Origin of the sequence: Candidimonas sp. SYP-B2681 (genome assembly GCF_003971065.1) — a bacterium.
GTDB lineage: Bacteria > Pseudomonadota > Gammaproteobacteria > Burkholderiales > Burkholderiaceae_B > Pollutimonas.
On the sequence record NZ_RYDV01000005.1, the window covers coordinates 172,756 to 288,098 of the forward strand.

Annotated in this window: 104 protein-coding genes and 4 pseudogenes (1 of these 108 running past the window's edge); 76 read left to right on the forward strand and 32 right to left on the reverse strand. The window is 54.7% G+C overall.

Features of this window, described 5'->3' with window-relative positions:
• The 20 genes and pseudogenes from EKL30_RS19475 to EKL30_RS12120 all read left to right on the forward strand — a co-directional run.
• Positions 1–180: pseudogene (locus tag EKL30_RS19475) on the forward strand (imelysin family protein); its annotated part reaches 141 nt to the left of the window's first position; the annotation flags it as partial.
• A 344-nt stretch (positions 181–524) separates the two neighbouring features.
• Positions 525–819: pseudogene (locus EKL30_RS19330) on the forward strand (DUF1513 domain-containing protein).
• Positions 791–1,264: pseudogene (locus tag EKL30_RS19335) on the forward strand (DUF1513 domain-containing protein); the annotation flags it as partial. The pseudogenes EKL30_RS19330 and EKL30_RS19335, both read left to right, overlap by 29 nt.
• A 436-nt stretch (positions 1,265–1,700) precedes the next feature.
• A complete protein-coding gene (locus tag EKL30_RS12045) occupies positions 1,701–2,807 on the forward strand; it encodes a porin (RefSeq protein ID WP_126707470.1) in 1,107 nt (368 codons plus the stop codon).
• A gap of 418 nt (positions 2,808–3,225) precedes the next feature.
• Positions 3,226–3,585, forward strand: a complete 360-nt coding sequence (locus EKL30_RS12050) for an NADH-quinone oxidoreductase subunit A (RefSeq protein WP_126707471.1) — start codon at positions 3,226–3,228, stop codon at positions 3,583–3,585.
• Between the two features lie 115 nt (positions 3,586–3,700).
• Positions 3,701–4,177 carry an NADH-quinone oxidoreductase subunit B family protein gene (locus EKL30_RS12055; RefSeq protein WP_126707472.1) on the forward strand — a complete coding sequence of 159 codons (477 nt, stop codon included), beginning with the start codon at positions 3,701–3,703 and terminating at the stop codon, positions 4,175–4,177.
• A gap of 41 nt (positions 4,178–4,218) precedes the next feature.
• A complete protein-coding gene (locus EKL30_RS12060; protein WP_126707473.1) occupies positions 4,219–4,830 on the forward strand; it encodes an NADH-quinone oxidoreductase subunit C in 612 nt (203 codons plus the stop codon).
• Between the two features lie 2 nt (positions 4,831–4,832).
• Complete coding sequence (locus tag EKL30_RS12065; RefSeq protein WP_126707474.1) at positions 4,833–6,089, forward strand: NADH-quinone oxidoreductase subunit D; 1,257 nt, start codon at positions 4,833–4,835, stop codon at positions 6,087–6,089.
• Between the two features lie 34 nt (positions 6,090–6,123).
• Positions 6,124–6,618: an NADH-quinone oxidoreductase subunit NuoE gene (nuoE, locus tag EKL30_RS12070; RefSeq protein ID WP_126707475.1), complete on the forward strand. Its 495-nt coding sequence runs from the start codon at positions 6,124–6,126 to the stop codon at positions 6,616–6,618.
• Positions 6,615–7,982: an NADH-quinone oxidoreductase subunit NuoF gene (gene nuoF / locus EKL30_RS12075; RefSeq protein WP_126707476.1), complete on the forward strand. Its 1,368-nt coding sequence runs from the start codon at positions 6,615–6,617 to the stop codon at positions 7,980–7,982. Before nuoE ends, nuoF begins: the two co-directional genes overlap by 4 nt.
• 15 nt (positions 7,983–7,997) lie before the next feature.
• Positions 7,998–10,325 (forward strand): NADH-quinone oxidoreductase subunit NuoG, encoded by a 2,328-nt coding sequence (nuoG, locus tag EKL30_RS12080; protein ID WP_126707477.1) that lies wholly within the window; start codon positions 7,998–8,000, stop codon positions 10,323–10,325.
• Complete coding sequence (gene nuoH / locus EKL30_RS12085) at positions 10,325–11,398, forward strand: NADH-quinone oxidoreductase subunit NuoH (RefSeq protein ID WP_126707478.1); 1,074 nt, start codon at positions 10,325–10,327, stop codon at positions 11,396–11,398. Before nuoG ends, nuoH begins: the two co-directional genes overlap by 1 nt.
• Positions 11,399–11,415: 17 nt before the next feature.
• Complete coding sequence (gene nuoI / locus EKL30_RS12090; RefSeq protein ID WP_126707479.1) at positions 11,416–11,904, forward strand: NADH-quinone oxidoreductase subunit NuoI; 489 nt, start codon at positions 11,416–11,418, stop codon at positions 11,902–11,904.
• 18 nt (positions 11,905–11,922) lie between these two features.
• Positions 11,923–12,558, forward strand: a complete 636-nt coding sequence (locus EKL30_RS12095) for an NADH-quinone oxidoreductase subunit J (RefSeq protein ID WP_126707480.1) — start codon at positions 11,923–11,925, stop codon at positions 12,556–12,558.
• Positions 12,558–12,866: an NADH-quinone oxidoreductase subunit NuoK gene (nuoK, locus tag EKL30_RS12100; protein WP_126707481.1), complete on the forward strand. Its 309-nt coding sequence runs from the start codon at positions 12,558–12,560 to the stop codon at positions 12,864–12,866. The genes EKL30_RS12095 and nuoK overlap by 1 nt, the downstream gene beginning before the upstream one ends.
• Positions 12,867–12,882: 16 nt before the next feature.
• Positions 12,883–14,889: an NADH-quinone oxidoreductase subunit L gene (nuoL, locus tag EKL30_RS12105; RefSeq protein WP_126707482.1), complete on the forward strand. Its 2,007-nt coding sequence runs from the start codon at positions 12,883–12,885 to the stop codon at positions 14,887–14,889.
• Positions 14,886–16,388 carry an NADH-quinone oxidoreductase subunit M gene (locus EKL30_RS12110; protein WP_126707635.1) on the forward strand — a complete coding sequence of 501 codons (1,503 nt, stop codon included), beginning with the start codon at positions 14,886–14,888 and terminating at the stop codon, positions 16,386–16,388. Before nuoL ends, EKL30_RS12110 begins: the two co-directional genes overlap by 4 nt.
• Positions 16,389–16,397: 9 nt before the next feature.
• Positions 16,398–17,885, forward strand: coding sequence for an NADH-quinone oxidoreductase subunit NuoN (gene nuoN / locus EKL30_RS12115; RefSeq protein ID WP_199748566.1), 1,488 nt, complete (start codon positions 16,398–16,400; stop codon positions 17,883–17,885).
• A gap of 162 nt (positions 17,886–18,047) precedes the next feature.
• A pseudogene (locus tag EKL30_RS19480) lies at positions 18,048–18,140 on the forward strand (DUF2818 family protein); the annotation flags it as partial.
• A gap of 84 nt (positions 18,141–18,224) precedes the next feature.
• Positions 18,225–18,581, forward strand: coding sequence for a DUF2818 family protein (locus tag EKL30_RS12120; RefSeq protein ID WP_370246266.1), 357 nt, complete (start codon positions 18,225–18,227; stop codon positions 18,579–18,581).
• Here EKL30_RS12120 and EKL30_RS12125 read toward each other — a convergent pair.
• A complete protein-coding gene (locus tag EKL30_RS12125; RefSeq protein ID WP_126707485.1) occupies positions 18,511–21,018 on the reverse strand; it encodes a DUF3772 domain-containing protein in 2,508 nt (835 codons plus the stop codon). The genes EKL30_RS12120 and EKL30_RS12125 overlap by 71 nt on opposite strands.
• Before the next feature lie 206 nt (positions 21,019–21,224).
• Here EKL30_RS12125 and serB point away from each other — a divergent pair, with 206 nt between their 5' ends.
• The gene (gene serB / locus EKL30_RS12130) at positions 21,225–22,076 is read left to right on the forward strand and encodes a phosphoserine phosphatase SerB (RefSeq protein ID WP_126707486.1); all 852 of its coding nucleotides are present in this window, start codon (positions 21,225–21,227) and stop codon (positions 22,074–22,076) included.
• A gap of 117 nt (positions 22,077–22,193) precedes the next feature.
• Here the strand turns inward: serB and mfd are convergent, their stop codons facing one another.
• Positions 22,194–25,652, reverse strand: coding sequence for a transcription-repair coupling factor (mfd, locus tag EKL30_RS12135; RefSeq protein WP_126707487.1), 3,459 nt, complete (start codon positions 25,650–25,652; stop codon positions 22,194–22,196).
• A 29-nt stretch (positions 25,653–25,681) separates the two neighbouring features.
• Between mfd and EKL30_RS12140 the strand changes: the two genes are divergently transcribed.
• On the forward strand, positions 25,682–26,437 hold the full coding sequence (locus EKL30_RS12140; protein ID WP_126707488.1) for a 2-C-methyl-D-erythritol 4-phosphate cytidylyltransferase: 756 nt from the start codon (positions 25,682–25,684) through the stop codon (positions 26,435–26,437).
• A gap of 99 nt (positions 26,438–26,536) precedes the next feature.
• The gene (ispF, locus tag EKL30_RS12145) at positions 26,537–27,022 is read left to right on the forward strand and encodes a 2-C-methyl-D-erythritol 2,4-cyclodiphosphate synthase (protein ID WP_126707489.1); all 486 of its coding nucleotides are present in this window, start codon (positions 26,537–26,539) and stop codon (positions 27,020–27,022) included.
• Between the two features lie 122 nt (positions 27,023–27,144).
• On the opposite strand, the gene EKL30_RS12150 is transcribed toward ispF, so the two are convergent.
• The 4 genes from EKL30_RS12150 to ompR all read right to left on the reverse strand — a co-directional run bounded on the left by EKL30_RS12150 (position 27,145) and on the right by ompR (position 30,567).
• Positions 27,145–27,663, reverse strand: coding sequence for a carboxymuconolactone decarboxylase family protein (locus EKL30_RS12150; RefSeq protein ID WP_126707490.1), 519 nt, complete (start codon positions 27,661–27,663; stop codon positions 27,145–27,147).
• Positions 27,664–27,780: 117 nt separating this feature from the next.
• Positions 27,781–28,329, reverse strand: coding sequence for a peroxiredoxin (locus EKL30_RS12155; protein WP_126707491.1), 549 nt, complete (start codon positions 28,327–28,329; stop codon positions 27,781–27,783).
• 75 nt (positions 28,330–28,404) lie between these two features.
• A complete protein-coding gene (locus EKL30_RS12160) occupies positions 28,405–29,799 on the reverse strand; it encodes a sensor histidine kinase (protein ID WP_126707492.1) in 1,395 nt (464 codons plus the stop codon).
• Positions 29,800–29,832: 33 nt separating this feature from the next.
• The gene (ompR, locus tag EKL30_RS12165) at positions 29,833–30,567 is read right to left on the reverse strand and encodes a two-component system response regulator OmpR (RefSeq protein WP_073106027.1); all 735 of its coding nucleotides are present in this window, start codon (positions 30,565–30,567) and stop codon (positions 29,833–29,835) included.
• A 255-nt stretch (positions 30,568–30,822) separates the two neighbouring features.
• Here ompR and tsaB point away from each other — a divergent pair, with 255 nt between their 5' ends.
• Positions 30,823–32,067 carry a tRNA (adenosine(37)-N6)-threonylcarbamoyltransferase complex dimerization subunit type 1 TsaB gene (gene tsaB / locus EKL30_RS12170; protein WP_126707493.1) on the forward strand — a complete coding sequence of 415 codons (1,245 nt, stop codon included), beginning with the start codon at positions 30,823–30,825 and terminating at the stop codon, positions 32,065–32,067.
• Entirely contained in the window at positions 32,057–32,968 is a 912-nt protein-coding gene (locus tag EKL30_RS19200) for a uracil-DNA glycosylase family protein (RefSeq protein WP_126707494.1), read from the forward strand. The genes tsaB and EKL30_RS19200 overlap by 11 nt, the downstream gene beginning before the upstream one ends.
• Positions 32,969–32,979: 11 nt before the next feature.
• On the opposite strand, the gene lplT is transcribed toward EKL30_RS19200, so the two are convergent.
• A complete protein-coding gene (gene lplT / locus EKL30_RS12180; protein ID WP_126707495.1) occupies positions 32,980–34,287 on the reverse strand; it encodes a lysophospholipid transporter LplT in 1,308 nt (435 codons plus the stop codon).
• A gap of 256 nt (positions 34,288–34,543) precedes the next feature.
• Here lplT and smc point away from each other — a divergent pair, with 256 nt between their 5' ends.
• Genes smc through ligA form a run of 3 tightly spaced genes read left to right on the forward strand, consistent with a single transcriptional unit; the run spans position 34,544 to position 41,222 of the window.
• Positions 34,544–38,068, forward strand: coding sequence for a chromosome segregation protein SMC (smc, locus tag EKL30_RS12185; protein ID WP_126707496.1), 3,525 nt, complete (start codon positions 34,544–34,546; stop codon positions 38,066–38,068).
• 41 nt (positions 38,069–38,109) lie between these two features.
• The gene (locus EKL30_RS12190; RefSeq protein WP_126707497.1) at positions 38,110–39,132 is read left to right on the forward strand and encodes a cell division protein ZipA C-terminal FtsZ-binding domain-containing protein; all 1,023 of its coding nucleotides are present in this window, start codon (positions 38,110–38,112) and stop codon (positions 39,130–39,132) included.
• Complete coding sequence (ligA, locus tag EKL30_RS12195) at positions 39,129–41,222, forward strand: NAD-dependent DNA ligase LigA (RefSeq protein ID WP_126707498.1); 2,094 nt, start codon at positions 39,129–39,131, stop codon at positions 41,220–41,222. Before EKL30_RS12190 ends, ligA begins: the two co-directional genes overlap by 4 nt.
• A 101-nt stretch (positions 41,223–41,323) precedes the next feature.
• Here the strand turns inward: ligA and EKL30_RS12200 are convergent, their stop codons facing one another.
• Genes EKL30_RS12200 through msrB form a run of 4 tightly spaced genes read right to left on the reverse strand, consistent with a single transcriptional unit; the run spans position 41,324 to position 43,355 of the window.
• Positions 41,324–42,100, reverse strand: coding sequence for a peptidylprolyl isomerase (locus EKL30_RS12200; protein WP_126707499.1), 777 nt, complete (start codon positions 42,098–42,100; stop codon positions 41,324–41,326).
• Between the two features lie 9 nt (positions 42,101–42,109).
• Positions 42,110–42,373 carry a BolA family transcriptional regulator gene (locus tag EKL30_RS12205; RefSeq protein WP_126707500.1) on the reverse strand — a complete coding sequence of 88 codons (264 nt, stop codon included), beginning with the start codon at positions 42,371–42,373 and terminating at the stop codon, positions 42,110–42,112.
• Complete coding sequence (locus tag EKL30_RS12210; RefSeq protein WP_126707501.1) at positions 42,373–42,963, reverse strand: septation protein A; 591 nt, start codon at positions 42,961–42,963, stop codon at positions 42,373–42,375. Before EKL30_RS12210 ends, EKL30_RS12205 begins: the two co-directional genes overlap by 1 nt.
• Positions 42,960–43,355 (reverse strand): peptide-methionine (R)-S-oxide reductase MsrB, encoded by a 396-nt coding sequence (msrB, locus tag EKL30_RS12215; RefSeq protein WP_126707502.1) that lies wholly within the window; start codon positions 43,353–43,355, stop codon positions 42,960–42,962. Before msrB ends, EKL30_RS12210 begins: the two co-directional genes overlap by 4 nt.
• Positions 43,356–43,670: 315 nt before the next feature.
• On the opposite strand from msrB, the gene EKL30_RS12220 reads away from it, so the two are divergent.
• The 4 genes from EKL30_RS12220 (at position 43,671) to EKL30_RS12235 (ending at position 48,704) form a co-directional block, all read left to right on the forward strand.
• Positions 43,671–44,840: an ABC transporter substrate-binding protein gene (locus EKL30_RS12220; protein WP_126707503.1), complete on the forward strand. Its 1,170-nt coding sequence runs from the start codon at positions 43,671–43,673 to the stop codon at positions 44,838–44,840.
• 166 nt (positions 44,841–45,006) lie between these two features.
• Positions 45,007–46,044, forward strand: a complete 1,038-nt coding sequence (locus tag EKL30_RS12225; protein WP_126707504.1) for a branched-chain amino acid ABC transporter permease — start codon at positions 45,007–45,009, stop codon at positions 46,042–46,044.
• 3 nt (positions 46,045–46,047) lie between these two features.
• Complete coding sequence (locus EKL30_RS12230; protein ID WP_126707505.1) at positions 46,048–47,928, forward strand: ATP-binding cassette domain-containing protein; 1,881 nt, start codon at positions 46,048–46,050, stop codon at positions 47,926–47,928.
• The gene (locus tag EKL30_RS12235; RefSeq protein WP_126707506.1) at positions 47,925–48,704 is read left to right on the forward strand and encodes an ABC transporter ATP-binding protein; all 780 of its coding nucleotides are present in this window, start codon (positions 47,925–47,927) and stop codon (positions 48,702–48,704) included. The genes EKL30_RS12230 and EKL30_RS12235 overlap by 4 nt, the downstream gene beginning before the upstream one ends.
• Positions 48,705–48,834: 130 nt before the next feature.
• Here the strand turns inward: EKL30_RS12235 and EKL30_RS12240 are convergent, their stop codons facing one another.
• The 10 genes from EKL30_RS12240 to fdxA all read right to left on the reverse strand — a co-directional run bounded on the left by EKL30_RS12240 (position 48,835) and on the right by fdxA (position 57,476).
• The gene (locus EKL30_RS12240; protein WP_126707507.1) at positions 48,835–49,806 is read right to left on the reverse strand and encodes a branched-chain amino acid ABC transporter permease; all 972 of its coding nucleotides are present in this window, start codon (positions 49,804–49,806) and stop codon (positions 48,835–48,837) included.
• Entirely contained in the window at positions 49,803–50,690 is an 888-nt protein-coding gene (locus EKL30_RS12245; RefSeq protein ID WP_126707508.1) for a branched-chain amino acid ABC transporter permease, read from the reverse strand. Before EKL30_RS12245 ends, EKL30_RS12240 begins: the two co-directional genes overlap by 4 nt.
• Before the next feature lie 99 nt (positions 50,691–50,789).
• Positions 50,790–52,001 carry an ABC transporter substrate-binding protein gene (locus tag EKL30_RS12250; protein ID WP_126707509.1) on the reverse strand — a complete coding sequence of 404 codons (1,212 nt, stop codon included), beginning with the start codon at positions 51,999–52,001 and terminating at the stop codon, positions 50,790–50,792.
• Between the two features lie 49 nt (positions 52,002–52,050).
• Positions 52,051–52,767, reverse strand: a complete 717-nt coding sequence (locus tag EKL30_RS12255) for an ABC transporter ATP-binding protein (RefSeq protein ID WP_126707510.1) — start codon at positions 52,765–52,767, stop codon at positions 52,051–52,053.
• Positions 52,764–53,537, reverse strand: a complete 774-nt coding sequence (locus EKL30_RS12260; protein ID WP_126707511.1) for an ABC transporter ATP-binding protein — start codon at positions 53,535–53,537, stop codon at positions 52,764–52,766. The genes EKL30_RS12255 and EKL30_RS12260 overlap by 4 nt, the downstream gene beginning before the upstream one ends.
• A 99-nt stretch (positions 53,538–53,636) precedes the next feature.
• Complete coding sequence (gene nth, locus EKL30_RS12265) at positions 53,637–54,275, reverse strand: endonuclease III (RefSeq protein ID WP_126707512.1); 639 nt, start codon at positions 54,273–54,275, stop codon at positions 53,637–53,639.
• Positions 54,272–54,901, reverse strand: coding sequence for an electron transport complex subunit RsxB (gene rsxB, locus EKL30_RS12270; RefSeq protein WP_126707513.1), 630 nt, complete (start codon positions 54,899–54,901; stop codon positions 54,272–54,274). The genes nth and rsxB overlap by 4 nt, the downstream gene beginning before the upstream one ends.
• 54 nt (positions 54,902–54,955) lie before the next feature.
• Positions 54,956–56,182 carry a polyhydroxyalkanoate depolymerase gene (locus EKL30_RS12275; protein ID WP_126707514.1) on the reverse strand — a complete coding sequence of 409 codons (1,227 nt, stop codon included), beginning with the start codon at positions 56,180–56,182 and terminating at the stop codon, positions 54,956–54,958.
• A 161-nt stretch (positions 56,183–56,343) separates the two neighbouring features.
• Complete coding sequence (locus EKL30_RS12280) at positions 56,344–57,132, reverse strand: ferredoxin--NADP reductase (protein ID WP_126707515.1); 789 nt, start codon at positions 57,130–57,132, stop codon at positions 56,344–56,346.
• Between the two features lie 20 nt (positions 57,133–57,152).
• Entirely contained in the window at positions 57,153–57,476 is a 324-nt protein-coding gene (fdxA, locus tag EKL30_RS12285) for a ferredoxin FdxA (protein WP_126707516.1), read from the reverse strand.
• A 160-nt stretch (positions 57,477–57,636) separates the two neighbouring features.
• Here fdxA and pncB point away from each other — a divergent pair, with 160 nt between their 5' ends.
• Positions 57,637–58,812 (forward strand): nicotinate phosphoribosyltransferase, encoded by a 1,176-nt coding sequence (gene pncB, locus EKL30_RS12290; protein WP_126707517.1) that lies wholly within the window; start codon positions 57,637–57,639, stop codon positions 58,810–58,812.
• Between the two features lie 100 nt (positions 58,813–58,912).
• A complete protein-coding gene (locus tag EKL30_RS12295; RefSeq protein WP_126707518.1) occupies positions 58,913–59,266 on the forward strand; it encodes a RidA family protein in 354 nt (117 codons plus the stop codon).
• A gap of 10 nt (positions 59,267–59,276) precedes the next feature.
• Here EKL30_RS12295 and EKL30_RS12300 read toward each other — a convergent pair whose 3' ends face one another.
• Positions 59,277–59,792: a flavodoxin family protein gene (locus EKL30_RS12300; RefSeq protein WP_126707519.1), complete on the reverse strand. Its 516-nt coding sequence runs from the start codon at positions 59,790–59,792 to the stop codon at positions 59,277–59,279.
• Positions 59,793–59,880: 88 nt separating this feature from the next.
• On the opposite strand from EKL30_RS12300, the gene EKL30_RS12305 reads away from it, so the two are divergent.
• The 4 genes from EKL30_RS12305 to accD all read left to right on the forward strand — a co-directional run bounded on the left by EKL30_RS12305 (position 59,881) and on the right by accD (position 65,301).
• Positions 59,881–62,145, forward strand: coding sequence for a bifunctional (p)ppGpp synthetase/guanosine-3',5'-bis(diphosphate) 3'-pyrophosphohydrolase (locus EKL30_RS12305; protein ID WP_126707520.1), 2,265 nt, complete (start codon positions 59,881–59,883; stop codon positions 62,143–62,145).
• Between the two features lie 106 nt (positions 62,146–62,251).
• The gene (gene trpB / locus EKL30_RS12310; protein WP_126707521.1) at positions 62,252–63,451 is read left to right on the forward strand and encodes a tryptophan synthase subunit beta; all 1,200 of its coding nucleotides are present in this window, start codon (positions 62,252–62,254) and stop codon (positions 63,449–63,451) included.
• A 23-nt stretch (positions 63,452–63,474) separates the two neighbouring features.
• A complete protein-coding gene (gene trpA, locus EKL30_RS12315; protein WP_126707522.1) occupies positions 63,475–64,317 on the forward strand; it encodes a tryptophan synthase subunit alpha in 843 nt (280 codons plus the stop codon).
• Positions 64,318–64,422: 105 nt separating this feature from the next.
• Entirely contained in the window at positions 64,423–65,301 is an 879-nt protein-coding gene (gene accD, locus EKL30_RS12320; protein WP_126707523.1) for an acetyl-CoA carboxylase, carboxyltransferase subunit beta, read from the forward strand.
• A gap of 194 nt (positions 65,302–65,495) precedes the next feature.
• On the opposite strand, the gene EKL30_RS12325 is transcribed toward accD, so the two are convergent.
• Positions 65,496–68,672, reverse strand: a complete 3,177-nt coding sequence (locus EKL30_RS12325) for an Rne/Rng family ribonuclease (protein WP_126707524.1) — start codon at positions 68,670–68,672, stop codon at positions 65,496–65,498.
• 499 nt (positions 68,673–69,171) lie between these two features.
• Here EKL30_RS12325 and EKL30_RS12330 point away from each other — a divergent pair, with 499 nt between their 5' ends.
• The 4 genes from EKL30_RS12330 (at position 69,172) to EKL30_RS12345 (ending at position 72,507) form a co-directional block, all read left to right on the forward strand.
• Entirely contained in the window at positions 69,172–70,125 is a 954-nt protein-coding gene (locus tag EKL30_RS12330) for an RluA family pseudouridine synthase (protein ID WP_233583066.1), read from the forward strand.
• The gene (locus EKL30_RS12335; RefSeq protein WP_126707526.1) at positions 70,122–70,790 is read left to right on the forward strand and encodes an HAD-IA family hydrolase; all 669 of its coding nucleotides are present in this window, start codon (positions 70,122–70,124) and stop codon (positions 70,788–70,790) included. Before EKL30_RS12330 ends, EKL30_RS12335 begins: the two co-directional genes overlap by 4 nt.
• Before the next feature lie 110 nt (positions 70,791–70,900).
• Complete coding sequence (gene msrP / locus EKL30_RS12340; RefSeq protein WP_126707527.1) at positions 70,901–71,869, forward strand: protein-methionine-sulfoxide reductase catalytic subunit MsrP; 969 nt, start codon at positions 70,901–70,903, stop codon at positions 71,867–71,869.
• Between the two features lie 8 nt (positions 71,870–71,877).
• Positions 71,878–72,507 carry a sulfite oxidase heme-binding subunit YedZ gene (locus EKL30_RS12345; RefSeq protein WP_126707528.1) on the forward strand — a complete coding sequence of 210 codons (630 nt, stop codon included), beginning with the start codon at positions 71,878–71,880 and terminating at the stop codon, positions 72,505–72,507.
• Between the two features lie 27 nt (positions 72,508–72,534).
• Here the strand turns inward: EKL30_RS12345 and EKL30_RS12350 are convergent, their stop codons facing one another.
• From EKL30_RS12350 to EKL30_RS12360, 3 genes are all read right to left on the reverse strand, one after another.
• Positions 72,535–73,314 carry an N-acetylmuramoyl-L-alanine amidase gene (locus tag EKL30_RS12350; protein WP_126707636.1) on the reverse strand — a complete coding sequence of 260 codons (780 nt, stop codon included), beginning with the start codon at positions 73,312–73,314 and terminating at the stop codon, positions 72,535–72,537.
• Between the two features lie 73 nt (positions 73,315–73,387).
• Positions 73,388–74,068, reverse strand: a complete 681-nt coding sequence (locus EKL30_RS12355; RefSeq protein ID WP_126707637.1) for an SAM-dependent methyltransferase — start codon at positions 74,066–74,068, stop codon at positions 73,388–73,390.
• A gap of 82 nt (positions 74,069–74,150) precedes the next feature.
• Positions 74,151–74,732, reverse strand: a complete 582-nt coding sequence (locus EKL30_RS12360) for a Maf-like protein (RefSeq protein ID WP_126707529.1) — start codon at positions 74,730–74,732, stop codon at positions 74,151–74,153.
• A 330-nt stretch (positions 74,733–75,062) separates the two neighbouring features.
• Between EKL30_RS12360 and EKL30_RS12365 the strand changes: the two genes are divergently transcribed.
• From EKL30_RS12365 to rarD, 20 genes are all read left to right on the forward strand, one after another.
• Positions 75,063–75,581 (forward strand): DUF177 domain-containing protein, encoded by a 519-nt coding sequence (locus tag EKL30_RS12365; RefSeq protein ID WP_126707530.1) that lies wholly within the window; start codon positions 75,063–75,065, stop codon positions 75,579–75,581.
• Between the two features lie 63 nt (positions 75,582–75,644).
• Positions 75,645–75,827: a 50S ribosomal protein L32 gene (gene rpmF / locus EKL30_RS12370; protein WP_126707531.1), complete on the forward strand. Its 183-nt coding sequence runs from the start codon at positions 75,645–75,647 to the stop codon at positions 75,825–75,827.
• A gap of 46 nt (positions 75,828–75,873) precedes the next feature.
• The gene (gene plsX / locus EKL30_RS12375; protein WP_126707532.1) at positions 75,874–76,956 is read left to right on the forward strand and encodes a phosphate acyltransferase PlsX; all 1,083 of its coding nucleotides are present in this window, start codon (positions 75,874–75,876) and stop codon (positions 76,954–76,956) included.
• Positions 76,957–76,977: 21 nt separating this feature from the next.
• The gene (locus tag EKL30_RS12380) at positions 76,978–77,952 is read left to right on the forward strand and encodes a beta-ketoacyl-ACP synthase III (protein ID WP_126707533.1); all 975 of its coding nucleotides are present in this window, start codon (positions 76,978–76,980) and stop codon (positions 77,950–77,952) included.
• Positions 77,953–78,013: 61 nt separating this feature from the next.
• Complete coding sequence (gene fabD, locus EKL30_RS12385) at positions 78,014–78,946, forward strand: ACP S-malonyltransferase (RefSeq protein WP_126707534.1); 933 nt, start codon at positions 78,014–78,016, stop codon at positions 78,944–78,946.
• A 4-nt stretch (positions 78,947–78,950) separates the two neighbouring features.
• Positions 78,951–79,694: a 3-oxoacyl-ACP reductase FabG gene (gene fabG / locus EKL30_RS12390; protein ID WP_126707535.1), complete on the forward strand. Its 744-nt coding sequence runs from the start codon at positions 78,951–78,953 to the stop codon at positions 79,692–79,694.
• Positions 79,695–79,881: 187 nt separating this feature from the next.
• A complete protein-coding gene (acpP, locus tag EKL30_RS12395; protein ID WP_013742768.1) occupies positions 79,882–80,121 on the forward strand; it encodes an acyl carrier protein in 240 nt (79 codons plus the stop codon).
• Positions 80,122–80,275: 154 nt separating this feature from the next.
• Entirely contained in the window at positions 80,276–81,505 is a 1,230-nt protein-coding gene (fabF, locus tag EKL30_RS12400) for a beta-ketoacyl-ACP synthase II (protein ID WP_126707536.1), read from the forward strand.
• A 100-nt stretch (positions 81,506–81,605) separates the two neighbouring features.
• A complete protein-coding gene (locus EKL30_RS12405; RefSeq protein WP_126707537.1) occupies positions 81,606–81,992 on the forward strand; it encodes a hypothetical protein in 387 nt (128 codons plus the stop codon).
• Positions 81,989–82,588 (forward strand): RNA polymerase sigma factor RpoE, encoded by a 600-nt coding sequence (rpoE, locus tag EKL30_RS12410; protein WP_126707538.1) that lies wholly within the window; start codon positions 81,989–81,991, stop codon positions 82,586–82,588. The genes EKL30_RS12405 and rpoE overlap by 4 nt, the downstream gene beginning before the upstream one ends.
• 12 nt (positions 82,589–82,600) lie before the next feature.
• A complete protein-coding gene (locus tag EKL30_RS12415; RefSeq protein ID WP_126707539.1) occupies positions 82,601–83,104 on the forward strand; it encodes an RseA family anti-sigma factor in 504 nt (167 codons plus the stop codon).
• Positions 83,104–84,153 (forward strand): MucB/RseB C-terminal domain-containing protein, encoded by a 1,050-nt coding sequence (locus EKL30_RS12420; RefSeq protein WP_199748555.1) that lies wholly within the window; start codon positions 83,104–83,106, stop codon positions 84,151–84,153. Before EKL30_RS12415 ends, EKL30_RS12420 begins: the two co-directional genes overlap by 1 nt.
• A 30-nt stretch (positions 84,154–84,183) precedes the next feature.
• Entirely contained in the window at positions 84,184–85,674 is a 1,491-nt protein-coding gene (locus EKL30_RS12425; protein WP_126707639.1) for a DegQ family serine endoprotease, read from the forward strand.
• Between the two features lie 118 nt (positions 85,675–85,792).
• On the forward strand, positions 85,793–87,586 hold the full coding sequence (lepA, locus tag EKL30_RS12430) for a translation elongation factor 4 (RefSeq protein WP_126707540.1): 1,794 nt from the start codon (positions 85,793–85,795) through the stop codon (positions 87,584–87,586).
• A gap of 27 nt (positions 87,587–87,613) precedes the next feature.
• Positions 87,614–88,501, forward strand: a complete 888-nt coding sequence (gene lepB, locus EKL30_RS12435) for a signal peptidase I (protein ID WP_126707541.1) — start codon at positions 87,614–87,616, stop codon at positions 88,499–88,501.
• Positions 88,501–89,259, forward strand: a complete 759-nt coding sequence (rnc, locus tag EKL30_RS12440; protein WP_126707542.1) for a ribonuclease III — start codon at positions 88,501–88,503, stop codon at positions 89,257–89,259. Before lepB ends, rnc begins: the two co-directional genes overlap by 1 nt.
• Entirely contained in the window at positions 89,256–90,146 is an 891-nt protein-coding gene (era, locus tag EKL30_RS12445) for a GTPase Era (RefSeq protein WP_126707543.1), read from the forward strand. Before rnc ends, era begins: the two co-directional genes overlap by 4 nt.
• Positions 90,139–90,813 (forward strand): DNA repair protein RecO, encoded by a 675-nt coding sequence (gene recO, locus EKL30_RS12450; RefSeq protein ID WP_126707544.1) that lies wholly within the window; start codon positions 90,139–90,141, stop codon positions 90,811–90,813. Before era ends, recO begins: the two co-directional genes overlap by 8 nt.
• Positions 90,813–91,400 carry a PIN domain-containing protein gene (locus tag EKL30_RS12455; RefSeq protein ID WP_126707545.1) on the forward strand — a complete coding sequence of 196 codons (588 nt, stop codon included), beginning with the start codon at positions 90,813–90,815 and terminating at the stop codon, positions 91,398–91,400. Before recO ends, EKL30_RS12455 begins: the two co-directional genes overlap by 1 nt.
• Positions 91,397–92,326 carry an EamA family transporter RarD gene (rarD, locus tag EKL30_RS12460; protein WP_126707640.1) on the forward strand — a complete coding sequence of 310 codons (930 nt, stop codon included), beginning with the start codon at positions 91,397–91,399 and terminating at the stop codon, positions 92,324–92,326. Before EKL30_RS12455 ends, rarD begins: the two co-directional genes overlap by 4 nt.
• A 30-nt stretch (positions 92,327–92,356) precedes the next feature.
• Here the strand turns inward: rarD and EKL30_RS12465 are convergent, their stop codons facing one another.
• The 3 genes from EKL30_RS12465 to EKL30_RS12475 all read right to left on the reverse strand — a co-directional run bounded on the left by EKL30_RS12465 (position 92,357) and on the right by EKL30_RS12475 (position 95,191).
• Positions 92,357–93,064: a Bax inhibitor-1/YccA family protein gene (locus tag EKL30_RS12465; protein WP_126707546.1), complete on the reverse strand. Its 708-nt coding sequence runs from the start codon at positions 93,062–93,064 to the stop codon at positions 92,357–92,359.
• A gap of 108 nt (positions 93,065–93,172) precedes the next feature.
• The gene (locus EKL30_RS12470) at positions 93,173–93,616 is read right to left on the reverse strand and encodes a DNA polymerase III subunit chi (protein WP_126707547.1); all 444 of its coding nucleotides are present in this window, start codon (positions 93,614–93,616) and stop codon (positions 93,173–93,175) included.
• Positions 93,617–93,682: 66 nt separating this feature from the next.
• A complete protein-coding gene (locus tag EKL30_RS12475; RefSeq protein ID WP_126707548.1) occupies positions 93,683–95,191 on the reverse strand; it encodes a leucyl aminopeptidase in 1,509 nt (502 codons plus the stop codon).
• A 55-nt stretch (positions 95,192–95,246) separates the two neighbouring features.
• Between EKL30_RS12475 and lptF the strand changes: the two genes are divergently transcribed.
• Positions 95,247–96,359 (forward strand): LPS export ABC transporter permease LptF, encoded by a 1,113-nt coding sequence (lptF, locus tag EKL30_RS12480; protein WP_126707549.1) that lies wholly within the window; start codon positions 95,247–95,249, stop codon positions 96,357–96,359.
• A 31-nt stretch (positions 96,360–96,390) separates the two neighbouring features.
• On the opposite strand, the gene EKL30_RS12485 is transcribed toward lptF, so the two are convergent.
• Positions 96,391–97,311 carry a LysR family transcriptional regulator gene (locus EKL30_RS12485; RefSeq protein ID WP_126707550.1) on the reverse strand — a complete coding sequence of 307 codons (921 nt, stop codon included), beginning with the start codon at positions 97,309–97,311 and terminating at the stop codon, positions 96,391–96,393.
• 201 nt (positions 97,312–97,512) lie between these two features.
• Between EKL30_RS12485 and EKL30_RS12490 the strand changes: the two genes are divergently transcribed.
• The 4 genes from EKL30_RS12490 (at position 97,513) to EKL30_RS12505 (ending at position 101,806) form a co-directional block, all read left to right on the forward strand.
• Entirely contained in the window at positions 97,513–98,700 is a 1,188-nt protein-coding gene (locus EKL30_RS12490; RefSeq protein WP_233583074.1) for an ABC transporter substrate-binding protein, read from the forward strand.
• A 36-nt stretch (positions 98,701–98,736) separates the two neighbouring features.
• The gene (locus tag EKL30_RS12495) at positions 98,737–100,248 is read left to right on the forward strand and encodes a CoA-acylating methylmalonate-semialdehyde dehydrogenase (RefSeq protein ID WP_126707552.1); all 1,512 of its coding nucleotides are present in this window, start codon (positions 98,737–98,739) and stop codon (positions 100,246–100,248) included.
• A 73-nt stretch (positions 100,249–100,321) separates the two neighbouring features.
• Complete coding sequence (locus tag EKL30_RS12500) at positions 100,322–101,272, forward strand: CysB family HTH-type transcriptional regulator (RefSeq protein WP_126707553.1); 951 nt, start codon at positions 100,322–100,324, stop codon at positions 101,270–101,272.
• 135 nt (positions 101,273–101,407) lie between these two features.
• Positions 101,408–101,806 carry a DUF2325 domain-containing protein gene (locus EKL30_RS12505; RefSeq protein WP_233583068.1) on the forward strand — a complete coding sequence of 133 codons (399 nt, stop codon included), beginning with the start codon at positions 101,408–101,410 and terminating at the stop codon, positions 101,804–101,806.
• A gap of 44 nt (positions 101,807–101,850) precedes the next feature.
• On the opposite strand, the gene EKL30_RS12510 is transcribed toward EKL30_RS12505, so the two are convergent.
• Positions 101,851–102,501: a C40 family peptidase gene (locus EKL30_RS12510; protein ID WP_126707554.1), complete on the reverse strand. Its 651-nt coding sequence runs from the start codon at positions 102,499–102,501 to the stop codon at positions 101,851–101,853.
• 297 nt (positions 102,502–102,798) lie between these two features.
• On the opposite strand from EKL30_RS12510, the gene EKL30_RS12515 reads away from it, so the two are divergent.
• The 4 genes from EKL30_RS12515 (at position 102,799) to EKL30_RS12530 (ending at position 107,695) form a co-directional block, all read left to right on the forward strand.
• Entirely contained in the window at positions 102,799–103,206 is a 408-nt protein-coding gene (locus EKL30_RS12515; RefSeq protein ID WP_126707555.1) for a heme-binding protein, read from the forward strand.
• A complete protein-coding gene (locus EKL30_RS12520) occupies positions 103,203–104,561 on the forward strand; it encodes an MFS transporter (protein WP_126707556.1) in 1,359 nt (452 codons plus the stop codon). The genes EKL30_RS12515 and EKL30_RS12520 overlap by 4 nt, the downstream gene beginning before the upstream one ends.
• Positions 104,562–104,649: 88 nt before the next feature.
• Positions 104,650–106,629, forward strand: a complete 1,980-nt coding sequence (gene acs, locus EKL30_RS12525) for an acetate--CoA ligase (protein ID WP_126707557.1) — start codon at positions 104,650–104,652, stop codon at positions 106,627–106,629.
• 145 nt (positions 106,630–106,774) lie between these two features.
• Positions 106,775–107,695: a DMT family transporter gene (locus tag EKL30_RS12530; protein ID WP_126707558.1), complete on the forward strand. Its 921-nt coding sequence runs from the start codon at positions 106,775–106,777 to the stop codon at positions 107,693–107,695.
• 6 nt (positions 107,696–107,701) lie between these two features.
• Here EKL30_RS12530 and EKL30_RS12535 read toward each other — a convergent pair whose 3' ends face one another.
• Entirely contained in the window at positions 107,702–109,348 is a 1,647-nt protein-coding gene (locus tag EKL30_RS12535) for an electron transfer flavoprotein-ubiquinone oxidoreductase (RefSeq protein WP_199748556.1), read from the reverse strand.
• 228 nt (positions 109,349–109,576) lie between these two features.
• Here EKL30_RS12535 and EKL30_RS12540 point away from each other — a divergent pair, with 228 nt between their 5' ends.
• The 5 genes from EKL30_RS12540 (at position 109,577) to EKL30_RS12560 (ending at position 115,277) form a co-directional block, all read left to right on the forward strand.
• Entirely contained in the window at positions 109,577–110,014 is a 438-nt protein-coding gene (locus tag EKL30_RS12540) for a thioesterase family protein (RefSeq protein ID WP_126707559.1), read from the forward strand.
• A gap of 166 nt (positions 110,015–110,180) precedes the next feature.
• Positions 110,181–110,888: a CoA transferase subunit A gene (locus EKL30_RS12545; protein ID WP_126707560.1), complete on the forward strand. Its 708-nt coding sequence runs from the start codon at positions 110,181–110,183 to the stop codon at positions 110,886–110,888.
• A gap of 2 nt (positions 110,889–110,890) precedes the next feature.
• Positions 110,891–111,544, forward strand: a complete 654-nt coding sequence (locus EKL30_RS12550; RefSeq protein ID WP_126707561.1) for a CoA transferase subunit B — start codon at positions 110,891–110,893, stop codon at positions 111,542–111,544.
• Positions 111,545–111,694: 150 nt separating this feature from the next.
• Positions 111,695–113,488: an aminopeptidase P family protein gene (locus EKL30_RS12555; protein WP_126707562.1), complete on the forward strand. Its 1,794-nt coding sequence runs from the start codon at positions 111,695–111,697 to the stop codon at positions 113,486–113,488.
• A gap of 100 nt (positions 113,489–113,588) precedes the next feature.
• Entirely contained in the window at positions 113,589–115,277 is a 1,689-nt protein-coding gene (locus tag EKL30_RS12560) for a CTP synthase (RefSeq protein ID WP_126707563.1), read from the forward strand.
• Positions 115,278–115,343: the final 66 nt, after the last annotated feature.

Below are 115,343 nucleotides of genomic sequence, written 5' to 3' on the forward strand. Positions count from 1 at the left end.
CGCGCTGCAGAAAACAGTGGCTTCCCTTCTTGCCAAACCCAGTGCCGATTCGCTGAAAGGCGCGCGAGACGCCTGGCTTAATGCCCGCGTCCCGTATCAACACACGAGGCTTTCCGGTTTGGCAATCCCATTGTCGATGATTGGGAAGGGCGCGTAAATGCCTGGCCGCTGGACGAAGGGGCTTGCAGGCCGAGCTGGAACGAATTCGCGCCAATTTTACGGATATTTCAACGAACATAAGCCGTGCCGTCAAAATTGGAAATCCCTCTAGTGGCCTAGTGAATTTCATGGAAACTGACGACGGTTACCGGCGATTGACGCTAGTTGCGCTATTGATCAAGAACGCAAAGCGCCTGGTCGATGAATACGTCGCGCCGGCTTTAGGTATAAGGATAGGCTCAATCCGCTCGACGGCGGTTGATCGCCGCCAATTTCTGGCTCTGCTAGCCGTCTATGGCGGTTCGTTGACCGCTTACGCCAATGCTGCGTCTAAGTTACCTGAGAATTCAGCCGATGGGAGCATCATGGTGGCCACCGAGAATGATTACGAGGCGGGCCGAGGCGTGCTGGGAATTTACGACAGCAGTCCGGGCGCAAGGTTCCGTCGTGTCGGCGAGTTTGACACGGGGTATCGGCCCGCATGAAGTGATCTTGAAGCCCGACGGGCGCACTCTGTGCGTAGCCAACGGCGGAACTCGGACCCATCCGGATTACGGCAAGCTCGAATTGAACAGCGATACCATGCAGCCCTCGCTGGCTTACGTAGGACTTACTTTCGGCGAAATTACTCGATCAGAGTTACTTGCGCGCCGAGCTTAATCGCTTGTCGGTACGCCACTTGATTCTCGACGCGTTTGGCGCGGTATGGTTTGGGTGCCAATATACAGGACCTACAAAAGATGTCGTTCCCTTAGTTGGCCGACATGTCCTTGGCCCGGAGCCTGCGTTATTCTTCGGGCCGAAAGACCCGCTGCGCTGCATGAAGCAGTATGTGGGGTCGATTTCAGCAAATTTCACAGGAACGATAATTGCTGGCTCCAGCCCAGTCGGGTGAAAAATACTCTTTTGGGATGCAGCAGACGGAGCCTGCATGCAAGAAACTCTCATGTTCGACGGTTGCGGTGTGGCGCCCGCGCCTGGCGAAGGATTCTTGGCCAGTAGTGGTCAGGGCGAGTTTCTTCACGTTAGAAAAAATTTGAAGCAAGCGACAGAGAGATCGATAATCAGCAGTAGTGACTGGGACCATCATTTGCGGTATTTTTAGAACGTAGTCTCAATCTAAGGGACGAAGTCAAAGAGATTCAGACGAAGCACTTGCTGCGTGCGCTGAATAGTGATGCAAGCGTGAAGAATTAATTAGAAATACCGGACTTCGTTGAGGGCCGAAAGTTCTCTTCTAATCAGAAGGTTAGGGTAACAAGCTAGAAATCGATTGAAACTGCCGAGCGTCCGCCGGATGTGGTGCGCGTGCCACGAACTTTATCAGGGTAAACCCTTGGTATCTTGGCTGTTTTAGTGGGTTTTGTTGCGCTTATCCCACAGAAAGCGCGAAAACAGGCGCTTTTACTAACAGGATCATAGCCAGCAGCCCGTATTTTTGATGCAATAGCTCCAACTTCCCATCGCGGAGTTAGAAAGAGCAGCAGCACTCGTTTCGGAAGTCGCTGCTCTGTTTACTCAAATCTACGGAGATTTCTTACATGAAAAAGACTCTGCTCGCTGCTGCTCTAATTGCTGGCTTCGCTGGCGTTGCTCAGGCAGAAACATCGGTTACCTTGTACGGTATCCTGGACGGTGGTATCGGTTACCAAAAACTTGAAGCTGGTCCTGCTACAGCCAAGAAAACTGGCATTATCAACGGCATTCAGTCCGGCAATCGCTGGGGCCTGAAAGGCTCCGAAGATCTGGGTAATGGTCTCCGCGCTGTATTCCAATTGGAAAGCGGCTTTGATCTTGGCACCGGCAATAGCGCTCAAGGTGGCCGCCTGTTCGGTCGTCAAGCAACTTTGGGTCTGGCTGGTGATTCATGGGGTCAATTGGACGTCGGTCGTCAAACCAATATCGGCAGTAAGTACTTCGGTGCTATCGATCCGTTCGCTCTGGGCTTCAACCAAGCTAACGTCGGTACGACTTTCAGCGCCGTCAACACAGTACGTTACGACAACATGGTAATGTACCAAACCCCTAACTTCTCCGGCTTCCAGTTCGGTGCAGGTTACTCGTTCAGCACGAACGGCAATCAAGGCTGGGATATCGACGCTCCTGGTCGTGCCAATCCTAACGACACGAACAACCGTGCTGTCACTACCGGTATCCGTTACGTTAATGGTCCCCTCGCCGCTGCGTTGACATACGACCAATCCAAGATCAAGGCCACTAACGTAAACGTTAAGTCATGGAACCTTGGTGGCGCCTATGACTTCGAAGTTGTGAAGGCTCACGCTGCTATCGGCCAAACACATAACGGCTTGTTCTCCTCCGGTATTTCTGACGAGATCGGTGGTGTTAACCCTCTTAGCGGCATTAATCTGGATGGCTTGAAGGTTAACTCGTACATGCTTGGTTTGACTGCGCCTATCGGCAACGGTAAGTTGCTGGCTTCTTGGCAAATGGCTGACCCACGTAGCAACCCAGACGTACTCGTTGCTACTGATTTGGAAAAGACTCAAATCTACAGCTTGGGTTACACATACGGGCTGTCCAAGCGTACCAACCTTTACGCAATCGGTTCGTATGCTAAGAACGCATTCTTCCTTGACAGTGCGAAATCGACCCTGGTCGGTGTTGGTGTTCGTCACCAGTTCTAATCGGATTGCATAGCTAGTCTATGCGCGGAAGCCGCCCGGCCTGCCGGGTCGCTTCCAAATCTGAAGCAGGCGCAAGCTTGCGGCAAAAAGCCACTCTCCGGAGTGGCTTTTTGTATTGCGACACTGCGCCGATTCGGTGCTTATGATTTGCTGAAGACTGGTGTGAAGGGTATCTCAGTTGGGCGTGGCGACAGGGTTGTAAGAGGCGTTGCGGGACTGGTTTTTGTGCTTGGCTACAGGGGTCTTGATGGGGCGCGGATTTGCCGACACAGGTCTATCTGGAGCTCCTGGTGCGTTGCTGTCGGCTCAATAGTGCGTGGCGGCTTGCCAACATGTTTCAGGCGGGGCGCTTGCGTCCGAAAGACGCTGGCAAAATGCTACAATCCGAGGGTTTACTTATCGTGATTGGTTGCTTGGCATGAATCTGCAAGAGTACTTTCCCGTTCTGCTTTTTATTATTGTGGCAACCGTAATTGGCTTTGCCCTGTTAGGCGCAGGACGATTGCTTGGGCCTCACCGGCCTTATGCCGAAAAGTTATCGCCTTACGAGTGCGGTTTCGACGCTTTCAGCGACTCGCGCATGAAGTTCGATGTGCGCTATTACCTGGTCGCAATCCTGTTCATTATGTTTGATCTGGAGATTGCGTTTTTGTTTCCCTGGGCTATTGCTAACGGTACGATCGGCCTCGTCGGTTTCTGGACCGTGTTGGTATTTTTAGCGATTCTCACAGTAGGCTTCATCTACGAGTGGAAAAAAGGTGCGCTGGATTGGGAGTAGGTCGGCATAAGCCGCAGGCTGCGGTTTTCGGCTGAAGGACTATGTAGTGAATGTAGGTCGAATCAAGGCTCACACCGCTTGTGATTCGGTACACCGGTATTAAATAGGCAAAGTTATGGCTATCGACGGCATTATGAAAGAAGGTTTTATAACCACCAGTGCAGACAAGTTTCTGAATTGGGCCAAAACGGGTTCTTTGTGGCCCATGAGCTTTGGGCTGGCCTGTTGTGCGGTCGAAATGATGCACGCCGGGGCGGCTCGCTACGACCTTGATCAGTTTGGTATTATTTTTCGCCCAAGTCCCCGTCAGTCCGACTTGATGATCGTGGCCGGTACTCTCTGCAACAAGATGGCTCCAGCCTTGCGCAAGGTATACGACCAAATGGCCGAACCCCGCTGGGTGGTTTCAATGGGCTCCTGTGCCAACGGCGGTGGTTATTACCACTATTCATATTCCGTGGTGCGCGGCTGTGACCGCATCGTGCCCGTCGATGTGTACGTGCCCGGGTGTCCTCCCACGGCTGAAGCCTTGGTATACGGTCTCCTGCAAATGCAGAACAAGATTCGTTTGACGAACACCATTGCGCGCTAAGCCGGCTTGGCTGTCACCCCTAACGTTGAACTGCTTGAAATATGACTCGGCTCGAAACGCTACAAAATAATCTTCTGGCTACCTTCGGTGAATCGATTTCACTGAAACTTGCCCTGAACGAACTCACGCTCGAAGTTCCCGCCAAAGACTGGATCGACACCTGTACGGCATTACGCGATAACGCGTTGCTGGGTTTCGATACCTGCATCGATTTATGCGGGGTGGATTACTCGGCCTGGGGTGCCCCCACGTTCGCTTACCAGCCTGGCTTGCACCCGCAACGCTTTGCGATCGTAGTGCATTTGCTATCGGTCAGGCACAACTGGCGCCTGCGGATACGGGTGTTTGTTCCTAACGACGAATTTCCGGTATTGCCTACGTTGGTCGATGTATGGCCCGCGGTTAACTGGTTTGAGCGCGAAGCCTTCGACTTGTACGGGGTCGTGTTCGACGGTCACCCCGACCTGCGCCGCATTCTTACCGATTACGGCTTCATCGGATATCCGTTTCGCAAAGATTTCCCCCTTTCCGGTAACGTCGAAATGCGGTACGACACGGAGCAGCAGCGGGTTATTTATCAACCCGTTACGATCGAGCCGCGTGAAATCACTCCGCGGATCGTGCGTGAAGAAAGTTACGGGACAGGGCGCTAAGCATGGCTGAAATTAAAAACTACACATTGAACTTTGGTCCTCAGCACCCCGCTGCGCACGGCGTGTTGCGCCTGGTGCTGGAACTCGACGGCGAAGTCATTCAACGTGCCGATCCGCATATCGGCTTGCTGCACCGCGCCACAGAAAAGCTTGCCGAGCACAAGACATACCTGCAAGCTTTGCCATATATGGATCGTCTCGACTACGTCTCCATGATGTGCAACGAGCATGCTTATGTCATGGCGATCGAGAACCTGTTGGGCGTTCAGGTGCCTTTACGGGCCCAGTATATTCGCGTGATGTTCGATGAGATCACCCGGATTCTGAACCACTTGATGTCTATTGGATCGCACGCTCTCGACGTCGGTGCGATGGCGGTCTTTTTGTATGCGTTCCGCGAGCGGGAAGACCTGATGGATTGCTACGAGGCCGTGTCGGGCGCGCGTATGCATGCCGCGTACTACCGTCCTGGTGGGGTGTACCGCGATTTGCCCGATTCCATGCCCCAATATGGCGAGACCAGCAAGTATCGTGGCGACAAGGAATTGCGTGCCATGAACGATGCCCGCTCCGGTTCGCTGCTCGATTTCATCGAAGACTTTACTAATCGCTTTCCCGCTTGTGTCGATGAATACGAGTCCCTGCTGACCGATAACCGTATCTGGAAGCAGCGGCTGGTCGGAATCGGGGTAGTGACTCCAGATCGCGCCAAGGCGCTGGGTATGACCGGGCCTATGTTGCGTGGGTCCGGGGTTGCGTGGGACTTGCGAAAAATGCAGCCCTACGAAGTCTATGACCGCGTGGATTTTGACATCCCCATCGGGACCAACGGCGATTGTTACGATCGCTATCTGGTGCGAATTGCTGAAATGCGCGAAAGCAATCGGATTATCCGCCAGTGCGTTGAATGGCTGCGCAATAATCCCGGCCCGGTAATGGTGGATAACTACAAGATTGCGCCGCCCAGCCGCGAGCGTATGAAGACAGGCATGGAAGAGCTGATTCACCATTTCAAGCTTTTTAGCGAGGGTATGCATGTGCCGGCTGGTGAAACCTATGCCGGCGTCGAGCATCCCAAGGGCGAATTTGGAATTTACATGGTGTCTGATGGCGCCAATAAGCCGTACCGAGTCAAAATTCGTGCGCCGGGCTTCGCGCACCTGCAATCTTTAGATGAAATGTCGCGCGGCCATATGATTGCCGACGCGGTGACGATAATCGGCACCTTAGATATTGTGTTTGGCGAAATCGACCGTTAATCGGCATAAGCCAAGGTAAAACCGGATTCAAACTATGCTGCTTTCCGAACAAGCGTATCAAAAAATTGACCGGGAACTCACCAAGTTCCCTGGGGATCAACAGCAGTCAGCCATCATGGCGGCGCTGTCCATTGCTCAAGACGAAAAAGGGTGGGTATCGACTGAAGTCATCGCCGATATCGCCGCGTATCTGCACGTGCCGCCCATTGCGGTGCAGGAAGTGGCGACTTTCTACAATATGTTCAATACCCATCCCACTGGTCGTTTCAAGATCACGGTGTGCACCAATCTTCCCTGTGCGTTGCGTGATGGTGTCAAGGCTGCCGACTACCTGAAGCAAAAGCTAGGTATCGATTTCCATGAAACCACGCCGGATGGGCTGTTTACGCTCATGGAAGGCGAGTGCATGGGGGCATGCGGTGATTCGCCGGTCATGCTGATGAACAACAAGCACATGTGCGTACGGATGTCGTCTGAAAAAATCGATTCAATGATTCACGAACTTAAACAGCATGGGGAGTCGGCATGAACGCGCCGGGCCTATTGCAGCAGTTTTCTCAGGGCTTGACGCCCGATCCCGGCAACGATCTTGCCGCGAGCATGATCTTTCACGATCGTCACCTCAGCCCACAAATCGTCGCAGGCCTGGACGGTACAAACTGGTCTCTGGATGACTACGTCAAACGCGGCGGCTATGAAGCCTTGCGCAAGATCCTGACCACCGGCATGACACCTGATGATGTCATCAATACTGTCAAGGCGTCGGGCTTGCGCGGTCGCGGAGGCGCCGGTTTTCCTACGGGCCTGAAGTGGAGTTTCATGCCACGCACTCTTCCTGGTCAGAAATACCTGGTGTGCAATTCCGACGAAGGCGAGCCGGGTACGTTCAAAGACCGCGATATTCTGCGCTTCAACCCGCATATCGTTATCGAAGGGATGGCCATTGCTGCCTATGCCATGGGCATCACCGTAGGCTACAACTATATCCATGGCGAGATCTTCGAGATCTACGATCGTTTTGAAGAAGCGCTCGAACAGGCTCGTGCCGCGGGCTTCCTAGGCGACAAAATCCTGGGCTCGGAATTCAACTTCGAGCTGCACGCGTTTCACGGCTACGGCGCCTACATTTGCGGCGAAGAAACTGCCTTGCTCGAATCGCTCGAAGGCAAGAAAGGGCAGCCACGTTTCAAGCCGCCTTTCCCTGCCAGCTTTGGCCTGTACGGCAAGCCGACCACGATCAACAATACCGAAACTTTTGCCGCCGTTCCCTGGATCTTCCGGCATAGCGCCCAGGAATACCTGGAAATTGGTCTGCCCAATAACGGCGGGACTAAGTTGTTTTCGATTTCTGGCGATGTCGAATTGCCCGGCAATTACGAAATCCCACTTGGTACACCGTTCTCCAAGTTACTGGAGCTGGCTGGTGGGATGCGCGGCGGGCGCAAGCTGAAAGCAGTGATCCCTGGCGGATCCAGTGCACCAGTATTGCCGGCCGAGATCATGATGCAAACCACAATGGACTACGATTCCATCGCCAAGGCAGGCTCGATGCTTGGTTCGGGCGCCGTCATTGTCATGGACGAAACGCGCTGCATGGTCAAGTCGCTATTGCGCTTGTCCTATTTCTATTTTGAAGAAAGCTGCGGTCAGTGCACGCCGTGCCGCGAGGGCACCGGTTGGCTCTATCGCATGGTAGAGCGCATTGAAAACGGCCAGGGCCGCCCCGAGGATCTGGACGTTCTGGATTCGGTCGCGCATAACATCATGGGCCGTACAATTTGTGCGTTGGGCGACGCGGCCGCTATGCCGGTACGCAGCTTTATCAAGCATTTCCGCGACGAGTTCGCACACCACATCGAGCATAAAAGCTGTGTGGTGCCCAAATATTTGTAGGGTCAGGACACGCTAATGGTTGAACTCACCATCGACGGCATTAAAGTAGAAGCTCCCGAAGGCAGCATGGTCATACAGGCTGCACATAAACTCGGGGTATACGTGCCGCATTTCTGCTATCACAAGAAACTTTCCATCGCGGCTAACTGCCGCATGTGCCTCGTCGACGTCGAAAAAGCGCCGAAGGCATTGCCTGCCTGTGCTACGCCGGTTACCAATGGCATGGTCGTGCATACTCGTTCTGACAAGGCGGTTGCTGCACAGAAAAGTGTCATGGAATTCCTGCTCATCAATCATCCCCTGGATTGCCCTGTGTGCGATCAGGGTGGTGAATGCCAGTTGCAGGATTTGGCCGTGGGCTACGGTGCGTCGGCTTCGCGCTATAAAGAAGAAAAGCGCGTGGTTGTCGGCAAGAATATGGGGCCGCTGATCTCGACCGACGGCATGCAGCGTTGCATTCATTGCACCCGCTGCGTGCGTTTCGGTCAGGAAATCGGTGGCATTATGGAAGTCGGCATGGTCAACCGTGGCGAGTTCTCCGAGATCACGACCTTTGTAGGGCAGGCGGTCGAATCCGAACTGTCGGGCAACATGATAGACGTCTGCCCGGTCGGCGCTTTGTTGTCCAAACCATTCAAGTTCACTGCCCGTACGTGGGAACTGGCGCGCCGCCGTTCGATAAGCCCTCACGATAGCCTGGGTGCCAACCTGGTTGTGCAAGCCAAGCTAGACCGTGTGCTGCGGGTGGTGCCATTCGAGAACGAAGACGTCAACGAATGCTGGATCAGCGATCGGGATCGTTTCTCGTACGAAGGCTTGTATACGGCAGACCGCCTTGCTCACCCCATGCTTAAGGGCGAAGACGGGCAGTGGCGCGAAGCGTCCTGGAGCGATGCGTTGGAGGCCGTTGTCCAAGGTTTCAATACGGTGCGCGATCAGTTCGGCGCGGAGCAGATCGGCGGCGTTGGCAGTCCTACTGCGACCACTGAAGAGCTGGCGCTGCTTGCACGCCTGGTGCGCGCCCTGGGGTCCGAAAACATCGATTTCCGTTTACGCAATAACGATCCGACATTTGATAAGGCTGTGGAAGGCATCCCATGGCTCGGAATGCCCATCGCCGATTTGGGTAAGCTCGACCGCGTATTGGTTGTGGGATCATTCCTACGCAAAGACCATCCGTTGATGGCTCAGCGCTTGCGTCAGGCTGCCAAGCATGGCGCCCAGATTTCATTCATCGACTCTGCAGCCGAAGATCCCTTATTCTCGGTAACTGCCCGCATGACGGTGGCGCCTAGCGTGTTGCCCAATGCTTTGGCCGAAGTCCTGGTGGCGCTGGCCAAGACAAAAGAACTGTCTGTGCCGGACGCGTTCTCCGGCCTCGAGCCCTCGATCGAAGCGCAGCAAATAGCTACGAGCCTTGCTTCGGGTCAACGCGTGGCCGTCCTGATTGGGAATATGGTCGTCAGCTCTAACCAAGCCAGCTTGATTTCAGCCAATGCAGCGGCGTTGGCCAAGGCAGCCAATGCCAAATTCGGCTTCCTGACTCCTGGTGGTAACACGGTGGGTGGCTACCTGGCTGGTGCAATACCCGGTCAAGGTGGTCTTACTGCCGAACAGATGCTCAGTCAGCCGCTAAAAGCTTATCTTGTGCTTCATGCCGAGCCCACCCTCGACAGCGACAATGGCGCGCGCGCGCTTGAAGTGCTGAAGGCAGCTGGTTTTACCGTAGCGCTTACATCGTTTAAATCGGCCGCCCAGGAATGGGCCGATGTCATGTTGCCGGTTTCACCCTTCACCGAAACGTCGGGGACCTTTGTCAACGCCGAAGGGCGCGCGCAAAGTTTCAAGGGCGCAGCATCGCCGTTTGCCGACACACGTCCTGCCTGGAAGGTCTTGCGCGTTCTGGGCAACCTGTTCCAACTGCAGGGTTTCGACGATGAAACCTCTGAGTCCGTGCGCGAAACGGTGATGGTTGGTGGTACGGATGGACGTTTGTCCAACCACATCGTCTCCGGTATTGGTCTGGCCAAGCCGCAGGAGGGTTACGAACGCATCACCGACGTTCCGATTTATCGTAGCGATGCGCTGCTGCGTCGTTCGCAACCTCTACAAGAAACGGCTGCATCGCAGGCGCCGCGGGCTCATGTGGCGGCTAGCACTCTGGCCGGCCTGGGCGCGGTATCAGGCGATACCTTGCGCATCAGCTCGGCTCAAGGGCATATCAGCTTGCCCGCCTTGCAAGACGATGGCGTTGCGCCGGGTTGCGTACGGATCGCAACAGCGTTCAATGAAACGTTGCCGCTGGGTAGCAGCTTCGGCCAACTTACGGTGGAGCGTGCCTAATGGAGTGGCTAACTTTTATTAATACATACGGTACGGATTTGATTGGGCCTACTGCCTGGCTGGTGGTGTGGTCGCTTATCAAGATTGTGGTCATCGCTGTACCGATTATCTTGTCTGTGGCGTACCTGACATATTGGGAACGCAAAATGATCGGCGCCATGCACGTGCGCAAGGGTCCTAACCGGGTCGGTTACCGTGGGCTATTGCAGCCATTTGCAGACGTGTTCAAGCTTCTTACCAAAGAAGTTATCCTGCCGTCCAAGTCGAACAAGGTGCTTTATATATTGGCGCCTGTGGTCACCCTGATGCCCGCACTGGCAGCGTGGGCGGTCATACCGTTTGGCCCCGAAGTCGTGCTGGCCAATGTCAACGCTGGTTTGCTGTATGTAATGGCAATTACCTCGATAGGCGTGTACGGCGTCATCGTGGCCGGGTGGGCGTCAAACTCCAAGTACGCTTTTCTCGGTGCGCTGCGGGCGGCAGCGCAAATGGTTTCCTACGAACTGGCTATCGGTTTTGTCTTCATCACCGTTTTGCTGGTATCGGGAACGCTTAATCTAAGCGGCATTGTGAACGGACAGGGAGCAGGCTGGTTTGCCGACAAGGGCATTAACTTCATGTCGTGGAACTGGCTGCCGCTCTTGCCTCTGTTTGTCATTTACGTGATCTCGGCGGTAGCGGAAACCAACCGCCACCCATTCGACGTGGTCGAAGGTGAGTCGGAAATCGTTGCCGGCCATATGGTCGAGTATTCCGGTATGGGTTTTGCGCTGTTTTTCCTTGGCGAATACGCCAATATGATCCTGCTTTCAGCGATAGCGTCGATTATGTTCCTGGGTGGCTGGATGCCGCCATTGGAAATCGCGCCGCTAACCTGGATACCGGGCTGGCTATGGCTGGGGCTGAAAACGTTTGTTGTGGTTTCGATGTTTGTGTGGTTCCGTGCGACATTCCCTCGTTATCGTTACGACCAAATTATGCGTCTGGGCTGGAAAGTATTCATTCCGTTCACCGGCATCTGGCTGCTGGTTGTAGCGATCTGGATGCAGACGCCCTGGAATATATGGCAATAGGACACAGGGGCTAGAAAATGGAAGCTATTAAAGATTTCTTCGGCAGCTTGATGCTGTCCGAGATGTTGAAGGGTATGCGCCTGACCGGCAAATACTTCTTTAAGCGCAAGGTCACTTTGCGCTATCCCCAGGAAAAGACGCCGGCTTCGCCGCGCTTTCGTGGTCTTCATGCCTTGCGGCGCTACCCCAACGGGGAAGAGCGGTGCATCGCCTGCAAACTATGCGAAGCGGTGTGTCCGGCCCTTGCAATCTCGATCGAATCGGAAGAGCGCGACGACGGTACCCGACGCACTACTCGCTATGACATTGATCTGACCAAATGCATATTTTGCGGTTTCTGCGAGGAAAGCTGTCCGGTGGATTCGATCGTCGAAACGCACGTCTCGGAATACCATGGCGAAAAACGCGGCGACCTGTACTACACCAAAGACATGTTGCTGGCGATTGGCGATCGATACGAACCTGAAATTGCACGTCGTCGTTCCGAAGACGCCCCTTATCGTTGATGCCCGGACCCGACACTTATGATTTTTACCACTGTACTGTTTTATCTGTTGGCCTTCGTGCTGGTGGTGGCTGCGTTTCGCGTCATCACAGCGACTAGTCCAGTTACCGGTGTCCTTCACCTTATTCTGACATTCTTCACTGCCTCCATGATATGGATGCTGCTCGGCGCCGAATTCCTGGCTCTGTTGCTGGTGGTGGTTTATGTCGGCGCCGTCATGGTGCTATTCCTGTTCGTCGTCATGATGCTTGATGTGCGGATGGAAAGCCTGCGATCCGGCATGAAGACCTATCTGCCTTTGGGCATGCTCATCGGACTGATCATGGTGCTGGAAATGGCTTTCGTCTTGGCCAAGACATGGTTCGAGGCTGGTCCTCAGGCTCCGGTGGCCGATGACTACAACAACACGCATGCCTTGGGTGTGGCCATGTACACGGACTACGTCTTTGCGGTGCAGGTGGGCGGGGTCATCCTGCTCGTCGGCATGATCTCCGCCATTGCACTTACCTTACGCCGCCGTACTGACGTCAAGCGCAATCGCCCGTCGGACCAAGTGAAGGTCAAGTCAAAAGATCGTTTGCGCATGGTCAACATTCCTTCGCAAACCGAAGCGCCTGCAGCGGCGAACGCCAGCCAGGTTCAAGGGGATAACTAATGACACTAACTCTTGCCCATTACCTGATACTTGGCGCTATTTTGTTTGCCATCGGGATTTTCGGGTTTTTCCTGAACCGGCGAAATCTCATCATTCTGTTGATGTCTATCGAACTCATGCTGCTTGCGGTGAATATGAACTTTATCGCGTTTTCGACATGGTTCGGTGACACCGCTGGTCAGGTGTTCGTCTTTTTTATTCTTACGGTGGCTGCCGCCGAAGCCGCGATCGGCCTGGCGATTCTTGTGTTGCTGTTCCGCAACCTGAATACGATCAACGTTGAAGAACTTGACCAGCTGAAGGGTTGATGGGATTGCAAACACTATGAATTCACCAAATCTCTACCTATTAATTGCATTAGCCCCGTTGGCGGGCGCCATTATCGCCGGTTTATTTGGCACCGGATTTCTCGGTAACTTTGTTAGCCGACGCGGTTCCCATGTCATTACGATTCTAAGCGTACTGATCTCCTTCATTGGGTCTGTCATTGTGCTTTTTCAGGTGATGGATGGTCACACCTACGATGGCACCTTGTACACGTGGAGCGTTATCGGAACGACCAAGCTCGAGCTCGGTTTCCTGATTGATTCCCTGTCCGCGTTGATGATGGTTGTTGTCACGTCCGTGTCGCTCATGGTGCATATTTACACTATCGGGTACATGGCCGACGATCCGGGCTATCAGCGTTTCTTTTCCTATATCTCGCTGTTTACCTTCTCGATGCTGATGTTGGTCATGTCCAACAACATGGTTCAGCTGTTCTTCGGCTGGGAAGCAGTAGGCCTGGTGTCGTACCTGTTGATCGGTTTTTGGTATACGCGTCCGACGGCGATTTTTGCCAATATGAAGGCTTTTCTGATCAACCGCGTGGGTGACTTCGGATTTCTGCTTGGCATAGGTTTGCTGTTCGCCTACACCGGCAGCATGCATTACGGCGAAATATTCGCGCAGTCCGAGAAGCTATCAGGACTTGCCTTTCCAGGTACTGACTGGCAACTGCTGACGGTGGCGTGTATTTCGTTGTTCGTAGGCGCGATGGGTAAATCGGCACAGGTGCCGTTGCATACCTGGCTGCCCGATTCTATGGAAGGCCCAACACCAATTTCAGCTCTGATTCATGCGGCAACAATGGTCACTGCTGGCATCTTTATGGTGGCGCGCTTCTCGCCCGTGTTCGAACTTTCCTCGACAGCGTTGTCGGTAATGATCGTCATTGGTGCAATCGGTGCGTTGTTCCTGGGTATTCTCGGTATCGTGCAAACTGACATCAAGCGGGTTATTGCTTATTCGACCTTGTCTCAGTTGGGCTACATGACGGTTGCGCTGGGCGCGTCGGCATACTCAGCTGCCATCTTTCACTTGATGACCCACGCTTTCTTCAAAGCCCTGTTGTTCTTGGGCGCAGGCTCGGTCATCATTGGTATGCATCACGATCAAGATATCCGGAATATGGGCGGTTTGCGCAAGTACATGCCTCTTACCTGGATCACCTTCCTGATCGGCACGCTGGCATTGGTGGGTACTCCGTTCTTCTCCGGCTTTTATTCCAAGGAACACATTATTGAAGCGGCCGGTGCCGCGACGGTATGGGGCGCCAATTTCGCTTATTACGCAACCCTGACCGGTGTATTTGTCACCTCGCTGTACTCATTCCGCGTGTACTTCCTGGTATTTCACGGTAAAGAGCGATTCAATACATCCGCCAACGGTGTCCAGGCCCACGGCCATGATGACCACGGCCATCACGGCGGTACACCGCATGAGTCGCCTTGGGTCGTCACGCTGCCGCTGGTCCTTCTAGCCATTCCTTCGGTGATTGCCGGCGCCTGGGTTATTGATCCGATATTGTTCGGCAATTTCTTCGACGGCGTGATTGCCGTGCTGCCGGAGCATCCGGCAATGGCCGAACTTGCCAGTCATTGGCATGGCTGGGTCGCCTACGCCTTGCATGGTTTCGTTACCCTGCCGTTCTGGCTGATGATTGCTGGCCTGGTGGTCGCTTGGTATTGCTACGTGATCAATCCTAAAGTGCCTGCGGCAATCCACGCTCGTCTCAAGTTCGTGAACAACGTACTCGACAACAAGTATTACGCAGACTGGTTCAACGAGCAGGTTATTGCCCGTTGCGTTCGGGGTCTTGGCCGTGGCTTGTGGCTGGGTGGTGATCGTGGACTGATCGATGGCTTCATGATCCACGGTAGCGCCCGCGTCGTGGGTTGGCTGGCGGCGGTCAGTCGCCATCTGCAATCTGGCTATATCTATCACTACGCCTTTTCGATGATCATCGGGATCATGGCTTTATTAACCTTTTTTGTACTGACGGTTCACTGATGGCTAGCGATATGGCGTCTTCAACTCTTCCCTGGTTAACGCTTGCGATCTTCGTCCCGATCGTCGCCGGCTTGATCGTGCTGATATTGGGTCGTGATGACCGGCCCGGGTTCACCCGAGTGCTTGCCCTGATCGGTTCCATAGTGGGCTTCCTCGTCACATTGCCGCTTTACATTGGCTTCAATCCGAATACGGCAGACATGCAGTTTGTCGAGAAAAGATCGTGGATAGAAACCTTTGCGGTGAACTACCACGTAGGCATCGACGGCATCTCAATCTGGTTCGTGCTGTTGACCGCCTTCATTACGGTGATCGTGGTGCTTGCCGGCTGGCAGGTCATTACCAGTCGCGTTGCGCAGTACATGGCTTCATTCCTGATTCTGTCGGGTCTGATGGTTGGCGTATTCGTCGCTCTGGACGGCATGTTGTTCTATGTCTTCTTCGAAGCTACGTTAATACCGATGTATTTGATCATCGGGGTATGGGGCGGACCTAACCGGGTCTACGCGGCATTCAAGTTTTTCCTGTATACATTGCTGGGATCCTTGTTGACCCTGGTTGCTTTTATCTATCTCTGGCATGCCTCAGGCGGGTCATTCGACATACTCACCTGGCATCAGTTAAAGCTGGGGTACACGCCGCAGATTCTGATTTTCCTTGCTTTACTTGCCGCCTTCGCTGTCAAGGTGCCAATGTGGCCAGTGCATACCTGGTTACCGGACGCACACGTAGAAGCGCCTACGGGCGGGTCAGTGGTGTTGGCCGCAATCATGCTGAAGCTAGGTGCTTACGGTTTCCTGCGTTTTTCGCTGCCTATCGCACCCGATGCGTCGCATAGCCTTTCCGGCATGATGATTGCACTGTCGCTGATTGCTGTTATTTACATTGGCCTGGTGGCGATTGTCCAGGACGATATGAAGAAGCTCGTAGCGTATTCCTCCGTGGCGCATATGGGCTTCGTTACGCTTGGTTTTTTCATCTTCAATACCGCCGGCCTTGAAGGCGCAATCGTACAAATGATTTCGCATGGGTTTGTATCAGGCGCGATGTTCCTTTGTATTGGCGTGCTCTACGATCGCATGCACACCCGACGCATCGACGATTACGGTGGTGTTATCAATGTGATGCCCCGATTTGTGACCTTCTTTGTGCTGTTTTCCCTCGCGAACAGTGGCTTACCGGCGACCAGCGGGTTCGTCGGCGAATTCACGGTCATAATGGGTGCAGTGCAATATAACTTCTGGATCGGTCTCCTTACCGCTTTGGCATTGATTCTCGGGGCTTCCTATTCCTTGTGGATGCTCAAACGCGTGGCATTTGGCGATATCGCCAACGATAACGTTCGTGCAATGACTGACCTGAATTCACGTGAATTCTTCATCATGGGAATTATGGCCATTGCGGTGTTGTACATGGGCATTTATCCCAAACCGTTTACAGATGTCATGCACGTGTCGGTGGAAGCCTTGCTGCAGCACGTCTCTATCTCGAAACTGTAGACCCGAAATATTATGCAAAATTCTTTTGACTTCGCCTTGGCTACGCCCGAGATTCTGCTTCTGATTTTGGCTGCGGTAACGCTACTGGCCGACGCCTTTAATAAATCGGAATCGCGCCACCTGACATTCACTGCCAGTATTGTCAGTATCTTGATTTTGACGGCCGTCTCGTTCTGGCAATGGAGCGAAGGCGTTCAGGGCAGCTCGTTTGGCGGCCTCTATGTCGTTGATTCCCTGTCTCACTTCCTGAAGATTGTTTCTTATCTGGCGGTGGGCGCAACGCTGATATACGGGCGCGAATATTCCGAGGCGCGCGATATGGTCAAGAATGGCGGCGAGCTCTATTCGCTGACCTTATTCGCCTTGCTTGGCCAGATGGTAATGATCTCCGCGGGCAGTATGCTTACGGTGTACTTAGGCGTGGAGCTGATGTCATTTGCGCTCTACGCATTGGTTGCCCTGCGCCGCGACGACATCAAGGCTACTGAAGCAGCGATGAAGTATTTTGTTTTGGGAGCCTTGGCTTCAGGTGTGCTGCTGTACGGCATGTCGATGATCTATGGCGCAACCGGGCAGCTCGATCTTACCCAGATTGCACAGGTAATCGGCAGTGGCAAGGCCGAACGGCTACCTCTGGTTTTTGGCGTGGTGTTTATCGTGGCTGGTCTCGCCTTCAAGTTGGCAGCCGCTCCGTTCCATATGTGGACTCCAGACGTTTATCAAGGCGCACCAACCTCGGTGACGCTTATTCTGGGTGCCGCCCCCAAGCTTGCCGCCTTCGCAATAACCTTGCGTTTGTTGATTGAAGGTTTGCACGGCATTGCTGTGGATTGGCAGCCCATGCTGCTTATCCTGGCTGTCCTTTCATTGGCTATTGGCAATATCGCCGCGATCGCCCAGTCGAATTTCAAGCGTATGCTTGCGTACTCGACGATCTCGCATATGGGATTTGTGTTCCTGGCTTTGTTGTCGGGCGTTATCGCGAATCAACCCGTTGCCGCAGGCGAAGCCTATGGCGCGTCGCTGTATTACATGGTGATCTACGTTCTTACGACATTGGCGACCTTCGGACTGATACTTTTGCTTAGCCGCAAGGGCTTCGAATGCGAAGAGATCTCTGACCTTAAGGGGCTTAACCGGCGCAATCCAATTTTGGCTGGCATATTGCTGTTATCGATGTTCTCGCTTACCGGTATCCCTCCGATGGCGGGCTTTTACGCCAAGCTGGCGGTGCTTCAGGCCCTGGTCGGTTCAGGCCAGATTGCCATTGCCGTAGTCGCCGTGTTGTTTTCACTGATAGGTGCCTTCTATTATTTGCGCATCGTGAAAATGGCCTACTTTGACGAACCTGAAGGCGAAGTAGAGCCTATCAATAACGGCATCATTACTAATGGCCTGATGTCTGTGAACGGTCTGTTAATCATCGGTTTGGGTATCTTGCCGGGCGGTCTGATGGCTGTGTGCGTCAATGTCATTCGGGAATCCCTGAAGTTCTAGCAATACCAGGCAAGCCCTCCTGCACGACAGGAAAAGGGCTTGCCGTGCCGTGCTGGGGCGCATCAGGCCCTTGCTCGCGCGGGCATCATCGCTTGCCGGGATATCGTCACCGGCGCAGCGCCCGCAATTTTTTCTTGGCATTGCCAACGTCTTGGGAAGTACATGAACCAGTCATTTGCCGTTTGGATTCTTATCGGGCTATCTCTGGTAACGGCCAACCTTCCATTCATCATTGAACGTCCTTTTCTGGTATTGCCTTGGGCGCAAAAAGGCGAGCCCGTTGCTCCGGCATGGATGCAATGGATCTTTTCAATTGTGTTCTTGTGCTTGCTTGCTGGAATGGCCTATGTGGCGTGGCTGTTGATTGGTGGCGCATTTGTTGCGCTCTCGGATTTGGGCTCCGTAGCCTTATTCATTGCCAAGATTGTGGGCGTGTTTTTGATCCTGGCCCTGTTGCTGGCTTATCCCGGATGGCGTAACCGCGCACATATTATCGAAAAGTCATTCTTTGTGCGTTTGATTGAACTGCTCGTTTTCTATTGTCTGGTAGGCATACTTGGCTTCGCTTTCGAAGCCAATATGGGCAATCAGTTTCCCCAGACCTGGGAATTTTATGCAATAACGTTCAGCCTTTTTCTGGTGCTGGGATACCCCGGTTTTGTATACCGCTATCTGCTCCGCCACCGAAAGCGCTGATTTCCGGGGCGGCAGGGCTGGCTTGACCCGCTTCCTTCAGTACCATGGTCGGGGGATTTACCAGCGGCAGTGCAGCTTCGCGCAGTTGTTTGAGTATCTCGAACAGCAGTGCGCTGCGAACCCCATAGGCGCTGCGGGGCGAGCCCACATAGCCTGTCGCATTGAACACCAGGCCCGTGGCATCGACGCCATCAAGCATTACGTCAGGGGCCGGCTCGTCGAGCACCGCGGTGTTCTCTTGGAAGGCGCCCAACATAATATCGTGCACTTGTTCCGCGTTGGTATCGACCGGCAAAGACAATTTGATTTGCACTCGGCCCAACGGATTGGCATGCGTCACATTGCGGACCACCTTGGTAATGAATTCCGAGTTAGGGACAATCACCGTTGAACGGTCACCCATCTGTATTTCAGTCGCGCGTACGTTAATACGCCGGATATCCCCTTCGACGCCGCCCAGTGATACCCAGTCACCCACTTTGACGGGCCGCTCGGCCAGCAAAATAAGGCCTGAAACAAAATTCTGCACGACGGCCTGCAAGCCAAAGCCTATACCGACGGACAGCGCGCTGGCGATCCATGCAACGCGTTCCAGACCTATCCCAACGGCGGATAACGCCATTGCCACCGCAAGAACGTAGCCAGCGTAGCCAAATAGCGTGGAAGCGGACAACCGCATTCCGGGGTCAAGACTGGTAGTAGGAAGATATTGATTCGTCAGCCAGCGTTGCAGCAGTTTCACCGCAGCGAAACCAAGAACCAGCAGCGCTATGGCCAGCGCCACGGCAGTAGGACGAATTTGAATTTCGCCAACGGGGATGCCGGTATGCAGATTATCGAGGAGGCGCAGCCATTCTGTTGGACCGCCTCCAAAAGGCGATAGTAGCAACATCAAGGCAAGCAATATGATCATCAAGCGAGCAATGGCCGATATCAATACGATCGCTTGGCTGGGGGCCCGCGACATCGCCGGTGCCTGAACGTCGCCGGTGCTGCGCTTGACGGAAGCGAGCAGGCTGTTGCCGGTATCCTCGATCAGTCCGGTAATCAGATAGGTCGAACCTGCCAGCAGTCCCATCCAGATATACTGCTTGATGATGAAACCGCCCAGGGCTACGTAGCCGAGTAACAACGTGCTGACACTAACCGCCAGAACGATCCAGGTTGCGCTAAGCAGAATGGTCCACCAAGGCGACCTGGGTGATGCCGTCGCGACAGGAGTGCTCTCGGGTACTGGCCGCTTGGCATGGCGGATACGCCGCAAGGCCACGAATAGGGCCAGGCTCAGGACCAGCGCCACAATGCAGTCTTGCGCTACTGTGGCAACGAGACTGGCATTGACGATAGTTGCCAGCCGTTGGCTGGCCCAGCCTATGCTTGTCAGAATAGCAAGCGTTAAAGGGAACCACTGGAGTCTCAGTGCCAGTTCATCTCCGAGGTAGGACAGCCGCCAGGAAGGACGCTCGGCTGCCAGCAAGGCATTGCCCAGGCCGGCTACAAATCCCCCGAACCAAACCACACCCACCCATTGGTTGAGTAAATTTTCCAGCTCCACAGAAAGCGCGCTGTTCCAGCCGATCGCTATCCGTATTGCCAGGCCTATAAGACCCGCTGTGGTGGAAGCCATTAACACCCGAAGCACTGCATACAAGGAACGGCGCAAACGTCCTGGCGCCACGCGTGTGGTACTAATTTGGTATAGATAACGCCCGGCCAGAACTCTTATTCCCAATACAACGGCAATGGCCAGTAGCGTTGTAGTCCATACCCTTGCATTAGACGTCTCCAAGGATGTAGCAAGGTCATCTTGCAGCCGCTTGAAACGGCGCAGATCGCGCGGGTATTCCTCGCGCAGCTCTTTCCAGAACGAAGGAGCGAGGATTGACGAGGTGCGATGCCCAAGCTGGGCCTGAAATTGGGCGCGCCGTAGCTTCAGAATCTGTTCTGCAGTTTGCCCGGTTTCAACACTGATCAGGCGGGCAAGTTTTATCTGGGCATCCAGCGTACTGCTGTTTTTGGTGAGCTGGTTTCGCTGCACGGCGATGTCAGGAGCTTCCGGCGTGCCCTCGGTGGGTACGCCGAGCTCAGCAAGGCGGGCCTGTACGCTTGTCAGTTCGGGCTGTATGGCAGCGGCAGCAGTTTCTGCCTGTGCCTGTGCGTCCAGTGCCTGCGCTCGCAATTCAACAAGCTGATTGTCGTCTAGCGGAGTCTTACCTTGCGTCGCAAGTTTTTTCTGGACAGTGTCGATTCGAGTACGTGCCGTGTCCAGCATCTTTTCCACATCGAACTTATCGTCTGAGCTTGCAGAAAAGGCCGGCAGCCCAATGCCCATCAACGCTGTAAACAGGCATAGCAAGAAGATGCTGCGTAGCGTCTTGAACCAGGATTTTTTCGTTGCGGAATTCGTCGGACGTTGAAGAGTAGGTTTTGAAAGCATTCGAAAAGCAAGAAAAATGTGCAGCCCCCTCTAACGGACGTCCGGGACGACTAATTACACTGTCGCTCATCATAACGCTGAATTACACCGGGAATCCCGGCCCATTCGTAAGCAGTTAAAATGTGGCGATACATTAATTTCCTGATTCTGTGCAATGTGTTCCGCCAAGCGGTAGAAACGACGAATCACCTTTTATTGAACGGTTTATGACGCATCTCATACTTCAAGCCCCGAATCTTAACGCCGCAAATATTGAAAAGATCGCGGCCATAGCAAACGCAGACGGGGTTCAGGAACTGGGCAGTACCGCCGTCCGCTTGTTGAATGTAGAAAGCGCCGAACGTCCCGCCGTCGAACAGTGTTGCAATGACTTCGGCATGGACTACGCATTTTTTGAACAGATCGCGCGTTTGCGTGATTGCAAGATCCTTGCAATGGATATGGACTCCACGCTGGTCAATATTGAGTGCATAGACGAAATCGCCGACATGGTTGGCCGCAAAGCCGAGGTGGCCGCCATCACGGAAGCGGCTATGCGCGGCGAAATCACGGATTTTGCTCAAAGCCTGACACGCCGGGTGGCGTTGCTGGAAGGTGTGCCGGTCAGCGCATTGGAACAGGTGTATGACGAACGCTTGCGCTTGAACCCTGGTGCAGAGAAATTGATTTCAATCGCCAAGAAGCACGGAATGCAGACCTTGCTGGTATCGGGCGGTTTCACCTTCTTTACCCAACGGCTACAGGAACGCCTCGGTCTCGATGACGCGCACGCCAACGTACTTGAGACAAGTAATGGCAAACTGACCGGCCATGTTTGCGGCCCTATTGTCGACGCACAAGGCAAGGCAGATCATTTGCGGGCATTGGCCGACCGGCTGGGCGCCACACCAGACCAGATCATTGCCGTGGGCGATGGCGCCAATGACTTGACGATGATGGCGCTGGCTCAGTATTCAGTCGCCTACCGTGCTAAGCCGGTCGTACGCGCGCAAGCGAATTACGCCCTTAACGTGAGTCCGCTTGATGCGATCTTGAATTGGTTTCGCCTAAGCCACTGATACCTGAACTTATATCTAGGGTTTGCAGTGCAGCTCGGTCAGCGGCGGAAAGAGCCTCGTGATCTATTGCTGCAGCCCTGGCTTTGGGACGTTGATCCGGACCGCATGCGAATAATCTCATGCAAGAGCCCGCAGGACATTACGAACCGCATCGATACGTCCGGCGACCTGTTGCCCTTGCTTGATCTCGATTTTCAGTTTGTCCTGGCCTGACATCTTCACGCCACGCTGCTTTTGCAACAGTTCTATGATGCGCATCGGCTCGACATTGGGCTTGGCCGAAAACTGGATCATGGCCTGTGCATCGCTTGCGTCTATTTTGATTATCCCCAGCGGTTCTGCATTCAGCCGCAATCGATGTGTGGCAAGCAGTGTCTGTGCTGCTTCAGGCAGCCTTCCGTAGCGGTCGATAAGTTCTTCCTGGATCATGATGACGTCGTCTTCATGCTTTGCATGCGACAGTTTCTTGTACAAGCCCAGGCGTGCGTGTACATCGGGACAGTAGTCTGAAGGCAGCAGTGCCGAGGCGTGCAGGTTGACTTCACACAGAGCCGTAAATGGTGAATCCAGATCTGGCTCTTCACCGGACTTCAAAGCGCGTACCGCGGCATTGAGCATGTCGGAATACATTGAGAAGCCGATTTCCTGGATATTGCCGGACTGCGACTCGCCGAGCACCTCGCCGGTTCCCCGTATTTCGAGGTCGTGCATGGCCAGGAAAAACCCTGCGCCCAACTCTTCCATCGCCTGTATGGCGTCGAGCCGCTTTTTTGCGTTTGCGGTAATGGCATCTTCGCCCGGCGTCATCAGGTAAGCATATGCCTGGTGGTGAGAGCGGCCGACGCGCCCACGCAGCTGATGCAGTTGCGCGAGCCCCAGCCTGTCGGCGCGGTGAATGACAATGGTATTCGCGGTAGGGACATCGATGCCGGTTTCGATAATAGTGGTGCACAGCAGCACGTTGTAGCGCTGCTGGTAAAAGCCCTTCATTACTTCTTCCAGCTCGCGTTCGGGCATCTGCCCATGTGCGACGGCGATTCGCGCCTCGGGTACGAGCTCTTCAAGACTGGCCCGCCGGTTCTGAATGGTGTCGACTTCGTTGTGAAGAAAATAGACTTGGCCGCCGCGCTTGAGTTCGCGCAGCAGGGCTTCGCGTATCGTGCTTTTGTCCTCTCGGCGTACGAATGTCTTGATGGCCAGCCGCTTTTGAGGGGCGGTCGCTATAACGGAGAAATCCCGTATTCCTTCCAAGGACATGCCCAGAGTACGCGGTATAGGTGTTGCCGTCAGAGTCAGAACGTCAACCTCGGCGCGCAACGTCTTTAACGCTTCTTTCTGGCGCACCCCAAAACGGTGCTCTTCGTCAATGATGACCAGGCCCAATCGATTGAACAATACATCTTTCGATAATATTTTATGAGTGCCGATTACGATGTCTACACGGCCATCGTTCAGACCTTGAATGGCGGCGCTGACCTCTTTGCCAGATCGGAAACGCGATAGCTCGACGACCTTTACGGGCCAGTCGGCAAAGCGGTCGGCAAACGTCTGTGCGTGTTGCTCTGCAAGCAGCGTGGTTGGGCACAACAGGGCGACCTGCTTGCCGTTGAGAACCGCCAAGAACGCTGCTCGCAAGGCCACTTCGGTCTTGCCAAACCCTACATCGCCGCATACCAGGCGATCCATTGGCCGGCCCGAGGTCATGTCACCGATCACTGCTTCGATGGCGGCTGCCTGATCTGGAGTTTCCTCAAACCCGAAGCCTTCGGCAAATGCCTGATAATCGCTTAGGGGAAGCGTGAAGCGGAAACCTTCCCGGGCCGCGCGCTGAGCATATAAAGCCAGCAGCTCGGCCGCGGCATCGCGCACCTGCTTGGCGGCCTTGCGCCTTGCCTTATCCCATTGTCCTGAGCCCAACTGATGCAAGGGCGCTTGATCAGGATCCGACCCGCTATAGCGCGCGATGACGTGCAATTGGGCTACTGGCACATACAGCGTGCTGCCGTTGGCGTATTCCAGGTGCAGTAGCTCCATCTGACCTTCGCCGAGGTCCATGTCGATCAAACCGCGGTAACGTCCGATGCCATGCTGCGCATGAACGACGGGATCGCCTTCGCGCAGTTCGGACAGGTCTCGCACCATGGCTTCGACGTCACTGGCGTGCTCCTGGGCTCGTTTGCCGCGACGCGTGGGGCGGGCCTGGCTGGGGTACAGGTCGTTTTCCGTTAGCAGCGTCAGGGACTCTTGAACAACGCTGAAGCCATTCGACAGAGGCGCAATGACTAAGGCGAACCGGCTTGTGGAATGTAAAAAGTCCTGTAGCGTTTCGCCGGCGGAATCGGGCCTGATGCCGAACTCTTCGAGCATTTGCAGCAGCGTTTCACGCCGACCTGCTGAGTCGGCGCACAGAGCGATACGGCCCTTATCGCGGTTCAGCAACAGTCGCAGGCTGGCAACAGGGTCTTCGGCGCGGCGCGTAATCGCCACGTTGGGTGCCGCTTTGAAGTCGGAATGTTCGTCCCCATTGACAAGTGCCAGCCGCGCGAATGTCTTCAATGACGAGAACAGGTCCTCTTCGCTGAGGAATAACTGTTCAGGCGGGAGGACCGGACGTTCGCGATCGCTTTTGAGAAACGTGTATCGGCTATGGGTGTCGCTGGCGAAACGTTGTACGGCTTGATTAATGTCGCCCAGAGTGGCCGTAAAGGAGTGCTCTGGCAAGAAGTCGAACAGGGTTGCCGTGTGCGAGAAGAACAGTGGCAAATAGTATTCGACGCCCGCAAAGGCAATGCCATTGCCTATGTCTTTGTAGGGAAGGGCCCGGGACGGGTCGCCTTCGAACAGTTCACGGAAACGCGCGCGAAACTGCGTTCGCGCCGCTTCATCCATGGGAAATTCTCGCCCCGGCAAGAGCTGCACTTCTTTTACAGGATACAGACTGCGTTGAGTATCGATATCGAAACTGCGAATGGATTCAATTTCATTGTCGAATAAGTCCAGCCGATATGGCAATACTGATCCCATGGGAAACAGATCGATCAGTCCACCGCGTATGCAGAACTCACCAGGCGCCGTGACTTGTGTAACGTGGCTGTAGTTGGCCAACGTCAGTTGCTGACGCAACCCTTCCTCATCTAGCGCATCTCCTTGCCTGAATGAAAACGTATAAGCGGCAAGAAATTCTGGCGGTGCGAGGCGATAAAGGGCGGTGGTGACGGGTACGGTAAGGATGTCGACGCTTTTATGCATCAGGGCATGCAAAGTACGCAGGCGTTCCGAAATCAGATCTTGATGAGGCGAGAAACTATCGTAGGGCAGTGTTTCCCAATCGGGCAGTTGGCGCACTCGCAGTTCGGGTGCGAATAAAAGGATCTCCTCGGACAGACGCTGTGCGGTCAAGGGCTCGGCACACAAGACGACGATCGTTCGCTTTGACGTGCGCGCCAAGTCGGCCAGCAGCCACGCGTCGCCCGATCCTGGCGGGATAGGCTGTGCGTGTCGCTGCCCAGGTTTTAACGCCGCCAGCACTTGTTTGGTGGAGGAAAGAGAGGGGGGAGGGGTTGTTTCGATATCCATGTAGAGAGTCATTATAAAATGGCTTTCTTATGCATACGAAATTGATTGCAATTGTTCCCGCCGCCGGCATCGGCACAAGGGCCTTATCGGCCGAATCCGGCCGCCGCAATGGGTGGCCCACGGGCGCTACCCAGGCGTCGCCGCGTCAATCCAGTGCTCCTCCGATACCCAAGCAATATTGGCTATTAAAGGGCGAGCCCATGTTGCGTTGGGCTGTCAAGGCCTTGCTTGCCGACCCTCGTATAGCCCAAGTCAGGGTTGCGGTCGCCGCCGACGACGTCTGGATTGACCAGGCATTGGCCGGCCTTCCCCGAACGGTTTGGCGTCATTGCGGCGGCCCTACCCGGGCCGAAACCGTGATGGCCGCCCTGCAAGATGCCGGTTTGGAGGAGGATGATTGGGTGCTTATTCACGATGCGGCAAGACCGGGTCTGCCGGCCGATGCGCTCAGCCGCCTTATTGACAGCTGCCTGGCAATGAATGCGGGCGGTTTGCTGGCGCAGCGCGTGGCAGATACGGTAAAGCGGGCCGCGAGCGAACAGAACGCTGTTGTGCAAAGTACGGTCACCCGCGAGGGCTTATGGCTCGCGCAGACGCCTCAAATGTTTCCCGCTGGGCGTCTATGCACGGCCTTATCTTTGGCTGGCGTCTCTAACAAGGATATTACTGACGAGGCATCGGCCATGGAGTTGGCCGGCTATGCGCCCAAGCTGATTCCCGGCTCGGCGCGTAATTTCAAAGTGACCTGGCCGGAGGATTTTGATCTGATGGAAAAGTGGCTCTAAACCCTATAAAAAGGTGTTCGCGCTAATAATCGACGTGATTCGAGAATACCGTGCCTATCAGCGCTTTGCTTTCTTAGGCCAAATCAGTATGGAGCATCAATGAATTTTCCGTTTCGTGTTGGACAGGGGTTTGATGTACACGCCTTGGTGGAAGGCCGCCCCTTAATTATCGGTGGGGTCAGCATCCCTTTTACGCATGGCTTGCAGGGGCATTCGGATGCTGATGTATTGCTGCATGCGATTACTGATGCGATCTTGGGTGCGGCGGGCCTGGGCGATATTGGCCGTCATTTTCCTGATACAGAGGCGACTTATAAAGACGCTGATAGTCGTGTCTTGCTGCGCTCAGCAATGCGGAAAGTGTCTGCTGCTGGCTGGCAGGTGGTCAACATCGACGCAACGGTACATGCGCAAGCGCCAAAAATCGGGCCGCATGCTCCAGCGATGGTGGCTAATATTGCTCAGGACCTGGGGTTATCGCAGCAAGACATCAATATCAAGGCTAAGACCAATGAGGGACTGGGGCATTTGGGGCGCAAAGAAGGAATTGCCGCAACAGTGGTAGCCCTGTTAGCGGCTATCTGATTCCATTTCTACTTCTGGATCAAAAGTTCGCTTTGCCGACTGCGCTTGCTGTACGCCAGTAATGTGTACGCTTGGCCTTCGCGTCACGTTTGATCCGGAAACGGCATGACCGTTTTCGATGCCTATGTGGCCTCGGCGGCAATGGCAAGCGCTGCGGCGTTCACGACCGAGGCAATACGCCCTACATCGCGTAAGTTTTCTACGGTATAACCACCGTTCTTCAAATTGCTGTAGTGCGAGCCGATGCAAAAATGGCATTTGCCAACAATAGATGCGGCCAGGGCGAAGAGCTCGTAGCGGTTCTTATCAATGCCTCCGTGCGAGGCGTAACCGTTCATGCGTAATTGCGCCGGCAAGGTTTTCAGCTGGACGTCACCGGACATTTCGATGAACGGATAGTAGGTATTGTTCATGCCCATAATCGCCGCCGCGCCCAGGACGGCCGTTACGTCGGATTCGGATAATCCTGTTTTGAACGCCGTAATCAGCGGTGTGCTGTGGGCGGCATAAGCAGCAGCCAGGGCCACACCGACAGCGTCTTCTGCTTTCAGACTTGAACGGGCGATGGTTCCATCCAGATTCAGCCGAATATCTTTGGCCCAGTCTGGAATCATGGCCTTTATTGAAGAAAGAAATTCCATAGGTTCTACCTAGAGCAAATCGTTAAAAAGCCCGGATAATCCGAGCTTTAGCGGTACAACTTTACTTATGTCGGGTCAATGCGCAGCACTAGCGGCGCTGGCGCACCAACTTGCAGGCTACAGTGTTTCGCCGCCCAGGACACGATTGCATGGGCAGAGTTCGTCGGTTTGCAGACCGTCAAGCACACGCAATATTTCGTTAGGATTACGTCCGACATTCAAATTATTTACCGATACATGCTGAATGACATTGTCGGGGTCGACGATAAAGGTAGCACGCAGGGCGACTCCTTCGGCTTTCTCACGTACACCAAGTTGATCGATCAGGGCGCCCGTTGTATCGCCGAACTGATAATGAGCCAGCTTGCTGAGCTCTTGGTTTTCGCGGCGCCATGCCAATTTGACGAACTCGTTATCAACCGAGCCGCCCATTAGGACAGCGTCACGATCTTCGAAGTCTTGAGCCAAAGTATTGAAGCCTACAATTTCGGTGGGGCAGACAAAGGTAAAATCTTTAGGGTAAAAATAGATGACTTTCCACTTGCCTGGAAAAGAGCTTTCGGTGATTTCTTCGAATGCGGAAACACCGTTTTCTTCATGTTGATTAAATCCAGGTTTTACGCCGGCAACTTTAAAAGGCTCGAGTTTATCGCCTACTGTTTTCATCTGAGCTCCTGATAGTAAGTCTAGAAACGAACGGGCGTCGGCAACCCATACGCCCAGCGAGTAAATTCTACGCTATTAGGCGTCGGTGTCTAATTGAAAATTCCTAACCCGCGCCTTGGGTATTTCGATACGGGCGACGAGCCCGCCTGGAGGGTGCGAAATCAGTTCAAGTTGTCCGCCGACCTGTCCTAGCAGCCGCTCTACGATGGCGAGCCCCAAACCAGCGCCGCTCACGCCCGTACGTGCAGATTCGCCGCGCGAGAACGGGCGCAACAGCCGCTGAATGTCTGTTGGGGCGATACCGGTGCCGTGGTCTTTTACTTCAATCGCCAGAATATTGCCATGCTGTTTCGCCACCAGTTCGATGTGGGCGCGGTCGTCCGAAGGGGTTCGGCCATAGCGGCGGGCATTTTCGATAAGGTTGCTGACAATCCGCTTCAGGTCATGAGCACTGATTTTGGCGTAAAGATTAGGTTCGATCGAAGCGCTAAGGGCGCCGCCCAACGATTCCGTATGGCTGCGCTCCCGTTCATATAAGTCCCGGAGCACGGAAGAAACGTTTATGCCTTGTTCGGGAACCGCGGCCGCTGGACGCGCATATTCCATAAGCTGTCCGATACTATGGTCGATTTGGCCCAAGTCTTCATCAATGGCCTGGCGCGTTTCATCAGTGACATCACTCATTTCGATTTCAAGGCGCATGCGTGCCAAAGGGGTTCGCAAATCGTGCGAAATACCAGCCAGCATGATTTCGCGATCGGCTTCTGTCTGCCTGATATCACGTGCCATCCGATTGAAAGCAATATTCATGTCGCGGATCTCGGCAGGGCCTTTTTCGGGCAAAGGAGAGGGGGTTTCGCCTCTTGCCAATTGTTGCGCTACCTTGGCCAGCTGCGCCAGTGGCCGATTGACAAAACGTACGCTGACCGCCGCACCGATAAGTGCCAGCAATAAGGCAGTGGCCCCCCAGCCGAACCATTCGGCGCCGGCGGTAAGCCCGAGTTGCTCGCGATCGAACACCAACCAGTATTGATCGTTATTGATTTCAAAGCTTACCCAGACTCCGGGGGCCTGATTCACTGACCACATAACCTGCGTGGCGGGACCCAGTCTGTCTTTGATTTCGGCCGCTACGTGATTCCAGTAATTGGAGTTGGGAAGCGGCTCGAGCACGTCGGCCTCTTCCCTGGGCTGTACGCGAAGGCTTTCTTTGGTGGCAAGGTCCAGCAGCAAGGCAGGACGGACGCTGCGTGGCGCATACACCAACGCTGATCGCGTGATACTTACGGCGGTAGTCACGCGTTGCGCCATTTGCGTGGCCCGCGGACCTTCTTCCATGCTGAAGAAAACTTGCAGCCACGCACCGAGGCTGACCAGCATCAGTCCGGCCAGAAGCAGAAAGGAACGACTGAATAGACCAAGCCGGAATCGGGACTGGTTTTTTTTTCGCTGCTTGGGAGGGAGGGCCATAACCTATTCCTGCAAGGTCATACCCACCATGCGTTAATGACCGCCATCCGGCACAAATACGTAACCCAGACCCCATACTGTTTGAATGAAAACAGGCTTGGATGGGTTAGGTTCTACCAATTTGCGCAGTCGCGAAATTTGAACATCCAGACTGCGGTCAAATGCTTCGTACTCGCGACCGCGCGCCAATTCCATGAGTTTGTCGCGAGAGAGCGGGATTTTCGGATGCCGAGCGAACACTTTCAACACGGAAAATTCGCCTGTTGTAATGGGGACCTGTTCGTTATTGCGCGTGAGCGTGCGGGTGGACAGGTTAAGAACGTAAGGACCAAATTCGATGGACTCGTTTTCCTGGCTGGGCGCCCCCGGGTGTTCTTCAGTACCGCGGCGACGCAAGATCGCATTAACACGAGCAAGGAGTTCGCGAGGATTGAATGGCTTGGAGAGGTAATCGTCGGCTCCCATTTCCAGACCGACAATGCGATCGATTTCTTCGGCTTTTGCCGTCAGAATAATAATAGGGGTGTTATCGTGGCCACCGCGCAGGCGACGACAGATCGAAAGACCGTCTTCACCGGGGAGCATCAAATCAAGTACCAGCAGGTCAAAATGCTCGCGCTGCCACAACTTGCCCATTTCCTTGGCATCTTCGGCTACGAAAACATTAAAACCTTGTTCCGACAAATACCGTCGTAGTAAGTCGCGCAGTCGTGGATCGTCGTCGACGACGAGAATTTTGCGAGAGAGAGATTGGTTTTGTGTATTCATAGGGAAAATGTAACAGGGCTGAGTAAACCCGTATAGGCCTCGTAGCAAGATATTACACATTAAGTGTCTGGTAGAAAACAACTTTACGAGCGCTGGTAGCCATTGAATCCCCGAAATAACGTATGAAGGACTTAGTCCCGAAACGCTTCGAACCATTGCAGTGTAGGTCCTTGAAATTAAGGCGTCTTTCCGCCGAATGACTTACGCTGTCGCGCTCCGGAGCACTAATTGCTAGACCCCGTTTAAAATAAACTCATGACTCTACATATTTTAGCCCTGGAAACCTCATCGAGCGTGTGTGGCGTGGCTTTATTAAGCCAGCAAGCAGGGCACGTGAACGTGCGCACGCTTGGGCACGATGCCACGGGCGAACATGCCGAGCGCTTGCTGCCAATGGTAGACGAACTGCTCATGCAAGCAGATATCGGACGTTTTGACATCGCCGCCGTGGCCTTCGGACAAGGACCAGGAGGGTTCACCGGATTGCGTGTTGCCTGTGGCGTCGCCCAAGGTATGGCGTTCGCATTGAATATACCTGTGATTCCTGTGGTTTCACTATTGGCTGTCGCGGTGCGCGCCTACGACCCGGCAAGTGCCATTGTCCCGATCACGGTCGTAGTGCAGGACGCCAGGATGGGCGAGGTATATTTGGCCGCCTATCTGCCGGAATCTGACTCGTCTTCGGGTTGGCGCGAGCTTCAAGCCCCTATATTATTGAACGCGGAACATGTCGGGCATTGGTTGCATCAGGCCGTGCCGGGCTGGCGAACTGCTTACGGCGACACGCTTTCCGTTCGTCTGGCGGGTGATGCTTTACAGGCTTATCCCCAGTTGGGACAGCTGCCGGCGAATCTGTCCTGGGTCAGTCTCGGAGCCCCCTTAAGGCCCGATGCAGAGACCATTGCCCGACTGGCCTTGATCGGCTGGCACACAGTAGGTGGCATCGATCCGGCGTTGGCTGCGCCCTTATACGTGCGGGACAAGGTGGCTTACACCACCCACGAGCGCCAGCAGGGCTACGGAGGCAACCCCAAGGCGGTGGAACGAGTGGTATCGCTCCAAGATATGACCGTGGAACACTTGGATGATGTCGCCCATATCGAGCAATCCGTTCAGTCTTTTCCATGGACCCGTGGGAATTTTTCTGACGGCCTGCAGGCCGGTTATGGCGCATGGGTTGCCGTTCTCGGGGGACGCGTGGTCGGTTTTTGTATGGTTATGTTCGCACCCGATGTGGCTCACGTATTGGTCATTGCGGTCGTACCTGAAATGCAGAAGCAAGGTGTGGGTTCATTGCTCTTGGAACGATGTGAGCGCGAGGCGCGATCCCGAGGCTTGACGACGATCGTGCTCGAGGTTCGACCATCCAATCAGAATGCGCTTAATTTTTATCGGCACCAGGGATTTACCCAGCTTGCGATACGCAAGGATTATTATCCAGCAGGACATTTCAAGCGCGAAGATGCTTGCGTCATGGAGAAGTCGCTAAGTGCCACATGAACACGCCGACCAGGTGAAAGCGCCAATACTTAGTGCATTGCAGCTGGCCTGGCTGCAGGAAATCGGGCTCGACAAGCGCATGCTGGCGCGCTTTGAGCACGATAGTGCTCCGTTCCCAGATCCGTCCCCTGAAACTGCCGCGACCCTGGTGCATGCAGGGACTGCAGGCGGCCGACCGACGCCAACGCTCAAGACATATAACGACGTATCGTCCATGCCCGTTGTGGCGCCTATCAAGGGGCTGGTTCGGGTATCCGGAATGTTGGCGCCGTCCACGCTGCACGCAGAAACGCCGGGTTCAGCCAAGGCGACTATTGGCCTCGAGCCCATGATGCCGAACGACTTGACTGCACTGCAATCCCATATTGCAGCTTGCCAGGCTTGCGAGCTGCATGCGGGACGCAGCCAGACAGTGTTTGGTACAGGATCGACGCAGCATGTCGAGTGGTTGCTCGTCGGCGAGGCCCCTGGCGAAAATGATGACAAGGTCGGGCTACCATTTCAGGGGCGCCCAGGCGTGTTGCTGCAATCCATGCTGGCGTCGATTGCGGTAGTGCCGGAATCCGAGGTGTTTTTTACCAATCTGATGAAATGCAGACCGTTGGGCAACCGTACTCCCAAGCCCGAGGAAATTGCAGCATGTTTGCCAAAACTTCAGCGACAGATTGCGCTATTGAGGCCTATGCGCATTCTTGCATTGGGCAAGCTGGCAGCGCAGGCGTTGCTGGGTTCAGATGCCGAGCTGGAGCAATTACGCGGCAGAGTGCACCATATACGCAGCGAGACCGGCCAAGAAATTCCATTAGTGGCGACCTATCATCCAGCAACGTTGTTACTGCGTCCGCAACACAAGGCAGATGCCTGGCAAGACCTGAACCTGTTGCGCTCAGTATTGTCTTGACGCAGCGATAGTCAGTGCTTTAACGCCTGCCCATGGCCGTGTTGGCCTATGGTACTCTCGAGTTGGGGATCGGCACGATGGTTCAGCCGATTCCAGTGTATGAACAACACCATCAGTGCGGCAACCAGTAGTCCGAATATCACAATAATCGCGTTGATGGGCAAGTTCAGCCACAGCATCAGGCTATAAAGGGCGAGCATGAGCAAGATATTCAGCTGCTCGTTGAAATTCTGTACTGCGATCGAATGCCCGGCAGAAAGTAGGACGTGTCCGCGATGTTGAAGCAATGCGTTCATGGGGACAACAAAAAATCCTGATAAGCCTCCAATCAGCAATAAAACGCAGTACACGGCCCATGGTTCGCGGACGATGGGCATCAGCATGACAGCGAACCCCATGACAACGCCTACCGGCAATACCTTAAGCGCGCGCTTCAAGGGTACGCGGCCTGCGAGAATTGAGCCCGCGACAGTCCCGACCGCTGCGACGCCCATCAGTACCGAAGCTTGATCCAGTCGATAGCCCAGATGACGGGCGCCCCATTCGATCACGATGAATTGCAAGGTCGCGCCCGCGCCCCAAAATAGGGTGGTGACCGCTAATGAGATCTGTCCAATTTTGTCGCGCCACAATATTTTGACAAACCCCGCGAAGTCTCGAACCAGCTTTACAGGATGCGATTGCTGTTTAGGGTAGCGGACATTGGTGCGCGGTATCAGCAGGTTGCAGGCTGCGGCAAGAAAGTACACCATGCCAATCACCAGAATGGCGGCTTCTGTTCGCGTTTGTACAAGAGGGCTGATCCAGGGCTGTGTCAGCAAGATATCCGAGACCGCAGGATTAATCAGTACTCCGCCTAGCACCGTACCCAGGATAATAGATAAAACGGTAAGCCCCTCGATCCAGCTATTGCCCTTCACCAAAAGTTCAGGTGGAAGCATCTCTGTGACGATGCCGTATTTAGCCGGCGAATAAGCAGCGGCCCCTATTCCGACCAAGGTATAAGCGCAGAACACGAGGAATAGCTGTTGGGTGCTATCAAGGCCAAAGCTTTGACAGCCAAACATTAAAAGACAGCCCCCAACCTTGATGGCGTTGGTAATGAACATCACCCTGCCTTTTGGGAAGGCATCGGCGAACGCGCCGACGAACGCCGCCAGGACCACATACGCCAATGCGAACCACCATTTCATCATAGGCGCCATCCAGTCCGGTCCCTGTAAATCGGCGATCAACGCAATAGCAGCAATAAGCAATGCGTTATCCGCTACAGATGACAGCGCCTGGGCGATCATGACCAGATAGAAGCCTTTTTTCAATGGGAAATCTCGGGTAAATGGTTAATTGAGAGACACAGCGAATCAAATAGCAAAAAAATGTAATAAGTATAGCGTCGGAGAACTGCCGCGACGAAAAATGATAACGCGTTTTTTTGAGGCACCGAAAGCACCATCCGGTGCGTTATCATACGAGACGATTACAGGTGAAAATTGCAGGCTCTGAATTCAGGCCATTCTGATAGCCGAGTCCGCGCACACAGCGTGTCGCGCCACCCCTTTATATTGCTCGCTTATTTTGCGTCTGACCCAAATAAAACTCGCCGGTTTCAAATCTTTTGTCGAGCCGACAGTTATTCCCACGCCTAGTCAGTTAGTCGGCGTGGTGGGTCCTAACGGCTGTGGCAAATCCAATATCATCGATGCGGTTCGCTGGGTACTCGGCGAAACCAAGGCATCGGAGTTACGTGGCGAGTCCATGCAGGACGTGATTTTCAGTGGCTCGGGTCATCGTAAACCTGCTGCGAGGGCTTCCGTAGAGCTGGTGTTTGATAACTCCGAAGGCCGCGCAGTCGGCCAATGGAGCACCTACGCCGAGATCGCCGTCAGGCGAGTTCTTACCCGTGATGGCGCCAGTAGTTACTACGTTAATAGTCAGCAAGTACGCCGGCGCGATATTCACGATATTTTTCTGGGAACAGGGCTAGGCACACGCGGTTATGCAATTATCGGCCAGGGCATGATAAACCGGCTGATCGAAGCCCGCCCTGAAGAGCTCCGAGTTTTTCTCGAAGAGGCTGCAGGTGTGTCGCGCTATAAAGAACGCCGCCGTGAAACCGAGAGTCGCCTGGGCGATACCCGCGAAAACCTGAACCGGGTCGAAGATATCTTGCGCGAATTAGGTAATCAGCTTGAGAGGCTGGAAGTGCAAGCTGAAGTAGCCCAGCGATATCGCAGCCTGCAACAAGAGGGCGAACAAAAACAGCACGCATTATGGCTGTTGAAAGAAAGCAATGCCCACCAAGATCAGCAAAGCAAGTTTCTTGCTATAGAACAGGCCCAGACGGAGCTTGAGGCCGCTACCGCAAGTCTTCGTGCGGGCGAATCAGTGCTCGAATCGCGCAGACAAGCCCACTATGCGGCAGGTGACGCGGTGCACGCGGCGCAGGGTTTGCTTTTCGAGGCAGGAGCACAAGTCAGCCGGCTGGAGACCGAGATTCGACACGTGGTGGATTCACGCAATAGGTTGCAGGCCCGCCGTACGCAATTGCAGGGGCAGCTACAGGAATGGGCTGACCAACAAGCGCATTGCGCCGAACAGATTGCCCAAGCGGAGTCCGACCTGGAAGCAAGTGCAGCACGGACCGAAGAATCCCGGGCGTCGGTAGAGGATGCCCAGGCGCATTTGCCCGATATCGAAAATAAAGTCAGGCTTGCGGCAGGTTCGCGCGACGAAATGCGCAGCGTGCTCGCCAGGGTCGAGCAAGAGCTGGCGCTGGTAGCACAGACTCAACGTGAGGCTGATCGGCACGTTCAGGGATTGGATTTGCGCAAAGAGCGGCTTGATCAGGAATTGCGCGGCCTGAATGCGCCCGATCCCGAGAATATTCAGCGACTTGAGGGCGATAAAACGGCCATTGAAGAACAACTGCACGAGGCGCACGGCCAATTGATCGAGCTTGAGGACCGCTTGCCCGAACTGGACGATCACAGACGCAAGGCGCAGGCGATATCTCATGAAGAGTCGCAATCGGCGTCGCGGTTGGATGCCCGCCTGGCCGCATTGACCAAACTGCAGGATGATGTCCAAAAACGCGGCGCCCTTGAGCCCTGGCTAGCTCGCCATGAGTTGTCGGCGTTGGGCCGCCTATGGCAAAAGCTTCATATCGAGAACGGTTGGGAAACCGCACTGGAAGCTGTACTGCGGGAGCGTATGGCCGGCCTCGAAATTCGCCAATTGGAACATGCTCATGCTTTTGCCAACGATAACCCGCCCGCACGATTGGCGTTCTACCAAGTTCCGGTTGCAAGCGTCGGCAGGTCGATAGGCGCCGGCTTGAATCCTTTGAGCGCACTATTGCGTCTGCCGGATCCGGATTTGAGCACCTTGTTGAATGATTGGTTGCGCAACGTCTACATCTGTTCCGACCTTGCCACGGCATTGTCGACGCGTGGCGACTTGCCGGAAGGTGCATCGTACGTGGTCAAAGAAGGGCATGTGGTGGATGCCCATAGCGTTCGCTTCTATGCGCCCGATTCCGAACAGGCAGGGCTGCTGGCACGCCAACAAGAAATAGAAAACCTGCAAAGGGACCTTAAGGCTAGGCACTTGATTGCGGATCAGGCGCTGGCAGATCTGAGCCGTGCGGAGGCCGCTTGGCAACAGGGGTCCCAGGCCTTGGCTCCCGCGCGTCACAGGGTGGCAGAGCTGACACGGCGGTTGCACGATGTTCAGCTGGAACACTCGAGACTCCATCAACAGGCTCTGCAATCGGGCGAACGCTTGTCGCGTATCCGCGAAGATTTATCCGAAATCGCATTGCAGCGGGAAGAGTTGCTGGCTAGCAAAGAAGAGGCCGAAGCCCGTTTCGAAGTCCTGGATCTTCAACTTGCCGAGCATCAAAGTATGTTCGCCGATGCTGAGATGTCGGGGGAAGATCTTGCCTTGCAGGCAGAAAAAGCACGCCAGCGCTTGCGTGATCTTGAGCGCGCCGTTCATGAATCCGAATATGCAGAACGGGCATTGCAAACGCGTATCAGTGATCTTAAGCGTAATCTGCAGTTGGCTGCTGATCAAGGCCGTCGCGCAGCGGCCGAGCTTGACGGTTTACAAGGTGAGCTCTTCGAGCTGGATGCTTCGGCTTCGCAGGCGGGGCTACAAGATGCTCTCGAGCTTCGCGCAGAGCGCGAAGAGGCGCTTAATTTATGCAGGATACAGTTGGATAACCTGGCCGCCTTGCTTCGTGGAGCAGATGAAGAACGCGTTACGCTTGAACGATCGCTAGAACCGAGGCGAGCCCGGATCATGGAGTTGCAGTTACAAGAGCAGGCAGCGCGCCTGGCGGTTGAGCAGTTTGCAGAACAACTCGACGCTCATCAGGTCGATCGCGAAGCCCTGCGCCAGCTCTTGAAGCAGCAACCCGACGAATGGCAAAAGACCACTTGGCTCCAGTCAGCGGTGCAGCGGATTACCAAGACCATCGAAGGCCTCGGCTCGGTGAATTTGGCCGCGCTCGATGAGCTGAATACCAGCCGTGAACGTAAAGGTTTTCTTGATGCGCAGCACCTGGACCTGACGTCGGCAATCGAAACCCTGGAAGATGCCATTCGTAAAATCGACAAGGAAACACGGGATTTGCTTCAAGACACCTTTGACAAGGTCAATGGTCATTTCGGCCAACTTTTCCCGCGGCTATTCGGTGGCGGCGAGGCAAAGTTATCCATCACGGGCGACGAGATCCTCGATGCCGGTGTTCAGGTCATGGCTCAGCCCCCCGGCAAGCGTAATAGCACCATACATTTGTTGTCGGGCGGGGAAAAGGCCCTTACCGCCACCGCCCTGGTCTTTGCCTTGTTCAAGCTGAATCCAGCTCCATTCTGCCTGCTTGACGAGGTCGATGCTCCATTGGATGATGCCAATACTGAGCGTTATGCCAATCTGGTAAGCAGCATGAGCGAACAAACACAGTTTCTATTTATTTCGCACAATAAAATCGCCATGCAGATGGCTAAACAATTAGTGGGCGTCACCATGCAGGAACAAGGGGTGTCGCGCATTGTGGCAGTCGATATTGATTCGGCTCTCCAGTTGGCTGAAGTCTGAGGGTGGTATGCATAAACATTTGGTGATACGGCGGACTAACAATGAGTGACTTGCAAATCGGTTTGATACTCCTCGGAGTGGTACTGATACTGATCGTGCTTCTATTTAATTGGTGGCAGGACCGACGCATACGGCAAAAGATGCAAGAACACTTTCCCGAGCGCGAACAGGATCCCCTGATGGGCAGTACGCCAGTTGCAACAGGCAGACGCGAGCCAGGATTCGGCTTGCGCGATCCGGTTGAAGAACTCGCCGCGGATGACCCAGCCGAGGTCGATCCAACTACTGAAGTGGTCATCGATATTAGCTTTGCGCAAGCCGTTGCCTCGGCTCAGCTGCATTCGGCGATACAGTCCTTGCATAAAGCCGGCAGCAAGCCGGTGCGCATCTTTGCCGAGCGCGAAGGCGGGGGGCACCGGGCCCGACTTCGTCCCAACGAAGATTATGTATCCATGCAGTTGTCCGTTTTATTGGCCAACCGCAGCGGGCCACTCACCGATATCGAATGGTCGCATTTGTGGACCATGGCGCAACGCTTGGCGGAACGGTTTGACGGCGTTATTGAAGCGCCCGAGCAGGAAGATGTTATGCAGCGCGCAAAACAACTGGATGAATTGTGCGCCCATCTTGATGCGCAAGTTGGTCTGACCTTGCGCTTGCAAGGCACACAGCCGGTAGGCGATGTCACGCGGGCCCTCAAAGAAGTTGGATTCTTGCCCTACGGCCATCAGTTGGCCTGGATGGCGGATACGGGCGTGCCCCGCTTCACTGCATTGCTGGATGGTGTCCATGCGCAGGATGTACAGTCTGCCGGGGTCGACCGCATCGATCTTCTGCTTGATCTCCCCAATAGTCCTGCCGACGGCCAGGCCTTCAGCCGCATGGCCAGCGTGGGCCGCGACCTTGCGGCGCGCTTGCACGCTGTGCTGCTTGATGATCAGGGCCGTCCCGTTTCGGATGGCACAGATCACGCTATCGACAAGCAGCTCCTTGATTTGTATTTGCGGCTCGAGCAGGCGGGTTTCGAGGCGGCAGCCGAGCGCACCATAAGGGTATTTTCGTGACAGGCAGTTCGAAGGGAGGGTCGGTTGCCGAAAGAATTGATTTTCTGCGCTCCGAAATCTCCCGCCATAACCATCTTTATTATGTGCAGGCTGCACCTATTATTTCAGATGCCGAATTTGATCGGTTAATGAAAGAATTGGTGGCTCTGGAAGAATCCCATCCCGATCTGATCACACCTGAGTCTCCTACGCAGCGGGTCGGGGCAGCGCCGATGGCCGCTTTCAAAAGCGTTCGTCACGTGGTGCCCATGCGGTCCTTGGGCAACGCGTTTGATCGGGGCGATGTTGTGGCTTTCGACAAGCGGGTATCCGATACCTTGCGCGGTTCGGGTCTGACTTCCCATGACGGTAACGTCGAGTACGTAACCGAGCTTAAATTCGACGGTCTGGCCGTAAGCCTGCGTTACGAAGATGGGCGCCTGGTCCAGGCCGCGACACGCGGAGATGGGCAGACGGGCGAAGATATTACGAGCAATATCCGCACCCTCCGCTCCGTCCCATTAAAGCTGGTGGGCGACTTTCCCGAAGTCCTTGAAGTTCGTGGCGAAGTCTTGATGAATCGGAGCGATTTCGACCGCTTGAATCAAGCGCAGCAACGGCGAGGCGAAAAAATATTTGTTAATCCGCGTAATGCGGCGGCTGGAAGCTTGCGGCAGCTCGACCCTCGCGTCACCGCGACACGTCCCTTACGATTTTTCGCATATGGCTGGGGCGAAATTCGTATCCGTCACGATGGGCAAACCGAGGTTTTTCAGCAAGAATCCGGCGTTCCGTCGATGCCGCGTCCAACCCACGCGAAAATGCTTGACTGGTTCAAAGAGTTCGGGCTTCCTGTCAATGATTCCCGCAAGGTCGTCAAAGGTTCCGAAGGATTGCTTGATTTTTATGCAAGGACAGGCAGTACGCGTACACAACTTCCGTTCGATATTGATGGGGTCGTCTATAAGGTCAATTCTCTGGCGGCGCAAGACGTTCTTGGCTTTGTGGCGCGAGCCCCGCGCTTTGCCATTGCTCATAAATTCCCCGCCGAGGAAGAGACCACTACTCTGCTGGGAATCGAGGTGCAGGTCGGACGCACCGGCGCCATAACACCGGTCGCGCGACTAAAACCGGTATTCGTCGGCGGCGTAACGGTCACTAATGCTACCTTGCATAACGAAGACGAGATACGGCGCAAAGACGTACGAATTGGCGATACCGTAATAGTGCGTCGTGCAGGCGATGTCATTCCAGAAGTAGTAAGCCCGGTACTCGAGCTTAGGCCGGCCGGCACGTCATTGTTCCTGACCCCTTCAAATTGCCCAGTGTGTGGATCGGCGGTCGAGCGTCTTGAAGATGAGGCCATTTCACGTTGCACCGGCGGATTGTTCTGCCCCGCGCAGCGCAAGCAAAGCATCATCCATGCAGCAGGTCGCAAGGCGCTCGATATCGAGGGCTTGGGCGAAAAGCTGGTCGATCAGTTGGTTGACAGCGGCCGGATTAAATCCCTGGCGGATCTTTTTACCCTGAACGCGTTTGAACTTGCCAGTTACGAACGCATGGGGCGCAAGTCAGCTGAGAACCTGGTGGCTGCACTGGACCAAGCGCGCACGCCGGAGCTCGGCCGACTACTGTATGCCCTTGGGATTCGGCATGTCGGAGAAACGACGGCTCGCGACCTTGCGCGGCACTTCGGCTCGATAGACGCCCTTATGTCGGCCGATGAATCACAGCTTTTGGCGGTGAATGACGTCGGGCCGGTCGTAGGGGGATCTATTATTCGTTTCTTTGGCGAAACGCATAACCGTGAAATCATTGCTGCCCTGAACGATGCCGGCGTGCATCCCAAGCCCGAAGTCAAGACCGCTGGCGGCGGGCAGCGGCTTGCAGGTAAAACGCTAGTGCTGACGGGCACTATGCCAAACTGGAGTCGCGACGATGCTACCCGGCATATCTTGGCCGCAGGCGGGAAGGTAAGCGGGTCTGTATCTAAAAAGACCTCTTACGTCGTAGCGGGCGAGGACGCTGGTAGCAAGCTGGTGAAGGCGCAGGAGCTGGGCATACCGGTGCTGGACGAGGGCGGTCTGAAAGCCTTGCTCGAGGGGGCCTAGGCGTTTGTTGCAACATTCTCTACCAAACTAGCGCCGCAGGGCTCAATGCGAAAAGGGCCGCGTGCAACGGAAGCACGCGGCCCTTTAATGGCTTGGTTTTCTTACTTGATCGTGGCGCTCTTGATCAGACCTTGCTGGTACTCGGCCAGTTGCTGCTGACGTAGCATTTCTTCGATTTGCGGCTTGACTTCGCTTAGCTCAGGAAATTTTATGGCACGGCTATCTTCGACTTGGATAATATGCCAGCCAAATTGCGTCTGTACAGGTTTGGAGGTCATTTCACCCTTTTTCAGGCCTTCAACGGCTTGCGCGAATTCAGGTACATAGTTGCTGGTGGGTCCCCATCCCAGATCGCCGCCATTCTTGCCACTGCCCGGGTCAATGGAGTCTTTCTTGGCCGCAGCGTCAAAAGTAACTTTTTTGCTTTTGATCGCCGCGGTCAGATCTTCTGCTGCCTTTTGATCTTTAACGAGGATGTGGCGCAACTTATATTCTTGCTTGCCGCTCTGTTCTGCCTTTATCTTGTCGTACTCAGCCTGGATTTTGGCGTCGGTGACTGGATTCTTTTTCAGGTAGTCGGCCATCAGGGCACGGACCAGTATGCCCTGGCGCGCCAGCTCGACTTCTTGAGTGACGGCGGGCTGCTTGTCGATTCCCGCTTTTTCTGCGGCTTGAACTGCAACCAGGCGATTGACCATTTCTTGCTTGACTTGCGTGCGTAATTCGGGTGTGTCTTGCGCGCCCTGACTGACGAGCAGTGCTACGAACTGATCCAGTTTCGCTTGTGTAATGGCCTGGCCATTGACGCTGGCAATGGTCTGGGCATAGGCTGGTACTGCAATGACGCAGGCGGCTGCGAATACGGCGAGTCGTTTCATGTAATTCCTTTACGAGTTAGCTTTGGCATCGATTGCCAGGGCGTGAATGGGATAAGGCATTAAATCGTGAACGCGATCATACACAAGTCGGTGGCGAGCTAGTAACGAAAGCCCGGTAAATTGTTCGGACCGGATAACCACACGGAAGTGGCTCGCGCCATTCTTGCTGCCTTCGTGACCTGCGTGAAGATGCGACTCATCGATGATTTCGAGACGCGTAGGAGCCAGCGGGGCGAGGCGTTTTTCGAGCTCTTTCATACGTTCTGTAGACATCAGGATCCCTTCTTTTGTTCCGCGGTGCCGGGCAGGGCGCCTACCGTATCGTGGCCGTCCTTCATGTGCTTTCCCAACCATATCGATTGAACAATCACAAACAGAAGCAGCAAGGCCATTAGCCCGAACACCTTGAAGTTGACCCATTGATCTTCGGTAAACGCGCCCGAGAAAGCAACATACAGATTCAGCGCGCCTGAAGCGATGAAGAAGCAGGCCCAGCTATAGTTGAGTTTGTCCCAGATAGGTCCAGGCATCGTCACCTGTCCGCCCATGAGCTTTTGCATCAGGTTGCGACCGAAAAACCATTTTCCTCCTAACAAAATCGATGCAAATAGCCAATACAGCACGGTTGGCTTCCACTTGATGAAGATGTCGTTATGGAAGAATAGGGTAGCGCCTCCGAAGACCACAATGACCGTCAAATTGATCCAGTGCATCGCCTCTATGGCTTTGCCTCTGGCCTTGAGCCACACAAACTGGCCAATACCGGCGGCGATAGCCACAGCCGTTGCGGTAAATATATCCGAAAATTTGAAGGCCAGAAAAAATAGAATTAACGGAAACAGGTCGAAAAGGAATTTCTTCATTTAAGGGGTTCGAACTTCATTGAGAGCGAGTTGATGCAGTAGCGCAAGCCTGTAGGAGGCGGGCCGTCGGGGAAAACGTGTCCGAGGTGCGAATCACAGATATTGCACAGCACTTCTGTGCGCTTCATACCATGGCTCGTATCGGTTTCCTCGCGCACGTTATCGGGGTTTAATGCTTTAAAGTAGCTTGGCCAGCCGCAGCCTGCGTCGAACTTGGTGTCGGACGCGAACAGCGCCGTGCCGCAGCCGACGCAGCGATAAATCCCGGGCTCGTTAGTATCCCAATAGCGGCCTGTGAAAGGCCGTTCGGTGCCTTTCTCGCGTGCTACAGCATATTCCTCGGGAGTCAGCTGCTCGCGCCACTGAGCATCGGTCTTGTGGATCTTGTTCACGTGAACACCTATAAAAAAAACGATACGAATATGTTTGTCATGTTAATCGACTTTGTTCCTGCCCGGAGGCTCTCCCTATGGTACTTTTTTCTACCCTGTCTATGCAGGGAATCCCCTAAAAGACTTTGTTTCTATTTTTGTCCATAATTCCGCGGCACACATAAAATTGCTGGAACCTCAAACCACAAATGGAAAACACCTATGTTTTCTGCCGCTTTCACGTGATACGCTAAATCAAAGAACGGGCCTTTTTCTGTATAACTTTCGCCGATGCCGTTGCCGGTCCGGACAGTGCCCACCCATGGAGACAAAATAATGAATTTCAATCAGTCAGTTCGACTTTCTGTGCTGGCAGGAGCCGTCGCGTTCGCTCTGCCCTTGATCGCTTCCGCGCAGATTAAGGTGGGCATCACGGTGGCGAGTACCGGTCCAGCGGCATCGTTGGGCATTCCCGAGCGCAACACGGTTGCCTTGTTGCCCACACAGATCAATGGCCAGAAAATCGAATATATCGTGCTCGATGATGGCACTGACACGACCGTCGCAGTCAAGAATATGCGCAAACTCATCACCGACGATAAGGTAGATGTGGTGATCGGCACGTCGGTAACTCCTGGCTCGCTCGCGATGGTTGATGTGGCAGGCGAAACCAATACGCCGATGATCAGTGTTGCGGCAAATGCGAAAATTGTCGAGCCGGTCGACGGCGCGCGCAAATGGGTATTCAAGACCCCCCAAAATGATCAACTGATGGCAAGCGCGCTGGCTGATGCAATGGCTAAACAGGGCGTGAAAACTCTGGGCTTTATTGGCTACAGCGACGCTTACGGCGAAGGTTGGTTGAATGTCATGACCGAAGCTGCCAAGGCCAAGGGTATCAAGATGGTTGGTGTCGAACGCTATGGGCGTACTGATACCAGTGTCACAGGGCAGGCGCTCAAGCTTGTTGCAGCGAAACCCGATGGCATTCTGGTAGCTGGCTCGGGCACGCCCGTAGCATTGCCACAGCGCGAACTGAAAAGCCGCGGCTATAAAGGCATCATGTACCAGACACACGGGGCCGCTAATAACGATGTGCTCCGCGTCTGCGGCAAAGACTGCAACGACATGATCCTGCCGGCAGGCCCTTTATTGGTGGCCGATCAGCTGCCCGACAGCAACCCCGTCAAGAAAAGTGCTCTTGAATATAAAACCAAATACGAGGCCAAGTACGGCGCCGGTACCATCAACACGTTCGGCGGACACATGTGGGATGCGGGCTTGCTGGTTGCTGCTGCCATTCCGCAAGCACTTAAAACGGGTGCAAAGCCAGGCACACCACAATTCCGTCAGGCACTACGTGACGCCATCGAGCAGATTAAAGACTTGCCCGCGTCGCAAGGCGTCTTCAACATGTCGGCGACCAACCATGCAGGTTTCGATGAGCGCGCTCGTGTGATGGTCAAAGTCGTCGACGGCAAATGGACGTATCAGCCCGATCTCTAAACCGTACAATGGCAGGCCCGAAGCGTGTTGCGATCGGACCTGCTTGCGCGTTAGGGGCGGAACGAACAAGCTGATGCCAATACCGGCCTGACAGGCCGGTATTTATGTCTTTGACCGATGTAGGGGTGCAAATCGATCGCACCCCATTGTTATGGTGTTGTCCGGAATGGATTCAACAATATTACTGATCCTGCTGCAGGATGGCGTCATGAATGGTGCCATTTATGCCTTATTGGGTCTGGCGCTGGTACTGGTATTTCTGGTCACGCGCGTCATTTTCATTCCTCAAGGCGAGTTCGTCGCATTTGGCGCACTGACATTGGCTTTCATGGTCAACGGCCGCATCCCAGGTACTGTCAACCTGCTGCTGATTATTGGTGCCATTGTTTTCGCAGTGGAAGTCATAGCGGCCTCGCGCAGCAGGAACTGGTCGGGCATGGGCAAGACTTTCTCATGGTCTTTATTATTGCCAATGGTGTTGTACTTCCTCGCGCCATATATCGTCAGCAAAGACACCGCATTGTGGATCAACGTTCTGTTTTCCATGGTCCTGGTCGTGCCGTTGGGGCCAATGCTTTACCGCTTGGTGTATCAACCGGTGGCGGAAGCGAGTGTGCTGGTTCTATTGATTATTTCGGTTGCTGTGCACTTCGCTCTCACGGGTCTGGCCTTGGTGTTCTTCGGCGCCGAAGGGTGGCGGACACCGCCGTTTATGGAAGGCGAAGTTCAAATGGGACCGGTCAGCTGGTCGGCACAGACCTTCTTTGTACTGGGCACATGCGCACTATTGATCATTGGCCTGTGGATGTTTTTTGGCAAAACATTGTACGGTCGCGCTTTACGGGCCACTGCCGTCAATCGAAGGGGCGCCCGCCTGGTAGGCATTAGTACGAATATGTCCGGCAGCCTTACTTTTACATTGGCAGCAGCCATCGGAGCGTTGTCTGGCATGCTGATCGCGCCCGTTACAACCATTTATTACGACACAGGTTTCCTGATAGGGCTAAAAGGTTTTGTGGCCGCTATCTTTGGCGGGCTGATCAGCTATCCGATTGCTGCGGTCGGCGCCTTGTTTGTAGGTATCCTGGAAGCGTTTTCATCGTTCTGGGCTAGCGCTTATAAAGAGGTTATCGTGTTTACCTTGATTATTCCTGTGTTGTTGTGGCGTTCTTTTGGCGCTCACCATACGGACGATGAGGAATAAATCATGAACCGCTTATTGCTCGCTTTGGTTATCGTTGTTCTGGCGGCATTGCCTATGGTGTCCAGCACGCCGGAATTCTGGATCACTCACCTGAATTATGTGGGCCTGGCCAGCCTTGTGGTGCTGGGGCTCGTTCTGCTGACGGGTGTGGGCGGCCTGACGTCGTTTGGCCAGGCGGCGTTCGTTGGCATAGGCGCGTACACCACGGCATGGTTAACGACGTCCATAGGCTGGTCACCCTGGCTGGCTTTGCTGATCGGACTTGCCGTTACCTTCGTGGTGGCCTATGTCCTGGGCGCTATCACGCTGCGTTTGTCCGGTCATTACCTTCCTTTAGGTACGCTCGCCTGGAGCCTGTCCTTGTATTACCTGTTCGGCAACCTTGCGTTCCTGGGCCAATATGATGGGATTGCCGGTATCGCCCCAATCGAAATTCTTGGCGTATCGCTGGGTAACGGCCGCTATATCTATTATCTGATCTGGATCGCTGTATTGCTTTCTATGTGGGCCACGCGTAATTTGCTCGACTCTCGCCCGGGTCGCGCCATAAGGGCGCTCAAGAGCGGTGGCGGCATGGCCGAATCTTTCGGCATCAATATGGCCAGCTACAAAGTCATTATTTTTGTTTATGCCGCCTTGCTCGCCTGCTTGTCGGGCTGGCTGTACGCTCACATGCAACGCGCGGTTAGCCCCAGTCCTTTTGGGCTGAACTACGGCATCGAATATCTATTCATGGCGGTGGTCGGTGGGGCGGGCAGCGTCTGGGGCGCGGTGCTGGGCTCGGGGCTCATTCTGACCCTCAAAGACCAACTTCAGAACATGCTGCCCAAAATACTCGACACCACGGCAAATTTCGAGCTCATCGTTTTTGGCGTATTGATGATTCTGGTGCTGCAATATGCCCGGGACGGTGTGTGGCCGATTTTATCTTCATGGTGGTCGGCATTGACGGGCGCTAGCGAACGGCGGCGTATCGCTCCTCCTCCTGTAGCGCCCGCCCTCGTTAAAAGGTCTCGCCCCGAAAAAGGGTCGCTGGTGCTCGAAGTCGAAGCGATACGCAAGGAATTCGGCGGTCTGGTCGCGGTAAACGATATCAGTTTTTCGCTCAAGGCTGGCGAGATCATGGGGTTGATCGGGCCAAACGGCGCAGGTAAAAGCACGACCTTCAACCTGATTACAGGTGTACTTCCATCGACCAGCGGTAAGGTCAGTTTTATGGGGCAGCGTCTTGACGTGCTTCCGTCACGAGAGATTGCCAAGCTTGGTGTGGGCCGTACTTTCCAGCATGTACAACTTTTGCCCACCATGACGGTGCTCGAAAATGTCGCTTTAGGAGCCCACCTGCGAAGCAAGGTGGGCGTATTGGCAGCCGCCTTGCATGCCGATCGGCGTGATGAAGCCGAACTATTGCATGAAGCGGCGACGCAGCTTCAGCGCGTCGGCCTAGGCGATTATTTATATGAACAAGCTGGTAATCTGGCCTTGGGCCAGCAACGTATCCTTGAAATCGCCCGTGCTTTAGCCGCTGATCCGGTGCTGCTACTGCTCGATGAGCCAGCGGCTGGCTTACGCTACAAAGAGAAACTTGAACTGGCCAAGGTGCTTGATCAGTTGCGGCTCGAAGGCATGAGCATTCTTCTAGTCGAACACGATATGGATTTCGTGATGAACCTTACTGATCACCTTGTGGTTATGGATTTCGGTATCAAGCTGGCTGAAGGCCTGCCTGCGGATATCCAGCAGAACCCTGCTGTGCTCGAAGCCTACCTGGGCGGTATTGACGACGACCTCGATTTCCACGACGCGCCTTATGTCGATGAAGACACCGCTGTACCGACTACCTCGGGGCCAATATCAGCTACTGCAGTGGGGGGCAAAGCATGAACGCGGCAAGTAAACCCAAGCATCCCATTCTTAAGGTCACCGATCTGTCCGCCAAATATGGCAAGGTCAATGCGGTCACCGGCGCCAACATTCTGGTGAGCCGCGGCAGTATTGTGACCGTTATTGGCGGGAATGGTGCAGGGAAATCCACCTTGTTGAATTCAATCATGGGATCTTTACCTGCCTCGGGTCACAGCTTGGGATCGGTACAGTATTTGGGTTCCGAAATTGGTTCATGGCAGGTCGAACGCAGGGTCTCTGACGGTATCTCGCTGGTTCCCGAAAAACGTGAATTGTTTAGCAGCATGTCGGTTGAAGACAATCTGCTGCTGGGCGGCTTCAGGCTGTATCGTGCCGGCAAGCATGGCTGGAAAGAAACCATTCATGAAGTCTATGATTTATTCCCGCGCTTGCGCGAGCGCCGCACCCAAGAGGCAGGAACGCTCTCGGGCGGCGAGCGGCAAATGCTTGCTGTTGGCAGGGCGCTTATGGCCCAGCCCCAATTATTGATGCTTGACGAACCCAGCCTGGGTCTGGCCCCGAAAATAGTGCGTGAAATCTTCCAGATCATTTCCCGTCTGCGCAGTACCGGTGTTGCTATCTTGCTGGTCGAGCAAAATGCCAGGGCCGCTCTACAGGTTGCCGACTATGGCTATGTCCTCGAGACCGGCGAAATTGTTCTCGAAGGTCGCGCCAAAGAACTCAGCGGAAATCCGCGCGTTATTGAAAGCTATCTAGGTTTAGGCAACGCCAAAAAAGCAGTGCTTCCCGTGTAGGTAATAGCGGTGCTGGCGGCGTGACGTCGCTTATGCGTTGGCTTAATGGGTTATCGGTTCGGTTTTCGGTTTTATTAAATGCAGAATGGGCACCCGAAGGTGCCCATTCTTTTTGCTGTGCACCCGAAGGTCAGGCTTTTTTGGCTTTAAAGCGATAGATCAGCTCGCCAACAATACCGCGGCGGAAGGCCATTACGCAAATAATGAAGATTAATCCGATAACGATGGTTACGGACTCGCCGAGAATCTGGAACCACTGTAAGCCGGTAGCCTGGGTAAGAAAACGCCCGAATTCGCCGACCTTGTTCTCGAGCATGACAACGATGAACGCCCCGACAACAGGACCGGTGAACGTACCGAGCCCGCCGATAAGGGTCATAAGGATGACCATGCCCGACATCTGCCATGTGGCATCGGACAAGGTGGCAGAGACGAATACCAGAGCTTTGGTGGCGCCGGCCAGCCCAGCCAGAGCCGCGGACAGAACAAAAACGAGCAGCTTGAAGTTGTCGACGTTATAGCCCAACGAGATCGCACGGGGTTCATTTTCACGTATGGCTTTCAGTACCTGGCCAAACGGAGAATTGATGGTGCGCCAGCAAATAGCATAGCCAACGATGAAAATAACCATGACCACGTAGTACAGATTCAGGTCTTTGCTGAGATCCAGACCGAATAAATCGCCACGCGGGATTCCCTGCAGGCCGTCTTCACCGTGGGTGAAGGGAGCTTGAAGAAAATAAAAGAACACCATTTGAGCCATGGCCAAAGTAATCATGGCAAAGTAAATGCCACTTCGGCGAATGGCCAGTGCCCCCATAACCAGACCCAGCAATGCGGCAACCCCGGTACCAAATAGCAGCCCCGCGGGGGTGGGGACCCCCCATACTGCTAGCGCGTGGCCGGTGGCATAAGCGGCACCCCCAAGGAATGCGGCGTGGCCGAATGACAGAAGTCCCGTATAACCCAACAACAAGTTGAAGGCGCAGGCAAATAATGCATAGCACATGACCTTCATGACAAAAATTGGGTAAGCCCCTATTGCCGGAAGAAAGGCAATAATGATCGCAACCAGTAAGTAGCCTATTAATTGACGATTCATTTTTCTTTCCCAAAAAGGCCGGCGGGGCGTAACAGTAGAACAATTACCATGATGATAAATACGACCGTATTGGACGCTTCTGGCCAGAATACCTTGGTGAGACCTTCAATTACTCCGAGGCCCAGTCCTGTAACGATAGACCCCATGATGGAGCCCATTCCGCCAATGACGACTACAGCGAACACTACGATGATCAGGTTCGAACCCATAAGGGGTGAAACCTGCATTACCGGGGCAGCCAGGACGCCGGCAAAGCCAGCGAGCGCCACGCCAAAGCCGTAGGTAAGGGTGACAACCAACGGTACGTTTACGCCGAAAGCTTCGACCAGTCGCGGGTTTTCGGTACCGGCGCGCAGCAATGCACCCAGGCGGGTTTTTTCGATGACGAACCAAGTGGCAAAGCACACCACCAGCGAGGCAAGCACTACCCAGGCCCGGTAAATGGGCAGGTACATGAATCCAAGGTTGACACCACCCTGGAGAAGTGCAGGCGTCGCATAGGGCTGGCCCGATACGCCGTAAACGCTGCGAAATATACCTTCGAGCAGCAGTGTTATACCGAAAGTCAGGAGCAGACCATATAAATGGTCAAGCTTATATAAGTGTCGAATCAGGGTGCGTTCGATAAGTATTCCGAACAGGCCCACGATTACCGGTGTTACCGCCAACATGACCCAGTAATTCAGGCCTAGGTACGCCAGCCCCATCCATGCCAGAAACGCGCCCAGCATATAAAGTGCGCCGTGTGCGAAATTGATGATATTAAGAAGACCAAATATCACAGCAAGGCCGAGAGACAGTACTGCGTAAAACGATCCATTTACCAAGCCCAGCAATAGCTGACCCAGTAACGCTTGGATAGGTATGCCGAATATTTCAGTCATATGTGCAGGAAATCCATGACGACGCGAGTATGTGCAGTGCAATAACGGCAATGCTCCGGCGCGTTGCCTGGAGCATTGCCTTTTATAGCGAACAGGAAGTTATTTCTTGATGAACTTACAGGTGGATTCTGCCAAAGAAGCGTATACCTTATCGCCGGGCAGAGTCTCTACTATGTTGTAGTAGTCCCATGGGCGTTTGGATTCGGACGGCTTCTTAACTTGCATCAGATACATGTCGTGAACCATACGGCCGTCTTCGCGTACATAGCCATTGGGGGCGAAGAAGTCGTTGACCTTATTGGACTTCATCCATTTCATGATGGTATCGGCGTCGTCTGTACCGCTAGCCTTGACCCCGCGCAGGTAGAAGCCCACGGCAGAGTAGTCGCCCGCTTGCAAAAAGGACGGCATGCGTTTGTGTTTCTCAAAGAAACGCTCGCCCCATTTGCGTGACTCGTCGTCCTTGTCCCAGTACCAGCCGCTGGTCAAATACATGCCTTGAGTCGCCTCGAGTCCCAGCGCATGCACGTCGTTGATGAATACCAGCAAACCAGCCAGGTTCATGGTGTTGGTGACGCCGAATTCTTTGGCGGCCTTGACCGAGTTGATGAAGTCGCCGCCAGCGTTGGCGAGGCCAAGAATCTTGGCGCCCGATGATTGGGCCTGCAGCATGAACGAGGAAAAGTCTGATGTGCTGAGCGGTGCGCGGACCGTGCCTACCACCGTACCGCCGGCGCTTTTAACAACATTGGCCGTATCGCGCTCAAGTGCGTGACCGAATGCGTAGTCGGCGGTCAGGAAATACCATGACTTGCCACCGTTCTTTACGACCGCAGAGCCGGTGCCGCGCGCCAGCGCGATGGTGTCATACGCGTAGTGAACCGTGTACGGCGAGCATTGCGAGTTGGTCAGTTCGGATGCCGCTGCACCCACTGAAATGAAAGGTTTCTTCTTTTCGGCCGCTACACCGGCCATTGCCAGCGCAGTACCCGAGCTGGTGCCGCCGATCAGGACGTCGATTTTCTTTTCGTCAAACCATTCGCGGGCTCGCGCCGATGCGATGTCAGCTTTGTTTTGGTGGTCGGCTACGAGCAGTTCGATTTTTTTACCGTTGACTTCGCCGCCTGCATCGGCGATTGCCATGCGGATTGCTTCCGCGCCTGCCGGACCGTCGATATCGGAATACAGACCCGACATATCGGTGATGAAGCCGATACGAATCACGTCATCGGAAATTCCGGCCGCATGCCCTGGAGCGGTCATTGAGAGGCCGGCGAGAGCAAGTGCGGCGGATAATAAGCGCAGTTTCATGGAAGAGTCTCCTGATTTTGTTATACCGGTTCCCCGGATTGTTACGTGTTCACACGCCGAGCAGCGTATTAAGCACATCTTGTTTTGCTGGTAGTTCAGCGGCATTGAATTGTTCGACGATCTGGCCGTGTTCCATGACATAGAATCGATCGGCCAAGGGCGCAGCGAACCGGAAGTTCTGTTCGACCATGACAATGGTGTAACCCTTGGTCTTCAACGCTTTGATCATGCGCGCGAGCGCTTGCACAATGACAGGCGCTAGGCCCTCGGATATTTCGTCAAGGAGCAATAAATTCGCGCCGGTGCGAAGAATGCGCGCCACGGCCAACATCTGTTGTTCGCCGCCCGACAGTCGAGTGCCGGGAGAGTCTTTGCGTTCTTCCAGATTGGGAAACATGTCGTAGATTTCTGCCAGGGACATCCCACCGCCCAACGTGTCACCGACAGTTGGCGGCAACAGCAAGTTTTCTTCGCAGGTAAGCCCGGCAAAAATTCCGCGTTCCTCGGGGCAATAGCCGATGCCCAGATGGGCGATACGGTAGGTAGGCAAGTTAATGGACTCGGTGCCCTGTACGCGGATGGAGCCTTTACGGGTGCCAGTCAACCCTAGAATCGCCCGCAAGGTCGTCGTGCGACCCGCGCCATTACGGCCCAGCAAGGTTACGACTTCGCCCTGAGCAACGTTCAGGGATACCCCGTGTAATACATGAGACTCGCCGTACCAGGCGTGCAAATTAGAAATTTCAAGAGCAGCGGTGCTGTTCATCCGTGGGCTCCTTCGAGTTCGCCGGTAGTGGTGCCCATATAGGCCTCCATGACCTTGGCATTGCTTGATACTTCTTGATAGGTGCCTTCGGCAAGGACGGCACCACGGGCCAGGACGGTGATCTTGTCGGCTATTTGCGCGACTACGCCCATGTTATGTTCAACCATGAGTATCGTGCGTCCTGCGCCGACCTTTTTAATTAGTTGGGTAACACGGCTGACGTCTTCGTGGCCCATGCCCTGAGTGGGTTCGTCGAGCAGCATGAGCTCAGGATCCATCGCCAGCGTCGTGGCGATCTCCAGGGCACGCTTGCGTCCGTAGGGAAGATTGACGGTCAGTTCGTTTGCGTACTCCGCCAGATCGACTTGATTCAGGAGTTCAAGGGCGGCATCGTTCAGGCTGTTCAGGATGCGGTCGCTGCGCCAGAAGTGAAACGAAACCCCTGTTTTACGCTGCAAGCCGATACGTACGTTTTCAAGCACGGTAAGTTGTGGAAAGACAGCGGAGATCTGGAATGAACGGATGATGCCGCGCCGCGCTATTTGCGCAGGCTTTTCGTCGGTAATTTCATGGTCTGCGAAAAAAATTCTTCCTGAGGTCGGTGTAAGAAATTTGGTGAGCAGATTAAAACAAGTGGTCTTGCCCGCACCATTAGGCCCGATCAGCGCATGGATAGTGCCACGTTTCACCTGGAGGCTGACGTCATTAACCGCGACGAAGCCGCGGAACTCTTTCACCAGATGTTTGGTTTCTAAGATGTATTCGCTCATTACCAACCAGTTGGATGTAAAAACTGTTGAAGATAGGAGCGAAGTATGGGGTGTTGCAGCGCAGAAAACTATGCGGGTTTTTCATAGGTACGGAAAACCCTAGCCGTGCGGAGTTTTGTCTTTATATTCGCATAGATCTGAAATTCCGCACTGGGGGCATTTTGGCTTTCGCGCGATACAAATGTAGCGTCCGTGCAGTATGAGCCAGTGGTGCGCATCTTGCAAAAAAGCGGCGGGTATAACCTTTTCCAGTTTCCTTTCGACTTCCAGCACCGATTTCCCAGGGGCGATGCGTGTACGGTTGGCCACTCTGAAAATATGCGTATCAACTGCTATGGTTGGATGCCCGAATGCTGTATTAAGTACCACGTTTGCTGTCTTGCGCCCCACACCCGGCAATGATTCCAATGCATCTCGGTCGTCGGGCACCTGGCTGCCGTATCGGTCAACAAGAATCTGACATGTCTTTATAACGTTACTGGCTTTGGTTTTATATAGGCCTATTGTCTTGATGTAGTCGGCCAGACCTTCTACGCCCAAAGTCAACATGCTTTCTGGAGTTCCATGCTCTGGAAAAAACTTGCGCGTTGCAATATTTACGGAACGGTCCGTCGCCTGAGCCGAAAGAATTACTGCGATAAGCAGCTGGAAGGTGGTTTCATACTCCAGTTCGGTGGTGGGGTTGGGATTCGCTGCCTGAAAGTGTGTAAAAATTTCAATACGTTTTGCGTTGTTCATTCTTTTCGACGGCGGGCACGCGCGCGGGCCAGAGCATCGGCTACAGTTTGTTGACGAGTTGCCACGTCACTCTTGGCAGCCAGGGACAGCGGGGCTTTGTTGGCCAGCGTACTGGCAGCCAGGCGGGAAGACTCGTGGTGCGCTGCATTTAGACGTTGCTGTCGCTGCTGATGATGAAGGCGAGCGGTGTTGGCCCGATCTTCCGTCCATTCGACCGTTGCGGGAACCATGGTAATGCAGTCCACGGGGCACGGCGCCACGCATAAATCGCAGCCGGTACACCGGTCGGGTAATACCGTATGCATCAGTTTGTTGGCGCCAATAATAGCGTCGACCGGACAGGCCTGTATACAGAGGGTGCATCCGATGCAATGCGGTTCATCGATGACGGCGACCGTCAGCGGGTGATGTTGGCCGCAGCCGATATCCAGCGGAATTTCGGCACGGTCCAAGAGGGCCGCCAATTCTTTTATACCGGCCTGTCCCCCTGGCGGGCACCGATTTATCTCTTCGTGATCGTATGCAATGGCTTCAGCATACGGACGGCAGCCGTCATAGCCACATTTAGTGCATTGGGTTTGGGGAAGCACCGCATCGATGCGGTCGCTAAGGGACAATAAAGGCATAGAAAAAAATCGGGGCCGCTAGGGCCCCTGATTTCCATAGTAGAGCCAGCGCCTTTAAGCAGATTGGCGTATAAATGTCGCTATTTTAGGGCAAATCGTTTCGCGCCAGCGGCGCCCCGAGAATATACCGTAATGTCCACATTTGGCTGCAAGGTAATGCTCTTTCCGTTCCGGGCTTATCCCAGTGCAGAGATCTTGGGCGGCACGCGTCTGGCCTTCGCCCGAGATATCGTCGAATTCGCCTTCGATGGTAAGCAGCGCTACTGACTTGATGGCGGAAGGGTCGACCTTCTGACCGTTAATTACCCAGGTTCCCGTGGGCAATTGATGCTCCTGAAATACTACCTTGATGGTATCCAAATAGAATTCCGCCGGCATGTCGAGGACAGCATTGTATTCGTCGTAAAACTTGCGGTGCGTTTCAGCGTCTTCGTTGTCACCCTTCACCAGATCAAGGTAGAAATCGTAATGCGATCGTACATGACGGTCAGGATTCATGGCGACGAACCCTGTATGTTGGAGGAAACCCGGATAAACAGGCCTTCCAGCGCCAGGAAAACGTGATGGTACACGATGAATCAACCTGTCTTCGAACCATGAGTATGATTTCGTGATGGCCAGCTTGTTTACCTGAGTGGGTGATTCGCGGGTATCGATAGGGCCGCCCATCATGATCATGCTGCGCGGCAGGGATGGCTCGTTGTTGGTTGCCATCAAAGAGATAGCGGCCAAGACGGGAACAGTGGGCTGACATACCGATACAACGTGCACATCGGGACCGAGAAACCGGATGAATTCCTGTATGTATGCAACGTAATCGTTCAAATGGAACGGGCCGGCCGACACGGGCACCATACGGGCATCGACCCAATCGGTTACGTATACCTCGTGGTTCGGCAAAAGCGCGCGCACGGTATCGCGCAACAATGTCGAATGATGACCTGAAAGAGGAGCGGCCAAAAGAATGCGCGGATCACCTTGGGGGTTCTCGCTTCGTTCACGTTTGAAGTGAACGAGATTACAGAATGGCTTCTGAATGACCGCTTGTTCGGTGACTTCTGTTTCAACACCGTTGACTAGCGTCGTGGCCAGTCCCCAGGCGGGCTTTTGGTAGTCCTTACCAAGGCGATGTACTAATTCGTAAGCCGCCGCGATCTGACGTGAAACGGGGGTATAAGCAAACGGGCTATAAGGGTGCGAAAAAATCTGCGAGCCGGTATCGGTGAACGCGGCTAACGGTGTCAGAAATGCACGTTGAAGCTCATGTAAGTCGTACAGCATAATGTAAGCCTCGTGGAAGCGTTTGTGTGTAACGATCCGGTCGCATGTGGAGCGCGGCCAAATTGTACGCCAGGTAATTTCGTCCGCAGGGTCTAAAGTAACAGCCTGTTTTACTTCGCGATATTCCTTTGTTTTATAAGCTAATCATAAAACGTTGGGCATTACCAGTAATTTTCTACCGCCATATTACCGGGAATCCCCCTTCGACCTACCGCAAAGCCGCGTTTGGTTAGCAAGCCGCGAGCCTCATGCAGCATTTCCGGATTGCCGCATAACATAACCTTTGACGCTTTCGGGTCGAGCGCAGAATCCGCGAGCGTTTCTAGCTGGCCGCTCTCAATGAGCCTGGTTAGCCTTTCTTGCGGGGTATCGGGCAGTTTTTCGCGGGTCGCGATCGGCAAATAACGGAGCTGGGCCGCGGACTTAGGATCGACGGAGACGGGCGGTCGAGCAGCCCATTCAAGGATTTCGGCCCGGTAAGCAAGTTCCGCGGCGTGTCGGACGCCGTGGACTAAAATGATGCGTTGATACGACAGCCATGTGTTGGCATCTTGCAACAACGAAAGGTAAGCGGAGACTCCCGTCCCGGTGGCAATTAGCCATAAGACCCCGCCGGGTTCGAATCGGTCTAGCGTCAGAAAGCCGAACGCTGATCTATCGATATAAAGCGAGTCCCCTGGTACGAGCTTGGCGAGTCGAGGTGTAAATTCGCCTCCGGGGACCAGTATGGAATAAAACTCGAGCCCGGTCTGGCCAGGTCCATTGACCATGGAATACGCGCGCCATACCTGGGGCGCGCCGCCTTCACAGGTGGGCAGGCCCAGTCGGGCAAATTGCCCAGGTATAAATGAAAAATGATCAGGCCGGGTGGTTGTGAAGGAAAATAACTTATCGGACACCCACTGCCTGACGTGCGTCACGGTTTCCCGCGTGTACTTTTGATTTATCATGGCGCTGCGTGCGAGCGCGATTAGCGTTCCAGGTGCTTCAGTTTATCGTCGACGCCGTTCCAGTCGTCCGCGTCCGGCAACGGCTGTTTGGAACGATTGATCATCCCGAACTCCGGGGTAAGCTCGGCGTTCAGCGCAATAAACTGTACTTGGTCTTGCGGTACGTCTTCTTCGGCGAATATGGCATTAGCCGGGCATTCGGGCACGCAAACTGCGCAATCAATGCATTCGTCCGGGTCAATAACCAAAAAGTTAGCACCTTCGCGGAAGCAGTCCACCGGACAGACATCCACGCAGTCGGTGAATTTGCATTTAATACAGTTCTCGGTAACCACATGTGTCATTTCAAGGCTCCAGCATCAGATATAGCAATTTTACCCAATAAATGCAGGTAAGCCCGAATTGACCTTTTGTCGAAGTAGTCTTTCGATGTGGCATTTGTCAAGCTCCCGAGATTACGTGCCTGCACTGTGCTATGGTAGGAAAAACATTATTTGTAATGCGATGATAATTACTTCGTTACTCGACACCGATTTATATAAATTCACCATGATGCAGGTGGTGCTGCATCATTTTCCGGCCGCGCACGTCGAGTACCGCTATAAATGCCGTACTCCCAAAGTGAATCTGGTGCCATACCTCGATGAAATTCGAGAAGAGATCCACAAGTTGTGCAAGCTTCAATTCACCGAGCCCGAGCTTCAGTATCTGCGTGGCTTGCGTTTCATGAAGAGCGACTTCGTGGATTTTCTAGGCCTGTTCCACATGCCAGAGAAATGCATCACCGTGTCCGCCGGCGCGGCTGCTGGCGAGATTGACATCATTGTCAAAGGGCCCTGGCTGCATACCATTCTGTTCGAGATTCCGGTGTTGGCCATCGTCAACGAAGTGTACTTCCGCAACGTGTGCCGAGACCCAGCCTGGGAAGAAGGGCGAAATCGCCTACAGTCGAAAATGCAGCTCGTTACCGACGATCCTGCCCTGTTGGACTTTCGGGTGGCCGAGTATGGCACTCGTCGGCGCTTCTCCAAGAAGTGGCATGAAGAAGTCGTTGTGACGATGAAAGCTCAAATGGGCTCCAATTTCGCCGGCACCAGCAATGTAAAGCTGGCAATGAAGCACCGGGTTACGCCACTTGGCACCATGGGACACGAGTATTTGCAGGCTTGCCAGGCTCTGGGGCCACGTTTGCGCGACTCGCAGGTGTTCGCACTTGAGGTCTGGGCCAAGGAATATCGTGGCGATCTCGGAATTGCTCTATCCGACGTCTATGGTATGGATGCTTTCCTGCGCGATTTCGACATGTACTTTTGCAAATTATTCGATGGCGCGCGCCACGATTCGGGGGATCCCTTTGCATGGGGTGAACGTTTGCTTGCCCACTATCTGGCAAACCGCGCCGACCCGCGTACGAAAACATTAGTGTTTTCCGATGCGTTGACGATTCCTAAGGCTATCGAGCTGGCAAAACACTTTGCAGGTCGCTGCAAAATCTCTTTTGGCATCGGAACGAATCTTACCAACGACTTGGGTCACGAACCCCTGCAGATCGTCATGAAAATGGTACGTTGCAATGGGCAGCCGGTCGCCAAGGTTTCCGACGCACCTGAGAAAACCATGTGCGATGACCCCGCTTATCTTGCCTATTTGCGTCAGGTTTTTCAATTGCCGCCGCCCTGAGCGACTTGTAGAAGGTGGCAAACCCAAAATTTCATGAAATGAGCCGCGATCTTATAATCCGGCTGATTTGCCCTTTACCTTTACAACTCAGGAGCGCAGTATGAGCGAAGTCGAACGCATCAACGTTGAGAAACGGTTATCAGACATGGCCGTTTACAACGGCATAGCCTATCTGGCCGGGCAGGTTCCCCAGGACAGTACTCTGGATATCCAGGGGCAAACCGCAGAGGTCTTGGCTACGATCGATCGTTTGCTGACGACAGCAGGCACTGATAAATCGCGTATCCTGATGGCTCAAATATTCCTGACCAATATGAAGGAATTCGACGGCATGAACAAGGCATGGGATGCATGGGTCGCGCCCGGTAATGCGCCCCCACGTGCTACGGTCGAAGCTCGTCTGGCCAACCCCGATTTCAAGGTCGAGATCGTAGTCACCGCAGCAGTGGCATAACGCGTTCTGCCTACAACAACAGGGCGGCCAACGTGCCGCCCAGCGTTTCACACGAAGTTCGGTTATTTTCCGTGATGGTTTTGGGCGCCAGAATGGCCTCGGGAGTCTGGGCGTCGGTATTAACGATTAGCGCAGGGGCGATCAGGTGCAAACGCCAGCCGGTACAGATTCGCTCCACTTGCCGTGCTGCCGAACTGCCGTCTGATCCGGCGCTTATCATGATGGCGTAAGGCCTACCGTTCAGTTGGTCCAGGGCGCCGTAATAACTCCGATCAAAAAATTCCTTCATCGCTCCGCTCAAAGCGGCCAAATTCTCGGGTGCGCAGAACAAAAATGCGTCAGCATTCAACAAATCGGCGGCGTCGGCGTCGACAGCTGGTTTTGATACGATTTGGAAGCGCTCGGTGGCCTGCAGCTCTGCTGCGATGGATGTGGCACCCTTTGCGGCGGCTTGCGCCATTTGTCGCGCGGCGCCGGTTCGCGAATGCCAGACAATAAGCAGCGTTTTCTGGTCGATAGTATTCATATATCTGATTCGCGGTTGCTTTGCAGACACGTTAGTATAGAGTCGCCTGACTACGTTTCGTATTTCTTTGCATCAGTCTTTGTTATCTATGCCCACGAATGCATTTTCGGTTTCCCGCGCTTCGCCATTTAATGTCGAATGGTTTGCCCATGCCAGCAAGGGCCTGAATCCGGCAGGCAAGGATCTGCTCGCGCTTGCCGTGGAATGGGTGCGCGAACCCTTAGCAGGCGTCCTGGCCGATACGGGTGAACCGCTCGCGGAGCACAGCGCCGCGGTGGTTGGAATTCTGGCCGAGCTCGGGACCGACGCCGTAACGCGTGCAAGTGCGCTTATCACCGTGCTTCGAGACGATACCGCAGTGGCTGGAACCGATGCCGTACGTAAAGCGTTCGGGCCGGAGGTTCTGTCGTTGGTGCAGGGAACGCGAGCGCTCTTACGTCTAGGTAATCTGGCGGGAAGGTCGAGCGACAGCGCTGCCCACGGTAGCGACCAAAAAGAGATGCAACGCAAGATGCTATTGGCGATGGCGGCGGATCTTCGGATTGTGCTGATGCGTCTGGCGTCTCGATTGCAATCCTTGCGCTGGCATGCCAGTTCCAAGACGCCTTATCCCCAAAGCCTTGCGCGGGAAACAATGGAGCTCTATACGCCTTTGGCAAACCGTTTGGGGATCTGGCAACTCAAGTGGGAAATGGAAGATTTGGCGTTCAGATTCCAGGATCCTGAAACCTATAAGACAATTGCGCGGCAACTGGAAGAAAAGCGCGTCGAGCGCGAAGCGTTTATTGAGGCCGTCGTGAATGGTTTGAAAGATGCGTTGGCAGACGCGCATATTTCGGCGGAGGTGACCGGACGGCCCAAGCACATATTCAGCATTTGGAACAAGATGCGCATCAAGCATCTCGAGTTCAGTCAACTTTTTGACCTTCGTGCCTTGCGCGTCATCGTGGATGATGAACGCGCTTGTTATGCGGTCCTGGCATTGGCGCATTCCTTGTGGACACCTGTGTCCGATGAATTCGATGATTATATTTCGCGTCCCAAGCCTAACGGTTATCGATCATTGCATACTGTCGTGGCCGATGCGGAAGGGCGCACTTTCGAAATACAGATCCGTACCCAAGAAATGCATCAGTTCGCAGAGTATGGCATGGCAGCACATTGGCTATATAAAGAGTCGGGCTCCAAGGGCGGCGAGGTCGCTGCAAGTACCGGATATGACCAGAAGCTCGCCTGGATGCGCCAGCTGTTAGCGTGGGAGAAGGACGGCAGCAGCCGTGGGTCAGTGCACGACCATAGTGTCCCAGAGGGAATAGAAAAGTCGGTGGCGGACAAATCGGGTGAGCATATTTACGTCATGACCCCCCAAGCGCGGGTTATCGAGTTGCCTGCCGGAGCCACGCCCGTGGATTTCGCCTATTACCTGCATACCGATTTGGGACATCGTTGCCGCGGGGCACGGGTCGATGGCCAGATGGTGCCACTCCTTACCCAGCTGTCTACGGGCCAAACGGTAGAGATCATTGCGGCAAAATCTGGCGGACCATCGCGCGATTGGCTGAATCCACAACTCGGTTTTCTTGCCAGTCCGCGTTCTCGTGCGAAAGTGCGTGCCTGGTTCAATGCGATTGAACTGCAGCAGCGAATTTCTCAAGGCCAGGCCATGGTCGAAAAAGAATTGCAGCGTTTGGGGAAGACTGCTGTCAATCTCGATCAACTTGCACATCAGCTGGATTTCGCTCGGGCCGATGACCTGTACGTGGCCGTGGCCAAGGAAGAGTTCAGTCTACGCCAGATTGATTATTTATTGTCCCCGCAAAAAGCCCGGTCAGGGTCCGATTCCACTGCAAGCGCAGGTTCAGTGCTGGAGGCCAAGGTATATCAACGCGGTGTGGGAAGCGTCGACAAGACTGGCAAGAGCGGGGTATTGGTTGTAGGGGTAGATTCCCTTATGACCCAGCTGGCAAGGTGCTGCCGTCCGGCACCGCCCGACCAGATTGTTGGTTTTGTAACTCGGGGCAGAGGGGTTTCGATACATCGTCACGATTGTCCCTCATACACGGCACTGGCGGCACAACAGCCTGAAAGGCTTATCGATGTAGATTGGGGCGATACGGGCGACACGCTATACCCGGTCGATATCAGCATTCATGCCCAAGACCGGGACAACCTCCTGAGGGACGTGTCGGAAGTATTCGCCAAGCTACGACTGAACGTCGTGAGCGTAAATACGCAAAGTCGTCGCTCGCTGGCGCATATGGTGTTTACGATAGAGGTAAAAAGCGGCGAGCAAATCAACAAGGCGCTTGCCGCCTTGAACGAACTTTCCGGCATTACGGCGGGTCGTCATTAACGTGTGCCGGTGTTTATATGCACCACACTGGTAAAATGTCGTATTACGTGTCAACCGGTCCCCGGCGGATCGCTGCAATGATATTGCGTAACCTGTGAGTATAAATTTGAAATCCTATACATTACCTGACCTTGAAGGCCATTTCGGTCAGTACGGTGGCTCGTTTGTTGCCGAAACACTGGTGCATGCGCTCGACGAGCTGCGCGATGCGTACGCGAAATATCGCGACGATCCGGAATTCCTGCGCGAGTATGCTTACGAGCTCAAGCACTTTGTAGGGCGTCCTAGCCCGGTGTACCACGCCAAGCGTTGGTCCGAACAATTAGGAGGCGCGCAGATATGGTTCAAGCGCGAAGACCTCAATCACACTGGCGCCCATAAAATTAACAATTGCATCGGCCAAATTTTGCTGGCCCGACGCATGGGTAAACCACGCATTATTGCGGAAACTGGGGCGGGTCAGCATGGAGTCGCAACAGCCACCGTGGCAGCACGCTATGGCCTCGAGTGCGTTATATACATGGGTAGCGAAGATGTGCGTCGTCAGGCCTCGAATGTGTATCGTATGAAACTGCTGGGCGCAACGGTCGTACCCGTCGATTCAGGCTCTCGCACTCTTAAAGATGCCCTGAACGAGGCGATGCGCGACTGGGTTACCAACGTGGAAAATACTTTCTACATCATTGGGACAGTGGCGGGGCCCCATCCTTACCCGATGATGGTTCGCGACTTCCAGTCGATCATAGGCACCGAATGCCTGGAACAAATGCCGCAAGACGCCGGCCGGCAACCTGATTACATCGTGGCCTCCGTAGGCGGCGGTTCAAACGCCATGGGGATCTTTTATCCGTATATTGATCATGCCGATGTGCAATTGATAGGCGTCGAAGCGGCGGGCGAAGGCCTTGAAACGGGGCGACACGCCGCCTCCCTGAATGCAGGCGCGGTCGGTGTGTTGCACGGGAATCGAACCTATGTCATGCAGGACGAGGACGGCCAAGTTCAGGAAACCCATTCTATTTCAGCCGGACTCGACTACCCCGGAGTTGGCCCGGAACATGCATGGCTAAAAGACAGTAATCGGGCTCAGTACGTGTGCATCGACGACCATGAAGCACTTGAGGCCTTTCACGGATGCTGCCGGACTGAAGGCATCATGCCGGCGCTGGAATCCTCGCATGCTATTGCGTATGCGCTTAAGTTGGCGCCTACCCTTTCGAAAGACAAGGTTATCCTGGTGAATTTGTCAGGCCGAGGTGATAAAGATATGCACACCGTGGCCGATTTCAGTGGCATCAGCCTGTAAGAATAAAAAGGGTAGTTAATATCATGACTTCGTCGAATCAACGACTCAAGGCGGCTTTTGCCAAAACTGCAGGGCGCAGCGCTTTAATTCCCTATGTCACCGCGGGTGACCCTTCGGTGTCGGCTACGCCTTTGCTGATGCATGCTTTGGTAGAAGCGGGGGCTGACATCCTCGAGCTGGGGATTCCCTTCTCGGATCCCATGGCAGATGGGCCAGTAATTCAACGTGCTGCCGAACGTGCTATTCAGCGCGGCGTTGGCTTGCGAAAAGTTCTTGAAATGGTGGCTGAGTTCCGTCAGAAGGACAGTTCTACCCCGGTAGTGCTAATGGGATACGCCAACCCAATCGAACGCATGGGGCAGGAGACTTTTGTTCGCGCCGCCGAAAAGGCGGGTGTGGACGGAGTGTTGGTCGTCGACTACCCACCCGAGGAAATCGTAGACTTTGCCGCCTGCTTGAGTGGTGCACAGATAGATCCCATTTTCCTACTTGCTCCGACCTCTACCGAAGAACGCATCAAAAAGGTGGCGAAGGTCGCGCGTGGCTATGTTTACTATGTGTCGCTGAAAGGTGTGACTGGCTCTGGCAATATAGATACGGTCGACGTGGCCGAACGCTTGGCACAGATCCGCAAGCATGTATCGGTTCCCGTGGGCGTGGGCTTCGGCATTCGCGACGCGGATAGCGCCCGACGCCTCGGCGAACACGCTGACGCAGTAGTGATAGGCAGCAAACTTATCGAGACGATGGAACAGGCAGTATTGTCCGCCCAACAGGCGGGTGTCCGGGCTGACGAAGTTGATGCGCTGGCTATCAAGGCGGCGTCGGATTGGCTTGGAAACGTTCATTTGGCACTGCAGCAGTAGTACCTGACCAACTCCTTCATATTAAGAACGGGTCTGCGATAATGGCGGCCGCGTTTAAAAGAACAACAGGCTCGATACGAAATCGAGCCTCATTCAGGAATAACCATGAGCTGGATCGAGAAAATTTTGCCTCCGCGCATCAATCGCAACAGCGATGTGACCGCGCGCCGAGTGCCAGAGGGGATATGGGTTAAGTGCCCGGCCTGTGAAACGGTGCTTTACAAAGAAGATTTGCGTGCGACGCTTAATGTATGCCCCAAATGCAGTCACCATATGCGTATTGGGGCACGAGCGCGAATCGAAGCACTACTCGACGCCGAGAACCGGGTGGAAATAGGTCAGAATACACGGCCCATGGATCCCTTGAAGTTCAAAGACACCCGAAAATATACCGAACGGGTAATGGAAGCTGTCAAGCAAACGGGTGAAAGCGAGGCCATGGTTGTCATGAGCGGATCGATTTTATCGGTACCGGTTGTTTTGGCATGCTTTGAGTTTGAATTCATGGGTGGATCCATGGGGTCAGTTGTCGGAGAGCGCTTTGCGCGCGGCGTGCAGGACGCAATAACGAATCGGACACCGTTTATTTGTGTTGCGGCGTCGGGCGGTGCTCGGATGCAAGAGAGCCTGTTTTCCTTGATGCAGATGGCGAAAACCAATGCAATGTTGACTCGGCTTGCCGCAGCAGGACTACCGTTCATCAGTATCCTGACCGATCCCACCATGGGTGGAGTGTCGGCAAGTTTCGCGTTCATGGGTGATGTCGTCATCGCAGAGCCAAAGGCACTCATTGGTTTCGCAGGCCCTCGGGTAATCGAGCAGACGGTGCGCGAAAAGTTACCCGAAGGCTTCCAGCGTTCGGAATTTTTGCTTGAGAAAGGCGCTATCGATATGGTGGTGGACCGCAGGCAGATGCGCGTGGAACTGGCCAACCTGATTGCGCTATTGACGCGTCAGCCGGCTGACGTAGTGGCCAAGGCCTAAGAACTTTCATGGGGCGCCAACAGCGTCCGACCTTTTTGAGGGTCACCGGTTAACGAGGATGTTAGCCGGCTTAAAAGAATAAGGGCCTCGTTGCTTAATGCAGCGAGGCCCTTATTTTTTTATTGAAACTACGTTGAACAAAAACTGCGAGCCTGGCCCCATTTCACATAAGGCCAGGCTTCGCAGATAATTGCTTAGTGAGTCTCTACCTGCTGCAACGAATCCTTTGCGACGGTCGCGGCGGGCTTGCGTGCACGTCCCAGGCGTACAGGAGCAACTGGCATCTCGGCTGCGGCGGCTTTGGTTTCTATCAGTTCCATTCCAGCCGGTAACACGATGTTTTCCAAAGTCGTAGCAGTGCTTGAGGCTTCCGCTTGTTCCACTGGTGCTGCCGGGATCGACGGCGCTGTGGTAGCTTCAGGGCTCACCTGAGCAGCAGCCTGTTCAGTCGCCTTTTCAGGTGTCACAGGAGCGGCGGAGACCGTTTCAGGGATTTGCGGCGCTGATTGTGCTGAAGTAGTCTCTACTGAAGTGGCAGTGTCCACTTGAACGGGAACTGCGGCTTGCGTCGGAGCAGCAGCCTCGATTGGAGCAGCAGCCTGGACGGGAGCAGCAGCCTGGACGGGAGCAGCAGCCTGGACGGGAGCAGCAGCCTGGACGGGAGCGGCAGCCTGAACGGGAGCAGCGGCCTCGACGGGAGCAGCGGCCTCGACGGGAGCAGCGGCCTCGACGGGAGCAGCAGCCTGGATGGGAGCAGCAGCTTGGACTGGAGCAGCAGCCTCGACAGGAGCAGCAGCCTTGACCGGAGCAGCAGCCTCGACAGGAGCAGCAGCCTGAGCGGGAGCAGCGGCCTCGACGGGAGCGGCAGCCTGGATGGGAGCAGCAGCCTGGATAGGAGCAGTAGCCTGGACTGGAGCAGGGGCCGCTTCCGTCGGCGCTTGTTCAGCGTCGGCGAATCCGCCCTGTGCGGTTGCAATAGCCGGCAAGACCTGCGGATTGAACGCGGGAGTCGCATGAGATACGAATGCCTGCGATTCGTCAACGATATCGCTTTCGCTGTCTTGCGAATCAGACGTTTCGGCACCGGTTTCCGTGCCGCGACGGCCACGACGGCTGCGGCGACGACGGCGTTTGCGTTCTGGATCAAGCTGATCGTTATCAGTCGACTGTTCGCCGGTGCTTTCGCTATCTGTCACTACCACTGGCTGATCTCCGGCTTCTGTGGCAGCGATCGCGGATTGCGAGGCTTCAGCAGCTGCTGTCAGAGGCAGGTCGGTATTGTCGATTTCAACGCCTTCGCCTTGAGTTTCTTCGCGGCGATTGCGTCCACGTCCACGGCGATTGCGACCGCCGCGGCTAGAGGTCCCTGTCTCAGCGTTATCAGAAGTGGGGGCGGGCGATACGGTAACGCCCGAGGCGCGAACCTCTTGTACAGGCGCGCTGGCGTCTTGTGCGGCGACCTGACGGCGTGGCCGGGATGCAGGCGCCACCGCGTCGTCTACTTTGGCTTCAACGGCGTCAGGCCGTCGTTCGCCCCGGCGCTGGCGATTTCGATCCCCACCGTGACCGCGTTCGCGGCGTTCATTATGGCGAGCGTTCTTGTTGCGGTTCGCCTGTTGTGTTTTTTCGGCTGCAACCACAGGCTCAGGAGTAGCAACCGTTGCAGTACCGGTTAACCAATTGATCAGTCGCTTGATCAGGCTAGGTGCTTGGGTAGCGGTTACGGCAGGCTTGCGCTGCACCGGAGCCGATGGGGCGGGCGCTGGTTCCGAAGGAGTAATGCCCTTAACCAGGGCTTCGGGCCGGGTTTTAGCCTCTTGTGCCTTGTTAGGTGCCCAGGTTAGTTGGGGTTCGGGTTGTGTCACGAGATCGAAGCTGGTGGCAATTTCTTCCAATCGCGGATCATCGTGGCGCAAGCGCTCGATATGGTGGTGTGGTGTTTCGAGGTTCTTGTTGGGAATGAGAACCAGGTTCACCTTAAGGCGCGATTCAATCTTGGTAATGTCGCCGCGCTTTTCGTTCAGAAGGAAAGTGGCAACGTCCACAGGCACCTGAGCGTGCAGGGCAGCGGTGCCTTCTTTCATGGCCTCTTCTTGCAACAGGCGCAGGACGTGCAATGCGCTGGACTCGGCGTCGCGAACCACCCCGGTGCCATTGCAGCGAGGGCAGGTGATATGCGAACCTTCGTTAAGGGCAGGGCGCAGACGTTGCCGCGAGAGTTCCATAAGCCCGAAACGCGAAATCTTGCCCATTTGCACGCGTGCCCGGTCGAAGTGCAGAGCGTCGCGCAGACGTTGTTCGACGGCTCGCTGGTTTTTGCCTTCCTCCATGTCGATGAAGTCGATGACGATCAGGCCACCAAGGTCGCGCAGGCGCAATTGCCGGGCGACCTCTTCAGCGGCCTCAAGGTTGGTACGCATGGCGGTTTCTTCAATGTCGGAACCGCGCGTGGAACGCGCCGAGTTAACGTCGACCGCTACCAGAGCTTCGGTGTGGTCGATAACGACAGAGCCGCCGGACGGTAGTTGCACCGTGCGCGAATAAGCGGTTTCGATCTGGTGTTCGATCTGGAAGCGGGAAAATAGCGGCACGTCGTCACGATACATTTTGACTCGTTGGACGTTGTCGGGCATGACGACGCTCATGAACGCTGTGGCCTGTTCGTAGATGTCGTCGGTATCGATAAGAATTTCGCCGATTTCCGGGGAGTAATAGTCCCGAATCGCGCGAATGACCAGGCTTGATTCCAAGTAAATCAGGATAGGAGCCTTGTTCTCGCGGGCAGCCGCGTCGATGGCGTTCCAGAGCTGCATCAAATAGGACAGATCCCATTGCAGTTCTTCGACGTTGCGGCCGATGCCCGCGGTGCGCGCGATGATGCTCATGCCAGCCGGTATATTGAGCTGATCCATCGTTTCGCGCAGTTCTTGGCGGTCTTCGCCTTCGACTCGGCGTGAAACGCCACCGCCGCGCGGGTTATTCGGCATGAGTACCAGGTAACGGCCTGCAAGCGAGATAAACGTGGTCAGGGCTGCGCCCTTATTACCGCGTTCTTCCTTTTCGACCTGGATGATGAGTTCCTGACCTTCGGCAAGCGCATCTTGTATCCGCGCAGTGCGTACGTCGACGCCTTCTTTAAAGTAGGTGCGGGCAATTTCTTTGAAGGGAAGAAAGCCGTGGCGATCTTCACCATAGCTAACAAAGCATGCTTCGAGGCCTGGCTCGATGCGGGTTATAACGCCTTTGTAAATATTGCCTTTGCGCTGTTCGCGGCCGGCCGTTTCGATATCGAGATCAATAAGCTTCTGACCGTCGACGATCGCAACGCGTAGTTCTTCTTGGTGCGTTGCATTAAACAACATTCGTTTCATGAGTGTATTTCTCCGTAGTCATGGCGCACCGATAATCGGCGCACGACCGCGGGTCACTCGGTGTGTGGCGCTAAATCTGCAGCGGGGGCGTGCTGACTGCGTCGGCAGTGCCCACCTTGTGTCAGGATGGCACGGCGGACCGGTAGGTACGCTGTTCAGTCAGCAGGAAGGTCAGGTTCACTATAGTGGTTGACAAAAAGTTGCTGGGAACGGCAGTCGCGTGTGTGAATTCGCGGCTGGTGCATAAAACGATGACAAACTTCGCAAAAAGATTCAGTGCCGCACGCGGATGGCAGGAGATCTGAGCAAACAGCGGGCACCGTGCCACACCACTATTTCCAGATCGTGCTTGCCCCGTCGACCAAATGACCCAGAAGCTGAAAGGCAGGCAGTACAATATGGCCCTTGTTCGTCCGACGGAGACGCACCCTTGCATCTCTACGTTTGGCGGTTTTTTTCAGCTTCTATAGGCTGACGCGATTATATGCCGCTTTTCCCTATGCGCAAAACAGTTATTACCGAAAACCCCGCTCCGAGCGTACGTTTCGTACAGATTGGCGCAGAACAGGCAGGTCAGCGCATCGACAATTACTTGCTGCGCCTTTGTAAAGGTGTACCCAAGAGCCACTTGTATAAAGCCATCCGCGGAGGCGAAGTTCGGGTCAATAAAGGACGCATCTCGGCGGATTACCGGCTTGAGGAGGGTGATACAGTGCGCGTGCCCCCCTTGCGTCTTCCAAGGGTGGATGAAGCACGGACGGTGCCGCCGGCCGTATTTCCCGTCGTTTTCGAAGACGACGCGCTAATAGTGATAAATAAACCGGCCGGTGTCGCCGTGCACGGAGGCAGCGGAGTATCGTTCGGCGTTATCGAGCAGATGAGGGCGGCCAGGCCGGATGCTCCCTTTCTGGAGCTCGCTCACCGCCTGGACCGCGAAACCTCGGGCTTGCTGCTAATTGCCAAGAAGCGCAAGGCTTTGGTTGCGCTGCACGACATGATGCGCGAAGGCGGCGGACGCAAACATTATCAAGCGCTCGTTGTCGGCGATTGGGTCAATGACAAACAGCATATGCGTCAGCCATTGCTGAAGTGGCTGACGGCCTCGGGCGAACGGCGCGTCAAGGTCGACCCGGAAGGCAAATTGGCGCACACCATCATTACTTTGCAGAAACGCTATGGCCGCTACACGCTGGTAGGGGCTGAACTGCGTACAGGCCGAACTCATCAAATTCGTGTCCATCTTGCAGCGGCGGGCTATCCTATTGTGGGCGATGATAAATACGGTTCAGACGACGTACGGGCAAGATTTGCCCGGCTCGGGTTCAACCGTATGTTTCTGCACGCTTGCCGCCTCGAAATACCTCATCCCTTGACTGGCGAACCCATGGCGTTTATTGCAGATCTTCCGACCGCCTGTACGCAAATTATTGACTATCTGGAGAAAAATTCGTGAAACGCTATGAGGCAGTTGTTTTTGATTGGGACGGTACGGTCATGGACTCGACGCATTCGATCGTGGCGGCTATCCAATCAGCATGCGAAGACGTCGAATTGCCGGTGCCGGAAGCGAGCCAGGCCAGTTGGGTCATTGGCCTCTCGCTGGAAAGCGCCCTGTACCACTGCGTTCCAACGTTGACAGCCGACAAGCTGCCCCTGTTCCTTGAGCGCTACCGTTTTCATTTTCTGCGCCGTGATCCGGAGATCAAGTTATTCGATGGCATAGTGAATTTGCTTGAGCTTTTGCGTGCGCGCCAGATAATACTGGGTGTGGCCACCGGAAAAAGTCGTGTAGGCCTTGACAGAGTCCTGGGTAACATGAAGTTGCAGGCTCACTTTGATGCAACTCGCTGTGCCGACGAATCCATGAGCAAACCGCATCCTGCAATGTTGCTCGAAATTATGGATGAACTTGGTTTGTCGCCCGAGCAAGTGCTAATGGTGGGTGACACGTCGCATGATATCCAGATGGCTACAAGCGCAGGTGTGGATAGTATGGCAGTAACCTATGGTGCCCATGACCAGCGCACCTTATTGGAATCACGCCCCACGGTAATGGTATCCAGTGTGGCCGAGATGCAGGCCTGGTTGTTGGATCGCGTTACGATTCCCTCGGTCTGAACGGCTCGTCTTTCGGCGCGATGGTATGTCGATATCGCGGACTTGGCTTGCCCAGGAACTTTTTCTTGTGCAATATCGTCTTATGACCATGTGGCAGAACGAGGATCGACATGTCCAAAATCAGAATACCCAGCATTCCAGCGTCGGAGATCACTTCGGAAGCGGTCTGGCTCTCGCGCCGCAAGTGGTTGCAGCAAGCGGGTGCTGGGGCTTTGGCCCTTGGCGCTGGTGGACTACTTTCATCCCCTCGATCTACGTTAGCCGCAGCCTCTCAGTCTGTGTTGCCCGCCACGCCGAATCCCGATTATTGGTTAAGCAATAAGCTGACCTCCGAGAAGGACGTTAGTTCTTACAATAATTACTATGAGTTCGGTACGGGCAAGTCGGATCCCTTCGAATATGCCCACAAAATGGAAACCCGCCCCTGGACCGTAAGTGTCGAGGGCGAGGTAGCCAAGCCGCGAACGTTTGATATTGACGACCTGCTCAAGCTCGCTCCTATCGAGGAGCGCATTTACCGCTTGCGTTGTGTCGAAGCCTGGTCAATGGTGATTCCCTGGAGTGGTTACTCCCTTTCTACACTGTTAAAGCAGGTCGAGCCCACCAGCAAGGCGAAGTACATTGAATTCGTCACTGCGGTTCAACCCAAGAACATGCCGGGCCTGGATGATAGGATTATTAACTGGCCTTACCGCGAAGGTTTGCGTATCGACGAGGCAATGCATCCCCTGACAATGCTGGTGTTTGGCGTTTACGGCAAAACCTTGCCCAATCAGAACGGGGCGCCCATGCGGGTTGCCATTCCGTGGAAATATGGCTTTAAATCGGGTAAATCAATCGTAAAAATCCGCTTGGTCGAGAAAATGCCTGCCACCAGTTGGGTCGAAACCGCGCCTCAAGAATACGGGTTTTACGCCAACGTAAACCCGCAGGTGGCACATCCGCGCTGGAGCCAGGCTACAGAACGGCGCATAGGTGACGGTTTTTTCGCGCCACGGGTTGAAACCCTGATGTTCAATGGCTATGCCGAGCAGGTCTCATCGCTTTATGCCGGCATGGACCTTAGGAAGAATTATTGAACGCTCGTATGCCAGCTTCCACACCGGGGCGCGTCAACTGGACGTCGAAAAACGTTGCGCAGATCAAGCCACTGGTTTTCATTCTCGCCTTGTATCCAGTATTCCGCTGGGTGTGGCTTGGTTTCACTGATGGTTTGAGTGCGAATCCGGCAGAGTTCCTGATTCGCTCGTCGGGCATCTGGGCCCTTGTCGCATTACTATTGACGTTGACCATTACGCCCTTGCGCCGCATCTTTCAGCAGCCGGCCCTGGTCCGTCTGCGCCGCATGTTGGGGCTTTTTGCTTTTTTTTATACCTGCCTGCATTTGCTGGGATGGGCATTCTGGGAGCGGGACTGGTCTTTGGCGTCGATGTGGGATGATATCGTGCAGCGCACATTCATCTTGATCGGCATGATCGCTTTTGTGCCCATGGTGGCACTGGCCTGCACGTCAACACGTGGATGGATGCACCGTATGGGCCACCATTGGCAATCCTTGCACCGTTCAATTTATTTGATTGCTGCCTTATCGGTGTGGCATTTCTGGCTGGTGCGGGCCGGCAAAAATGATTTTTTCGACCCATACGTATATGGAGTTGTCCTGGCCGTATTGTTATTGGTTCGCGTGTGGTTTTTCGTCAGGCGGCGAACGTCCTGAGGTACGCGGAGCACGCTTTGGCTTGGGCTACGGCAGCGCTCTAAGAATGGCCAGTGTCTCGGCGTCAGGCTGGCCGTCGTAACGGGCAGGGCGATAATGCATTTGGAAGGCAGCCACTACATTGGTTGTGGCTTTATCCAGCACCCCAGTTCTTGGTGTCTTATATCCAGCACGGCTCAATTCTTGTTGTAACCAAGGTACATCCGGCAAGCCGTCGCGCAGAAATTCTTGTTCGTATGTTTTTGCCTGAGCTTCGTTATACCAGCGACCTATTCCTTTTAGGGCCAGTTCTTTCCATGGAAACAAGGGTCCCGGATCGATCTTGCGTTGAGGTGCAATGTCGCTGTGGCCGACAACATTGAAAGGCTTGATCTGGTGGCGTTTGATGATGTCAAGAAATAAAGTCGCTGCGATTTCAATTTGTGCGGGGGAGTAAGGTTCCCATGTGTCGCCATCCCGACCATGGTTCGCGATTTCGACGCCGATAGACCCCGCATTCATATCGCTGCGGCCGAACCATTCGCTTTCACCCGCATGCCAGGCGCGGCGGCTTTCGTCGACCAGCTGGTACACGCGGGGCGCCGGGTCGTTCGTAATAAGGTAATGGGTGCTGACATTATTCTGGGATAGAACCTTCAATGAAGCCTCGTTGTTCAAAGAGGTGTAGTGCACCACCAGGAATTCAACCCGGCTGTTCTGGCTTTTTGCTACGATGCTGCGATCAATATCCAGCCCGGCAGGGCCGCGTGCACCGCAGGCGGCAAGCAGCATCGCGGCGCAGGCTATCAATAGGCCCCTGGCGTACATCGTGGTTTTGCGCAACATCAAAGTGACGGTGGTTTTTTTCCGGCCAACGGCAAAAAAAATTGGGGGCATCGAATCAACGTCCGGCCAAGAACAGGAAGATAGTGGGCTTTTTTGAAAGATCTGGAACGGGTAGCGCTTTCCATTCGGAGACAGTACGGGTCTGCACAAGCTCGTCATGTGTCGTTAACGATCGTGCAATGCAAAGACGGGTGTTCCCCTTGAGTGCTTGCTTGAGGGTGTCGAACATAGCGTCATTGCGGTAAGGGGTTTCGATCAGGATTTGAGTTTGTTCATTTCGCAGCGAATCGATCTCCCAGGTCTTGAGTTGTTTAGCTCGTGCTGACGGTTCAACGGGCGCGTAACCATGAAAAGCAAAGCGTTGGCCATCAAGACCGCTGGCCATCAAGCTTAATAATATGGAAGAGGGTCCCACCCATGGTATGACCCGTATTCCCATAGTGTGGGCTACAGCCACCACCTTGGCGCCAGGGTCTGCGACTGCCGGGCAACCCGCCTCGGAGACAAGTCCGATCTCGCCGCCTGCGAGCAATGGCTTAAGCCAGGATTGCATTTGCTTGACATCTGCTTTGTTATCAAGGGTGTGAATGGTTATATCTTGCAAGGGGGTGGTCGTACCGATCAGCTTCAAGAATGTGCGTGCCGTTTTGGCGTTTTCGGCGATGTACGTCGTAAGGCGTCCGGCAAGTTCCTGTACGGCTTGCGGTAGCCATATGGCAGGGGCCGCTTCGCCCATGCCGACAGGTATCAAATGTAGGGTTCCGGCTGATTTCACTGCTTCTCCAGATGGATGGTGGCATAAATTGCCGAGGCTTTGCTTATTTTCCATACGTTAACGGATTGATTCCGAAAGAACGCAGCATGTGGCTTAGCGCAATCAGGGGCAGACCGATAATCGCCGTGGGGTCATCCGATTGCATGCTGTCCATTAACGCTATACCCAGACTTTCCGCTTTGGCGCTGCCCGCCGTATCGTAGGGTTGTTCATATCGCAAATAATGGTCGATCTCGTCGTCGTTGAGATTGCGGAACCGGCAAACCGTGACGATGTCGTTGATTTCGTGACGTTGGCCGTCGGTGACGCATAGGGCGCTATGAAATTCTACCGTCTGGCCGCTGAGCTGTTTGAGCTGGGCACGCGCGCGGTCAAAATCCCCGGGTTTGCCTATGGGCGAGCCGTCAATTGTCGCGACCTGGTCGGATCCGATGACGAGCGCGTCGGGATGGGCGGGTATCACTGCCATCGCTTTGGCAAGCGATAAGCGTAAGGCCAGTGCGGTCGGGCTTTCACCGGGTAGCGGAGTCTCGTCGATAGCAGGTGCTACGGTCGTAAAGGGGATGGCAAGACGTTCTAGCATTTCTTTACGATAGGGGGAGCTTGAGGCGAGGATGAGACGCATAGTGCTGTATTTGGTGTTTCGGTTTGACGAAGATCGGCTGCGCACGCTATTATCTAATGTTTTCCTATTTCGCGCAGGCCAAGGCATGGCTTTACTTGCGCCGCTATGCGGCAGAAAGTACGCAGTACTAGAAAACAGTACTAGGAAAACAGTATTAAGGGCAGTCCAAAGGGTTCATTTGTGGGTGCGGGTTCGCGTCCACAACCTTGGCAATAGGTTACCGTGGTTTTTGCGCCGGGTCTTTATTGTTAAAGACGAAGGCGTCAAATAACCGGGCCGGGCTACAATAGCCGGTTGAATTATGATTGAATTTCGGGATGGGGACTTAACGTGGATATACAGTATGTTGACACGTACGAGCTTACCCGTGCGGGCCAGGAAGTGCACGGCCAGGCTCCGATTGATCTATTCGAGCGTCTGGTTGAAGATTTGCCTGATCAGGAAAGTACTTCGGTGTCCTGGACTATCAGGGGCGAAATGGACTCGTATGGTCAGCGTTTCTTGCACGTGCATGTAAAAGCTGGGCCAATGCTCGAGTGTCAACGCTGCTTGAAGCCGTTCGAATGGCTGGTTGATAGCCATAATCGCCTGCAAGTGGTCAATTCCGAGGCTGATCTTGAGGTCGACGATGCCCTCGTTGCAGATCCCGATGAAGCCATCGAGCGGATTCTCGGATCGCAGCGCCTGGACGTTCTGGCTTTGGTTGAAGATGAGATCATCCTTAACCTGCCCTACGTGCCCAAGCACGATGTTTGTGTGTCGTTGTCGGAGCCTCTTGAAGAAGAATCCGGCAGCGACTCGGTTCGTCCTTCGCCGTTTGCGGTGTTGGGCCAACTAAAAAAAGATTGAATTTACCGAAACTAACTAGCGGGAACTTTCGCGTACAATAGCGACCCGTTTACAGGAGTCATCATGGCCGTTCAGCAAAACAAAAAGAGTCCGTCTAAACGCGGTATGCACCGTTCGCACGATTTCCTCGTCGCGCCTTCGACGGCAATTGAGCCCACTACGGGCGAACTGCATCTGCGTCACCACATCAGCCCCAACGGCATCTATCGCGGCCGCAAAGTACTCAAATCCAAGAACGACGAATAATCAGTTGTCTGCGATCTTGCTATAAGCGCTACAGATTGCACATTTGATGTCGAAAACTGAGATTCGAATCGCCATAGACTGTATGGGCGGTGATATCGGCTTGCCGGTCACTATCCCTGCAGCCTGTCAATTTGCGAAGCAGAACCCCGATACGCGCTTGCTGCTCGCGGGGGACACTGCGGGCATCGAAGACGGTCTGCGTGCCCAGAACAGTTTAGGCGCCGGATGGTACGAAATTCTTCCCGCCTCGGAGGTCGTCCTTATGGGCGATTCAATCGAGGTTGCATTGCGGCGCAAGAAGGATTCGTCGATGCGCGTAGCGGCCCAGGCTGTCAAGGATGGCCGTGCCGATGCCTGCATTTCGGCCGGGAACACCGGCGCCTGGATGGCTATTACGCGTTATGTTCTGAAGACGCTTGACGGCATAGACAGGCCGGCGATCGCTACGTCGATCCCCAACCAGAAGGGCACTGCCACCACCATGCTCGATCTGGGGGCCAATGTCGATTGCTCCGCCGAGCACTTGCTGCAGTTCGCCATCATGGGGTCTGCGCTGTCAACGGCTATCGATCATCGTGAGCGTCCGACCATCGGTCTGCTTAATATTGGCGAAGAAGTCATCAAGGGCAACGAGATCGTAAAGCGAGCGGCCGAGCTGCTACGCAGCAGCGGGTTGAATTTCTACGGTAACGTTGAAGGCGATGATATCTGCAAAGGTACGGTAGACGTCATCGTATGCGATGGCTTCGTGGGCAATGTTGTGCTCAAATCAATGGAAGGCCTGGCTAAAATGGTGGCCACCATGATGCGTGCAGAGTTTACCCGCAATCCGCTTTCGATGACGGCAGGAATGCTTGCCAAACCGGTCCTCAATCGGTTTCGGGATCGCGTCGATAATCGTCGCTACAATGGCGCAGCGTTGCTAGGCCTGCGGGGCATAGTCATCAAAAGTCACGGTTCTGCCGATAGTTATGCGTTTGGCTGTGCATTACAGCGCGCCCGTGAAGCAGTGCACAATGGCTTGCTTGCTGGTACAACAGGCGCTATTGCCAGCCTTCGTCAAAGTCTACAAGCCGCCGCGGCCGAATCGACGAAGATCCCCAACGAATTTTCTGATCCTGCGCTATAGCTCAGGTGTGTGGAAGCTACTATGCCTTATGCCAAAATAATAGGGTCCGGAGGGTATTTGCCTCCGCGTGTCGTATCCAACGACGAACTAGCCGCCGATCTGGCTACACGACAGATCGAAACATCCGACACCTGGATTGTCGAGCGTACAGGGATTCGCCAACGGCATATCGCCGATGCGGGCATGACAACCAGCCAGCTTGCCACCCGCGCCGCTCAAATTGCGATGGACGACGCTGGCGTCACTGCAGACGACATTGATCTGATCATTGTGGCGACCTCTACGCCTGATTTCGTCTTTCCAAGTACGGCATGTCTGGTTCAGGCCAATCTCGGCGCCAAGGGCGGTGCCGCTTTTGATATCCAGGCCGTGTGTAGCGGCTTTGTCTATGCGCTGACGACTGCTGACGCATTCATTCAGGCGGGTAGGGCTAAGACTGCCCTGGTCATTGGCGCTGAAGTGTTCTCAAGTATTCTCGACTGGAACGATCGCGGAACCTGCGTGCTGTTTGGCGATGGGGCAGGTGCGGTTGTGTTGAAAGCGTCCAATGAGCCTGGTGTAATCGCTGCGCAGTTGAATGCCGACGGCAGTCAAATGAAGATTCTGTGTGCCGCAGGCAATGTCTCTTTTGGCAAGGTAACGGGCGACCCTTTCTTGCGTATGGATGGTCAGGCGGTATTCAAGCTCGCCGTGAACTGTCTGGCCAAGTCGGCGCATGAAGTCTGCAAGCAAGCGGGAATCGCGCTGTCCGAGATTGACTGGATGGTTCCACATCAGGCGAACGTGCGCATTATTAATTTTCTGGGCCGCAAGCTGGGTATACCCGACGACAAGGTGGTAGTCACCGTCGACAAGCATGCCAACACGTCGGCCGCCAGTGTGCCTCTGGCCTTCGATGCGGCCCGGCGGGACGGCCGGATAAAGACCGGTGATCTGGTGATGATGCAAGGGGTTGGCGGCGGTTTTACCTGGGGTTCAGTGCTGGTAAGAATGTAAAGGCTGGCTGGCCGGATGCCAGCGCCTTGCTATCAATTCCTTTCACTATTTATCCACATCTATGAAAATTGCTTTCGTCTTCCCTGGGCAGGGCTCGCAGTCGGTCGGTATGCTCGACGCATGGTCCGACAATGCTGCCGTCAAGAACACCCTTACCCAGGCCTCTGACGCGCTCGGGCAGGATCTCGCCGATCTTATCGCCAACGGGCCCACCGAAGAACTTAATCTTACGACCAATACCCAGCCTGTTATGTTGACGGCCGCAGTGGCTATTTATCGCGCTTGGCAGGAGGCCGGCGGATTGCCACCGCTAGTTATGGCGGGCCATAGTTTGGGCGAGTATTCCGCCCTGACGGCCGCCGGCGCTTTGAGCCTGCATGATGCCGTGCGCATCGTTCGAGTCCGCGCCGACGCAATGCAGGCAGCCGTGCCAGTCGGGACCGGCGGTATGGCGGCCATTTTGGGCCTGGACGACGATATTGTTCGCTCGATTTGCGCGGAAGCGAGTCTCGAAGACATCGTTGAAGCGGTAAATTTCAATGCGCCGGCGCAGGTCGTTATTGCGGGGCACAAGGTCGCTGTCGAACGCGCCTGTGAACTCGCCAAGGCGGCGGGTGCGAAGCGTGCGCTCATGCTGCCCGTTTCCGCTCCGTTTCACTCCAGCTTACTGAAACCTGCCGCTGCCGTGCTCGAACAGACCCTGGCAAATGTTTCCCTGGGTAGCCCCAGTATTCCGCTGATCAATAATGTCGATGTCAGTAGCCCTGGCGAACCCGCGGCCATCAAAGATGCTTTGGTGCGCCAAGCGTGGCACGCGGTGCGATGGGTGGAAACAATACAGGCAATGAAGGCGCAAGGCATCACACATGTGGTCGAATGCGGGCCCGGCAAGGTGCTTAATGGGTTGACCAAACGAATTGATCGCGATCTGGTCGGTCTGGCTATTACCGATCCGGCTTCATTACAGCTCGCGCTGGATACTCTACAGGGATAAAGCTATGCAGGATAAACAACTCGAAGGCAAGCTTGCGCTCGTCACCGGAGCGACCCGCGGAATAGGTAAGGCCATTGCGCTGGAGCTTGCCGCACGTGGCGCCAGCGTAGTGGGCACCTCGACCTCCGAGACGGGCGCTCAGCAAATTACTGATATGTTGGCCTCCGCGGGGGGACGCGGTGTGGTCCTGAATGTCGACGATGCTGCTGCTTGCGAAAGCCTGGTGGCTGAATTGGCCAAGGAAGGTGGTGGTCCGCATATATTGGTTAACAATGCTGGCATCACCCGCGACAATCTCGCGATGCGCATGAAAGACGATGACTGGGATGCTGTCATCGACACGAATTTGACCGCCGTTTTTCGTCTGTCGCGCGCCGTCACCCGGCACATGATGAAGGCCCGTTGGGGTCGCATCATCAACATAACGTCGGTGATTGGCTCCAGTGGCAATCCGGGTCAGGCTAACTATGCGGCGGCCAAGGCCGGTGTGGCCGGCATGGCACGCGCCCTGGCACGGGAACTCGGCAGCCGCAATATCACCGTAAATTGCGTCGCGCCGGGTTTTGTCGATACCGACATGACGAGGGCCCTTAACGAGGCCCAGACCGCTGCCATTCTTACGCAAATTCCGCTGGGCCGTTTGGGGGAGGCATCCGATATCGCTAACGCTGTATCGTTTCTTGCAAGTCCACAGGCAGGCTACATCACAGGTACAACCCTGCATGTGAACGGCGGCATGTACATGTAATATACGAACAGACGAAACTCTCGTAGGGTAAAATCTGTTTATCTCAGAGGTGTTCCGTATAGACATTTCGATCCGACGAACAAAATGTCATTTATATCCGGCAATGCCGTTTTTTTTATCATAGCCAGCACCTATTTTTTTTTGTTTGGCTATAATTCGCGGGAATTTTCCCAACTTGGAGATCTGCATGGAAAGCATCGAACAGCGCGTCAAGAAGATCGTCGCTGAACAACTTGGCGTTAACGAAGCCGAGATTAAAAACGAATCTTCCTTCCTTGACGACCTCGGTGCCGATTCGCTCGATATGGTCGAGCTCGTGATGGCACTCGAAGACGAATTCGAAACCGAAATTCCGGACGAAGAAGCCGAGAAAATCACGACGGTTCAGCAAGCTGTTGACTATATCTCGTCGCACAGCAAACAGTAATTTCAACATTCAGGGTGTGTTTCGGTTTTGCCCGAACTACACCTCAAGGCGGTTTCTAGGGGGTAGTCCCGCTGTGTGTCCGAATCGTTTCATGGTTTGGCATTTCAGCGTGACTGTCCACTTTAAGCCGCTTTTCTATTTTTAGGAGTCATCCGTGAAACGACGTGTCGTCATTACCGGTCTTGGTATTGTTTCGCCAGTGGGCAACGATATCGATAGCGCATGGGACAATATCGTTAATGGGCGGTCGGGAATAGGGCGCATTTCGCGCTTTGACCCGTCGACGTTTAACGCCCAGATAGCGGGTGAGGTCAAGGATTTCGACGTCACGCAGTACATGACATCGAAGGAATCCAAGCAAATGGATACGTTTATCCATTACGGTGTTGCTGCCGGTGCCCAGGCATGGCGCGATTCAGGTCTTGAAGTCACCGAAGCGAACGCCGAGCGTATTGGCACCATTATTGGGTCGGGTATAGGCGGATTGCCTCGTATCGAAGAACAGCAAATTGAATATCTTGAACGCGGTGCGCGTCGAATATCTCCGTTTTTTGTGCCGGCCTCGCTAATTAATTTGATCTCAGGGCAACTCTCGATCATGTTGGGACTCAAGGGTCCTAGCTATGCGGTCGTTTCTGCCTGCACTACCGGTTTGCATTCCATAGGCGACGCCGCGCGTCTGATCGAGTATGGCGACGCCGATGTAATGGTCGCCGGAGGCGCCGAATCGACGGTCTCGCCACTGGGCATCGGCGGGTTCGCCGCAATGCGTGCCTTATCGACTCGCAACGATGATCCCACGACGGCTTCACGCCCTTGGGATCGCGACCGCGACGGTTTTGTGCTGGGCGAAGGTGCTGGGGCATTGGTGCTCGAAGAATACGAGCACGCCCGCAGCCGAGGCGCTCGCATCTATGGCGAATTTGCCGGTTACGGCATGAGCTCCGATGCGTACCACATTACATCGCCCGATCGTGATGGCCCACGACGCGGAGTTGTCAATGCATTGCGCAACGGGGGGATCAACGCGGATGAAATCAGTTACGTCAACGCTCACGGCACCTCGACACCGTTAGGTGACAAGAATGAAACCGAAGCGCTCAAGCTGGCTTTTGGCGATCATGCCAAGAAACTGGTTGTAAATTCCACCAAATCGATGACCGGCCACCTTCTTGGGGCGGCGGGTGGCATAGAGGCGGTATTTACGACTCTGGCGGTCTATCACCAGATCTCTCCACCGACCATAAACATCTTCAATCAGGATCCCGAGTGCGATCTCGACTATTGCGCCAACCAGGCGCGTGATTTGAAGATCGATGTTGCCTTATCGAATTCTTTCGGTTTCGGCGGCACCAATGGGTCCATGATAGTGCGGAGGCTCTAAGCTGGGGCGCCCCTCGGCACTGATCGGGCAATGGACAGTCCGGCGTCCTCGCTGGGCTACTGTGCTGGGCATGGTGTTGTGTTGCGGTGGCGTGTTCAGCATGCTTTATGCAGCGCTGTTGTTGGTGTCAGGGGGCTTTGAATTAACCGGCGGAGCCTGTCTGATTGCCGTCCTTGCGGCATGGTGGGTCGTCTACCGGATGACCCATTTTCGTTCTCTTGCGGGTACACTGTCTCTGCGCGATAGCGGCTTATGGGAGGTCGCGCTATCAGGGACCAAAAAAACTATGCGTCTTACTCATGCCTGGCCTGCGTTCGCATGGATAACGCTTCAATTCGACGATGTCGATTCCAGCCACTCAAGTGCGCCGCTTGAGCTTGTCGTCTGGAGAGCCAGCATGTCGCGGTCGCAATGGTGTGCACTCTGCGTGCATGTCGCAGGCCAGATAGTCATACCCGGACGTATCCTCCAGAAGGGAACAGCATGAGCGAACGCGATGTCGACGCCGAACTGGTCGCCCGCGTTCAGCGGGGCGATAAACGCGCTTTCGATCTGCTGGTTTTGAAATATCAGCGCAAGATCATGCGTCTGTTATCCCGCATGGTGCGTGATCCATCTGAAGTCGAAGACGTTGCACAAGAGGCTTTTATCAAGGCTTACCGGGCACTCCCGCAATTTCGCGGGGAGAGCGCATTTTATACCTGGCTTTATCGTATCGCCATCAATACAGCACGTAACTGGCAAGTGGCGAACGGACGTCGTCCCAGCACTCCCAATGCAATTGAAACGGAAGATGGTGAAACTTTTAGCCCGATTGATAACCTAACAGACATTAGTACCCCAGAATCGCTATTGGCCAGCCGGCAGATCGTCGAAACCGTAAACGCCGCTATCCATACGTTGCCCGAGGATCTGCGCACCGCCATCGTCCTGCGTGAAATCGAAGGTATGAGCTACGAAGATATCGCCCAGAGCATGGGGTGTCCGATTGGCACCGTCCGCTCGCGTATTTTCCGTGCCCGTGAAGCGATTGCGGCACAGTTGCGGCCTGTACTGGGAAATGATCCCGAACGTCGCTGGTAAGGAGTTTTGAAAATGCAAGCTGCCAATCAAGCCAGGCATGCCCACGAAGAGGCTTCGTGGGAAGCCTCCGTATCCACTTGGATAGACGGAGAAGGCGAGATTCGTCCTGAAGACTTGGACAACCCGTATGGTCGACAGGTGTGGGACAGTTATCATCTTATCGGTGACGTGCTGCGAAACCCCGAACTGGCCATTAAGCCGTCCGACTTCTTTTATGCACGGATTTCCAAGGCAATCGATGCCGAGCCATCGATTGTGGCACCGCGAAATTTGCATAACCACAGTGCCATGCGAGTCGGGCTGTCCGGTCTGGTAATCGCTGCGGCCGTGGTAACGGTGGTTTGGATTGCTCTGCCTTATTTTGCCGGTCAGGACGCGACGGGTCGCGCATCGGTACAAGTTCTGGCTACGGCTAACGACGATCCAGCGCTGCGCGACTACCTGGACGCGCACCGCGAAATATCTGGGTCAAGCGCAGTGCGCCAAGTGTCATTTGATTCGGGGGTGTCCAGGTAATGGCAGTGGCTAGTCAGGCAACAGCTTTTCATCGCCGCTCAAAACGAGTCGACTTGACCTGGATGCATCGCATACTGCTGATCACTGCGTTTTGCGCGGTCGCGAATCCCGTCTTGGCCGCTTCAGCGTCGCCTGCGGGCACCGACCCCGGTGTGGTTCTACTGCGTAAAGTCCAGGAAGCAGCACGGGGACTTGATTACTCGGGTGTCTATACCTACCAGCAAGGCGCAACAATGGTCTCGTCGCGTGTAGTACATATCGTCGATGGTACAGGCGAGCGCGAGCGCATCGAAATGCTCGACGGCCCTCCGCGCGAATATATCAGGCACAACGACGTTACCCATTGCCTTATTCCGCAAAAGAAACTTATTATCCTCGAGCGCAGGCGCGGCGACCGGTTTCCCGCCATGCTGATCGGAGACGCAAAGAATATCCCCTCGAATTACACTATTAAGACGGGCGGCTCGACCAGCCGAATTGCCGGGCGTGAGTGTACGATTATTGAATTGATACCTAAAGATGGCCAGCGATATGGGTACCGAATCTGTACTGACACGAAGACCAATTTACTGCTTAAAGCACAGACGCTGGACAGCGCACAGGCGGTGATCGATCAAATTGCTTTCAATAGTCTGCAGGTAGGTTCCAAGGTGGCGCCGGACGAGCTCGCATCCAGTTGGAATACGCAAGGCTGGAAGGTTCTGGAAACGTCCATGACCTCCGTAGATTTGCCCAAAGAGGGGTGGCGAATCCCTTTCCCCACCGGGTTTCAGGCGCTTACCCAGGTATCCCGCCCCATGGCAACGGGCAAAAAAGTCAATCAGCTAGTGATGTCCGATGGAATGGCGGCTATATCCGTATTCATCGAACCCTTCGACGGTGCCACTGATAGCCCGCTAGCAAAAGGGGCCATCCGCAACGGCGCCATGAACGTTTTCCGGACGCGTATCGGCAACTATTGGTTAACGGCACTGGGCGAGGTTCCCGCAGAAACCTTGCGTGATATCGCCGAACGTACCGAATACGTGCCCATGGCCGTGCATAAATAATAGTTTTAATTTCAACCTAGGAGTTTCATGATGCTTTCGACTCAGGCAGGCAATAGCAAAATTAAACGGATGGTAGTGTGTGCATCGGCGAGCCTGATGCTCGCTTTTTCCACGCTAGGTGGTGTAGTAAGCGCGCAGACGGCTGCTGTACCGACGTTGACAGTGCCCGACTTTACGGCAGCCGTGGCTAAGGCCGAAGGATCGGTCGTTAATATTAGAACAACCGAATCTGTGCCAGTGCGCAACCCGTCCCTGGGCCCCGGCGGAAACGACCCTTACGATATGTTCCGATGGTTTTTCGGGCCTGATTTTGTGCCGCCCGGCGTGCCGGGACCCCGGCAGCGCAATACCCCTACGCCGCAAGATAAAGAGCGGACCGTGCCCCGGGGAGTCGGCTCTGGTTTCATTATCTCGAAAGACGGCTACATCCTGACGAATAATCACGTTGTCGCAAAGTCTAACGGCATCTTCGTCACTATGACCTCGGGCAAAGAATACAAAGCCAAGATTATCGGATCCGATGCTCGCACCGATGTGGCTCTCCTGAAGGTCGACGCCACGGATTTACCTCCTTTGCCCATCGGTGATTCCAACAAACTCAAGAAAGGGCAGTGGGTACTGGCGATTGGCTCGCCTTTCGGTCTGGATTCGACCGTAACCTCGGGTATCGTCAGCGCCATCAACAGGGATACCGGCGACTACCTGCCTTTCATTCAGACGGACGTGGCGGTTAATCCCGGTAATTCAGGCGGTCCGCTCATTGATCTTGCAGGGCAGGTTGTCGGAGTCAATTCTCAGATCATTTCGCAAAGTGGCGGGTTCATGGGTATTTCCCTGGCCATTCCTATCGATGAAGTGATGCGCGTGGTAGAGCAGTTAAAAGCGCACGGCAAGGTGACTCGTGGCCGAGTCGGTGTACAGATCGGGCCTGTGTCTGATGAAGTGGGCAAAGCGATCGGTCTGTCTAAAGCCGAAGGCGCCATGGTCAGTAATGTCGAGCAGGGCGGTCCCGCGGACGAAGCAGGAATACGTTCAGGCGACGTCATCACCAAGTTCGACGGCAAGACGATTACCCACATGACGGATCTTCCTCGTATCGTTGGCTCTACCAAGCCGGGTAAACGGGTGCCCATGGAAGTCTGGCGTAAAGGCAAGACCGTAACACTGCAGGTGAAGGTCGGCGAAATGCCTGCTGCCGAGAACGAAACTGGAACTCCTCAACCTGAAGCGCCTGCGGCATCGCCTGCCGATGCTCTTGGCTTAAGGGTCATCGAAGTTCCTGCTGCAGTTCGCAGCAAGCTGAAAATCAGTGGCGGCGTGCAGGTCGCTGAAGTCGAGGATCCAGCAGCGACAGCAGGACTGGCTCCAGGGGACATTATCCTTACTGTTAACGATACGGACGTGACCGGTCCCAGCCACTATGCGAAGCTTGTTGCGGGGCTGGACAAATCGCGTGCGGCCGCTCTTCTGGTAATGCGTGGCGATCAATCTCAGTGGGTAACCGTGACTCCCGGAAAATAATCCGTAGAAACAGCTAAAATGTCTGGATAGCAAAAGGGGCGCGCCCTCGGCGCGTCCCTTTCTCTTGCTCCCTTTAATATCCGCTCATGTAGTTTGATGGGCTTCTTCTTTCCGGCTTATGGATCACATCCGCAACTTTTCCATCATTGCTCATATCGACCATGGCAAGTCCACTCTTGCCGATCGCCTGATTCATCGTTGCGGAGGATTAGCCGATCGTGAAATGTCTTCGCAGGTCCTGGACTCGATGGACATCGAACGCGAACGCGGCATTACCATCAAGGCCCAGACTGCAGCGCTAAGCTATAAGGCCAAAGACGGCAAGGTCTATGCTTTCAATCTAATCGACACACCGGGGCACGTCGACTTTTCCTACGAGGTAAGTCGTTCGCTGTCCGCGTGCGAAGGTGCGCTGCTGGTCGTTGACGCAACTCAGGGTGTCGAGGCACAGACCGTCGCTAACTGCTATACCGCCATTGAGCTTGGTGTTGAAGTCGTGCCGGTCCTCAACAAAATGGACTTGCCATCTGCCGATCCTGAAGGCGCGCGTCAGGAAATTGAAGACGTTATCGGGATTGACGCCACAGACGCCATCTTGTGCAGCGCCAAAACCGGTGTCGGCATAGACGATATCCTCGAAACCATCGTAGCCAAGATCCCGCCTCCGGTTGGTGACCCCGCTAAGCCTCTGCAAGCATTGATCATCGATTCGTGGTTCGATAATTACGTGGGCGTCGTCATGCTGGTCCGCATCGTTAATGGTGTGCTTAAACCCAAAGACAAGATGCTGTTGATGGCCGCCGGGAAAACTCACCTTTGTGAGCATCTGGGTGTATTTACCCCCAAATCCGAGCCACGCAAAGAACTATCAGCCGGTGAAGTGGGTTTTGTCATTGCCGGGATTAAAGAACTCGAACATGCCAAAGTGGGCGATACGATCACTCTGGCCGGTAAACCGGCTTCGTCGGCCTTGCCCGGCTTCAAAGAAGTCAAGCCTCAGGTTTTTGCCGGCTTGTATCCGGTGGAAAGCAGCGAATATGATCAGTTACGCGATTCACTCGAGAAACTGAAATTGAACGATTCGTCGCTAATGTTCGAGCCTGAAGTCTCGCAGGCCCTGGGGTTCGGATTTCGCTGTGGATTCCTTGGCCTTCTGCATATGGAAATCGTGCAGGAACGCCTCGAGCGCGAATTCGATATGGACATCATCACTACGGCGCCTACCGTGGTGTACGAAGTCCAGACTCGTGACGGCTCAATGCTCTCGATTGAAAGCCCGTCGCGCATGCCGGAAGTCGGCGACATTATCGAGATTCGGGAACCCGTCGTTACGGTAACGTTGTTTATGCCCCAGGAATATGTCGGGCCGGTCATGTCCTTGTGCATGGTCAAGCGCGGGGTGCAGCTCAACATGACCTACCATGGCCGCCAGGTCCACCTGATGTACGAAATGCCTCTGGCCGAGATCGTGCTCGACTTCTTCGATAAGCTCAAATCGGTCTCACGCGGTTATGCGTCAATGGACTACGAGTTCAAAGAGTATCGCCCCGCCGACGTGGTGCGCGTCGATTTGGTGATCAATAGCGATCGGGTCGATGCCCTGTCAATGATGGTTCATCGTTCCAATGCCCGCTACCGCGGCCGTGAAGTCGTTTCGAAAATGCGTTCGCTGATTCCGCGGCAGATGTTCGACATCGCCATTCAGGCGGCTATCGGTGCCGAAGTCATTGCCCGTGAAAACGTCAAGGCCTTGCGCAAAAACGTATTGGCAAAATGCTATGGCGGCGACATTTCTCGCAAAAAGAAATTGCTCGAGAAGCAAAAAGCCGGCAAGAAGCGGATGAAACAGGTCGGTAACGTCGAGATTCCTCAAGAGGCATTCCTGGCAATATTGCAGGTCGAGGATAAATAACTTGGTATATAACAAGGTGTGTCTGGTATGAGTTGGGATTTTGCCCTGGTCTTGTTTTCGTTGCTGGTCGTAACTGGTATTGTCTGGTGTCTCGATTTTTTTTATCTGCGCGCACGGCGGCGAGCCGGGGCGGTTGCCGCCATGTCGGCTACTGCGCCTTCCGTAGCCGGGCTGGATAAGGCCGAAGCACTGCGAATTCGTCAGGACGCCTACGATAAAGCCAATAGACCACCCTGGTGGGTGGAATACTGCGTCAGTTTCTTTCCCGTAATTCTGTTCGTATTTGCCTTGCGGGCGTTTGTCGTCGAACCCTTTCGCATTCCTTCCGGATCCATGCTGCCAACCTTAAAGGATGGCGATCTAATCCTGGTGAATAAATTTGAGTACGGGATTCGTCTGCCGGTTATCGACAAAAAGATTATCGATCTCGGCGTTCCCGAGCGTGGCGATGTGATGGTTTTTCGCTATCCCGTGGATCCTGACGTAGACTATATTAAGCGCGTGGTTGGCGTTCCCGGCGATGTGGTGGACTACCAAAACAAGGTATTGTCGATAAACGGCCAAGAAGTCCCTACCATGCGCGACGGTGATTTTTTTGAACCTGATCGATCGCAGTATGTAGGGCGCTATACCGAGCAGTTAGGTCCCGCGAAGCACAAAATCCTGCTTAACAAGCAGGCAGGCCAAGATCTGATGGCGATCTCCGATTTTCCCTATCGCGATAACTGCGAATATTTGGGTAACGGGGTTCGTTGCACCGTACCGGCTGGCCATTACTTCATGATGGGCGATAATCGCGACAATAGCCTGGATAGCCGTTACTGGGGGTTTGTTCCCGACAAATACATCGTCGGCCGCGCTTTTTTCATCTGGATGAATTTTAACGAGCCAAGCCGTATAGGCCGGTTTCAATAATGCCGAGTGTCACTTCGCTGGAACAGGCGCTGGACTATCATTTTGCTGATGCGACTCTGCTCGATCAAGCGTTGACCCATCGCAGCCACAGCTCGCACCATAACGAACGTCTTGAATTCCTGGGCGATTCGGTGCTTAATTTCGTGGTTGCAGCCCTGTTGTTCAAACGGTTTCCCCGGATCGACGAAGGAGATCTATCGCGCTTGCGCGCCAATCTCGTCAAACAGGCCTCGCTGGCCGATATCGCTACGCGTTTGACGCTGTCGCAGTATTTGCGCCTTGGCGAGGGCGAACTTAAAAGCGGTGGATTTCGGCGCCCCTCGATTTTGGCAGACGCCTTGGAAGCCGTTTTCGGCGCCGTCTTTCTGGATGGTGGCTTCGACGCCGCACAGAAAGTGATTGCGCGTCAGTACGAGCCGGTGTTGGTTCATGTCGATCCCAAAACACTGGGCAAAGACCCCAAGACGTTACTGCAGGAATTATTGCAGGCGCGCAAGCTCGATTTGCCGGCGTACACAGTTGTCGCCACGCACGGTGCGGCGCATAATCAGTTATTTGAAGTAGAGTGCCAGATTCCCAAGCTGGATATCAAAGTCAGCGCGCCTGGAGCCAGCCGTCGTGCGGCAGAGCAGTCGGCTGCCGAGCTCGCCATTGCGGCAATCGCCGCATTGCCACCCGCCAAAGGGGCTCGTACAGCACGCGCCCGTAAGTCAACACAGTTGTCATTGCCTGTGGCAGTGTCCCAGGAGAACAAATGACCGATGCATTTCGTTGTGGTTTCGTGGCAATCGTGGGGCGTCCCAACGTGGGCAAGTCCACACTTGCCAATGCGCTGATAGGCAGCAAAATATCAATCGTTTCGCGTAAAGCGCAAACGACCCGGCACCGGATTCACGGCGTATTGACTCGGGAACATGAACAATTTGTGTTTGTCGATACTCCCGGGTTTCAAACGCGCCATGGCGGAGCCATGAACCGCATGATGAACCGCGTTGTCACGCAGGCATTGAGCGACGTCGACGTCGTAGTGCACGTGGTCGAAGCGGGAAAGTGGTCGCCCGGGGATGCGCAATTGTTGCCTATGCTGCCAAAGTCGGGTCAAAAGACGATTCTGGTGGTAAACAAGGTCGACGCCCTGACCAGCAAGAACGACATGTTTGCCTTCGTTAGCAAGATCATGGCCTTGCATCCGTATTCCGCCGTGGTTCCCGTCAGCGCCTTGCGCGGTACGCAACTCGAGAATCTGTTAACCGAGATTGCCGCCGGTCTACCTGAAGGCGAACCTATGTTCGAGGCCGATACCCTTACTGACCGTCCCATGCGTTTTATAGTCGCCGAGCTTATCCGCGAAAAGATCTTCCGTTTGGTGGGCGACGAGCTGCCTTATGGCTGCACTGTCGTTATCGAGGAATGGGAAGAAAACGATCAGGGTGTGCGGGTCGCGGCGTGTATTGTGGTCGAGCGCGACAGCCACCGTCCGATACTGTTGGGTGCCGGCGGCGCACACATGAAGCGCATGGCGTCGGAAGCTCGACAAGACATGGTCAAGTTGCTGGAAAAAACCGTGCATCTCGAGGTCTATATCAAGGTGCGCAAAGGCTGGTCCGATCGCGAAAGTGCCTTGCGCGAATTAGGATATGAGTAGACGAACGCAACGCGTTCAGGATGCAGTCGGCTATTTGTTGCACTCGGCCGCCTGGCGAGAAACCTCGCTGATCATACAAGTGTTCACCCGAGCCTACGGTAACGTGGCGTTGGTGGCTAAAGGCGCTAAGCGTCCCTATTCCGTGCTGCGTCCTGTGTTGTCCACCTTCCAGCCGCTGGGGCTGTCATGGAGCGGTGCGGGTGAGGTGAAGACTTTGACGCGAGCAGAGTGTGCCGGCATCCGACCGCTACACGGGCGCGCATTGATGTCAGCCTGGTATATGAATGAATTATTGCTCAGGCTGTTACCTCGGGAAGATCCGCACCCTGTCCTTTACGACGCCTACGACGCCGCCTTACAAGAGCTCTCAGCAGTGTATTCTGCCAGTGGGACTGCGCTGGCAACTGAGGATTCATCCGGGGGTGGTGACGACCCCGCTTCTCAGTCGGCAGGGGTACGCCCGCAACGATCGGCGGCAAGTGCCTTGCGGCGATTCGAGTGGGTTCTGCTGAACGAGACGGGTTACGGTTCAGGTGAAGATCCGCCTGACTTCCAGGATACGTCGCTCGAGCCCCAATTGCGCATATCCTTGCGTACAAGGCTTAATGAGCAATTGGGCCGACCCTTGTTGACGCGTAAAGTCTTGATGGAGCTCCAGCGATACTGATGGAAAAGCGCGATCTCCCCGAGGTCCTGGTTCTTGACACCTGCGTACTGATATCGAATGTTTTGCGCCAGCTGCTATTACGCTTGGCAGAGCATTCCTGTTTTCGGCCCGCCTGGAGCGGTGTAATAGGCGACGAGTGGCGCCGCAACGCTTCCCGACTGTGGGGAGTGCCCGCGCCGGAAATTCAGGCGCAGTGGCTTGCTCTGCAGGACCATTTTCCGCATGCTGACCAAGGTGTGATCGAAGGATTCAAGTCCGGCTTGCATCGTAGCGATCCGAAAGACTGGCACGTAATCGCTGCCGCCAGAGCCGCCAAGGCACATAATGCCGGAATTCGCGCCGGTATCATCACGCGCAACATCAGGGATTTCAACCGTACTGAACTCCGCGGCTATGGGATTGAACTATTCGATCCCGACGATTTTTTAGTTCGCTGCTGGCAGCAGTTTCCTTTACCTGCGGCCAGCGTATTCGCCGAGATACCGGCATTTGCACTGGCACCCGGCAGGGAACTTGAACCTGTGCAGACCATACTCAAGCGTGAGCGTCTGTTCCGCCTGAACAGGCTATATCCGTGTCCGCAATGAAGCAGGGCGTTGCACTGTCGGTCTTGTCGTCGATACTGTTTGCCGTCCTCTATTACTACGCGACTGTTCTGCACCCTTTAGATGGGGCCGCTATTTTCGCATGGCGTATTGTGCTGGGTTTGCCGGCAGTGGCGCTCTTGATATCGCGCGCGCGGGGCTGGGGGGAAATCTATCAGACGATGGGTCGGCTGCGCCGCAGCGCCCACCTGTGCTTCATGCTTGTGCTCAGCGCAAGCCTGATCGGGGTTCAACTATTTCTGTTCGTATGGGCACCTTTGCATCAGCGTGCGCTGGACGTCTCTTTAGGCTATTTTCTGCTGCCTCTGATGATGGTAGTCGTTGGCCGGGTGTTTTATCGAGAACGCCTGACGCGAACACAAACGGTGGCTGTGTTGATCGCCTTTATAGGCGTGCTCCATGAGCTTTTCAGGGCCGACTCCTTTTCCTGGGTAACCGCCGTCGTGATGTTGGGATATCCTCCCTATTTCATGTTGCGGCGGGTATTGCGCACGGGAAGCCTAAGCGCCCTATGGTTCGATATGTTGATTATGCTGCCCGCGGCCCTCTTCTTGTTGCAAGGGCAGGAAGTCAGCGTGTGGGACCAATTCTCACGTTATCCTGCACTGTTTGCATTGGTACCTTTGCTTGGGCTAATTAGCTCGGCTGCTCTTATTTCGTATATTTCGGCTAGCCGGCTCCTTCCCTTGGGACTTTTTGGGCTTCTAGGTTATGTCGAACCCGTGCTCCTGTTTTGGGTTGCCTTTTTGTTCTTGAACGAAGATTTACCGGAAAAAGCCTGGTTGACCTACATTCCTATATGGATTGCCGTGTTGTTGATGGTCGGGGAAGGGTTTATCAAATGGATCAGCGAGAGTCGTCTGGCACAAAAAAACCCGACCAAGGCGTCAGCCACCGGCCGGGTATGACGCCCGTGCGAACACGGGCGTATAGGGTGTTTACTCGCGGTCGCCGCCCACGATGCCAAGCAACATCAACAAATTAGCGAAGATGTTGTAGACGTCCAGATAGATGGCAAGGGTGGCCGACACATAGTTCGTTTCACCGCCATTGACGACTCGCTGCAGGTCGACCAGCAAAAGGGCCGAAAAAATGCCAATAGCCATTACGGAAATGGTTAGCATTAGGGCCGGCAACTGAAGAAATATGTTCGCCAGCGAAGCGACGATCAGAATGACAACCCCGATTAGCAAGAATTTTTGCATGTTCGAGAAGTCGCGCTTACTGGTACTGGCCACTGCGGCCATGGTGCCAAAGACTGCAGCCGTACCACCAAACGCCATCATGATCAATTGTGAGCCGTTGGCGAAGCCCATCACGAAGCCGAGAAGCCGGGACAGCATGATGCCCATGAAAAAGGTGAAGGCAAGCAGCAGGGCGACACCTAACGAACTATCTTTGTTGCGCTCGATCAGGTACATAAGCCCGAACGCCCCGATCAGGAACACGATAACGCTGGTTCCCGGGCTGGCGCCCATCACTTGGTTGAGCCCGGTATTAAGCCCCACCAAAGCGCCCAAGACAGTGGGGATCATCGACAGGGCGAGCAGCCAATAAGTATTGCGCATGACGCGGTTGCGCACTACCTCGGACGAGGCCGTGGGATAGCCACGGTCAGGCAGACTGGGTTGACGAAAGTCGGTCATGGTAAATCCTTTAGTGTGTAATCTTTCAAAAAGGGAACGCCCTTCATAGTAGGATTAGATTAACTGACAAGCAGCTGAATTTGCAAGAGGTGATTAGGGTAGCATTGCTCACGTTTTCCCCGACAGGTCATGGGCGTGCAGAGCATGACCGGCTTCTTTATATTCCCGCCAGCGTTCGCGCGCGGCCTGCTTGTCGTCATCGTGGTTGCTGACGATTTCGAGGATTCGTTCGAACTTCTCCGCACCCGGCGGGCATTGCAGGTCGAGGTTGAGCAACCATGGCTGTAACTGCCCGCTTTCGACGGCAGGCGGTGTCGGTTCGGCCGAGGTCAACCATACCGCGGTTTGACCGGCTAGCGGATCGTCGGCGAGTACATGCGGCACGAAAGAGGTCGCTTCGAAGCCCCATAACAGGCGGTCAAAGCGAACCAGTCTTTGGGTATCTTTAGTATAGATGACCAAAGGGCGACCGGCGAGATAGTGTTTGCGAACGACCTCGCATGCCATACGTAAACGATCGGTGGCGCCGAAAGCGAAATCAATGCGCGCCATCAGGCAGTCCATTCATGTCAGGGACTGTTGCGGCACGCGACAATCGGGGTGCTGGCATAGTCCGGTTCAGGAGGCTTGGCTGAGCAGATACTGAACCAATAGTGGCACTGGTCGACCTGATGCTCCTTTATCGTTGCCACTGCGCCATGCCGTTCCGGCGATATCGAGATGCGCCCACGGATATGCGCGAGTGAAGCGCGACAGAAAGCAGGCGGCCGTAATAGAGCCGGCTGGCGGGCCCCCAATATTTGCCATATCGGCGAAGTTCGACCGGAGCTGTTCTTGATAGGCCTCGTCAAGAGGCATGCGCCAGGCGGTATCCTGAGTTTCGCGTCCGGCTTGCAGCAGGCTCTCGGCCAGCGCGTCGTTGGTGCTGAAGAGACCGGTGTTAATGTGTCCCAATGCCACCACACATGCACCGGTAAGGGTAGCGATATCAATCACTGCTGCCGGTTTGAAGCGTTCTGCGTAAGTCAGTGCATCGCACAGGACGAGTCGGCCTTCGGCGTCTGTGTTGAGGATTTCGATGGTTTTTCCCGACATGCTGGTGACCACGTCACCAGGCTTGTTGGCCCGGCCGCTAGGCAGGTTTTCACAAGACGGGATCAGGCCGATGACTTCACGCCCGAGCTCGAGTTCGGCGACGGCACGCAAGGTGCCGAGCACACTGGCCGCACCGCACATGTCGTATTTCATTTCGTCCATATGGGCGGCGGGTTTGATGGAAATTCCGCCGGCATCAAAGGTGATGCCTTTACCCACCAGCACAATGGGAGCCTTGCGGTTTTTCGCTGCAGGTTTGGCCCCGGTTGGTGTATACCTAAGGACGATGAAAGCGGGCGGCTCGTACGAGCCGCGTGCCACGGATAAGAAAGATCCCATCTTGAGGGCTTCGATCTCTTTCGTTCCCAGCACCTCGGCTTTCAGTGTCTTGAATTCCTTGGCAAGTTTTTTTGCGGTATTGCCGAGGTAGGTCGGTGTACAAATATTTGGCGGCAAATCGCCAAGCAAACGCGTCAGGTTCATGCCGTTAGCGATGGCCTGGCCTTCACGCAAGCCGATTTGCGCCTCGGTTGCCTGGGTGCGGTTGATCCATACCGAGATCTTTTTTAACTTGGGGGCTGGCTCGTGATCTACCTTGCTTAACGTAGCATTGTATTGGTAGGTGGCACGTCCGGTTACCATTGCAGTGGCGCGAGTGCGTGCGCGCAGCGTAGAATTGCCGCATTCGATCGAAGCAAGCGTGGACACGGCTTCCGGGACGCTGGCTTTAACGCAATAATTGGCGAATGTCAGCTCGCCAGCAATGTGAGCGGCGGCGTTATACCGATCTTGCTTGCCCAAGCCGACTAGAATGATGCGTGTGGCACTTACACCTGGCAAGTTTCTTAGTACCAGATGCGTATTGGCCTTGGCCTTGAATTCAGTTTTCAGAACATCGCGCAGGGCTCCGTTACTGGCGCGGTCTAGGGTATCGGCCGACGGACTTAAGATTCCGTCGGCGAACACGCCCACCGCCAGTGCGGCGGTTTTGATTTGATGCAAAGAGGCTGTAGTCTGTGTGCTAAATTCCATTCGAATTTCCCGAAAGTGTCCATAGGATGCTGACGATTATCCCGCATATTCTCTCATGTCACTATTCAAACGTTCTGTAGTCTCCGAAATCCTCAGTCACGCCGGTGTCGTATTCTCTACATTGCTTGTCGTTTGGCTTAGTGTCCTGCTGGTGCGGCTTCTTGGCGAGGCCGCCAACGGCGCCATCGGCTCAGATGTGGTGTTCGGTCTGGCGACCTTTTCCAGCATTACAGCGCTACCTGTGATTTTGGCGGTTTCAGTGTTCATCGCGGTACTAACCACCATCACCCGCAACTTTCGGGAATCGGAAATGGTAGTGTGGTTCGCCAGCGGTTTATCGCTCAAGGACTGGGTCGGCCCGGTGTTGCGGTGCGCCGTACCCGTGGCGGTGTTGATTGCCATGCTGACTCTTGTGGCGTCTCCGTGGGCCTATCGTCAAATCAGCGAATACCGGCAGCGCTACGAGCAACGCTCCGACCTTTCTAAAGTCACCGCTGGGCAGTTTATCGAAACCGAAGATGGCGCGAGGGTGTTTTTTGCCGAAGAACCAACCGAACCGGGGCAGGAGATGGGCAACGTTGTTGCGCGCGTGGTCGACCCGGAATGGCTAAGTGTTATCACGGCCCAGAGCGCCAGCATTCAGAACGAAACGAACGGTGATCGGTTTCTCGTGCTGAGCGATGGCCATCGCTACGACCTTAAGCCCGGCAAGCCGGACTTCCGTCTGTTTGATTTTGACCGCTATGGCTTCCGTCTGGAGAGCAAAGCGGGCGCAAATTCAGCCGCCATGGTGCGCGAGCAGGCCGAGAGGCAGATCAAAGCCCGGCCAACTATGCAGTTATTTTCAGACAATACCGACAACGCACGGTCGCAGATCATGTGGCGCATTGCTTTGCCGCTCGCGGCCCTTAACTTGGCGCTCTTGGCCATACCCTTGGGTGCCGTCAATCCGCGCCTGGGGCGTTCAGGGGACTTGCTCATTGCAGGTTTGGTAGGCCTTCTGTATATGAACCTGATCAACCTTTCTCGTGGCTGGATAGGTAATGGGCAAGTGCCTTTCGGTGTGGGGGTATGGCTCGTGCATGCAGTGTTTACGGGGTTGATGGCCTATATGATGTGGCGCAAGCTTCGGGTCAAGGCGCCCAAGACGCCCAAAAGCGCTGCTTGACGCGCTGCAGTCCATTTGCGGTGTGGCCCAATCAGGCAAGATACTGCAATACCGAGCCATCTCCTTTTAAAAGAGGTTCATTTAGCTGGACGGATCTTTTCAAGAAATCCCACAGCGCCATGACGCGTCTGGATTGGCGAAGGTCTTCATGGCAATACATCCAGAAACTTCGTGTCAAGGTAATGTCTTGTTCCAGTATCGCGATAAGACGAGGGTCCTGGGACGCCATGAAGCAGGGCAAGATGGCCAGGGACTGACCCTGAAGTGCCGCGTGGCACTGAGCAATCACGCTGGTGCTTTTAAAGATAACCCGATTAGCGGCGACGATGTCTTCAAGATAGCGAAGCCGGTCGCTAAATAGCAGTTCTTCAACGTAACCTATAAAGGTATGGTCGGCGAGATCCGCCTTGCTTTGTATGGGCGGATGGTTATCCAGGTAATCTGCTGTCCCGTACAGCTTGAGCGAATAGTCGATTAACTTCGTACAAAGATAGGGTCCCCTCTGCGGACGCTCCAACGATATAACGATATCCGCCTCTCGTTTCGACAAACTGATAAATCGTGGCACCGGCATGATATCTAGCGTAATCGCAGGAAAGCGGCGCTGAAAGTCCGTCATCAGGGGGGCAAGCACATAATTGCCAAACCCTTCGGTCGATCCGACGCGCAAATGTCCCGACAGGGTCTGCGACTGACCCGAGACATCTTCGCGAGCGGAGAGCAGAGTGCTTTCGATTTGTTCCGCGTAGACGAAAAAGCGCGTGCCTTCTTCGGTAAGGGTGAACCCCGTGGACTTGGACTTATTGAACAGAACCGCTTCAAGTTCCTCTTCCAACGCATGGATGCGTCGAGAGACGGTGGTGTGCTGAACCCCCAGGCGCAATGCGGCTGCACTGACGCGTTGAGTGCGAGCGACTTCAAGGAAATAGCGTATTCCGTCCCAATCAAGCATAGGCTATTGTGCATTTATTAGCATCCAATGTGCAAATATTTTGATGGAATTAAGTTTTTTACACAACTACACTCGTTAGAGTCGTGTGGCCGATACCATGTAGCGGTGGCACATGTTTTGCGCCCATGCCTATAGTGCCTTGCTGCATAAAAATTATAAATACATCGGAGACAATTAATGAACAAATTCACGTTGTCACTTATGGCCGGCCTTTGTGCCGCCATTGCGGGAGCTGCCCAGGCCAAGGGTCCGCCGGTAAAAATAGGCGTACTTACCGATATGTCGGGAACGTATGCATCGATGGGCGGACCAGGATCGGTTGCGGCGGCTCAGCTTGCTATTAATGACTGCCTCGCTGCAGAGTGCAAGGGCATGGATATTTCACTCTTGTCGGCCGACAACCAAAACAAGGCGGATGTGGGTGCGGCCAAAGCGCGTGAATGGTTCGATCGTGACGGTGTAAGCGCCATTGCCGACCTTACAAACTCCGCAGTGGCGCTGGCGGTGCAAGGCATAGCCAAAGAGAAAAACAAAGTGGTGTTGTTCTCCGGGCCTGCAACCACCGGCCTGACCAATGATAACTGCTCACCCGTTGGCTTTCACTGGATGTTCGACGTGTATTCGCAGTCCGTCGGCGGCGTCAAAGCCATGGTCGATAAGGGCGGCAAGTCGTGGTTTTTTGTGACGGTCGACTATGCGTTCGGGCACTCTCTCCAAAAGGGTGCTCAAGACATGGTCAAGGAACTTGGTGGGTCGGTGGTGGGCTCTGTACTGCACCCGCTCAATGTTGCCGACTTCGCCTCGTATCTTCTACAGGCCCAGAGCTCCAAGGCCCAAGTGGTCGCGTTGGCCAACGGCGGAGCCGATGTCGTCAACGCCATCAAGCAGGCTCGTGAATTCGGCATTGTTTCGGGAGGCCAACGTTTGGCCTCTTTGCTGATATTCCTGTCCGACCTGCGAGCCTTGGGGCTCGAGAACGCGCAAGGGTTGACCTATGTTGATGGCTTTTACTGGGATTTCGACGAAGGCACACGTGCATGGTCGAGGCAATTCGCAGGAGCTTTCAAGGGTCAGAAGCCCACAATGACGCACGCGGGTGTGTACTCCAGTGTCAGGCACTATTTAAAAGCGGTGGCGGCCTCACAGTCAGTGCAAGGTGATGTAGTGGCGGCCAAAATGCGCGAAATTCCTATCCAGGATCCCATCATGCATAACGCCTCCATACGCCCTGACGGACGGGTTATTCACGATATGTATTTGTACGAGGTGAAAACGCCGGCCGAGTCCAAGAACGAATGGGATTTGTCTAAGCTGGTGGCCACGATTCCCGCCGCGGAAGCGTTTCAACCGTTGGCCACGTCCACGTGCCCCTTAGTCAAGAAAAGTTGATTTATTTCGCATCATGAATGCGCCAAGGAGACCTTGATGAGTGCAGTTCCTCGTACCAGTGCAGCGCCACGTATCCCGCTACTTATCGGCGGTAAGTTAATGCAATCCCAAACCACTGAATGGCGGGATGTGATCAATCCCGCGACTCAGGAAATTATTGCGCAAGTCCCCTTCGCAACCAAAGAAGAACTGGATCTGGCAGTAGCTAACTCAAAAGAGGCCTTCAAAACCTGGAGGGAAGCCAGCCAAGGTACACGTATGCGCGTCATGCTGAACCTGCAGAAATTGGTGCGTGACAACACTGCTGCCCTTGCGAAGTCAATATCTCTGGAGCACGGAAAGACCTTGCCCGACGCCGAAGGCGAAGTAGGGCGCGGCCTGGAGGTTATCGAGCACGCGTGCTCCATTGCCTCTTTGCAGCTCGGAGAATATGCTGAAAATGCAGCGAGCGGTATCGACGTCTATACGCTGATCCAGCCTTTAGGTGTAGTGGCGGGCATCACGGCCTTCAATTTTCCCATCATGTTGCCGTGCTTCATGTTTCCCTTGGCTATCGCCACCGGCAATACCTTTATCCTGAAGCCTTCCGAGCAAGATCCAAGCTCATCGCTTATGTTGGCGAAGCTGGCTCTTGAGGCCGGTTTTCCCCCAGGTGTCTTAAACGTTGTACATGGCGGTCCAGATATCGCCAACGCACTGTGCGATCACCCCGATATCAAGGCAATTTCTTTTATCGGTTCTACCCACGTCGGTACCCAGATTTACCATCGTGCGTCCAAGGCCGGCAAGCGGTGCCAGGCCATGATGGGCGCCAAGAACCATTGCGTCATATTGCCTGACGCAGATCGTGAGGTCGCATTGAATCAATTGGTAGGCGCCGCCTTCGGTGCTGCAGGCCAACGTTGTATGGCAACCTCGGTGGCGGTACTGGTGGGCGAGGCGCGCAACTGGCTTCCGGATTTTGTAGAACGTGCCAAGAAACTCAAGGTCAATGTTGGTTCGGATCGTCAGGCCGACTTAGGTCCCCTGGTTTCAACGAACGCCAAGAAACGTGTTGAGGGCTTGATTGCAAAGGGCATCGAAGAGGGTGCCGAGTTACTGCTGGACGGTCGGGACTTGACGGTATCAGGGTACGAAAAAGGCAATTTTGTGGGCCCCACCGTTTTCAGTGGGGTGAAGGCCAACATGACCGTCTACACCGAGGAAATATTCGGACCGGTGCTCTGTGTCGTCGGCGTGGATACACTGGAAGACGCCGTAGAGTTCATCAATGCAAATCCCAATGGCAACGGTGTGGCGCTATTTACGCAGGATGGGGGCGCAGCGCGATATTTTCAACATAATGTTGATGTCGGCCAAGTGGGCATCAATATTCCTATTCCGGTTCCCGTAGCGTGGTTCAGCTTCACCGGTTCTCGCGGTTCCAAGTTGGGAGACTCCGGGCCTAACGGGAAACAGGCGGTCAACTTCTGGACCCAGACGAAAACGATCACGGCGCGCTGGTCGGCCCACGCTTCAGGGGTGAACACCACGATCTCGATGAAGTAAGCTTATAACCAAAAAGAATATGTTTTAATTTCTTTATTCCATATAATAGCCCTTCCTATAGGGCTATTTTTTTATGAATCTGCAGCAATTTCGCTTCGTGCGCGAAACCATCCGTCGCAATTTCAACCTGACAGAAGCTGCCCGGACCTTATATACCTCGCAACCGGGTGTCTCCAAGGCGATTATTGAATTCGAGGACGAACTAGGCCTCAAAATTTTCGAACGTCATGGAAAACGAATAAAGGGTCTGACCAAGCCTGGCCACGTTGTCGCGCAGGTTATCGATCGCATCATGCGAGAAGTCGATAACCTGAAGAAAGTCAGCGACGAGTTTGCGCGCCGCGACGAGGGTGGCCTGGTGATTGCCTGCACGCACGCACAAGCGCGATACATTTTGCCGAAAGTCATACCGGCCTTTAGGGAACGCTTCCCAAAAGTCAGGGTTTCGTTGGCAGAGGGTAGTCCCCCGCACCTCGCCCAAATGGTATTGCACGAGCAAGCAGATGTGGCGATCGCCACCGAAACTCTCGCCTATACACCGGGTTTGGCGGCCTTGCCGGTGTATTCATGGGAGCACATCATTGTCGTTCGTCCGGATCATCCTTTGGCGGAGCTCACTTCCAGTGCAGCCAAAGTGATATCGCTGGAACAATTAGCGGAGTACCCCATTGTCACCTACGACCATGCGTTTTCTGGGCGCAGCACCATTGACGACGTCTTTGCCAAAAACAATATTCGCCCAGACATCGTTCTTGAGGCTATTGACGCTGATGTGATCAAGACATATGTCGACGTCGGTCTGGGTATTGGGATCATCGCCGGTATGGCCTTTGACCCTCGCCGCGACAAAGGATTGGTCGGCCTTCCGGCAGGCCATCTGTTTGGTACCCACGTCACTCGCGTAGCGGTGAAGTCGGGCGTGTTTCTGCGCGATTATGTCTTCGTCCTGCTGGAGATGCTTTCAGCTGCGTTGACGCGCGACGTCGTCCTGGCAGCCATTGAGAAGAGTCCCAAAATAGACTGATCAAATAAGGAACAACGACAACGTTGCCTTGCCGTAGATGTCCGCTTACCGTTGCTCGCGAAATATAAGGTGGCCATCATTGACATCGATAATAAGAATGATTATCGTTACGGTACAGAAAACATTGGAGCCGTCATGTCTGAACTTGTCAGTGCCGTCGTCGTAGGGGCCGACCGTCTCGGTAATATTCCCGATCTGCTGAAAGGCCACAATATTGCCATCAGGCAGCATATCAGCGGTCGCGATCCTTCACACCAAAAAAAGACGTTGCAGCTGCCATCTGGCACAGAGCTGCTCATTCTACTAACCGATTTCTTAGGTCACAACGTAATGAAGACGTTCCGTGCGGCAGCGCAACGGTCCGGTATACGAGTATTGGCATGCCGCCGCTCGATATGCAGCATGAAGCAAGCATTGAATCAATGCGGCTACTGTGAAGCCTGCCCTGTTGAACAAAAGGATAATGCGCATCCGCTGCGGTTTATTGCAAATGGTGGCAAGGGATACCCAAATGACAGGCGAGAGCCCAACTAACGAAAAGGGGCGCCTGCTTTTTCAGACGCCCAATGTCATTCAGACTAGTTGATGGCGAGCATATCGGATGTATTATTGGTGGCGAGACGGCGAGCGCCGTTATAACGCTTTTTCCAGTACGCAATATCCATACTTTCCACACGCACTACGGCACCAGCGCGCGGTGCGTGCACAAACTTTTTATTACCAAGATAAATGCCTACGTGCGAGTTCCGGTGACCGCGGGTATTGAAAAATACCAAGTCGCCTCGGCGTAGTTCGGTGGTTTTTACCGATTCACCTTCACGAGCCATTTCAGCGGAACTGCGAGGCAATTTCAAGCCCAGAGATTTCTCGGCAGCGTAACTGACAAGTCCGCTGCAGTCGAAGCCCGTATTGGGCGTTTCGCCACCAAACCTATACTTGATACCCAATAAGTTAAGCGCGGTAGTGGCCAAGGCTTTGGTTGTTTTGGGAGGGGTGTTCTGGGGATAGTCTTTTGTCGCCAGGTAGGCGCCCAGAGGATCGGCTTGTGTATAGGAAAGGTACTGATCGCGTGCAGAGCGCTTCGTGTCGGCCTGAGCCTGTTGATTTGTCGCGTTGCTGGCACACCCGGCAAGAGCCAGAGTAGCAAGAAGGACAAAACATTTGGCGCCGCGCCAGAGATTTGAAGGATGACAGTACGGGAAGGAGCGGGGTAGTCGATGGGGCGGCATAGTCGGTTTTCGTTTTCGCTTGCACTGGGTCCAAGGCGAATGTTCCGGTTTTTGCGTCAAATTTCAGCTAAATCGGTAACATTGCGCGGTATTCTGCTTTTAAAAAAAGTGGGCCGTTGCGCGTATTTCAGAAGAATAAGGGCTCGAGTTTACCCAAGGTTCATCGAGAGGTAAAGAAGTATTTCCCCGATTTTCGACTTTACTCCGGCGTTGGACCAAGCTAGTCTATAGGGCGATCGCACTAGCTGGCCATCCGGCCCAAGCATGATGTTTCAAACAAAAAAATGAGGATACTAAATGAAGACCAAACCTGTATTATGTAACGCCGACGTAAAAGCAATTCTGGATGCTGCCCAAATCTTTGCTCTACAGCAAAAATGGGCCGTCACAATTTCAGTAGTAGACGATGGCGGTCACTTACTAGGTTTGGTACGGCTGGATGATGCCGCGCCGATTTCCGCACAGATATCTCCCGCCAAAGCGCGTACGGCGGCACTCGGGCGCCGCGAATCAAAAATCTACGAAGATACGATCAATGGTGGCCGTTATTCCTTCTTGTCCGCTCCGGGGCTCGAGGGAATGCTTGAAGGGGGCGTCCCTATCATCGTCGACGCAACAGTGGTCGGGGCAGTAGGGGTATCAGGCGTAAAATCCAATGAGGACGTGGAAATTGCGCTCGCCGGGATTGCAGCACTGAATCTATGAAGCTTGACACCAATACGGAATCAGAAGGCCGCCAAGCCGGCAACGGACTCACATTCGCCTTCCATGACGCCGTAAACCCGGGTGTCACACGCCGAGAGGTGTGGGCCTGGGCTATGTACGATTTCGCCAATTCCGGCTACACCACCGTTGTGCTCACTACAGTATTTAGCGCGTACTTTGTTGGCGTTGTGGCAGACGGCAGATCGTGGGGTACGCTGGCGTTCACCGCTGCCTTGTCTTTTTCCTACCTATTGGTAATGCTAAGCATGCCGTCTTTGGGCGCACGGGCAGATGCCACGGCAAGCAAGCGGCGATTGCTATTTGCCAGTAGCATAGGCTGCATTAGTGCCACGCTGCTATTGGCCTTTACAGGTCCAGGCGATATCGTGTGGGGACTGTTCATTATCGCGATATCCAATTATTGCTATTGTGTGGGTGAATCCATCGTGGCGGCTTTCTTGCCGGAAATTGCCCGGCCACATGCTTTGGGCCGCGTCTCGGGTTGGGGCTGGAGCTTCGGGTATTTTGGCGGCATGCTTACATTGGGGCTATCGCTTGCGGTCGTCGCTTGGGCTAGCGGCCATAAACTAGAAGCCAGCCAGTACGTCCCGTACGTAATGGTGCTTACCGCGGTGGTCTTTGCGGTATCGGCCGTCCCGTCGTTCTTGTTCTTGCGTGAACGGTCACCTGCTACCGGAAAACCTGTAGAAGGCATGCTCCAGCGGCTACAAACCGCATGGGGCGACACCCGCGCCCATTTCCCCGATTTCCGGCTTCTTTTACTCTGCGGGGCATGCTATCACGCAGGCATTGCCGTGGTCATAACCCTTTCAGCGGTATATGCGATCGAAGCCATCGGTTTTACCATGGCACAAACGATGATGCTGGTATTCACTGTCAATATCTCCGCAGCAGTCGGCGCCTTTCTATTTGGCTATGCCCAAGATCGTATAGGTCATAAGCTGGCGCTCTCCATCACGCTGATAGGCTGGATCATCATGGTGCTGCTTGCCTACGCGGCCGTGCAAATATGGGTTTTTTGGCTGGCTGCTACCGTTGCGGGTCTGTGCATGGGCACCAGTCAAAGCGCAGGTCGCGCCATGGTAGGTGCACTATCCCCGCCGAAAAGGCTGGCGGAGTTTTATTCGCTATGGACATTTTCCACGCAACTGGCGGCCGTTATCGGCCCCTTATCTTATGGCTTAGTCACCTGGCTGACCGGCGGTAATCATCGGCTTGCGCTATTGTGCACGGGTTTGTTTTTCGTGGCGGCTATTACCGTACTGCAGCGTCTTGACTTCGCACGAGGGGCATTAGCACGTGCTGGCCAACCTGACAACATGATATCGGCATGAGTCATGCTCTGTCAGCGCTCAGTAAGCCTGATCGGTTACGGTAGTCAGATAACTCGAATAGCACATTATCGAATAAAGGAGTCACAAAATGTCTGAAGGAATTGAGTCAATACTGACCGAAACTCGGGTGTTCCCGCCGTTTCCGAATCTGGTGCCAGACGCTGCGATATCGGGTATGGACGCTTACCACGTTTTATGTCAGGAAGCCGAACGTTCTCCGGATGATTTCTGGGCCCGTATGGCCCGCGAAAACCTGAACTGGACTACGCCTTTTGCACAGGTTTTGGACGAATCCAAAGCGCCGTTCTACCGTTGGTTTGCTGACGGAGAGATGAATGTGTCGGCGAATTGCCTGGATAAGCATCTCAACACCCCGACGGCTGACAAAACTGCGATTATTTTCGAGTCGGACGACGGTCAAGTCAGCACGATAACTTATAAGCAGCTATACCAGCGAGTATGCCAGTTCGCCAACGGTCTCAAATCATTGGGACATAAGGCAGGCGATCGTGCGATTATTTATTTGCCGATGTCGATCGAGGCGGTGGTTGCGATGCAGGCGTGCGCACGGCTGGGCATCATTCATTCGGTGGTCTTTGGCGGCTTTTCGTCAAAAAGTTTGCACGAGCGTGCGGTTGACGTCGGGGCGACACTTGTCATCACCGCCGATGAACAGGTGCGCAGCGGAAAGAGTATCCCGCTTAAAAGCGCAGTTGATGAAGCGCTCGCCATGGGCGGGTGCGAAGCAGTCAGGCACGTCATTGTGTACAACCGCACAGGCGGTCCAGTGGAGTGGAACGAGCGGCTCGATCTTTGGATGCACGACGTCTCGGCGAACCAGCCTGAAGAATGCGCTCCGGTTCCCCTTAACGCCGAGCATCCACTTTTCATTCTGTATACATCTGGTTCTACCGGAAAACCTAAGGGCGTACAGCACGCCACGGCAGGCTTTTTGTTGTGGGCGTTGTTGACGGTAAAGTGGACCTTTGACTCCAAGGATACGGATGTCTTTTGGTGCACAGCCGACGTGGGTTGGGTCACGGGGCATACGTATATTGCTTATGGTCCATTGGCAGCAGGGCTGACGCAAGTTGTATTCGAGGGTGTGCCGACCTATCCCAATGTGGGTCGCTTCTGGGAAATGATTCAGCGTCACAAGGTGACGGTGTTCTACACTGCCCCGACGGCCATACGCTCGCTATCAAAGGCCGCCGACAGTTCGCTTGAGTTTCATCCCCGTGAGTACGACTTGAGCAGCCTGCGCATTATCGGTTCAGTCGGCGAACCCATTAACCCGGATGCATGGATGTGGTATTACACCAATGTGGGGCGGGAACGGTGCCCAGTGCTGGATACCTGGTGGCAGACTGAAACCGGGGGACATATGATTACGCCACTGCCCGGCGTGACGCCACTAAAGCCTGGGTCTTGCACCTTGCCTTTACCCGGCATTACTGCTGCCGTAGTAGACGAAGCGGGCGACGTGGTTGGGCCCGGCAAGGGTGGTTTTCTTGTCATACAACGCCCATGGCCGGCCATGATTCGCACGATTTGGGGCGATCCCGACCGTTTCGTGAAAAGTTATTTTCCGCCCGAGCTCAAAGGTGCCTACCTTGCCGGCGATGGCGCACAACGCGATGCCGACGGATATTTCTGGATCATGGGGCGTATCGATGACGTGTTGAATGTATCCGGGCATCGACTAGGCACTATGGAAGTCGAATCCGCACTGGTCGCGCATGCGCTTGTCGCCGAGGCTGCCGTGGTAGGCCGTCCAGACGCCACGACCGGCGAAGCTGTTGTCGCATTCGTGGTGCTTAAAAGGTCGCTGCCAGAAGGAGAGGAAGCCGTCATGATCGCTCGGCAATTGCGGGACTGGGTCGCCAAAGAGATCGGACCAATCGCCAAGCCTAAAGAAATACGCTTCGGCGAAAATCTACCCAAGACCCGTTCGGGCAAAATCATGCGACGCTTGCTACGTGTGGTTGCCAAGGGGGAAGCCATCACACAAGATGTGTCGACCCTTGAGAATCCCGCAATACTGGACCAGATGTCGCAATCCCATTAGGTCTTCGGCCTACGCTGCGGCATGGCCTGGAAGCGCTATGCTGCACAATGATATTCTTGCCGGCTATTGTGGGCGGCGGCGCCGCCCAGATTCAATCAGGCTTCGGCCTGATTTTTTTATATATAGATTTCAGACGACGTCCATCTTGAAAACAATCCAGTCCGATCGCGGCGCCTTGGTCCTCATGAGCTTCACCGTCCTGCTTTGGGGTTTCAGCTGGATCGTCATGAAGCACATGTCGAATTTTATTGGTCCTTTCGACCTGGTAATGGCTCGCTATGGACTCGCCTTTTTGGTTTTGCTTTGCATTTTGCTGGTCACCCGCCATTCCCTCAAGTTTCCGCCATTTTGGCTCACCGTCGGTATTGCGGTTTTTCAGACCACGGCGTTCCAATGTCTTTGCCAGCTAGCCTTGGTCAGCGGTGGTGCGGGACATGTCGCAATGTTGGCATACACCATGCCATTCTGGGTCGTCCTGTTCGCGTGGCTTATGCTGGGCGAGCGTCCCGCCCGTCGGCATGTAATCGCTTTCGTTTTGGCAGGGGCAGGGTTGGTCGCGATTATTGCACCATGGCAGGGCTTGGGGAGTGTCCGGGGCTCCTTACTTGCGTTGGGCGGGGGCATGAGCTGGGGTTTAGGCGTGGTCTTCAGCAAGATAGCCTTTCAGCGACGCCAGGCGGATGTGCTCAACATGACAATGTGGCAAATGTTTTTGGGTTCCGTGCTTACCGTTCCGGTGGCACTGTTGCTGCCGCAACGTGCCGTCGTGTGGAACGCGGATTTATTCTGGGGACTGGCATATATGGCCGTTTTTGCCTCGGCGTTGGGTTGGTGGTTATGGCTAACGGTAGTGCAACGTGTCAGCGCTACGGTGGCCGGCATGTCGAGCCTGGGGGTTCCTGTGCTAACAGTAATACTGGCATGGTTATTACTTGCAGAACGACCCACGGTCATGGAACTTATCGGCATAGCATTCATTATGGCGGGGTTAATCATCATCAACCTGGCAGGTGGCCGCAGAGCAGGGGTCGAAAAAAAACCGCATCGTAGTGATGCGGCTTCGTGAAGCGAACTACATACCGATATACACCGGCCCCTCGCCGCCTTGAGGTGCCACCCATACAATGTTCTGGGTGGGGTCCTTGATGTCGCAGGTTTTGCAATGCACACAATTTTGTGCGTTGATCTGCAAACGGTCGGCGCCGTCCTCGGTCTTTACGAACTCGTACACGCCAGCGGGGCAATACCGCGCTTCGGGTCCGGCGTACTTGGCCAGGTTGACTGATACCGGAATCGTCGGATCTTTAAGCGTCAAATGTATGGGTTCATTTTCGTCGTGATTAGTGTTCGATATGAATACCGAACTTAGGCGATCAAACGTCAGCTTGCCATCTGGTTTCGGATAATCGATACGAGCGCATTCGGAGGCGGGCTGCAAACAGGCATGGTCTGGCTTGCTATGGTGCAGAGTCCAGGGCATTTTCCCTTTTAGAAGCCATTGCTCGATACCGGTCATTAAGGTGGCAATGCCGCGGCCTTTTTTGAACCATTGTTTGAAGTTACGCGACTTATTGAGCTCCGCGTGCAGCCATGAGCTTTCAAAGGCTGCTGGGTAAGCGGTTAGTTCATCGTGGCGGCGGTCGGCGACAATGGCGTCGAACGCTGCTTCTGCAGCCAACGCGCCCGTCTTGATTGCCGAATGGCTTCCCTTGATGCGCGAAGCATTCAGCACGCCGGCTTCACAGCCAACCATGACGCCGCCCGGAAAACAAAGTTTTGGCAATGAGAGCAAGCCCCCAGCGGTCAGCGAGCGCGCGCCGTAAGCGATGCGCTTGGCGCCTTCGAACGTGGGACGAATGGCGGGATGGGTTTTATAGCGCTGGAATTCGTCGAAAGGCGAGAGCCAGGGATTGGCATAATCGAGCCCCACGACCAACCCAACCACCACAATATTATCCGCCAGGTGATACAGAAACGATCCGCCATAGGTATCGGAATCCAGCGGCCAGCCAGCCGTATGCATGACCAGTCCGGGCTGTGACTGCGACGGATCGACCTCCCACATTTCCTTGATGCCTATGCCATAGCTCTGTGGGTCGCGGCCTTCGTCCAGCTTGTAACGGCTGATCAGTTCGCGTCCTAACTGGCCACGCGAGCCTTCGGCGAAGACGGTGTAGCGGGCGTGAAGTTCCATGCCAGGTTGATAATGAGGTGTGTGCGATCCATCGCGAGCGACGCCCATGTCGCCTGTGGCAACTCCCTTTACCGCTCCGGTTTCTGTGTAAAGAATCTCGCCGGCGGCAAATCCTGGAAACAGGTCGACACCCAGGGCTTCGGCTTGCTCGCCCATCCATTTGACGACATTGCCGAGGCGAACAATGTAATTGCCCTCGTTGTGGAAACAGTTCGGCAATAGCCAGTTTGGCGTCGCACGCGAGCCCTTTTCGGTAAGGAACAAAAACTTGTCTTCAGTTACCACGGTGTCCAGTGGCGCGCCTTTTTCTTTCCAGTCGGGTATCAGTTCATTCAGGGCTCGAGGGTCCATGACGGCACCGGACAAGATGTGAGCGCCGACTTCGGAACCTTTTTCAAGCACGCAAACGCTGATCTCGTGGTTTCGCTCGGCCGCGAGCTGCTTTAGTCGTATGGCGGTCGCAAGGCCTGCCGGCCCGGCACCCACCACTACAACGTCGTATTCCATTGATTCGCGTTCAGCCATTTTTTGAAGATCTCCCGTATGTCTGCTCTGTTGTGGCGATTGGACCATGGGCCCGGTGTTTTATGACCTCATTGTATTGTAGTCTGGGGCTCGTCTTGAAGCGGCGCTCGCGACGCAAAAGTTGATTGGTTTTATCGGGTATCTTGGGCGGAAACTACGTTATCAAACTGGCACTGGCTTGCCGTTATACTTATTGGTCTGCAGCAATCAAGCAAAGGGCGTTTCTTTATGCAGCTAACCGATCCGTCTCCGGTCCCCGCAACAGGCGGAGCTTTTCGCTACGCAATGCCGATACGCTGGGGCGACCAGGATGCCCAGAATCACGTCAACAATACGCTTTATTTCCGTTATTTTGAAGAGGCTCGCGTACAGCTTTTTCACCGAGCGGGCATCTATCTGCCTTCGACCCGAGCAGGCAGTCTGGCTCATGCGTCATGCGATTTCCTTAAGCCTCTTACTTATCCCGCAACCATCGTGGTTACGCAGGTGCTGACCCGGGTCGGCCGATCGAGCATGGCTGTTGATACGCGGATCGAGCGTGACGACGAGCCGGGCGTGGCATATGCCACCGGTAAATACGTAGTTGTTGGTGTCGATATGCAGACGGGAAAGTCCTCACCATGGACAGCCGCCGAACTTGCTGGGTTTGCGAAAGTTTTCTTGTAGTTTTCGTGGCTTCGATACGGTGTCGGGAGTGCATTGAGCTCACGCCGGTACACCGCGCATTGATAAAGGCCAACGAAGTTGTGGTTAGCTGTTTTTTGGGTTCATTCATAGCGCGGACCATGTGGCCTGTGCTTCAGTATGACGTACTAAAACTAAGGATGGAGTGATGGATAAAGTCTATGCAAGTGCCGCAGAAGCACTTAAGGGCATCGTCGCCAATGATCAGACCATTGCCGTGGGAGGCTTCGGTCTATGTGGCATTCCCGAGGCCCTGATCGAGGCGTTGCGCGAATCAGGCGTGCAGAATCTTACGTGCATCAGCAACAATGCTGGCGTCGACGGGTTTGGCTTGGGCAAGTTGCTTAATACGCGCCAGATCAAAAAAATGATTGCATCATACGTTGGCGAAAACAAAGAGTTCGAACGTCAGTATCTGGCGGGCGAGCTCGAGCTTGAATTCACGCCGCAGGGCACGCTGGCCGAGAAGCTGCGGGCGGGCGGGGCCGGGATTCCTGCGTTCTTCACTCGCACCGGTGTAGGAACCATTGTTGCCGACGGTAAAGAAGTACGCGAGTTCGACGGCGAGCAATACGTCATGGAACGTTCTCTTGTGCCGGATGTGTCTCTGGTCAAGGCCTACAAAGCCGACCGCAGCGGCAATCTGCTGTTTCGCAAAACGGCCCGCAATTTCAATCCTAATGTGGCGATGGCAGGAAAGATCACAATTGTCGAGGTCGAGCAGATTGTCGACACTGGCACCTTCGATCCCGATGAAGTCCATCTCGCTGGTATTTTCGTGCATCGCATCGTGTTGAACGCCCATCCCGAAAAACGTATTGAACAACGCACTGTACGCAGCGTAAAAGGAGCCTGATAATGGCCTGGAGTCGTGAAGAAATGGCAGCACGCGCGGCCCGCGAGCTGCAAGACGGTTTTTATGTCAATCTTGGCATCGGCTTGCCGACTTTAGTCGCTAATCATGTGCCTGAAGGAGTCGAGGTCTGGCTGCAGTCCGAGAACGGACTACTAGGTATTGGCCCATTTCCGGCCGAAGAAGAAATCGACCCCGACTTGATCAATGCCGGCAAGCAAACGATCACCACCTTGCCTGGGTCATCCATTTTTTCGTCGGCAGATTCATTCGGCATGATTCGTGGCGGCAAGATCAATCTGGCAATTTTAGGCGCCATGCAGGTCTCCGAACGAGGCGATCTGGCGAACTGGATGATTCCTGGAAAAATGATCAAAGGCATGGGCGGTGCAATGGATCTGGTCGCCGGCGTCAAAAGGGTCGTGGTCCTGATGGAGCATGTCGCCCGCAACAAAGACGGTTCCCAGGACTTGAAGTTGTTGCCCCAATGCAGCTTGCCTTTAACCGGTGTGGGCGTCGTCGACTTGATTGTCACTGACCTGGGTGTGATTGAAGTCACCGAACATGGCTTCAAGTTGATCGAACTGGCTCCGGGTGTTTCGACTGAAGAAATCCAGTCCAAGACAGGTGCCAAGCTGGATGTCTCTGCAGTCGCCTGAGCCTGTCAATAATTAGTAGTACGCAAGGCGTATGCCCTGGTACTCCTGCGTGCCGATTGGCAAACAGGGCGGTCTGGGGCAAAGGGGCCGGATGGACATCTTTATTGGCCATCCGGCCTTTGGCCTTGCTTGGACAACGAAAGGAATAGTGTGAATCAATCAATCTTTGCCCGGCGTATCGAGGCGTTGCGCGCTGCGATGCGCGATCATAAGGTAGCCGCGTGCGTGGTGCTATCAGCCGATCCCCATTTATCTGAATATTTGCCGGAACACTGGGAGAGCAGGCAATGGTTGAGCGGATTTGACGGGTCGGCAGGTACCTTGGTCGTCACGGCCGAGTTCGCAGGCTTATGGACAGACAGTCGCTATTGGGAACAGGCCGATCATGACTTGGCCGGGACGGGTATACAGACAATGCGCGCCGGTGCCCCCGATGTGCCCGGGCCAGCGGAATGGCTGGCCGCTCAGTTGCCCAAGAGGGCGCGCGTAAGTATCGACGGTCAGGTGCTGGCTCTGCAAGCACAAAGGCAATGGATTGCCACCCTTGCGGCCCAAGGCGTCAACCTGCTGACGGATCTGGACCTTGTCGGAACGATCTGGCCAGAGCGTCCCGATTTGCCGAAGGGCTCGGTTTACGAGCATCTGCCACCTTTTGCATGCCGTAGCAGGGCCGAGAATCTCGCCGCCGTGCGTGCGGAAATGGCGCGGCATAAGGCCGCCTGGCATTGGTTGTCGTCGCTTGACGATATCGCGTGGCTCCTTAACCTGCGCGGAAACGACGTTTCTTACAATCCGGTTTTTCTCGCCCATGCGCTAATTGGATGCGAAAGCGTCCGCCTTTTCGTTGCGCCCGATAAAATCGATGCCGGCCTTGCGGCTACCTTGCTGGCCGATGGCGTGAGTGTGGAACCCTACGAGGATGCGGCAGGCGCTTTGGCTTGTTTACCAGAGAAAGATACGCTGCTGCTGGATCCCGCCCGCAGCACCGTGGGCATGCTGGCTGCGGCCGCGTTCGTCGGTAAAGTCGAAGCGATCAATCCATCACAATTGCTGAAATCCCGCAAAAACGCGGCCGAGGCTGATCACGTTCGTCGCACGATGGAGCAGGATGGCGCTGCCTTGTGCGAATTTTTTGCGTGGTTTGAGTCTCGACAGGGCATGCAGACCATTACGGAACTGACCGTAGACGAGGAAATCACCAAAGCCCGCAGCCGTCGTGCCAACTTTGTAACGCCCAGCTTTGGCACGATTGCCGCCTTTAATGCCAATGGCGCCATGCCACACTATCATGCCACCGAGCAGGCTCATGCCGAGATCACCGGTAACGGTTTGCTTTTGATTGATTCGGGCGGGCAGTATCTGGGCGGTACGACCGACATTACCCGCGTGGTGCCGGTGGGCGAAGTCAGCCCTGAACAGAAACGCGACTATACGGCGGTGTTGAAGGGCATGATCGCTTTGTCGCTGGCGGTCTTTCCGCGCGGCACGATGTCGCCGCTGTTGGATACCGTTGCCCGTATGCCAATCTGGCAAACCGGTGCCGACTATGGCCACGGTACAGGGCACGGTGTGGGTTATTTCATGAATGTGCACGAAGGCCCGCAATCGATCGCTTATCGGGCTAATGTCAATCCGAATATGGCGATGCAGGCGGGCATGATCACATCGAACGAGCCTGGGCTGTACCGGCCAGGATTGTGGGGCATCCGCATAGAGAACCTGGTGCTTGCCATCCCGGCCGTCGAGACCGAGTTCGGTGAGTTTCTGAAATTTGAAACGCTTACTCTATGCCCGATCGATACTCGTTGCATCGAACTCGGATTGCTGTCAGAAGCCGAGCGAACATGGTTGAATGACTATCATGCTCAGGTTCGCCGCCGCCTTATGCCTTTGGTCGATGGTCAGGCCAAAGACTGGCTATCGTTGCGCACCGAGCAGATCTAACCCGAAAGGCAATATTCACCTCGATTCTCCAACAAGGTCGTCAGGGCGGCTATAATCCAAATTTCCCGCTCCTGCTCGGCTACACCGAGCATGTATTACGATGACCAAATACGTATTTGTCACGGGTGGAGTCGTCTCCTCCCTCGGTAAGGGCATTGCTGCCGCCTCTCTGGCAGCGATCCTTGAATCACGAGGCTTGCGCGTCACTATGCTCAAGCTCGACCCTTATATCAACGTCGACCCCGGCACCATGAGCCCCTTTCAGCACGGCGAAGTCTTCGTTACCGAAGACGGCGCCGAGACTGATCTCGACCTGGGCCACTACGAACGATTCATCTCCACCCGCATGCGCAAGGTCAACAACTTTACGACCGGGCAGATCTACGAGTCCGTACTGCGCAAAGAACGGCGCGGCGATTATCTGGGCAAGACTGTCCAGGTAATCCCGCACATTACCAACGAGATCCAGGATTTCATCGCGCGTGGCGCCAAGGCTGCCTGGGATGGCGCAACCGATGTCGCGATTGTTGAAATCGGTGGCACCGTAGGTGATATCGAATCCCTGCCTTTTCTGGAAGCCGTGCGGCAAATGAGTCTGCGATTGGGGCGTAATAACGCCGCATTCATTCACTTGACGCTCGTTCCGTTTATCGCCTCGGCGGGTGAACTCAAGACCAAGCCCACACAGCACTCTGTGCAAAAACTGCGCGAGATCGGCATTTACCCAAATGCCTTGCTGTGTCGCGCCGACCGTCCGGTGCCTGATGACGAGCGCGCCAAGATCTCACTGTTCTCAAACGTGCCTCTGGATGCCGTGATCTCGGTCTGGGATGCGGATTCCATTTATAAGATTCCGGCCATGTTGCATAAACAAGGACTGGATAACTTGATATGCGATGCGTTGGCCCTTACGCCACCGCCTGCAGATCTGACGATATGGGATCGCTTGGTCGACGCGATAGAGAACCCCCGTGACGAAGTCCGTATCGGCATGGTGGGCAAGTATGTAGACCTCACTGAATCGTACAAGTCGCTAAGCGAAGCCTTGGTGCACGCCGGCATTCACACGCATTCGCGAGTGCAGATCGAATACCTTGATTCTGAAGACATCGAAAAAGATGGTGTTGACAGTCTGAAAGGGCTGGACGCCATTCTGGTTCCCGGCGGTTTCGGCAAGCGGGGCACCGAAGGCAAAATCAAGGCAATTCGCTATGCCCGTGAAAATGGCATTCCCTATCTGGGCATATGCCTGGGCATGCAGTTGGCCGTGGTGGAGTTTGCTCGTGATGTCGCGGGTTTTGGGGGCGCCAATAGCACTGAGTTCGATCCGTCCGCGCCGCATCCGGTGGTGGCTTTGATCACCGAGTGGCAAGATCGTGAAGGCAAGATTGAGAAGCGTGATACCGCGTCTGATCTGGGCGGCACAATGCGCAAGGGCGCCCAGCGTTGTCCTGTGAAGCCAGGTACGCTGGCCCACCGGATCTACGGCAGCGAGGTCAACGAGCGTCATCGGCACCGTTTTGAAGTGAACAATGTGTATGTCCCGCGTCTTGAAGAGGCCGGAATGGTTATTAGCGCGCGTACGCCCACAGAAAGTCTTCCCGAAATCATGGAATTGCCGGATCATCCCTGGTTTGTAGGTGTTCAGTTCCATCCGGAATTCACATCGACGCCGCGCGATGGTCATCCTTTGTTCTCTAGTTATATTCAAGCAGCAATTGATTACCAGGCACGCCGCAAAGCCGACACGGTGGACGCTGCGGTGCCTGACGGCAGCATGCAGGTCTAGATCCCTATTGTGAAGCAGGCCGGACAGCACATGCACTGTGATGATCCGGCCGGCGCCCAGGTATCC

Excerpts from the sequence above, each read along its gene's own strand:
- EKL30_RS12045 (WP_126707470.1), top strand. The coding sequence starts at position 1,701 with ATGAAAAAGACTCTGCTCGCTGCTGCTCTAATTGCTGGCTTCGCTGGC.
- EKL30_RS12050 (WP_126707471.1), top strand. The coding sequence starts at position 3,226 with ATGAATCTGCAAGAGTACTTTCCCGTTCTGCTTTTTATTATTGTGGCA.
- EKL30_RS12055 (WP_126707472.1), top strand. The coding sequence starts at position 3,701 with ATGGCTATCGACGGCATTATGAAAGAAGGTTTTATAACCACCAGTGCA.
- EKL30_RS12060 (WP_126707473.1), top strand. The coding sequence starts at position 4,219 with ATGACTCGGCTCGAAACGCTACAAAATAATCTTCTGGCTACCTTCGGT.
- EKL30_RS12065 (WP_126707474.1), top strand. The coding sequence starts at position 4,833 with ATGGCTGAAATTAAAAACTACACATTGAACTTTGGTCCTCAGCACCCC.
- nuoE (WP_126707475.1), top strand. The coding sequence starts at position 6,124 with ATGCTGCTTTCCGAACAAGCGTATCAAAAAATTGACCGGGAACTCACC.
- nuoF (WP_126707476.1), top strand. The coding sequence starts at position 6,615 with ATGAACGCGCCGGGCCTATTGCAGCAGTTTTCTCAGGGCTTGACGCCC.
- nuoG (WP_126707477.1), top strand. The coding sequence starts at position 7,998 with ATGGTTGAACTCACCATCGACGGCATTAAAGTAGAAGCTCCCGAAGGC.
- nuoH (WP_126707478.1), top strand. The coding sequence starts at position 10,325 with ATGGAGTGGCTAACTTTTATTAATACATACGGTACGGATTTGATTGGG.
- nuoI (WP_126707479.1), top strand. The coding sequence starts at position 11,416 with ATGGAAGCTATTAAAGATTTCTTCGGCAGCTTGATGCTGTCCGAGATG.
- EKL30_RS12095 (WP_126707480.1), top strand. The coding sequence starts at position 11,923 with ATGATTTTTACCACTGTACTGTTTTATCTGTTGGCCTTCGTGCTGGTG.
- nuoK (WP_126707481.1), top strand. The coding sequence starts at position 12,558 with ATGACACTAACTCTTGCCCATTACCTGATACTTGGCGCTATTTTGTTT.
- nuoL (WP_126707482.1), top strand. The coding sequence starts at position 12,883 with ATGAATTCACCAAATCTCTACCTATTAATTGCATTAGCCCCGTTGGCG.
- EKL30_RS12120 (WP_370246266.1), top strand. The coding sequence starts at position 18,225 with ATGGCCTATGTGGCGTGGCTGTTGATTGGTGGCGCATTTGTTGCGCTC.
- EKL30_RS12125 (WP_126707485.1), bottom strand. The coding sequence starts at position 21,018 with ATGCTTTCAAAACCTACTCTTCAACGTCCGACGAATTCCGCAACGAAA.
- serB (WP_126707486.1), top strand. The coding sequence starts at position 21,225 with ATGACGCATCTCATACTTCAAGCCCCGAATCTTAACGCCGCAAATATT.
- mfd (WP_126707487.1), bottom strand. The coding sequence starts at position 25,652 with ATGGATATCGAAACAACCCCTCCCCCCTCTCTTTCCTCCACCAAACAA.
- EKL30_RS12140 (WP_126707488.1), top strand. The coding sequence starts at position 25,682 with ATGCATACGAAATTGATTGCAATTGTTCCCGCCGCCGGCATCGGCACA.
- ispF (WP_126707489.1), top strand. The coding sequence starts at position 26,537 with ATGAATTTTCCGTTTCGTGTTGGACAGGGGTTTGATGTACACGCCTTG.
- EKL30_RS12150 (WP_126707490.1), bottom strand. The coding sequence starts at position 27,663 with ATGGAATTTCTTTCTTCAATAAAGGCCATGATTCCAGACTGGGCCAAA.
- EKL30_RS12155 (WP_126707491.1), bottom strand. The coding sequence starts at position 28,329 with ATGAAAACAGTAGGCGATAAACTCGAGCCTTTTAAAGTTGCCGGCGTA.
- EKL30_RS12160 (WP_126707492.1), bottom strand. The coding sequence starts at position 29,799 with ATGGCCCTCCCTCCCAAGCAGCGAAAAAAAAACCAGTCCCGATTCCGG.
- ompR (WP_073106027.1), bottom strand. The coding sequence starts at position 30,567 with ATGAATACACAAAACCAATCTCTCTCTCGCAAAATTCTCGTCGTCGAC.
- tsaB (WP_126707493.1), top strand. The coding sequence starts at position 30,823 with ATGACTCTACATATTTTAGCCCTGGAAACCTCATCGAGCGTGTGTGGC.
- EKL30_RS12190 (WP_126707497.1), top strand. The coding sequence starts at position 38,110 with ATGAGTGACTTGCAAATCGGTTTGATACTCCTCGGAGTGGTACTGATA.
- EKL30_RS12200 (WP_126707499.1), bottom strand. The coding sequence starts at position 42,100 with ATGAAACGACTCGCCGTATTCGCAGCCGCCTGCGTCATTGCAGTACCA.
- EKL30_RS12205 (WP_126707500.1), bottom strand. The coding sequence starts at position 42,373 with ATGTCTACAGAACGTATGAAAGAGCTCGAAAAACGCCTCGCCCCGCTG.
- EKL30_RS12210 (WP_126707501.1), bottom strand. The coding sequence starts at position 42,963 with ATGAAGAAATTCCTTTTCGACCTGTTTCCGTTAATTCTATTTTTTCTG.
- EKL30_RS12220 (WP_126707503.1), top strand. The coding sequence starts at position 43,671 with ATGAATTTCAATCAGTCAGTTCGACTTTCTGTGCTGGCAGGAGCCGTC.
- EKL30_RS12225 (WP_126707504.1), top strand. The coding sequence starts at position 45,007 with ATGGATTCAACAATATTACTGATCCTGCTGCAGGATGGCGTCATGAAT.
- EKL30_RS12230 (WP_126707505.1), top strand. The coding sequence starts at position 46,048 with ATGAACCGCTTATTGCTCGCTTTGGTTATCGTTGTTCTGGCGGCATTG.
- EKL30_RS12235 (WP_126707506.1), top strand. The coding sequence starts at position 47,925 with ATGAACGCGGCAAGTAAACCCAAGCATCCCATTCTTAAGGTCACCGAT.
- EKL30_RS12240 (WP_126707507.1), bottom strand. The coding sequence starts at position 49,806 with ATGAATCGTCAATTAATAGGCTACTTACTGGTTGCGATCATTATTGCC.
- EKL30_RS12245 (WP_126707508.1), bottom strand. The coding sequence starts at position 50,690 with ATGACTGAAATATTCGGCATACCTATCCAAGCGTTACTGGGTCAGCTA.
- EKL30_RS12250 (WP_126707509.1), bottom strand. The coding sequence starts at position 52,001 with ATGAAACTGCGCTTATTATCCGCCGCACTTGCTCTCGCCGGCCTCTCA.
- EKL30_RS12255 (WP_126707510.1), bottom strand. The coding sequence starts at position 52,767 with ATGAACAGCACCGCTGCTCTTGAAATTTCTAATTTGCACGCCTGGTAC.
- EKL30_RS12260 (WP_126707511.1), bottom strand. The coding sequence starts at position 53,537 with ATGAGCGAATACATCTTAGAAACCAAACATCTGGTGAAAGAGTTCCGC.
- nth (WP_126707512.1), bottom strand. The coding sequence starts at position 54,275 with ATGAACAACGCAAAACGTATTGAAATTTTTACACACTTTCAGGCAGCG.
- rsxB (WP_126707513.1), bottom strand. The coding sequence starts at position 54,901 with ATGCCTTTATTGTCCCTTAGCGACCGCATCGATGCGGTGCTTCCCCAA.
- EKL30_RS12275 (WP_126707514.1), bottom strand. The coding sequence starts at position 56,182 with ATGCTGTACGACTTACATGAGCTTCAACGTGCATTTCTGACACCGTTA.
- EKL30_RS12280 (WP_126707515.1), bottom strand. The coding sequence starts at position 57,132 with ATGATAAATCAAAAGTACACGCGGGAAACCGTGACGCACGTCAGGCAG.
- fdxA (WP_126707516.1), bottom strand. The coding sequence starts at position 57,476 with ATGACACATGTGGTTACCGAGAACTGTATTAAATGCAAATTCACCGAC.
- pncB (WP_126707517.1), top strand. The coding sequence starts at position 57,637 with ATGATAATTACTTCGTTACTCGACACCGATTTATATAAATTCACCATG.
- EKL30_RS12295 (WP_126707518.1), top strand. The coding sequence starts at position 58,913 with ATGAGCGAAGTCGAACGCATCAACGTTGAGAAACGGTTATCAGACATG.
- EKL30_RS12300 (WP_126707519.1), bottom strand. The coding sequence starts at position 59,792 with ATGAATACTATCGACCAGAAAACGCTGCTTATTGTCTGGCATTCGCGA.
- EKL30_RS12305 (WP_126707520.1), top strand. The coding sequence starts at position 59,881 with ATGCCCACGAATGCATTTTCGGTTTCCCGCGCTTCGCCATTTAATGTC.
- trpA (WP_126707522.1), top strand. The coding sequence starts at position 63,475 with ATGACTTCGTCGAATCAACGACTCAAGGCGGCTTTTGCCAAAACTGCA.
- accD (WP_126707523.1), top strand. The coding sequence starts at position 64,423 with ATGAGCTGGATCGAGAAAATTTTGCCTCCGCGCATCAATCGCAACAGC.
- EKL30_RS12325 (WP_126707524.1), bottom strand. The coding sequence starts at position 68,672 with ATGAAACGAATGTTGTTTAATGCAACGCACCAAGAAGAACTACGCGTT.
- EKL30_RS12330 (WP_233583066.1), top strand. The coding sequence starts at position 69,172 with ATGCGCAAAACAGTTATTACCGAAAACCCCGCTCCGAGCGTACGTTTC.
- msrP (WP_126707527.1), top strand. The coding sequence starts at position 70,901 with ATGTCCAAAATCAGAATACCCAGCATTCCAGCGTCGGAGATCACTTCG.
- EKL30_RS12345 (WP_126707528.1), top strand. The coding sequence starts at position 71,878 with ATGCCAGCTTCCACACCGGGGCGCGTCAACTGGACGTCGAAAAACGTT.
- EKL30_RS12350 (WP_126707636.1), bottom strand. The coding sequence starts at position 73,314 with ATGTACGCCAGGGGCCTATTGATAGCCTGCGCCGCGATGCTGCTTGCC.
- EKL30_RS12355 (WP_126707637.1), bottom strand. The coding sequence starts at position 74,068 with ATGGGCGAAGCGGCCCCTGCCATATGGCTACCGCAAGCCGTACAGGAA.
- EKL30_RS12360 (WP_126707529.1), bottom strand. The coding sequence starts at position 74,732 with ATGCGTCTCATCCTCGCCTCAAGCTCCCCCTATCGTAAAGAAATGCTA.
- rpmF (WP_126707531.1), top strand. The coding sequence starts at position 75,645 with ATGGCCGTTCAGCAAAACAAAAAGAGTCCGTCTAAACGCGGTATGCAC.
- plsX (WP_126707532.1), top strand. The coding sequence starts at position 75,874 with ATGTCGAAAACTGAGATTCGAATCGCCATAGACTGTATGGGCGGTGAT.
- EKL30_RS12380 (WP_126707533.1), top strand. The coding sequence starts at position 76,978 with ATGCCTTATGCCAAAATAATAGGGTCCGGAGGGTATTTGCCTCCGCGT.
- fabD (WP_126707534.1), top strand. The coding sequence starts at position 78,014 with ATGAAAATTGCTTTCGTCTTCCCTGGGCAGGGCTCGCAGTCGGTCGGT.
- fabG (WP_126707535.1), top strand. The coding sequence starts at position 78,951 with ATGCAGGATAAACAACTCGAAGGCAAGCTTGCGCTCGTCACCGGAGCG.
- acpP (WP_013742768.1), top strand. The coding sequence starts at position 79,882 with ATGGAAAGCATCGAACAGCGCGTCAAGAAGATCGTCGCTGAACAACTT.
- EKL30_RS12405 (WP_126707537.1), top strand. The coding sequence starts at position 81,606 with ATGCTTTATGCAGCGCTGTTGTTGGTGTCAGGGGGCTTTGAATTAACC.
- rpoE (WP_126707538.1), top strand. The coding sequence starts at position 81,989 with ATGAGCGAACGCGATGTCGACGCCGAACTGGTCGCCCGCGTTCAGCGG.
- EKL30_RS12415 (WP_126707539.1), top strand. The coding sequence starts at position 82,601 with ATGCAAGCTGCCAATCAAGCCAGGCATGCCCACGAAGAGGCTTCGTGG.
- EKL30_RS12420 (WP_199748555.1), top strand. The coding sequence starts at position 83,104 with ATGGCAGTGGCTAGTCAGGCAACAGCTTTTCATCGCCGCTCAAAACGA.
- EKL30_RS12425 (WP_126707639.1), top strand. The coding sequence starts at position 84,184 with ATGCTTTCGACTCAGGCAGGCAATAGCAAAATTAAACGGATGGTAGTG.
- lepA (WP_126707540.1), top strand. The coding sequence starts at position 85,793 with ATGGATCACATCCGCAACTTTTCCATCATTGCTCATATCGACCATGGC.
- lepB (WP_126707541.1), top strand. The coding sequence starts at position 87,614 with ATGAGTTGGGATTTTGCCCTGGTCTTGTTTTCGTTGCTGGTCGTAACT.
- rnc (WP_126707542.1), top strand. The coding sequence starts at position 88,501 with ATGCCGAGTGTCACTTCGCTGGAACAGGCGCTGGACTATCATTTTGCT.
- era (WP_126707543.1), top strand. The coding sequence starts at position 89,256 with ATGACCGATGCATTTCGTTGTGGTTTCGTGGCAATCGTGGGGCGTCCC.
- recO (WP_126707544.1), top strand. The coding sequence starts at position 90,139 with ATGAGTAGACGAACGCAACGCGTTCAGGATGCAGTCGGCTATTTGTTG.
- EKL30_RS12455 (WP_126707545.1), top strand. The coding sequence starts at position 90,813 with ATGGAAAAGCGCGATCTCCCCGAGGTCCTGGTTCTTGACACCTGCGTA.
- rarD (WP_126707640.1), top strand. The coding sequence starts at position 91,397 with ATGAAGCAGGGCGTTGCACTGTCGGTCTTGTCGTCGATACTGTTTGCC.
- EKL30_RS12465 (WP_126707546.1), bottom strand. The coding sequence starts at position 93,064 with ATGACCGACTTTCGTCAACCCAGTCTGCCTGACCGTGGCTATCCCACG.
- EKL30_RS12470 (WP_126707547.1), bottom strand. The coding sequence starts at position 93,616 with ATGGCGCGCATTGATTTCGCTTTCGGCGCCACCGATCGTTTACGTATG.
- EKL30_RS12475 (WP_126707548.1), bottom strand. The coding sequence starts at position 95,191 with ATGGAATTTAGCACACAGACTACAGCCTCTTTGCATCAAATCAAAACC.
- lptF (WP_126707549.1), top strand. The coding sequence starts at position 95,247 with ATGTCACTATTCAAACGTTCTGTAGTCTCCGAAATCCTCAGTCACGCC.
- EKL30_RS12485 (WP_126707550.1), bottom strand. The coding sequence starts at position 97,311 with ATGCTTGATTGGGACGGAATACGCTATTTCCTTGAAGTCGCTCGCACT.
- EKL30_RS12490 (WP_233583074.1), top strand. The coding sequence starts at position 97,513 with ATGGCCGGCCTTTGTGCCGCCATTGCGGGAGCTGCCCAGGCCAAGGGT.
- EKL30_RS12495 (WP_126707552.1), top strand. The coding sequence starts at position 98,737 with ATGAGTGCAGTTCCTCGTACCAGTGCAGCGCCACGTATCCCGCTACTT.
- EKL30_RS12500 (WP_126707553.1), top strand. The coding sequence starts at position 100,322 with ATGAATCTGCAGCAATTTCGCTTCGTGCGCGAAACCATCCGTCGCAAT.
- EKL30_RS12505 (WP_233583068.1), top strand. The coding sequence starts at position 101,408 with ATGTCTGAACTTGTCAGTGCCGTCGTCGTAGGGGCCGACCGTCTCGGT.
- EKL30_RS12510 (WP_126707554.1), bottom strand. The coding sequence starts at position 102,501 with ATGCCGCCCCATCGACTACCCCGCTCCTTCCCGTACTGTCATCCTTCA.
- EKL30_RS12515 (WP_126707555.1), top strand. The coding sequence starts at position 102,799 with ATGAAGACCAAACCTGTATTATGTAACGCCGACGTAAAAGCAATTCTG.
- EKL30_RS12520 (WP_126707556.1), top strand. The coding sequence starts at position 103,203 with ATGAAGCTTGACACCAATACGGAATCAGAAGGCCGCCAAGCCGGCAAC.
- acs (WP_126707557.1), top strand. The coding sequence starts at position 104,650 with ATGTCTGAAGGAATTGAGTCAATACTGACCGAAACTCGGGTGTTCCCG.
- EKL30_RS12535 (WP_199748556.1), bottom strand. The coding sequence starts at position 109,348 with ATGGCTGAACGCGAATCAATGGAATACGACGTTGTAGTGGTGGGTGCC.
- EKL30_RS12540 (WP_126707559.1), top strand. The coding sequence starts at position 109,577 with ATGCAGCTAACCGATCCGTCTCCGGTCCCCGCAACAGGCGGAGCTTTT.
- EKL30_RS12545 (WP_126707560.1), top strand. The coding sequence starts at position 110,181 with ATGGATAAAGTCTATGCAAGTGCCGCAGAAGCACTTAAGGGCATCGTC.
- EKL30_RS12550 (WP_126707561.1), top strand. The coding sequence starts at position 110,891 with ATGGCCTGGAGTCGTGAAGAAATGGCAGCACGCGCGGCCCGCGAGCTG.
- EKL30_RS12560 (WP_126707563.1), top strand. The coding sequence starts at position 113,589 with ATGACCAAATACGTATTTGTCACGGGTGGAGTCGTCTCCTCCCTCGGT.